Genomic DNA, 110538 nt, shown 5'->3' on the forward strand with positions numbered 1-110538 from the left:
GTCATCCATGACGCCCACGGCCAGGCCGATGTCGAAATCCACGCAAGGCCCGCAATGCGAAGCGAACTCGGAGTTCGCGTCCCGGATCGCCCAGAACGCGCGCGAATCCGCGACGGATTGTGCCACGACTCCATCGGCCAACAATCCAGCCTCCGCCTGACGCTCCAGCCAGGACCCGAAGCGCTCTGGATCGGCGACGGCGTCCGACCCCTGCGCCTCGATGAGAATGTAGGCGGCGTGAGATCCAGAGGAGTGGGATCCCGCAAAGGGATCGCGCAGGCCAGCCACGCGTTGCGTCGCCATGGCCCAGTAACCCGGCCACATCACCTCGAACGCGGATAGCAGGGGCTCGAGGCCGGAACGCGCGGCTGCCAAAAGCTTGATCGCCTGTCGATAATCATCCACGGCGCAAAGCGCCAGCATCGTGCAGGCGGGTTTGGGAAACAGCCGAAGGACGGCGCGGGTGACGACGCCGAGAGTGCCCTCGCTGCCGATGAGCATCTGCTTCAGGTCGTAGCCCGCATTGTTCTTGAGCATCTTGTTCAGGCTCGTCATGATCGAACCGTCGGGCAGAACGGCTTCGAGGCCCAGCACCATATCGCGGGTCATACCGTAACGGATCACTCGGACGCCGCCCGCGTTGGTGGCGATGTTGCCCCCGATGGTGCAGGACCCGCGTGAGCCGAGATCGACGGGATAGAAGAGTCCTGCGTCGTCGGCGGCCTTCTGGACCGTCTCCAAAGGCGTGCCGGCCCCCACGATCATCGTCGCGGCGGCCGGGTCGATCTCCTCGACGCCGGTCAGCCGTTCGGTCGAGAGCGCGATTGCGCCCACATCCGGGAGGGCGCCTCCGCAGAGGCCTGTCAGGCCGCCCTGCGGCACGACCGGGATCCCATGGGTCAGCGCCACCCGAATCACGTCCGCGACTTCGGCCGCGCCGCTGGGACGCACGAAGAGCCAAGGCCGCGCCGGCGGGAGGTTGCTCATGTCTTGAAGGCAGCGGGACGGGATATCGGATCCCATCATGACAGCGTGAGGGCCCAGGTTCTTCAAGAGAACGGACGCGGCCTGTTCGAGCTGATGAGAAGGGGTTTCCATGATCGTTGCCGGATCACCGGCCTCAAGTGGCTGACAGGGCCAGGAAGCACGGGTGAGACGCAAAGAAAAGGCCCGGTGTTTCCACCGGGCCTCTCGTCGATCGCTTTCGCGAAAGATCTTAGTAGGTGCCGAACTTGAAGTTCAGGCCGGCGCGAACCACACCGAACTCGGCGTTGTTGCTGTCGGCATAAAGGCCGGTCCAGTTGTTCTTCGTGTCGAGGTTCACGTACAGACCTTCGATCTTGGCGGTCAGGTTGTTCGTGAACGCGTACTCGACACCACCGCCGAGCACCCAGCCCGTGTTGCTGTCGTCGCTGCCGCCGTAATAGTAGGCGACGCCCGGAGCGTAGAGCGAGGAGCTGCCCTGAGCGATATCGCCGTAAGCGAAACCGCCGGTCACGTAGATGAGGGCGCGATCGAAGGCGACACCGGCGCGGGCACGGACCGTACCGAAGTAACCGTCCGAATCCTTGTTGCCGTAGTAGTAGCCGGCGAAGTAGTTGTTGGCCTTGCCGCCGATGTCGGCGTACTGCAGGTCAGCCTCGACACCGATCACGAACGAACCGACCTGGTAGTTGTAGCCGATCTGACCACCGCCGACGAAGCCGCCGTCGTTGTCGCTGTTGTTGCCGTAGATGCCGAACGACGGGTCGAAGTAGTTGTTGTTGTCGTTGTTGTTCCAGCCGTAGCCTGCGTTCACGCCGACGTAAAAGCCGGTCCAGGTGAAGACCGGAACCACGGCGATCACCGGAGCCGGAGCGGCGCGGGACGGAAGGTCAGCAGCCTGAGCGGACGAAGCTGCGATCGCGACGGCTGCGGCGCCGGCCAGCAAGCTCTGAAGAAGAATGCGCATGAACGTTTCCCTTGTGTTCAATGGAAGCTCTACTTTATCTCAGCTTTCGTCAAAGTTGTATTGCAATTTGGCCACATAGCTGCCCAATTCTTAACGCGCAATACTGTTCATGTATTATAGTTATGTTACGTATTTACCATTCTGAAATGTCTGCTGCCCACGGGGATTTGACGAACGGCATTCATTGTGCGTTAATCTGTGTGCACATTTCAGGCGGTCGCTTCGAATGAGCACCTAGAGAGAGACCTCGCCCTGTCGACTCGTTCGACAGGGCATTTTCTTTTTGGTCCCCTCGTCGTCCTTATCCCCAAGCTGTGCCCCGGAGCCAATGGCCCACGGGGACAGGTCGACCATCTGTGATCGGAACAGTCCCGGCACGAAGGCATTGCCCTTACAAGAAACCTTCGTGAGCCCGGGCCGATCGATGCTGAGCGTCGCGGCCCATGCGTTGGTTAAGGGCAAGGCGCCGGAACTCCAGGTCACGGCGACGCAGAGGAGATCGGACATGGCTCTGACAGGTCGATTCAACCTCCGGAAAACATTTACCGGGTCCATCGTGCTGCAGGTCGAAGAGGAGGTGAGGGGCTTCTGGGGCCTTTTCTCCAGCAAGCCGACCCTGCGCCGTCGTTGGCGGGATGCCGGCGTCATGGACTTGGCCGCCCCAGAACTGCGTGCGCTCGTGGATCTGCGCTTCCGTCCCCGTTTCATGCCGCAAGCTTACGAGCAGTCTGCGCAGGACTGGCCCAAGGCCTCCCGGCAGCTCGAGGCGGTACCGGCTCGGACGCTCCATTACGAGACCTACGCGGACGATCCTCGTCAGGTCACGACGCATTGATAGGCCCGACAGGGTGGTGGAGCAGGCCGGTCCGACGTTGACCGGCCCATGCCTTCAGACCACCCAAAAATCCTTATGGGTCAACTTGAGGTTCTTGGACAGGATCGCGACCTGTTTGGCCTGCGCGCTGCCGCTCCCGTCGGGATCGTAGAACAGCCCGCCGGACTTCTTGTCGTAGATGACGCGATCCGCTTTGTCGCGCGCTTCCGGACCCATATGAAAGGCCGCCTTCTTCAACGCTCCGGCCGCGCCGAGCTTCGTGAAGATCCGCTTGTCGAGATGGATCGTATCGTCCAGGACGCTGAAGTCCTTGATCGTGTCGATATTCGAGGCGGAGGGCTTGGTGTTGAACACGAACGTATCCTGGCCGCCGCCGCCGAAGAGAATGTCCTTCCCACCATTGCCCACGATGTAGTCGTTGCCGGCATTCCCGCGGAGCGTGTCGTTTCCGCCCAGACCCTGAATGATCTCGCTGAAGGCGCTGCCGACCAGAACGTCCTTGCGAGGGCTCCCCTTCAGAATCCGGGCACCGAGAGCTGCCTCGGCGAGCGGGACCGACTGGCTGCCGAAGACGAAGGTTTGATCGGAGAACTGGGCCACGTTGATGTCGATGAGGCGATCGGAGCCGTCGCGAGCCAGGTTGTGGTCGGTCACCTGAAAGGTCACCTCGTCGATCTGTGCGATCGTGTAGTCGCTCCGTGCCCCGGTGAAGAAGGCCGTATCCGTGCCGGAGCCGCCATTGAGCTGGTCGTCGCCCGCACCCCCGGTGAGGCTGTCGTCACCGGCTGCTCCGAACAGGGTGTCGTTCCCGCCGCCGCCGAAGAGCGCGTTGTTCGCGGCATTCCCCGTCAGCGTATCGTTGCCGATGCTGCCCTTCGCATTCTCGATCAGTGAGCGCGGGTCACCTTCGTGCTGGAGCGCGTTGAAGACGTTCCCGCGGGCGTACTGGCTCGGCCCGAGCTTGGCGAGCTGAACGGACGATAGGGTCGACCAGCCGCCCGGTGACAGGTCGATGGTGAGGTTCGTGCCGTAGTTGGAAAAGTCGTAGGTATCGATCCCACCCCCGTCCCAAATCGTCTGGAAAATCCGATTTGTGCCGGGAGCGCCTTGCCCCACGCCGTTCACGAAAGCTTGGCCGGTGGCTGGATCCCAGTGATAGAGCGTCGAGTCGCTCCGGGTGTCGAAATTCGCGCCGTACATCTCCTGGAGCGCCGCGATGTCCCAGATCATGAAGGTCTGGGCATAGCCATAGGCTTCGTTGGTGTAGTTGTTCGTGGACTGGCCCGCATAGGACCGGTAGGTCATGACGGACATTTCCATGGAATCGTCGGCGGCCGTCAGAGCCACGTCGGCGACGCCGCCTCCCACATGACCGTGCTTCAGGCCGAGGGCGTGGCCCAGCTCATGCACCATGGTCATGTAGGCATAGGAGCCGACGACGGACTTGCCGTAATCCTGCTGCGTTCCGAACCAAACGTCGCCTGCGGTGTAATGCGAGCCCGGGTAATAGGCGTAGGCGGTCGGGTTGGCGGCACCCGACTTGGCGATGCGGATGTCGGCTCCGCCCATGCCCGCATCGACGATGGAGGCGCCCGTCACGCCCTCGAAGGATGTCAGTGCCATCATTGGCCCGCCGGCGTAGGGGCTGACGCCTTCGAGGATATAGCGTGCGGCCTGCATCTGCGCGAAGGTGACGGATCCGAAGCCGGTCGCGTTCGCTTCCATGTACTTGCTCTCGTAGTCCGAGCGAGCGTCAGGAAAGCTGTAGCTGATGGTGCCTGACCAGCGATAACCGCTCAACAGGGCGTCGATGTTGCGGATTCCCGTGGCACCCACGGTCGAGCCGCTCGCCGCCATGGGCGCCGTCTGCGTCGTGGCCGCGGTGCCGGAGGCATGATCGAACGAGGCCCAGGACGCGACGGTTCCCTGGGCTGCGCAAGCGTAGCACATCTGTCTGGTTCTTCGGGTTGCTCAAAGCGCACCTATGGCCGCAACCATAAGGCGTTTTGATGGCATGAAATCTCGCCAATCAGGATTTGCGACTTATCGAAAGTTAATAAATCCTAAATGAAGCGCTTAAGCTACTGTTATGAAGTTTCAACACGCAAATTTAGTAAATGTGAACTCTCTTAATATACAGGTTTTTGCATTCTCTCTACGGAAAGCTCGCAGCAGTTGATCAATGAATACTTCTGATTTCATCGGTCGTTATACATTATAGCTTATAGGACGATATTCAGACACTCGATTTAACGTAATTTGTTTTAATGTAACGACTGTCTCCGTTGTGGAGGACGCAAGGTTAGTAAAGTGTATCGAATCACTTGCCGGCTCCAGCTGGCCATCTTGGCGACGCTGAGCTGCCGTTCCACGGGGTTATACTGCCGAAATTCGGAACGAACGAAGCATTGCCGTGTTGTTGAGGCAGTCTATCACCACCGAGGACCTGCCATGCAGCCCGTCGACAAATCCGCCAGCCAAGCTCAACCATCCTTCACGAAATCGCTCGTCGCTTTCGTCTTGTCGACCACGGGCGTGAGCGCGCTTCTGATGTTGATGCAGGCTCCCTACTGACGGTGATGGCGGCCCGTCCTCACGCGCGGGCCAGGACCATCAGGTCAAGGACGGCCCCATAGTGGCAGGAGGCCGCCAGGAGCACGAAGGCGTGCCAGATGGCGTTATGGAACCTCAGCCGCTCCCAGACGTGGAAGATCACGCCCACTGTATAGAGAACGCCGCCGGCTCCCAGCCAGGCCAGCGTGGAAATCGGCAACTCGGCGAAGATCGCTTCGTAGAACACGATGCCGCTCCAGCTGATGCCGAGATAGAACAGGATCGACAGGCGGTCGAACCGGCCGGGAAGCAGAAGTTTCAGCGCGATCCCGATCACCGATGTGGTCCAAACGCCAACCAAAAGACCGGTCGAGAGAGACGAGGTCTTCATCTGGGTCATGAAAGGCGTGTAGGTGCCGGCAATCAAAAGGTAGATTGCCGAGTGGTCGAACCGGCGCAGCAGCCATTTCACGGGGGAGACCGGCCACATGTTGTAGATGGCCGAAACTCCCAGAACCGTCACGAGGCCCGCGAGATAGACCGACACCGACACGTATTCACCCGGCGTCAGATCGATGGCGAGCACGAGGAGGAGTGCGGCGCCCGTGATGGCCAGCAGCACGCCCAGCACATGGACGATGCCATCCATCCAAAGTTCGGTGCTGTCGTAGTTCCAGTGGAACCTGGTGTGCCGCGTGTTGTCCATGCTCGTCTATCTAAACGCCCACTGCGCCTTCGCCAGCGCCATTCTGCTGTCGCTCATTGACGCGCCTGTGACGGCAAACCGGCTGCCCGCGCCGCTCACAAGCCCGCCCAGGACGCGCCGGTCCCTCGCGCTCAGCTCGGCAGGGCCACGCAGGCGCCGCCCACCAACCGAATTTTCTGGCAGAGCTGGTTGGCGGCGTTGCGGGACTCGGCGGGCACGCGCACCCGGTAAAATGTGCGTGTGCCCCGGCTTCTCAGCCGCGTCCCGATGACCATAGGTCGAACCTCGCCGAGCACGGACGCGTATCGGGCGCTCGCTCGGCCAAAGGCCGTGAGAGCCCGCGCCTTCGAGAAATTGCCCGCGAGCTGGACCCCCCATGGGGCGAAGGGCGCTTCCCCGGGACCTTCATCCGCACCCGGCCGGCGCAGGAGCGCCACGATTTGCAGGCAGGTCGTTTCGGTCGCGGCGAGCGGCGGGGGCGCGGGGGCACCCGCATCCTTGGCGTCCGCAGCCCAGTCCTCGGCGGAGCGGCCCGTGACGGCGCCGACATAGTTCCGGGTCTCGCCCGGCAGCCCGCCCCGGCCGGCCAGCCAGGATGCGACGCGGGCGGGACCCCCATTATAGGCAGCCGCAGCCAAGCCGAGGTTTCCAAACCGGACTCGCAGCTCCGCGATGAACTCGGCGGCTTTCGGGATGGCCTGCTCGGGATCGAAAGGATCGGCGAGCTGTCGTTCCTGCGCCGTGCCAGGCATGAACTGGGCGATACCTTGCGCGCCTGCCGGGCTGACGACGCCCGTTCGGAACGAACTCTCGCGCCAGATGAGCCTCGTCATGAAATCGGCCGGGATCGCGTGCCGGCGGGCCGAGCCTTCGATGAGCCTGCACAAGGCTTGCTCGACGGTTTCTGTCGCAGGCTCCGACCGCGCCTCCCCGAGGGCGGCAGCGACGCCAAGAGCAAATCCGCAGACAGCCGGACCGATGCGCATGTAACCTCCGAGTTCACAGGGTTTTCGTGCCCGATCGATCCGCCAAGCCGAACCCGCAGGCTTCCTTAGCGGAAATGCCGGCCGGCGTTGAGGGGTATCGGCAGCTCGGCATCCCTTGCAGGGGAAGGAGGCAGGCTCTACAAATCCGCCCCATGACCCTTCTCGAAAAGCTTCGCATCGAAACCCGGCCTGCGCACGACAGCATCGAGCAGGCCATGGATCTCGAGAACCGGATGACGTCCCTCAAAGCCTACCGGGCCGTCCTCGAGCGTTTCTACGGGTTCCACGCCTCCTGGGAGGACCGTGCCGCCGCGACCTTTTCGGAGCCCGATTTCTTCGAGCCCAGGCGCAAGGCCGACCTGCTCTCGAGAGACCTCCTGGCGCTGGGACTGACGGAGGGCGACATCGCGGATCTCCCCCTGTGCACTCCCCCTGTGCCCACGGGGTCCCGGTCCGAGGTTTTGGGAACCATGTACGTGATGGAAGGATCGACCCTCGGCGGGACCATCATCTCGCGCCGGATGGAAGAATTGTTCGGCCTCACGTCCGAGAACGGCTGCGCCTATTTTCGCAGCTATGGGGCTGGCGTCGGCCAGATGTGGCGCGCGTTTCGGGCTAAGCTCGAGCAGGAGGCCCATCCGGACCGGGACGACGCCGTCGTCGCGTCGGCGTCTCTCACCTTCCGGCGCATGCAGGACTGGATCTGCGGCGACGCGCCCGCAAGCGCTGCCGCCTGACGCACCGGTTCACCTGTCCGCGAAAGCGTCCGTGGCCTCGATCAGGTGATGAAGAATGCCCGGCTCCGTAAAGGCGTGGCCGGCATCGTCCACCATGACGAACCGGGCCTCCGGCCAGGCCCGATGCAGGTCCCAGGCGGTTGTGGGCGGCGTCGCCACGTCATAGCGGCCCTGGACGATCACGGCCGGGATGTCCCGGAGCTTGTGCGCGTCCCGGATGAGTTGTCCCTCCTCCATGAAACCGTTGTTCACGAAGTAGTGGTTCTCGATCCGCGCGAAGGCGATGGCGTAATGGGGATCCCCGAATTGTTCGGAGAAGGCGGCGTTGGGCAGGAGCGTGATGGTCTCGCCCTCCCACAGGCTCCAGGCCCGGGCGGCCTCGGCCTGCACGTCCGGGTCCGGGTCGATCAGGCGCTTGCGGTAGGCCGCCATCAGGTCCCCGCGTTCGGCCTCCGGGATCGGAGCCAGGAAACCCTCCCACTTCTCGGGGAAAAGCCAGGAGGCGCCCTCCTGATAGTACCAGAGGAGCTCCTTGCGCCGCAGGGTGAAGATGCCCCGCAGTACAAGTTCGCTCACCCGCTCGGGATGGGTCTGCGCGTAGGCCAGCGCCAGCGTGCTGCCCCAGGAGCCGCCGAAGACCATCCAGGCCCTGGCGCCGGACATGTCCCGCAGCCGCTCGATATCGGCCACGAGGTGCCAGGTGGTGTTGTTCTCCAGGCTGGCATGAGGCCGGGAGCGTCCGCAGCCCCGCTGATCGAACAGAAGGATCTTGTACCGGGCCGGATCGAACTGGCGCCGGTGGGCGGCCGAGCATCCGCCGCCGGGGCCGCCATGCAGGAAGACCACGGGGTTGCCGCAGAGCTCCCAATACACCTCGTGGCCGTCCCCGGTGTCGAGCCAACCGTGGTCGTAGGGTTCGATCTCGGGATAAAGCGTGCGGGGGGCCATGCAGCCGGTCTCCATGGGCGGGTTCACCGGCCCCAGGTGCGTTCCAGGACGTCGATCCAATTGTCGCAGCAGATCTTGCGGATGGCGGCCTCATCATAGCCGTGGCGGCGCATGGCTTCCACCAGGCGCGGCAGGCCCCGTACGTCGCCGATCTCCGCCGGGATCGTGGCGCCGTCGAAATCCGAGCCCAGGGCGACACCCTCGACGCCCAGGTGCTCGACGAGGTGATCCATGTGGCGGATCATGTCCTCGAGCGGCGTATGCTCCCTGCGCTGGCCGTCCGGCCGGATGAAGGAGGTGGCGAAGTTCACGCCCACCACGCCTCGGCTCTCGCGGATCGCCGCAAGCTGCCGGTCGGTCAGGTTGCGGGAGTGGTTGCACAGCGCGTAGGCGTTGGAATGGGTAGCCACCAGAGGCGCGTCGGAGAGCTTCGCCACGTCCCAGAACCCCTTCTCGTTGAGGTGGGACAGGTCGATCATCACCTTGAGCCGGTTGCAGGCCTTGACGAGCGCCCGCCCGCGCTCCGTCAGGCCGGGTCCCGTGTCGGGCGTCGAGGGATAGCGGAACGGAACCCCGTGGCCGAAAATGTTGGGGCGGCTCCAGACGGGTCCGATCGATCGCAGGCCGCTCTCGTAGAGAACGTCGAGGAAATAGAGGTCCGGATCGATGGCTTCGGCGCCCTCGATGTGCAGGATCGTGGCGAGCTTGCCGCTGTCGATGCACTGCCGGATGTCGGCCGCGCTGCGGCACACCACGACCTCGCCCCCCGAGGCCCGCTCGATGCGGAAGAGGAGCGAGGCCATGCGCAGGGTGATCTGCTGGCTCGGCGCCAGTTCCAGGGGCTTCGGCAGCGGCACGTCGTATTCCGGCTTCGTCATCAGGTCGTCCACGTCGACCCCGAGGTCCGGCGACGGGCAATAGACCGCGAAGAACCCACCCACGAAGCCGCCCTGCTTCATCCGGGGGAGATCGAGATGCCCGATATTGTCGCCCTCCAGGAAGGCGCGCTCGGGCTCGGCCTTGCCGTGGATCAGGCGGAACAGGACGTCGTTATGGCCGTCGAAGACGGGAATCAGGGGCGAGGAGGGCATGGAACCGATCGAGTCGTGAAGGAGGGGTGTCAGGATGCCAGGGGCGCCCCGGCTTGAGGAGTGCGTCTGGTGAAACCCTGGCTCGCTTCGACGAGGGAGCGGGTGTAGTCGCTCTCGACCCGGTTGGCCCGCAAGGTCTCCGAGGAGGTTTCCTCGACGGCTTCTCCGTGGCGCATCACCAGCAGCCGGTCGCAGAGATGGGCCACCACGGCGAGGTCGTGGCTCACGAGGATGTAGGTCAGCCCCAGATTGCGGCGCAGGTCGTCCAGCAGGTTCAGGATTTCGGCCTGAACGGACGCGTCGAGGGCAGACGTCGGCTCGTCCAGCAGCAGCACCTTCGGGCGCAGGATCAGCGCGCGCGCGATGGCGATGCGCTGGCGCTGGCCGCCGGAGAGCTGGTGCGGGTAGCGGAACCGGAAGGAGGGGCCGAGACCGACCTCCCGCAGGGCCTGGAGGATCCGCGCCTCCGCGTCCCGCTCCCCGTGGATCGCCAGGGGCTCGGACAGGGTTCGGTCCACCGTATGGCGCGGATGCAGGGAGGCATAGGGGTCCTGGAAGACCATCTGGACCGTGCGGTAGAAGGCCTTGCTACGTGGGGACGGAACCTCTCGCCCATCCACCATGATGCGTCCGGCCGAGACCGGCGCGAGGCCGCAGATGGCCCGCAGCACCGTGGACTTGCCGGAACCCGACTCGCCCACGAGGCCGTAGACCGAGCCGGGCTCGACCTGGAAACTCACATCCTTCACCGCATCGACCTGCATGCGTCCGGTCCCGTAGGTGACGCGTAAGGAGCGGATATCGAGCATGGGATCGCGTGCCATCACAGGGCCCAAGCCGGATCGCGGTTGAGGGTGGGGAGGGGACGGACGTCGTCCTTGAGGGTGGGCAGGCAGCGCATGAGGCCTTGCGTGTAGGGATGCCGCGCGTCGCGCAGGTTCCGGGCCTCGATCTCCTCGACCACGCGGCCCGCATACATCACGAGCACCCGGTCGCAGAAGGACGAGACGAGCTTCAGGTCGTGGGAGATGAAGATCAGACCCATGCCGCGCTCCGAGACGAGCTCGTCGAGGATTCGCAGGATCTCCATGGACACCGTCACGTCGAGGGCCGAGGTCGGCTCGTCCGCGATGAGCAGGTCGGGCTCGGTCACCAACATCATGGCGATCATGGCGCGCTGGCCCATGCCGCCGGAGACCTCGTGCGGGTAGAGGGCGAAGACGCGGCCCGGATCGCGCATCTTCACGGCCTCCAGCATGGCGAGCGCCCGGTCGCGGGCCTCGCCTTTGCCGGCTTTCTTGTGTGCCTGATACGCCTCGATAATCTGCTCTCCGATGGGCATGACCGGGTTCAGGGAATACTTCGGGTCCTGCATGACCATGCTGATGCGCCCGCCCCGGAGGGCCCGCAGGGTGCGGCGGGATGCGGTGAGCAGGTCGATCCCGTCGAAGGCGAGACGCCTGGCCTCGACCTCGCCGGGCGGTGGGGTGAGCCCCAGGATCGCACGGCCGGTCTGGGATTTGCCCGAGCCCGATTCGCCCACGATGCCGAGGCGCTCCCGGCCCAGCTTGAAGGTGACGCCCCGGACCGCCTCGACGGTGCCGGTGCGCAGGTGGAAGCGGACCCGCAGGTCCTCGACGTCGAGAAGGGGAGCCGTCATTTCGCAGCCTTGGGATCGAGCACATCGCGCAGGCCGTCGCCCAGGAGGTTGAAGCCCAGGCTGACCACGAAGATGGCGAGGCCCGGCATCGCCGCCACCCACCATTGATCGATGAGGTAGTTGCGGCCCGTGGCCACCATGGCGCCCCATTCCGGCATGGGCGGCTGAGCGCCCAACCCCAGGAAGCCCAGGCCGGCGGCCGTCAGGATGATGCCCGCCATGTCCAGCGTCACCCGCACGATGAGGGACGACATGCACAGCGGCACCACATGCCCTAAGATGATCCGGGGCGTGGACGCGCCCTGGAGCTTCACGGCGGCGATGAAGTCGCTGTTGCGGATCGTCAGCGTCTCGGCCCGGGCGATGCGCGCGTAAGGCGGCCAGGACGTGATCGCGATGGCGATGATGGCGTTCTCGATGCCGGGTCCGAGCGCCGCCACGAAGGCCAGCGCCAGCACGAGGCGCGGGAAGGCCAGGAAGATGTCGGTGATGCGCATGAGCACCGTATCGACCCAGCCGCCCATGTAGCCCGCGACCGTGCCGAAGAGCAGCCCGATGGGCGTGGCGATGACCGCCACCAGCATCACCACCATGAGGGTGATGCGCGAGCCGTAGATCACGCGGGAGAAGATGTCCCGCGCCTGATCGTCGGTGCCGAACCAGTGAAGCGCGCTCGGGGGCAGAAGGCGCTCGGTGCGCAGGTCTCCGCCCGCGATGGGCGAATACGGCGCGATCACGTCGGCGAAGAGCGCCACGAAGACCAGGAGCAGGATCACCGCGAGGCCGATCACCGCCAGGGGATTGCGGCTGAAGGTGCGCCAGCCGAGATAGCCGCGACCGAGGCGGGCCTGCCAGCGGGACGACGGCTCCGAGGACAGGAGCCAGGCCCGCATGCCGACAGGCGCGGCGGTCGGGATCGGCGGAAGGGGAGGGGAACCGGCCATCAGCGCGTCCTCGGATCGAGCAGGCGGTAGAGCAGATCGGACACGAGGTTGAGCAGCACGAAGACCGCGCCGATCACCAGCGTGCCGCCGAGAACGGCGTTCATGTCGGCATTCTGGAGCGAGTTGGTGATGTACTGGCCCAGGCCCGGCCAGGCGAAGACGGTTTCCGTCAGCACCGAGCCCTCCAGCAGGTTGGCGTAGGACAGGGCGATAACGGTGATGAGCGGCACGGCGGCGTTGCGCAGCGCATGACGCCAGATCACGCGGGTCTCCGACAAGCCCTTCACCCGCGCGGCGATCACGTATTCCTGCGCCAACTCATTCAGCATGAACGAGCGCGTCATGCGGCTGATATACGCGAGCGAGAAATAGCCCAGCAGGCAGGCGGGCAGCAGCACGTGCGAGACCGCGTCCCAGAACGCATCCCACTGGCCCTGCATGGCCGTGTCGAGGAGCACGATGCCGGTCACGGGCGTGTAGAGGTAGGAATAGGTGACGTCGATGCGCCCCGGTCCCGCCACCCATCCGAGCTTGGCGTAGAAAAGCAGCAGGCCCATGAGGCCGAGCCAGAAGATCGGCACGGAATAGCCCACGAGGCCGAGCAGGCGCACGATCTGGTCGACGATGCTGCCTCGCTTCACGGCGGCGAGCACCCCGAGCGGAATGCCGATGATCGTGCCGATGAGCGTGCCGAGGGTCGCCAGTTCCAGGGTGGCCGGGAACACGTTGATGATATCGGTCATCACCGGGTTGGTGGTCAGAACCGAATTGCCGAAATCGCCCGTGGCGGCCTTCTTCACGTAGATGGCGAATTGCTCGATGAGCGGCCGGTCGAGGCCCATCTCCTGCCGCACGCGCTCGTAGACATGAGCCGGCGCCCGGTCGCCCACGATGGCCAGGACGGGGTCGATGGGAACGACGCGGCCGATGAAGAACGTGACGGCGACGAGGCCGAGCAGGGTCGTTGCCAGGACGATGACGAATTGCGCGAGGCGCTTAAGGAAGAAGCGGAGGGCAAGACCATGCCCTCCGCCTCCCTGCAAGGTTGCCGATGCCATCGAGGCTTAGTTCTTCTTCGCCTGCGTCACGTCGTTGTCGCTGAACGACGGTCCAAGAATGAAGTTCTCGACATTCTTGCGCACGGCCGCGACTTCGGTCTGCTGGAGGAAGATCACGAACGGGCCGTCGTCGAGTACCGACTTCTGCAGTTCTTTGTACATCTGGGCCCGCTTCTCGGCGTCACGCTCCATCACGGCGGCGCGAGTCTTGGCGGTCAGGGCACCCGGATCCCAGGCGTTGCGCCAGGCAAGCGGCTTGGCCTTCGCGTTGTCCGTGTTGTCGTCGTTCGCCGCGAAGGTGTCGGCGTTGGAGTTCGGGTCCTGATAATCCGAGCCCCAGTTGCCGATATAGATGTCGTGCTGGCGGGCGCGGTACTTGGTCAGGGCCTGCTTGCTGTCCATCGGCAGGATCTCGAGCTTGATGCCCGCTTGCGCGAAGGTCGCCTGCATAGCCTGGGCGATGCCCGTGATCTCGGCAGTGGAGCGGGTGTCCATCGTGACCGAGAAGCCGTCCTTCAGGCCCGCCTTGGCCAGCAGTTCCTTCGCCTTGGCGACGTCGAGCTTGTAGGGGTTGTTGGTCTCGGCGCCCAGGAAGCCCTTGGGCAGGAAGTTCTGGTGCACGTCGCCCTTGCTCTTCATGATCGTGTCGGCGATCGCGGCGTAGTCGACCAAGTATTTCAGGGCGAGGCGAACCTCGGGCTTGGCCAGGTTCGGGTTCTTCTGGTTCAAGCCGAGATAGTAGACGGTGCCCTTCGGGCCGCTCTCGATCTTGATGTTCGGGTCCTTGGAGACCGCCGCGATTTCCTCAGGATTCAGGTTGCGGGCCACGTCCACGTCGCCCTTCTCGAGGAGCAGGCGCTGGCTGGCCGTCTCCTTGATGTGGCGGAAGATCACGCGGGCGAGCGGGGTCTTGTTCTCATAGTTCGGGTTGCGCTCCAGAACCAGGACCTCGTTGGCCTTCCAGTCGCGCATGATGTAGGGGCCCGAGCCCGCATACTTGGTCTTAAGCCAGTTATAGCCCCAGTCGCCGTCCTTTTCGTTCTGGGTGAGCAGCTTCTTGTCGACGATGGACGCCACCGAGTTGCCCAGGCAGTAGAGCACCAGGGTCGGAGCGTAAGGCTTGTCGACCTCGAAGGTCACCTCGAGCGGGCCGGTCTGCTTGACCTTGTCCTTCACGTTGTCCTTCGTCAGGCCGAACTGGCCCAGGATGAAGGCGGGCGACTTGTCCAGCGCCACGGCGCGGGTCAGCGAATAGACCACGTCCTCGGCCGTGATGGGATTGCCGGAGGCGAACTTGCGGTTGGGCTTGATCTTGAAGGTGAAGGTCTTGCCGTCCGGCGAGACCGTCCAGGATTCCGCGACCTGTCCGGAGATCTTCGACACATCCTTGATGTCGTAGGTGACGAGGCGCTCGTAGGTGTTGCCCATGATCTCCGAGGACGAGAACTCGAATACCTCTGCCGGGTCCAGCGAGATGATGTCGTCGCTCTGCCAGGCCTGGACCAAGGTGTCCGGAGGCGTGGCAGCCATGACGGCGGAAAACGAGGTGGCCATGGTGGCGACCATGGCGGCCGACAGAAGGAAGCGCGGTAGTGGTTTCATGGTTCAGTTCCCCTGGGGACAGTTCCCTGAGGCGCCTCATGCGCCTTTTGTGCTCATTAAGAATGCAAATCGGACGGGTTCTGTCGAGCCCTCCCACTGGATTTGAAGTGGTAAACGTTGCTCAGTGTGCCCAATGCGACGGCAGGGCGCACGGTGGCCCCGTCCGAATGTCCCCTGCGCCGGGCTTGGCCTCGGGACCGAAGATGTGGCAAAGGCTGCTGCGCCCGCCACGTCAAGCCCGGATGATCCCGTGTCCCAAGACCCGAACAAGCCCAAGGCCAACACCATGTGGGGCGGCCGGTTCTCGTCCTCGCCCAGCGCCCTGATGGAAGCCATCAACGCCTCCATCGATTTCGACAAGCGCCTGGCTTCCCAGGACATCCAAGGATCGCTCGCCCATTCCAACATGCTGGCCCAGCAGGGGATCATCGCCTCCTCGGACAGGGACGCGATCCACGAGGGCCTCCAGCGTGTCATGGCCGAGATCGAGGGCGGCGGCTTCGCCTTCTCCAAGGCCCTGGAAGATATTCACATGAACGTGGAGAGCCGCCTGCGCGAGATCGTGGGCGATCCGGCGGCCCGCCTTCACACCGCCCGCAGCCGCAACGATCAGGTCGCCGTCGACGTGCGCCTCTGGGTGCGGGACGCCCATGACCGGACGGACGAGCAGCTCACCCGCCTGATCAAAGCCCTGCTCGACAAGGCCGAGCCGCACGCCGCCACCGTGATGCCGGGCTTCACCCATCTCCAGAGCGCGCAGCCGGTGACCTTCGGTCACCATCTCCTGGCCTATGTGGAGATGTTCGGCCGCGACCGGGGCCGCATCCGGGATTCCCGCAGACGCCTCAACGAGTCGCCCCTCGGCGCCGGGGCGCTCGCGGGCACATCCTTCCCGGTCGACCGGCATATGACCGCCAAGGCCCTGGGCTTCGACGGGCCGACACGCAACTCGCTCGATTCGGTATCCGATCGGGACAGCCTGATCGAGTTCGTGTCCGCCGCATCGATCTGCGCCGTTCACCTGTCGCGGCTGGCGGAGGAGATCATCATCTGGATGTCGGCCCCGTTCGGATTCGTGCGCCTGCCGGACCGCTGGACCACGGGCTCCAGCATGATGCCCCAGAAGCGCAACCCGGACGCCGCCGAGCTGGTGCGCGGCAAGACGGGCCGCATCTTCGGCTCGCTCATGGCTCTGCTCACCATGATGAAGGGCCTGCCGCTGACCTATTCCAAGGACATGCAGGAGGACAAGGAACAGCTCTTCGACGCCGCCGATACCATCGAGATCGTGCTGGCCGCCATGACGGGCATGATCCAGGACCTGGAGCCCGTGCCGGCGCGCATGGCGGCGGTGGCGGGCGCAGGCTTCTCCACCGCGACCGACCTGGCCGACTGGCTGGTGCGAAGCCTCGACATCCCGTTCCGGGACGCCCACCACATCACGGGCCGCATCGTGTCCGAGGCCGAGACCCGCGGTTGCGGTCTGGAGGATCTGCCCCTGGACGCCATGCAGGCCGTGGAGCCCCGCATCCATGCGGGGATCCTCGAGGTGCTGGGGGTCGAGAACTCGGTCCGGTCCCGCGTCAGCTTCGGCGGTACGGCGCCGAGCCAGGTGGTGCAGCAGATCGCCTGGTGGCGGGAGCGGGTTTGATACCTTCCACTCTCTCGACATCATCCTGAGGTGGGCTGCAACCTCCCACTGACCTCATCCTGAGGGGCCGCTTTAGCGGCCCCTCAGGATGAGGCTTCGAGACGGCCTGACGGCCTCCTCGGGATGAGGCTTCGAGACCAACCTGAGGCTCACTCAGGGTGACGCTTCGGGGCGGCCGCTGTGGCCCCAGGGTCAGGCCAATCGAGCGAAACGCTTTTGTTTCAGCGGTTTGTGCCTCGTCTTCACAGCCTCTCGACCGTGGCCTTGATAGGGCCCGCACCAACCTCCATATTGTTCTCAACGGCCCTCAAAGGCCGCCTGAGTGCCGCAAGAGCGGGCTCAAACCCAACCGAAGTGCCTCTAACCTTGGGCTTCGAACATGTCGCGTCAGTCGCCCTTCGGGCACCCGTTTCTTCTGGGCTTCGACGAGATCGAGCAGGCACTCGACCGCGTCGCCAAAGCCACGAGCGACGGTTATCCGCCCTACAACATCGAGCGGCTGGCTCGTGCGAACAACGTCCCAGAGCGTCTTCGCATCACCCTGGCGGTTGCCGGATTCACCCGGGAGCAGCTGGAGGTGACGCTGGAGGAGAACCAATTGGTGATCCGTGGACGCCAAGTCGATGACAAGACCCGGCACTTCCTGCATCGCGGCATCGCCGCCCGTCAGTTTCAGCGCGCATTCCTCCTTGCCGACGGCATGGAGGTACTGGGCGCCGATCTGTCCAATGGCCTTCTGTCCATCGACCTCGCCCGCCCGGAGGCGGAGCGGATCGTGCGGAAGATCTCTATTGCGACAACCGACGACGCGTAACGATCCGCCTGAGGAGGTTCTTATGAACGATACCCTGCACACCTTCGACAAGGCCGATCTCGCGGCGCTCGGCGAGGGCCGGATGGCCTACGTCAAGGCGATGAGCTCGGACGATATCGCCCGCCTGTACCCGCAGGCGCCAGACATCCAGCCCGGCCTTCAGCTCTTCGCGCTCCTGTCGGCCAGCGGCTCGCCGATCCTGCTCACGGATACCCGTGACGCCGCCGTGGCCAATGCCTGGGCCCACGACCTCCAGACGGTCAGCCTTCACTAGCCTGTCAGGCGATCCCCTCGACGGCGGCGATCAGCTTCTCCAGGTCTTCGGGCCTGGATAGGCGGTGGTCGCCGTCATTGATCAGCGTGAGGGAGACGCTGTCCCCCGGCAGGTGCTCCACGAGCTTGAGGGCGTGCTGCCAGGGCACGTCCGGGTCTTCCATCCCCTGCAGGATATGAACCGGGCAGCCCGTGCGGATCGGCGATCCGAACAAGAGGTGCCGGCGCCCGTCCTCGATCAGCCCTCGGGTGATGATGTACGGATCGTCCGAATAGGCCGAGGGCCGGCGATAGGCGCCGGTCTCCAGCACCATTTGCCGGATGTCGTCCGGAAACCGGTCCCACATCAGGCGCTCGGTGAAATCCGTCGCGGGCGCGATGAGCACGAGACCGACGGGCGCGCGATCGGGACTGGACTTCAGCAGCTCCCGGATCGCCAGGAGCGCGATCCAGCCCCCCATGGACGACCCGACCAGGACCGGCGGCTCCGGTACATGGTTCACGAGCACCGCGAGCGCATCCTCCAGCCACCGGGAGATCGTGCCATCCTCGAAAGGTCCCTCCGATTCGCCATGGCCGCTATAGTCGAAGCGGATGAAGGCCCGGCCCGTGCGTTCGGCCCAATCGTCGAGGATCGCGGCCTTGGTGGAGCGCATGTCGGATTTGAAGCCGCCGAGCCATACCACGGGCGGACCCTTGCCGGCCCGGGCCAGAACGGCGATACGGCGCATGTCGGGACCATGGCCGACGGAGATGATCTGCGGCATGGTTAACTCATCCTCAACTGCTTTGAATGCAAGGTTTTACCGTGTGATTCTGTTCAAAGGGCTCTTACACCGGTGAGTTTCGCATCGCGACCCGGCGGGGCGGCATTCCCGACCTCGCATTACCACCCGCTGGCGGGCCGGACCATCCTCCAGATCATCCCGGAGCTGGAAGCCGGGGGCGCGGAGCGGACCGCCGTGGACGTGGCCGAAGGTTTGACGGAGGCAGGGGCGCGGGCGCTCGTGGCCACCGAGGGCGGGCGTCTCGTGGGTGAGCTCCAAGCCAAGGGTGGCGTGTGGGTGCCATTCCCGGCCGCCACCAAGAATCCGTTCTCGATGGCTCTCAACGTCCGCCGCCTCGCACGGATCTGCCACAAGGAGAAGGTGGAGCTGGTGCATGCCCGCTCGCGGGCTCCGGCCTGGGTGGGGCTCGGCGCGGCGCGGGCCCTCAACCTGCCTTTTGTCACCACCTATCACGGCAGCTATTCGGGCCGGTCCTCCGTGAAGGTGCTCTACAATTCCGTGATGGCCCGGGGCGACGCCATCATCGCCAATTCCCATTACACGGCGGACCTGATCCGGTCCCTCTATCCCCAGTCCGCCGACCGGATCCGGGTGATCCACCGGGGCACGGACTTCATGCAGTTCTCGCCCGGCGCCGTCACGGCCGAGCGGGTCGAGGCCCTGCGCAAGGCCTGGGGCGTCTCGCCCTATGAGCGGGTGGTTCTGCTAGCGGCCCGGCTGACGGGCTGGAAGGGCCAGAAGGTGCTGATCGAGGCGGCGGCCAAGCTGCGCGATGGCGGCTTGAGCGATGTGGCCTTCGTGCTGGCCGGAGACGCCCAGGGTCGCGACTCCTACGTCAAGGAGCTCGACGCCCTGATCGGCGCCCGCAAGCTCCAGGGGATGGTCCACCGGGTCGGCCACTGCACCGACATGCCGGCGGCGTTCCTGGCCGCATCCGTCGTCACGGTCCCGTCCACGGAGCCGGAGGCCTTCGGGCGCTCGGCGGTCGAGGCGCAGGCCATGGGCACGCCCGTGGTGGTGTCGGATCTGGGGGCCGTGCCGGAGACGGTGCTGTCGCCGCCCACCGTCCCGCCTCAGGAGCGCACGGGCTGGCGCATCCCGCCCGGTGATGCCGATGCCCTGGCCGAGTCCATCGGCGAGGCCCTGTCCCTGGGCGCCACGGCCAAAGCGGGTTTGAGCGCCCGCGCCAGGGCCCATGTGGAGCGCCACTTTTCCCTTGAGCGCATGGTGGGAAGCACGCTGGATGTCTATTCCGCCCTTCTGGAGGGCCGTTTTGCGCGCGGAACGAGTTGACTTCCGGTGCATTTGAGCGAAATGTGAGATTATTCGCGGCATCGGTACATCGATTCAGCCGAGGGCTTAAGACGCCCTTCGGAGACGCCCGGTCCGCACAACAGGAGAACTGAACCATTCGCAGGCCAATGAGAGCTATGCCGGTCCCGCAGAAAGACGGGCCCCGCGCCAACCGAGATATTCGCGGTGTCCGCGAAGTGCAGTTGATCGACGATACGGGCCAGAACCGCGGGGTTGTGGCCTTTCCGGACGCACTTCGAATCGCCGAAGAGGCTGGGCTTGATCTCGTGGAGATCGCCCCCAATTCGACGCCGCCGGTCTGTAAGATCCTCGATTACGGAAAATATCGCTTCCTTGAGCAGAAAAAGGCCGCCGAGGCCCGCAAGAAGCAGAAAACCGTCGAGGTCAAGGAAATCAAGCTTCGGCCCGGCATCGACGATCATGACTATGACGTCAAGATGAAGGCTATGAAGAGCTTCTTCGAGGAAGGTAACAAGGTGAAGATCACCTTGCGCTTCCGCGGCCGCGAGATGGCACACCAGGGCCTGGGTCTCAAGGTGCTCGACCGGGTGAAGGCCGATGTGGGCGATATCGCCAAGGTCGAGATGGAGCCGAACTTCGAGGGCCGTCAGGTCGTCATGGTCCTGGCGCCGCGCTGAGCCGTTCCCGAGATCGACGTTTTCAATGGCCGTCCGGATCTTCCGGCGGCCATTGCCTTTTCGGGCGCCTTCTGCCATAAGCCGCCCTTCATCGAACCGCCCGGCTGATCAAGGGCTGCCGTGGCGGTTCGTTTTTGCTCACAGCAGCAATGAATGAAGCCACGGGGCGGTCCGCCGCCACGAGGCTTGTCCAATAGGAGAGCCAAATGCCCAAGCTGAAGACGAAATCGGGCGCGAAGAAGCGCTTCAAGATCACTGGCACCGGCAAGGTCGTTTACGCCCAAGCCGGCAAGCGCCACGGGATGATCAAGCGGACCAACAAGCAGATCCGCAACCTGCGCGGCACCACGACCATGTTCGAGGGCGACGCGTACAACGTGAAGAAGTACTTCCTGCCCAACGGCTAAGGCAGTCTTTTTCCCAAATCCCGGATTTTGAAGGAGTTTTTCCATGGCCCGCGTCAAACGGGGCGTTACGTCCCACGCCAAGCACAAGAAGGTTCTGAAGGCCGCCAAGGGTTTCTACGGCCGCCGCAAGAACACCATCCGCATCGCCAAGCAGGCGGTCGAGAAGAGCATGCAATATGCTTATCGCGACCGTAAGAACAAGAAGCGCACCTTCCGCGCTCTCTGGATCCAGCGCCTCAACGCCGCTGTCCGCGAGCACGGCTTGACCTATTCCCGATTTATCGATGGTCTCGGCAAGGCTGGGATCGAGGTCGATCGCAAGGTTCTGTCCGAGATGGCCATCCACGAGCCGGCGGCCTTCGCCGCTTACGTGGAGCGCGCCAAGGCTTCGCTGCCGCAGCAGCAGGCCGCTTAAGGACACCTTAGGATCCGGCGCGGCTGGGCAACCGCCGCGCCGCCATTTCCCCTTCTCCGAGACCCCTCCGCGCCGGCAGCCTTGGGCTGCCCCCGATTTCGCGGCTCGGACGACTTGACGGTTCCGGCGCCGCGCTTCACTCAAGCGCCTGCATTCTGGTACGGAACCGATGACCGATCTCTCTGAACTCGAAAACACCCTGCTCGGGCAGGTGAATGCGGCCGGCGACGAAGCCGCCCTGGAAACCGTACGCGTGTCCGCGCTCGGCAAGAAGGGCTCCGTCTCCGAGCTGCTGAAGACGCTGGGCGCCATGACGCCCGAGGAGCGCAAGGAACGCGGCCCCCTCATCAACGGCCTGCGCGACAAGGTCCAGACGGCGATCGCGGCCCGGAAGGATACCCTGGGCGAGGCCGCCCTCGACGCGCGGCTCGCCGCCGAGCGCATCGACGTCACCCTGCCGGTGCAGGAAGGTCCCGAGACCCGCGGGCGCATCCATCCCATCACCCAGGTCATCGACGAGCTGACGGCGATCTTCGCCGATATGGGGTTCTCGGTGGCCGAGGGGCCGGATATCGAGACCGACTATCTCAACTTCACGGCGCTGAACTTCCCCGTCGGCCACCCGGCCCGCGAGATGCACGACACCTTCTTCCTGGCCCCCGACGAGAAGGGCGAGCGCAAGGTGCTGCGCACCCATACGTCGCCGGTGCAGATCCGCACGATGACATCGCAAAAGCCGCCGATCCGGGTCATTATCCCGGGCCGCACGTACCGGCACGACTCCGACCAGACCCACACGCCGATGTTCCATCAGGTGGAGGGGCTCGTCATCGACAAGCAGGCCAACATCGCCCACATGAAGTGGGTGCTGGAGGAATTCTGCAAAGCCTTCTTCGAGGTCGAGCAGGTGAAAATGCGGTTCCGCCCGTCCTTTTTCCCCTTCACGGAGCCGTCCGCCGAGGTGGACATCCAGTGCTCCCGGAAGGGCGGCGAGATCCGCTTCGGCGAGGGCGACGACTGGCTCGAGATCCTGGGCTGCGGCATGGTCCACCCGAACGTCCTGCGCAATTGCGGCCTCGATCCGGACGAATACCAGGGCTTTGCCTGGGGCATGGGCATCGACCGCATCGCCATGCTGAAATACGGCATGCCGGACCTGCGCCAGTTCTTCGAGGCGGATGTGCGCTGGCTGAACCATTACGGCTTCCGGCCGCTGGATATTCCATCGCTCGTGGGCGGGCTGACGTCTTAAGCGTCATCCCGGCCGAGGCATCGCCAAAAGCCGGGGCATAAACCTGAAGCTTTCATTTTGAACACGATCCCGGATCTGGCCCTGCCAGTCCGGGATGACACTCAAGGAACAGTGTCGTGAAATTCTCCCTTTCCTGGTTGAAAGACCACCTCGACACCACGGCCTCCCTCGACGAGATCGTGGAAACGCTCACCCGCATCGGTCTCGAGGTCGAGGGCGTTGAGGACAAGGCGAAGGTGTTGGCGCCTTATTCCATCGCGTATGTGATCTCGGCCGAGCAGCACCCGAACGCCGACCGCCTGCGGGTCTGCATGGTGGATACGGGCGAAGGCGCGCCGGTTCAGGTCGTGTGCGGAGCACCCAACGCCCGCACCGGCATGAAGAGCGTATTCTCGCCGCCGGGCACCTACATTCCGGGCAAGAACATCACGCTCGGGGTCGGAACGATCCGGGGCGTCGAGAGCCGGGGCATGCTGTGCTCGGCGGCGGAGCTTGGGATCTCCGACGATCACGACGGCATCATCGACCTGCCCGAGGATGCGCCGGTGGGCCAGCCCTACGCGGCCTATGCGGGCCTCGACGATCCGGTGATCGAGATCAACCTGACGCCGAACCGGCCGGACTGCACCTCGATCCACGGCATCGCCCGCGACCTCGCGGCGGCGGGCCTCGGTACCCTGACGAAGGACGCGGTCGAGCCCGTGGCGGGGCAGGGCGCCTGCCCGGTCTCCGTGACCCTCGACATTGACGACGCCAAGCTCTGCCCGGCCTTCGCGCTGCGCCTCGTGCGCGGCGTCAGGAACGGACCTTCGCCGGAATGGCTCCAGCGCCGTCTCACGTCCATCGGGTTGCGTCCCATCAACGCCCTGGTGGACATCACCAACTACATCACCTTCGACCGGGGGCGGCCGCTCCATGTCTTCGACGCCAAGAAGGTGAAGGGCAATCTGACCGTGCGCCGGGCCAAGGAGGGCGAGGAAGTCCTGGCCCTCGATACCCGCACCTACAAGCTCGATCCGTCCGTCGTGGTGATCGCGGACGAGACCGGCGTCGAGTCGATCGGCGGCATCATGGGCGGCGAACATTCGGGCGTGGACGAGAACACGACCGAGGTGCTCATCGAAGCGGCCCTCTGGGACCCGCTCAACATCGCCCAGACCGGCCGCAAGCTCGGGATCATCACCGATGCGCGTTACCGCTTCGAGCGCGGCGTCGACCCGGCCTTCACGGGTCCAGGCCTCGACCTCGCGACCCGCATGGTCATCGACCTGTGCGGCGGCGAGGCGAGCGAGGCCCTTGTGGCCGGCGAAGTTCCTGCCGTGACCCGCAGCATCGACTTCCCGTTCGCGGAGGTGCCGCGCCTGTCTGGACTGGACGTCCAGCCCGACGAATCCCGGACGATCCTGGAAAAGCTCGGATTCGGGGTGTCCGGTTCGGGTGGCCGCGTGAGCGTCACGCCGCCGTCCTGGCGCCCGGATATCGAGGGCAAGGCGGATCTGGTCGAAGAGGTGATCCGCATCGCGGGCGTCGACCGGATCCTGCCGCAGCCCCTGCCGCGCATCGAGGCCACGGTGGCCAAGCCGATCCTGACCCCGATCCAGCGTCGCACGCGCCTGGCCAAGCGCACGCTCGCGACGCGCGGCCTCGTGGAGGCCGTCACCTGGTCCTTCGTGGCCAAGGGGGAGGCGGAGCTGTTCGGCGGGGGCGATGCCCGGCTGGCGCTCGCCAACCCCATCGCGGCGGACCTGTCCGACATGCGCCCGAGCCTGCTGCCGGGCCTGCTCAAGGCAGCGCAGCGCAATGCGGATCGCGGCTTCGGGGACGTGGCCCTGTTCGAAGTCGGCCAGACCTTCGCGTCCGACCAACCCGAGGGCCAGTCCATCAAGGCGGCAGCGGTCCGGCGGGGCACAGCGCGGGCCGAAGGCGTGGGCCGTCACTGGGACGGCGGCGCCGTCGCGGTCGATGTGTTCGACGCCAAGGCCGACGCGTTAGCGCTGCTGTCGGCGCTGGGTGTGCCCGTGGGGGGGCTCCAGGTCGTCGCCGGCGGGCCCTCCTGGCTCCATCCCGGCCGCTCCGGCACGCTCCAGTTCGGTCCAAAGAACGTGATCGGCTCTTTCGGTGAGATCCATCCGAAGATTCTCAAGGCCCTGGACCTCAAGGGGCCGCTCGTGGCCTTCGAATTGACATTGGATGCGCTCCCGCCCGCGAAGGCGAAGCCCACCAAGATGAAGCCCAAACTCACCCTGTCGGACTTCCAGCCGATCTCCCGCGACTTCGCCTTCGTGGTGGGCCGGGCCGTGGCGGCGGGCGACATCGTCAAAGCGGCGCAAGCCGCCGAGCGCGCGCTCATCGCCGGCATCGAGGTCTTCGACGTCTACGAGGGGACGGGCATCGACCCGGATAAGAAGTCCGTGGCCATCGCCGTGACCCTCCAGCCGACGGAGAAGACCCTCACGGATACGGAGATCGAGGCGGTTTCCGCGAAGATCGTCGGTGAGGTCTTGAAGAAGACCGGCGCGGTGCTGCGGGGGTAAACGCGCGAAACCCGAAGCGTCATCCCGGGCGAGCTTAGCGAGACCCGGGACCGTCATCCGGATAGGGCGCCCTTTTCTGACAACGATCCCGTATCGCGGCTTTGCCGCGTTCGGGATGACAGGCTAGAGCCGTTTCCATTGGCATGGAGTCGGCACTTCTCTTTGCCGTGCGGCATTTTTGGTGGTGAACCGGATCCACTTCACCGAAAAATGCTCTAGGCTACGGTACGAACTCCTCTGCCAGATCCCGCCAGTGCGGATTGTCGCGCTCGATCAACGCAACTTTCCAAGCACGGTGCCACTTCTTGAGCTGCTTCTCACGTGCGATGGCACTGTCCGGCGTCTCGAAAGTCTCGAAATAGACAAGCCGGTCTACATTGTACTTCGCCGTAAACCCTTTCACCGCATGGGTTTTATGCTCGAAGACCCGCCTGTGAAGATCATTGGTGATGCCGATATAGATCGGGCCGTCTTTCCGGGTCGCGAGCATGTAGACATAGTAGGCCTCGATCATGCGAACCTCCCTAGCGATCCCGGATCTCCGCTGCGCTCCGTCCGGGATGACACCTGATCCCGCCCACTCAACGGATTCCCGCGGTCCCATCCGTACCGCACCGTATCGAACCGCATCCCCCTCGCATCGACCATCAGCAGCCGTCCCACCAGCCCCTCGCCGAAGCCCACGACCTCGCGGATGACCTCCATGGCCATGAGGCTGCCCATGACACCCGCAAGCGCACCCAGCACCCCGGCCTCCGCGCAGGTCGGGACCGCACCCGGCGGCGGCGGGTCGGGGAAGAGGCAGCGATAGGTGGGGTTCGGTGTGCCGTCGGGGCCCATCTCATGGGCCCGGATCGTGGTGAGGGAGCCGTCGAACTGGCCGAGCGCCGCCGTGACGAGGGGCTTTCCGGTGTGGAAACAGGCGTCCGAGACGGCGTACCGGGTCTCGAAATTGTCCGACCCGTCGGCCACGATGTCGTAGCCCTCGACCAGCGCCCCTGCGTTGTCCGGCGTGATCCGCAAGGTATGAGCCTCGACCGAGACCGCCGGATTGATCCGCCCCACGGCGGCCCTGGCGCTTTCGGCCTTGAGCCGCCCCACGTCCGGTGTCCCGTGAATGACCTGGCGCTGGAGGTTGGACAGCGAGACCGTATCGTTGTCCACGACCCCCACGGCACCAATCCCGGCTGCCGCGAGATATTGGATCAGGGGCGACCCGAGGCCTCCGGCCCCGATCACGAGGACGCGAGCGGCCTTCAGCTTCATCTGGCCGGGGCCGCCGACATCGCGCAACACGAGGTGACGCGCGTAACGATCGACCTCTTCGGACGACAGGGGCGGGGGCGGGGACGGCGGCATGGTGCGACTTTTCTCGGCGGGACGGGCCCTATCAACCATCTTCCTGAGGAAATAGGGTATCACCTTGACAGGATGCTTGGCGACATGGCCCTTCCCATGCCATCGTCAACCAGCAATCGGATAACAAATCCGAGTTGGATACCCAAAGAACCTCGATAACAGGGAACATTGCCGATGAAAGCTCGTAAATTCGGCCTCGCGCTCGCAGGTCTCGCTCTCTCCGCCACCACGGCCCTGGCTCAGGACGCGTTCAAGCCGGCCATCGTCTATGACCTCGGTGGAAAGTTCGACAAGTCCTTCAACGAGGGCGTCCATGCGGGCGCCGAGAAGTACAAGAAGGACACCGGCACCGATTACCGCGACTTCGAGCCCCAGAACGACGCTCAGCGCGAACAGGCCTTGCGCCGCTTCGCCCGCGACGGCTACTCGCCCATCGTGGCCGTGGGCTTCAGCCAGGAAACGGCCCTCAAGAAGGTGGCCGACGAATTCCCCAAGACCAAGTTCGCGATCATCGACGCGGTGGTCGAGAAGCCGAACGTCCAATCCACCGTGTTCAAGGAGCATGAGGGGTCCTTCCTGGTCGGCCTCCTGGCGGCCCAGGCCTCGAAGTCCGGCAAGGTCGGTTTCGTGGGCGGCATGGACATCCCGCTGATCCGCAAGTTCGCCTGCGGCTACGTCCAGGGCGTCAAATACGCCAAGAAGGACGCCGAGGTGTTCCAGAACATGACCGGGACCACCGGCGCGGCCTGGAACGACCCGGTGAAGGGCGGCGAACTCGCCAAGAGCCAGATCGACCGCGGCGCGGATGTGGTCTACCACGCGGCGGGCGGCACGGGTGTTGGCGTCCTTCGGGCCACGGCGGATGCGGGCAAGCTCGGCATCGGCGTCGACTCCAACCAGAATGCCCTTCATCCGGGCAAGATGCTGACCTCCATGGTCAAGCGTGTGGACGTGGCGACCTATAACGCCTTCGACCAGGCCAAGAAGGGCACCTTCAAGGCCGGCGTCAGCGCGCTTGGCCTCAACGAGGACGGCGTGGCGTGGGCGCTCGACGACAACAACAAGGCGCTCATCACGGCCGACATGAAGGCAGCTGCCGACAAGGCCGCCGACGGCATCAAGTCGGGGTCCATCAAGGTGCACGACTACATGTCGGACTCCAAGTGCCCGATGTAAGTTAAGGCTCTACCCTGCCGGACGCCGCTCACGTGAGCGGCGTCCGGTTTCGTTTTACGACTTTGCCTGTTCAAGAGGACCTGATCCCCGTTCGGAGACGCTAGAGACACATGTCACCTGCCATCGAACTGATCGACATCAACAAGAGCTTCGGCGACGTTCACGCCAACAGGAACGTGAACCTCTCGGTGGCACGTGGGACGATCCACGGCATCGTGGGCGAGAACGGCGCCGGAAAATCGACCCTGATGTCGATCCTGTACGGGTTCTACACCGCCGATTCCGGCGAGATCCGTGTCAACGGCCGGCCGGTAGCGATTCATTCCTCCAACGACGCCATCACGGCCGGGATCGGCATGGTTCACCAGCATTTCATGCTGGTGGAGCCCCTGACCGTCGTCGAGAACGTGATGCTCGGCGCCGAAGGCGGAACGTTTCTGCGCGCCGGAGAAGCGAAGGTGCGGGCCGAACTGGGGCGTCTGTCGCGGGATTATGGCCTCGACATCGATGTGGATGCGACGGTGGGCGAATTGTCCGTCGGGCTGCAGCAGCGCGTCGAGATCCTGAAGGCGCTCTACCGTGGCGCGGATATCCTGATCCTGGACGAGCCGACGGCTGTCCTGACGCCGCCCGAGGCCGATGCCTTGTTCACCCTCCTGAAGGCCCTGAAGGAACAGGGTAAGACGGTGATCCTGATCACCCACAAGCTGCGCGAGATCATGGCCATCACGGACCGGGTCTCGGTCATGCGGCGGGGCGAGATGGTGGCGACCGTGGAAACCGCCGAGACCTCACCGCCGCAGCTCGCCGAGCTGATGGTGGGCCGGCGTGTACTCCTGCGTGTCGAGAAGGCGGAGCGCGCCCCCGGCGCGCCACTGCTGCAGGTGGAGAATTTTTCCGTTATCGATTCCCGCGGCGTCCTGCGTGTCTCGAACGTGGCTCTCACGGTTCACGCGGGCGAGATCGTCGGCATTGCGGGCGTTGCGGGCAACGGCCAGAGCGAACTCCTGGAGGCGCTCGCCGGCATGCGCCGTCCGGTGCTCGGAACCATGCGTTTCGAAGGGCGCGAGATCGGCTTCGATGAGCACAACCCCCATCGCATGCGCCAGCTGGGATTGCTGCATGTGCCGGAGGACCGGCTGCGGATGGGTCTCGTGCCGGCCTTTCAGGCTTTCGAGAGCGCGGTGCTGGGCTTCAGCGACGATCCCAAGCTTGGACACGGTCCACTCCTCGATCACGATGCCATGATCGAAGACCTGAAGGCCAAGATGGCGCATTACGACGTCCGCCCGCCGAACCCGCGCCTGAAATCCTCGAAATTCTCCGGCGGCAACCAGCAGAAGATCGTGCTGGCCCGGGAGATCGAGCGCAATCCGAGGGTCTTGCTTGTCGGCCAGCCGACCCGGGGCGTCGACATCGGCGCCATCGAGTTCATCCATCGCCGCCTGATCGCCCTGCGAGACGCAGGCGTAGGCATCCTCCTGGTGTCCGTGGAGCTCGACGAGATCATGAACCTGTCGGACCGCATCCTCACCATGTGCGGCGGTCAGATCACGGGCGAGCGCAAGGCGGACGAGACCGACGAGCAGGATCTCGGCCTGCTCATGGCCGGCGTCACGGACAGGGCCGCCTGATGCAGCCCCGGATCACCCTGCTCACCCTGGGCGTCGCCGACGTCGCCAAGGCCCGCGCCTTCTACGAAGCCTGGGGCTGGAAGGCGTCCTCGGCGAGCCAAGAAGGCGTCACTTTCTTCCAGGCCAACGGCCTCGCTCTTGCGCTCTTCGGCCGCGCCGATCTGGCGGCGGACGCGGGCGTGGAGGACACGCCGACAGGTTTCTCGGCCGTTTCCATCGCCTATAACGCCCGCTCGAAAGAAGAGGCCGACGAGGTCTACGCTCTTGCCATCCGGGCAGGCGCCCGCGCCGTCAAACCGCTGCACGACGTGTTCTGGGGCGGTTATTCGGGCTATTTCGCCGATCCCGACGGCCATCTCTGGGAGGTGGCCTGGAACCCTTCCTTCCCCCTCGATGAGCAGGGTCACATGTTCCTGCCGGATTCCGCCCTGTGAGCGCTCCCCTCGATCTCCCCAAATGGGCCGATACGGTTCTCGTGCCCGCCGTGTCCGTCGTCTGCGCCTTTCTGGTGGCGGGCCTCGTGGTGCTTGCCATCGGCGAGGACCCGGTTTCGGCCACGCGGTATCTCATCCAAGGAAGCCTGGGCAGCGGCGAGGGTCTGGGCTTCACGCTGTTCTACACGACGGATTTCATCTTCACGGGCCTCGCCGTTGCGGTGGCGTATCATGCGGGCCTGTTCAACATCGGCGGCGAGGGGCAGGCGACCCTCGGCGGGCTTGGCGCAGCCCTCACGGTGCTGAACTTGAGTTTCCTGCCGGGCTTTCTGCTGATCCCCCTCGGCATCCTGGGGGCCGCTGCCTTCGGGGCCGCCTGGGCCGCGATCCCGGGCTATCTCCAGGCCAAGCGCGGCAGCCATATCGTCATCACGACGATCATGTTCAACTGGCTTGCCAGCGTGCTCATCGTCTATCTGCTGGTGAATGTGCTGCGCGAGGCGCAGTCCATGAACCCGGAGACAAGGGAGTTCCCGGCCCAGTCCCATATCCCGTTCATGCATGAGGTCTTCGCGGCCTTCGGGATCGAGATCCCGTCCTCGCAGCTCAACCTCTCGCTGATCCTGGCGCTGGCGGCGGCCTTCGGCGTCTGGCTGCTGATCTATCGCTCGCGCCTCGGCTATGCGATCCGCGTGGTCGGCTCGAACCCGACTGCCGCCGTTTATGCGGGCATCTCGCCCGCTCGCATCACGATCATCGCCATGCTGCTGTCCGGTGCTCTCGCGGGCGGTCTCGCGGTCAATGAATTGATGGGCTACCAGCACCGGCTGCTGCTCGAGTTTACGGCGGGCTACGGGTTCGTCGGCATCGCGGTGGCGCTCATGGGCCGGGCGCACCCGGTGGGCATCATCCTGGCGTCGCTGCTCTTCGGGATCCTCTATCAGGGCGGTGCCGAACTGGCCTTCGAGCAGCCCGCCATCACCCGCGACATGGTGGTGGTGATCAGCGGCATCATCATCCTGTTCGCGGGGGCGCTGGACGGGCTGTTCCGCCGCCTCGTGGTGCGTGTGCTCCATTCCACGAAAGCAGCGAGGGCCTGACCGATGGAGTTCAGCACCATCTACGCCGTCCTCGACTCGGCCCTCCGGCTCTCGATCCCGCTGCTCGCCGCCTGTCTGGCGGGCTTGTGGTCCGAGCGCTCCGGGGTGGTCGATATCGGCCTTGAGGGCAAGATGCTGGTGGCGGCCTTCGCGGCAGCGGCTGCCGCGCACGCGTTCGGGTCGGCCTGGATCGGGCTTATGGCCGGCATCGGCGCCGCCGTGGCGTTCTCGCTCATCCACGGCTTCGCGTCCATCAGCCAGCGCGGTAACCAGATCGTATCGGGCGTCGCCATCAACCTGCTGGCGGCGGGCCTGACCGCCATCGTGGGCAATGCCTGGTACGGGCAGGGCGGGCGCACGCCGCCGCTGGAAGGCGCCGAGCGCTTTCAGGATGCGCTGTTCGGCCATTCGGCCCCCGTCTATTTCGCGTTGCTGGCCGTGCCGGTAACGTGGTTCGTCCTCGCGCGCACCCGTTTCGGCCTGCGCCTGCGCGCCGTGGGCGAGAACCCGGCGGCGGTGGACACGGCGGGCATTTCCGTCACGGGCCTGCGCTATTCGGCTGTCGTCATCTGCGGCGTGTTGTGCGGCTTGGCCGGAACGTATTTGTCGGTCGGCCAATCGGCGGGCTTCCTCAACAACATGACGGCCGGCAAAGGCTTCATCGCACTGGCGGCTCTCATCTTCGCCAAATGGCGGGCCTGGCCCGCGCTCGGCGCCTGTTTCCTGTTCGGCCTGCTCGACGCGGTGGCGATCCGCCTTCAGGGCATCGCGCTGCCCGGCATCGGCGAGGTGCCGGTGCAGGCGATACAGGCGCTGCCCTATCTCATGACCATCATCCTGCTCGCGGGTGTGATCGGCACCGCCATCCCGCCCCGCGCGTCCGGTGTACCTTATGTCAAGGAGCGCTGAGATGCCCTCGCTCGATTCCCTGTTCGAGGCCGCCAAGGCGATCCAGGCCAAGGCCTATGCGCCATATTCCCGCTTCAAGGTCGGAGCCGCGATCCTGACGCCGAACGGTGGGGTTTTTACTGGCTGCAATGTGGAGAACGCAGCTTATCCGGTCGGCACCTGTGCCGAGGCGGGAGCGATCTCCGCCATGCTGGCCGGGGGCGAGAATCGCATCGAGGTCATCGTGGTGATGGGGGAGGGCGAACACCTCGTCACGCCCTGCGGCGGATGCCGCCAGCGCATTCGCGAATTCGCGGCCCCGGAGACGCCAATCCATGTGGCGGGGCCGGAGGGCATCCGCAAAAGCTTCACGCTGGAGGACCTGTTGCCCTTCTCCTTCGGGCCGGACAATTTGAGCGCATAACCTAAGAGTTGAGGGATGGAACAAAATATTCAGGAAGCGGCCGAGTTCGTTCGCGCCCGTGGCTTCGATGCCCCGTTCGCGGCGGCTTTCGTGCTCGGCACGGGATTGGGCACGCTGGCGGACGAGCTGACGGACGTCGTCAGCATTCCCTATACGGACATTCCGAATTTTCCGAAGAGCGGCGTGTCGGGTCATGCGGCCCGCCTGGTGGCCGGAACGCTGGAGGGTAAGCCTATCCTCCTGTTCCAAGGCCGCTCGCATTACTACGAAACGGGGGATGCCGGGGCCATGCGGGTGCCCGTCGGCCTCGTGAAGGCGTTGGGTCTCCGGCGGCTTGTTCTCACCAACGCGGCAGGCTCCGTGCGGGCCGAAATCCGTCCGGGCAGCCTCGTGGCGCTGAGCGATCATCTTAACCTGTCGGGCGGCAATCCACTGCTACGTGATCACACGGAAGGCCGTTTCGTATCCCTGACGGGCGCCTACGATTCCGGCCTGCGCGCCACCCTGCAAGCGGCCGCCGCCAAAACAGGGATCCAAGTGCCGGAAGGCGTCTATGCCTGGCTGTCCGGCCCGAGCTTCGAAACGCCGGCCGAAATCCGCATGGTCCAGATCCTCGGCGGCGATCTCGTGGGCATGTCCACGGTGCCGGAAGTCATTCTCGCCCGTTACTACGGGCTCGACGTCGCGTCGATCTCCGTCGTCACCAATCTGGCTGCCGGGATCGAGGGCGCGTCGCCCTCGCACCAGGAAACCAAGGATACGGCCGCTGAGGCGTCCGACAAGTTTAAGCGCCTCATCCGGGCCTTTGTGGCGGAGCTTCCCCATGACTGATGTGAATGCCGACAAAGCCGTGGCCCAACGGGCGCTGCGCTGCCTCGACCTGACGGATCTCACGGATAATTGCACCAACGCCGCCATCGACGCGCTCTGCGCCAAGGCCGTGGATCCGCGCGGACCCGTGGCGGCCGTGTGCGTGTGGCCGCAATTTGTCAGTCATGCGCGGGAAGCTTTGAAAGGCTCGTCCGTGCGGATCGCCACGGTGGTCAACTTTCCGGCCGGTGGCGAGGATATCGCTCGTGTGACCGACGACACCCGCGAGGCCCTGAGCGACGGCGCCGACGAGATCGATCTCGTCTTGCCCTACGAGGCAATCCGGCGCGGCGATCTCGACACGGCCCGGGAGATGGTGGAGGCGGTTCGCGATGTCGTGGACGGGGGCCGGCTGCTGAAAGTCATTCTCGAGACGGGCATGATTGCCGATCCGGCTCTGATCGATACCGCAAGCCGCATCGCCGTTGAGGCCGGTGCGGATTTCATCAAAACGTCCACGGGCAAGACGCCCGTATCCGCCACGCCCGAGGCGGCCGAAATCATGCTCAACGTCATCAAGGCATCCGACCGCCCGATTGGTTTGAAGCCTTCCGGGGGCATTCGCACCACGGCGGATGCGGCGTTCTATATGGGCCTCGCCGACCGCATCATGGGGCCCGGTTGGGCGACGCCTCGAACCTTCCGCATCGGGGCGAGCAGCGTTTTCGACGCATTGCTGGCGACCTTGGACGGCAAGACTACCGCACAGACGACCGGAACCTACTGACATGGCGTTTCTTCCGCAGGAAACCATTCGCATCAAGCGCGATGGCGGCGTGCTCTCGCCCGAGCACATCCAGGACTTCATCGAAGGCCTGACGGCCGGGCGCGTCTCGGAAGGGCAGGCCGCTTCCTTCGCCATGGCGGTGTTCTTTCAGGGGCTTTCGGTTCCGGAGCGCGTGGCCCTGACCCGCGCCATGACGCATTCGGGCGAGGTTCTGAAATGGGACCTGCCAGGCCCCGTTCTCGATAAGCATTCCACCGGCGGCGTGGGAGATACGATCAGTCTCGCGCTGGCTCCAGCCGTCGCGGCCTGCGGTGGCTTTGTGCCCATGATCTCGGGACGCGGCCTCGGCCATACGGGCGGCACCCTCGATAAGCTCGATTCCATTCCGGGTTATGTCTCTCAGCCGGATATCGACACGTTCCGGCGTGTGACCAAAGAGATAGGCTGCGCCATCATCGGCCAGACGGCCGATCTCGCGCCTGCCGACAAGCGCCTCTATTCCATTCGTGACGTGACGGCGACGGTGGAGTCCATCGATCTCATCACGGCCTCGATCCTGTCGAAGAAGCTCGCGGCCGGACTTCAAGGCCTCGTGATGGACGTGAAGTTCGGCACGGGCGCGTTCATGGACAACGCCGACGACGCGAAGGCCCTAGCGGAAAGCCTAGTGCTCGTGGCGAATGGAGCCGGGTTGCCGACGAGCGCATTGCTCACCGACATGAACGAACCGCTCGCGTCCGCTGCCGGCAATGCCGTCGAGGTCGCCTACATCGCCGATTATCTGACCGGCCGCCGCCGGGAGGGCCGGTTCCACGAGGTCACGGTGGAGTTGAGCGCCGAGATGCTGGTGCTGGGCCGGTTGGCGGCCAATATCGAGGAGGCGCGCGCGAAGATCGAGGATGCCATCGCGTCCGGTAAGGCAGCGGAGATTTTTGCCCGGATGGTGGTTGAACTCGGCGGGCCGTCCGATCTTCTGGAGCGTCCGGCTCAGCATCTGAAGGCTGCGCCCATCGTGCGTCCGGTCTATGCGGAGCAGAGCGGCATCGTGCAGCGCATCGCGACCCGCGATGTGGGCGTGACCGTCGTAGCTCTCGGTGGAGGCCGGACACGGCCCCAGGATCCGGTCGATCACGCGGTGGGCCTTACGGACCTCGCCGGGATCGGCGTGCGCGTCGATGCGGAGCGGCCGATCGGGATCGTGCACGCCCAAACGGAGGCTCAGGCGGAAGCGGCCGCGAAGGCGCTGCTCGAAGCATACGCGATCGATGACGGGCCTGCGGAAGGCGGGCTCATCGTGCTTGAGAGAATTGGAGCCGCAACATGACTCTGCTGGTCGCACTGACGTGGGAGCCGAAACTCTGGGTCGAGCGGTTTCAAAAACTGTTGCCCGACCGCAAGATAGCAGTGCTGGGCGAGCCCTTCGACCGGCGTACCGTCCGCTATGCCGCCACCTGGGGTCCGAAACCCGGGAGCCTGTCGGGCCTGCCGATGCTCGACGCGATCTTTTCGTTGGGTGCGGGTGTCGACCACCTCCTGTCCTATCCCGACCTTCCGGACGTTCCGATCGTGCGCGTCGCCCAGGACGACTTGACCCATCGCATGAGCGAATACGTGGTGATGCATTGCCTCATGCACCTTCGCGAGCAGCCCCGCTATGACGCGCAGCAGCGCCGGAAAGTGTGGGAGGATGACGCCTCGCCGCCAACGGCCCGGGACGTGCGCGTCGGTATCATGGGCTTTGGCGTCCTGGGCGAGGATGCCGCCCGCAAGCTCAAGGTCATGGGATTCGATGTGGCGGGATGGAGCCGCACGCCCAAGGAGATCGAGGGCTTCGCAATGTTCTCCGGCACGGAAGGACTCGACGCGTTCTTAGCCCGCACGGATATTCTTGTGACCTTGATGCCGCTCACACCTGAGACGAGAGGGATCTTGAACCGGGAGCTTTTCGGTAAGCTCGCTCGCGACGGCAGGCTCGGCGGCCCGGTTCTGATCAACCCCGGTCGCGGCAAGCTTCAGGTCGAGTCGGATATCCTGGAATGCCTCGACGACGGTACCCTGAAGGCCGCGAGCCTGGACGTGTTCGAGACGGAGCCGCTGCCGTCGGAATCCCCGCTCTGGTCTCATCCCTGCGTGATGGTCAGCCCGCACAACGCCGCCACGAGCGACCCGGACGCGACGGCCCGCTACATTGTGGACCAGATCCGGCGCTACGAGGCAGGGCAAGGCTTCCAGAACGTGGTCGACAAGGCGAGAGGCTACTAGGATCCCGAAGGGGCCAGCCGCCGGACCGACGTGATCGGTTTTGAATCCGTCCGGCGAATGCGCTCGTCGGCGACGCTCAGGGGCTCGATCATCACCGTCATGGTGTAGCCTGTCGCGTGCAGGAGATGGGTTTCGTCCATCATCAGGCCCACATGGCCCTTCCAGAACACGAGATCGCCGCGCCGGAGGCCGCCGAGATCCGACCGAAGGTCGAGGGGCTCGCCGAGTTGCTGCTCCTGCATGTCGCTGTCACGAGGGGCCCCAATGCCCGCGGCCGCCAACGCGGTCTGCGCAAGGCCGGAGCAGTCGATGCCGAGGCTCGTCTTCCCGCCCCAGAGATAGGGCACATGCAGGAAGCGTTCCGCGACGCTCACATAGTCCGTCTCCACCGCTTCGCGCTCTGCGAGATGTGCCGCGAAGATAAAGCCACCATCGGCCAGTTCCGCGAAATGGCCATCAACCCGCGCCACGGCCACAAGCGAGTTCATCGTCAGGTGATCGACGTGGGGAAGCTTGATGTTCGGGCCCGGATAGATGAAGGAGCGGGTTGTGCGAACCCGGTGGGTCGGAGCGGGCCCCGGATCGCCCAAGGCCATCGACGGCACGTAGCCCATGTAACCGTCCGTCTGGAGCTGAACCCAGGCCCAGCCCTCATGCTCGTCGTAGACCACCACGGGTTCACCCCGGATCGCTTGCGTGTCGAGCGGGGCCTCGCGGGAGGGATGGCGATGGACCGGAGCAAAGGAGCTTAAGACGCGCTTGGCCGTTCCGGTGGTGAAGCGCTCGGCCTCCACTTGGCCCCGAAGGCGCTCATCGGCGAGGTCGGGGCGGGATGGCGTGATCCGCCGGTCGAAAGTCATAGGGCAAGCTCCTTGGCGCGCGCCGTGATGATATCCCCTAACCGCTCCACGGCCAATGCGCCAGCGGGCGTCCGCTGGATGACCACGTTGCGGCGGTCCGTCTCATCGCGGTGACGGGCGACGAGGTCGAGCTTGCCCATGCTGTCGAGCGCTCGCGTGATGACCGGCTTCGTGACCTGCAGCTTCCTGGCGAGGCCCCGCACCGTATGAGGCGGAGTCTCGAGATAGATCGTGAGCAGGATCGCAATCTGACGCACCGACAGATCGGCACCGTCGTGAACCAGATCGAGGTTCACGTGGTGCCATAATGTGAGGGATTGGAAGGCGCGTAACTCGACGGGCATATCGGCTCCACTTCCAGGGCGGTATTATTCGCGCCCGCCCTGGCCGTGCAATCGATGCCTGCCGCTATGCTTTAGGAACCGTAACGATCTCGGATCAGCGCATACATGAGCCGCGCCGCCTGGATGTCGCCGCCCTCGGGGCGACCGGGCCTGGCGGCGGCGTTCCAGTTATAGATGTCGAAATGGACATGCGCCCCGGCCTCCGACACGAAGCGACGCAGGAAAAGAGCCGCCGTGATCGAGCCCGCCATGGGGCCGCCCACATGGTTGACGTCGGCGATCTTCGAATCGAGCTGCGCCTGATAGGGTGCCCAGAGCGGCAGGCGCCACACGGGATCGTTCACCACCATGCCTGTGCGGGCGATGTCGGCGGCAAGATCGTCGTCGTCGGTATAGAAGGGCGGCAATTCGGGACCAAGAGCCACGCGGGCGGCGCCCGTCAGGGTCGCGAAATCGACGATGAGGTCCGGCTTTTCCTCGTCTGCCAGGGCCAGCGCATCCGCCAGGATCAGGCGGCCTTCCGCATCCGTGTTGCCGATTTCGACCGTGATGCCCTTGCGGCTCGGCAGGATATCGCCGGGCCGGAAGGCATTCCCCGCGATGGCGTTCTCCACCGCCGGGACCAGCACCCGCAGCCGTACGGGGAGACCGGCGCCCATGATCATGCTGGCAAGCGCGAGAGTGGTGGCTGCGCCGCCCATATCCTTTTTCATGAGCAGCATGGAAGCCGGCGGCTTGATGTCGAGCCCGCCCGTATCGAACGCCACGCCCTTGCCCACGAGCGTGATCTTCGGCGCGTTCTCATCGCCCCACGTGAAGTCGATGAGACGCGGCGGGGTCGTGGAGGCGCGGCCGACCGCGTGGATCATGGGAAAGTTCTGCGCCAGCAGGTCGTCGCCGACAATGCTGGTGAACCGCGCCCCATGACGCTCGGCCAGGATACGGGCGGCGTCCTCAATGCCGTCCGGCCCGAGATCGTTGGTGGGCGTGTTGATGAGATCGCGGCTGCGCGCCAAAGATTCGGCGATGCGTGTCACGTCCTCAGCATCGACACCGTTCGGCACGACGAGGCGCGCTTTCTTGTCCGGGCGCTTGCGGTAGCGGTTGAACGAATAGGCGCTGAACAGCCATGCCAGCGTGGCAAGCTTCGCATCGGGAGCCGGCGTCTCGAACCGATAGGTGCCCTCCGGCAACAGGGTCGCGAGCTTGCCGACCAGAAACGGATCGGGCCGCTTGGCGTCCGGCGCGTCGAGGCCGAACAGGACGCCGTGCAGCGCGCCGTCGGAGCCAGGCAGAAGGCAGTGCGAGCCCGCTTTCGCCTCGAACCCCTGTGCCTTGGCAAAGCCTGCCGCAAGCGGCGGGAGCATGGCCTGAACCTCCGGCCATGTCGACGCCGTGACGAGCCAGATCGGAAGCGCGGAATCGGTTGAGGCGGCGAGAAGCGGATGGGGCATGGCGTAACTCGATGATGGAGAATGGCTGCCTATGCGGCGGAGCGGCTGCGACCGATTTTGAAGAGGCCCGCGATGAGGGCACCTTGCGGCACCTTGATCGTCGTGGCGATTCCATGCCTTTCGAGGGCTGTTACGTAAAGGTCGGCTCGTGGAGAATTCGCCACGATGGTCACCCGCGCCGGGCGGTTGAACTGGGACAGGGCGCCATTGATTTCGTCACCGGTCAAAAGGCCTGAGAGATAGGGTGCGAGCAGATTGCTCGCCATTTGGCCCGACACGACGGCAGCCCTCGCCCCAAACAGCAGGTGCAGCAGCCCAACATGATGGGCGTCGTCGCTGCCGTTGTTGCGCTCGGCCGCCTCGAGACCCATCGCGAAGCCTCTCGAGTCCTCGGGCTCGGTGGCCGGGCGGCCGATCATCGAGTGCTCCCGCAGGAGCGCGTACATCTCGCCCGTCATGTACGTGGCGAAGCGCTCGATTCGGCCACCGCGCATCTCGATCCATTTGGGATGCGTTCCCGGCAGGCAGACGAGGCCGTCCTCGACGCCGGAGCCGAGAACGAGCGTTTCCTCCCCCCGCATCACGTCGGCGGCGCCCGGCGCCGGCGCGCAGGTGAGCCCCGGCACAATATAGGCCCGACGCCCGTTCCCGATCTCCACCGGCATCAGGGCCTCGGCGATCTCGGCGGATCCTGCCGGGCAGGTGGCATAAGGCGCCATGGCCCAGCCCTCGCGGCTTCCCACCATCCCGACGAGCAGGATCGGTGCATCCGGGTTCGCCGCGAGCCAGGTGCCGCAGCGCTTCAGGAACACATCGCGATGCTGTCCGGCCTGAAGGTTCGACACGCCCTCTTCGGACGAGACCTCGTCGAGGATGGTCTCATTATCGAGCAGGTATCCGCGAAAGCGCGACGTGCCCCAATCGGCGACGATGAAGCGCATCAGCGGGTGCCGTACATCCGGTCGCCTGCGTCTCCCAAGCCCGGCTCGATATAGCCGTGGTCGTTCAGGCGCTCGTCGATGGAGGCGGTCCAGATGTCGACGTCGGGATGCGAGCCGCGCAGCTTCTCGATTCCCTCGGGCGCCGCGAGAAGGCACACGAACCGCAGATCCTTGGCGCCGCGCTCCTTCAGGCGGTCGATGGCCGCAACCGCCGAGTTCGCGGTGGCCAGCATCGGATCGAGCACCAGAACCATGCGGTCGGCGAGATCGGACGGTGCCTTGAAGTAATACTCCACCGCCTGCAGTGAATCCGGATCCCGGTAGAGGCCGATATGCGCTACGCGAGCTGCGGGCACGAGCGTCAGCATGCCATCGAGGAAGCCGACGCCGGCCCGCAAGATGGGCGCGAAGACGAGCTTCTTGCCGGCGATTTGAGCGCCTTCCATTTTGGTGAGAGGCGTCTCGATCTCGATCCGCTCGATGGGGAGGTCGCGGGTGACCTCGTAGCAGAGCAGCATGCCGATCTCGTTGAGGAGCTGGCGGAAGCCCTTCGTCGAACGCTCCTTGTCCCGCATCAGCGTCAGCTTGTGCTGAACGAGGGGGTGATCGACCACGGTGACGCCCTGCATGCCTTTTGCCCTTGTGATTGCCGTATGCTGTTTCATTTAAAACACTGTTCCGTCGCTGACGACCGTGAGGGGCGGGGAGCCGTCGCCTCGCTTTTCCTTGGCCAGCCTGCGCCCTGTCGCCCAGGTGCCTCCTTCGAGCGCCTTCGCTAGGGGAAAATCCTCTGACCGGAACCCTAGCTTGGATCGGATCGGGTCCGCAATCCGGTCGAGAAGCGCCACCGTTAGTGCGCGCCATTCGACGACGAGGCGGGAATCGACCGTGTGGGGAAACTTCGCGTCCGATGGATTTTTCAGGGCGATCACCTCCGAATCGAGGAAAAGGCCGCCATTGCGGTATTCAGGCAGGCCCGTCAGCCCGTCGACCTCCTCCACCGTGTAGCCCGCCCACTCCAATGGCTCGATGAGCGAGTAGGACAGCCACTGGGACAGTTTGTGGAAGGGGATGAGGCCTCTGGTTTCGTCAGGCGCCTCCACCAGCGGGTGGCGCCATGTGTCGCCGAGATCGATGCCGCCGAGCTTGATCCGCCCGGGCCAGATCGGGCCCAGATAGGTGAGCAACGCCTCCAGGATGGCTGTGGCCTTAATCGTTTCGTTCTGGGCCGTTGCCGCGATCACGTCGAACAGGCCGCCGGGACGCGGATCGTCGTGCTGGCCGAAAATGTCCGGGTTCGTGGCCACGACCCGGCCGAGCCTGTTGAGCAGCGAGACGCGGCCCTCGAGGCCCACCAACGGGTTGTCCGGCCCGACTTGAAAGCCTGTCGCCAAGTCCTCGACGGTCAGCCCCATCAGCACATCCGCATCGACCCGGAACGGATCCTCAGGACGGCTCGAGAAGGCGCCTCCGATGAACATGTCGAAACTCGCGACCGCGAGGCCTTCGGAGCGCGCGAAGGTCTCGCCTGTGCGGCCTTCCTCGTAGCGCCATTGCGGACCGGCGCCCGCGTCGAGTAGCACCGACACGATGGCGAGATCGAAGGCCGCGCGGGCCAGCGCCGCGTGGCTCTCCCACGGGCCGCCTTCCATAAGGGCCTCCCAGCGGGGGTGCCCGCCTGCCGTGAAATGGCGCCAACGGGCATGGAAGGGAATGTCGAGGGACGGATAGGCTTCGCGGATCGTCTTGACCACCTCGTCGGCGCAAGAATCGAGTTTGCCGAGATCGACCGTGAAATGATCCAGAAGCCCGGCGAGCCCGGCCTCCAGCAATTGGTGCGAGCGCTCGCGCACGGCGGCGGCGGTCAGGAGGCGTTTGGCGGCCTCGGTCTCCGAGGATGGAATAGTCTGATCCGTCACATAAGGCTCCAGCGCTCTCGGACGAGAGACCTAGGATATAAAACAATGGCTCATCCTGAGGAGAGGCGTGAGCCAATTCCCTCGGCCCTCAGCCCGAGGAGCCGCTTTAGCGGCATCTCGAAGGAGGATCCAGAGAGCAATGGAGACGCCTCGCCCTTCGAGACGCTTCGCTCCTCAGGGTGAGGCTTCGAGGTAGGCCTGCAACTTTCCTCGGAATGAGGGTTGAGAGCGGAAACTTGCCCTACCGCTAGCCCAACTCCCGTGAAAGGGAAACAGCCTAAAACCGCTCGAGATCGCGGCCCTTGACCTTGCCGAGATCCGACGCATCCGGCGCACCCTCGGGGGTGTAGTAGCCTGCGGCCTTCTTGGCCTCGAGCTCCACCTGGGCGTCGGGTGGCACGAGTTCGGCCGGGATCGGCACCCGCTCCACCACCTCGATGCCTGAGCCCGTGATGGCGTCGTATTTCATGTTCGACATCGACATGAGTCGGTCGATGCGGCGGATGCCGAGCCAGTGCAGCACGTCCGGCATGAGCTGCTGGAAGCGCGCGTCCTGCACGCCCGCCACGCATTCGGTGCGTTCGAAATAGGTCGAGGCGGAATCGCCGCCCTCCTGGCGCTTGCGGGCGTTGTAGACCAGGAACTTGGTGACCTCACCCAGAGCGCGGCCTTCCTTGCGGTTATAGGCGATGACGCCCACGCCGCCTCCTTGGGCTTCGCGCACCGCCTCCTCGATGCCATGCACCAGGTAGGGGCGGCAGGTGCAGATATCGGAGCCGAACACGTCCGAGCCGTTGCACTCGTCATGCACCCGGCAGGAGATCCGGGTCTTGGGGTTGCCGAGGGCCGCGACGTCGCCAACGACGTAGACCGTGATGTTGCCGATGGGCGGCAGGAACACGCTCATGTCGGGCCGGGTCACGAGTTCGGGGAACATGCCGCCCGTCTGCTCGAACAGGGTCCGGCGCAGCTCGCCTTCCGAGGTGCCGAACCGCGCCGCGACGCCCGGCAGGTACCAGACCGGATCAACCGCGATCTTCGTCACCGAGATGTCGCCCGTTTCATGAAGGATGTGCCCGTCCGCCGCGATGCGCTTGGCTCCCATGGCGGACAGGATCTCCGGCATGTTGAGGCGCGCCTTGGTGATGGCGATGGTAGGCCGGATGTCGACGCCGCCCGCGATCTCTTCCCGAAAAACCTGCCCGACCAAGTGACCCCACGGATCGAGGGAGACGATCTTGCCGGGTTCCGACCATTGCGGGTGAGGGCCGATTTCGGCCGTCGGATGGGTGTTGTGCAGATCGGGCCGCGCCAGGGGGTTCAGGGCGCGGGCGGAGATCGCGAGAGCCCGGTAGAGCGAATAGGAGCCGCCATGGGCGCCGATCACGTTGCGATCCGCCGGGTTGGTCACCGACCCGATGATGGGCCCACGCTCCCGGGGATCCTCCGCGCCCCAGCGGATGGGCATGCGGGCCACGGCGGCGTTGGGCTCGGGATGGGAGGTCAGGCGGATATGGGTCGAACGGTTGGGCGAGTTCATGAACGATACTTCCACGCCGGAACGGGAAGACTCTCCAGGACCTCGAAACGGATCGTGCAGAGAGCCTCCTGACGATCCTTGGGAATCTGATCCAAAGTTTCGGAGACGTCAACGGCACTTGGGGTCACCCCTCCTATCCGCGGATGTCGAGTTTGCCCAATACTCACTCCCTCTCCCGGCCGGAAGAGGGGATGGCGCCATTCGTTACCCCAACTCTCCCGTTCGGGGTGGGGCAACCTGAGTTGTCACACCCACGCTGCTCCCTTGCCCAAGGGCGGAACGCCTAAGTGCTTCAGCACCGTGGCGCCGATATCGGCGAAGCTCTCGCGTCGTCCAATGGTGCCCGGCGTGACGCCGGGCCCGAAGGTGAGGATCGGGCTGTGCTCGCGGGTGTGGTCCGTACCGCGCCAGGAGGGGTCGTTGCCGTGGTCGGCCGTGATGATCACGAGGTCGCCCTCCTGCAGGGCCTCTTCGATCTCGGGCACCCGCCGGTCGAAGGCTTCGAGCGCTGCCGCGTAGCCCGGGATGTCCCTGCGGTGGCCGAATTCCGTATCGAAGTCCACCAGATTGGCGAAAACGAAGCCGCCATCGGCGAAGGTGCGCAGGGCCTCGATGGCAGCCGTCAGGCAGGCGTCGTTGCCGTGGGGCTTGATCTCCTGGCCCGTGCTGCGATGGGCGAAGATGTCGCCGATCTTGCCCACCGTCACGATCTGGCGGCCCGCTTTGGCAAGAACGTCCAGGATCGTGTCCGAGGGCGGCTGGACGGCGAAATCCTTGCGGTTGCCCGTGCGCCGGAAGCCCTGCGCCTCGTCGCCGACGAAGGGGCGGGCGATGACCCGGCCGATCTTGTAGGGGTCGCACAGAACCCGCACGAGCCGGCACAGGTCGTAGAGCCGCTCCAGCCCAAAGGTCTCTTCATGGGCGGCGATCTGGAACACGCTGTCCACGGACGTGTAGCAGATCGGTTTGCCGGTGCGCATGTGCTCGGACCCGTACTCGTCGATGATGGCGGTGCCGGAGGCGTGCTTGTCGCCGAGGATTCCGGGCAGCCCGGCCTGGGTCACGATGGCGTCGGTCAGCTCCGCCGGGAAGGTCGGGACTGTATCCGGGAAGTAGCCCCAGTTGAACCTCACGGGCAGGCCCGCGATCTCCCAATGGCCCGAGGGAGTGTCCTTGCCGTTCGACGTTTCGACCCCATAGCCCCAGGCGCCTTTCAAGGCGGCGGGCGGCTCGAGGTTTGGCGGCATCCGGCCCGTGGAAGCCTGGCAGGCCAGGCCGAGGCCCAGGGCCGCCATGTGGGGAAGGCTGAGAGGCCCCTCGCGCAGGCCTGGCTGGTCGCCCTGGCCCCTCGCGCAGGCCTCGGCGATGTGGCCCACGGTGTCGGCGCCCGCATCCCCATAGGCGGCCGCGTCCTCCGCGCCGCCGACGCCGACGGAATCGAGCACAATCACGAGGACGCGGGGCATGGGACCATCCTTCAAGCCATGGGAATCACACTTGATACTTCATTGCGGCGTCCGATGCGACGCATCAGTTTCAGGCGGGTGGTCTTCATGGGTGTGGGGGTGGGCGTGGTCATGGGAGTGGCCGTGGCCTTGCGCGCCCTCCCGGCCGGTCCCGTCCAGGACACAGGCGTCGCCATGGTCCGCCTGCGGGCCGATCTCGATCTGCAGGGTCGCATGGCCGATTCCGTACCGCGCCTTGAGGAGACGCTGCGCCTCAGCCAGGAACCGGTTGCCGGGGTGGCCTTCCGGCATCACGAGATGGCAGGTGAGGGCCGTCTCCGTGGTGCTGACGGCCCAGACGTGGAGATGGTGCACCCGCGCCACGCCGGGTAGGCCCTCCAGGGCCGCCCGTACGTCGGGCATTGAGATGCTGGCCGGCACGCCCTGGAGCGACATGGTGATCGACTGGCGCAAGAGATCCCAGGTGCCCCACACGATCACGGCCGCGATGATGAGGCTGAGCAGAGGGTCGATCCAGGTCTGGCCGGTCCACAGGATGACCAGAGCCGCCAGCACGACGCCCAGGGACACCGCCGCATCCGCGGCCATGTGCAGGAAAGCGCCCCGGATGTTGATGTCCGTACGGCTGCCGCTCATGAAGAGCCAGGCCGTGAAGCCGTTGATGAGGATTCCGATCCCCGCCACCACCATCACGGTGACGGCCGCCACGGGTTCCGGCTCCAGGATGCGCCGCACGGATTCCCAGGCGATGCCGCCGACCGCGACCAGGAGCAGGAGCGCGTTGAACAGGGCCGCCAGGATCGAGCTCGACCGCAGGCCGTAGGTGAAGCGCTCAGAACGTTGGCGCTTGGCCAGGATGGCGGCGCCCCAGGCCAGTCCCAAACCGAGCACGTCGCTGAGATTGTGGCCCGCATCCGACAGGAGCGCCATGGAGCCTGCGAGGTATCCGTAGAGGGCCTCGATGACCACGAAGCCGAGATTGAGCGTGATTCCGATCGCGAAGGCCCGCCCGTATTCTACCGGGTGGGCGTGGTCGTGGGAGGCGCCTTCTGGATGTGAATGCGAATGCATGATGAGCTTCTCGCTAATCGCGGACCGAATGGGCTCCCGCCGTCTCGAGGTTGAAGGCCGCCGCGAAGAGCGCGCGAGTATAATCGGTTCGCGGCTCGGCAAAAATGCTTTCCGCCGAACCCTCCTCCACGATCGTGCCGTTCTGCATCACGATCACATGGTTCGCGAGCGCGCGCACCACCCGCAGGTCGTGGCTGATGAACATGTAGGAGAGGTCTCGCTTCTTCTGCAGGTCGCGCAGCAGTTCCACGATCTGCGCCTGCACCGACATGTCGAGGGCTGATGTGGGCTCGTCCAGCATGATGAACTTCGGCTCCAGCGCCATGGCGCGGGCGATGGCGATGCGCTGGCGCTGGCCGCCGGAGAACTCGTGCGGGTAGCGGTCCATGGTGGCGGGATCGAGCCCGACATCGTAAAGCGCCCGGGCGACCACGTCGCGCCGCTCGGCATAGGAGAGGCCCTTGTCCTGCACGAGAAGGCCTTCCTCGACGATCTCGGCCACGGACATGCGGGGCGAGAGCGAGCCGTAGGGGTCCTGGAACACGACCTGGAGGTTCTTGCGCAGCGGCCGCAATTCGTTGGTGCTCAAGCCGTTGATGGGCTGTCCCAGGAAGACCACCGGCCCCTCCGACGAGACGAGGCGCAGGATGGCGAGGCCGAGCGTCGTCTTGCCGGAGCCCGACTCGCCCACCACGCCCACGGTCTCGCCCTGGCGCACCCGAACCGACACGCCGTCGACCGCCTTGACGTGGCCCACCGTGCGGCGGAAGAAGCCGCGCTTGATGGGAAACCAGACCTTGATCGGACCCGCTTCCACGACCACGGGAGCGTCGGCGGCTACTGGGTTGGCGCGGCCTTTCGGTTCCGCCGCCAGGAGGCGCTGGGTGTAGGGATGCTGCGGGTTGCCGAACACCTCCGCCACGGTGCCGTGCTCGACGATCTTTCCTTTGAGCATCACGCAGACCCTGTCGGCCACTTTTCGGACGATGCCGAGATCGTGGGTGATGAACAGCATGGCCATGTTCAGGCGGCTTTTCAGGTCCGCCATCAGCTTGAGAATCTGCGCCTGCACGGTCACGTCGAGCGCCGTCGTGGGCTCGTCGGCGATGAGCAGGTCCGGCTCATTGGCAAGGCACATGGCGATCATGACGCGCTGGCGCTGACCGCCTGAGAGCTGGTGCGGAAACGCATCGAGGCGGCTCTCCGCGTCGCGGATGCCCACAAGGGCGAGAAGTTCCAGCGTGCGGGCGCGGGCCTGCTTCTCCGACATCCCTCGATGCAGGCGCAGGATCTCGCCCACCTGCCGCTCGATGGTGTGCAGCGGGTTGAGCGAGGTCATCGGCTCCTGGAACACCATGGTGATGTCGTCGCCGCGCACTTTTCGCATCTCGTTTTCGTCGGCGGCGACGAGGTCCTTCCCCTTGAAGAGGATCTTTCCGGACGGATGATGCGCGGATGGGTAGGGCAGGAGCTTGAGCACCGAGAGCGCCGACACGGACTTGCCCGAGCCGGATTCGCCCACGAGCGCCACGGTCTCGCCCGGCATGATGTCGAAGGAGATTCGGTCGACCGCAAGCGTATCGCCGCCTCCCTGGCGGAAGGCGACGGAGAGGTCCTGGACCGAGAGGAGGGGTGCTGTCATCGGAACGTCTTTCTCGGATCGAAGGCGTCGCGCACGGCTTCTCCCGCGAAGATCAGCAGGCTCAGCATGAGGGCGATGACGAAGAAGCCCGTGAGGCCGAGCCACGGCGCCTGAAGGTTCGCCTTGCCCTGGGCCAGCAACTCGCCCAGCGAAGGCGATCCGGGCGGCAGTCCGAAGCCCAGGAAATCGAGGGACGTCAGGGTCGTGATCGAGCCGTTGAGGATGAACGGCAGGAAGGTGAGCGTCGCCACCATCGCGTTGGGCAGCAGGTGCTTGAACATGATGGTGCGGTTGGACAGGCCCAGGGCGCGGGCGGCGCGCACGTACTCGAAGTTGCGCGCCCTCAGAAATTCAGCGCGCACCACGCCCACCAGCGACACCCAGGAGAACAGCAGCAGGATGCCCAGGAGCACGAAGAAGCTCGGTGTGATGATGGCCGAGATGATGATGAGGAGGTAGAGCGCCGGGATCGCGGTCCAGACCTCGATGAAGCGTTGGAACACGAGATCGACCCAGCCGCCGAAATACCCCTGCACCGCGCCTGCCAGCACGCCGACCACGGACGAGATTCCGGCCAGGATCAGGCCGAACAGCACCGAGATGCGAAAGCCGTAGATGAGGCGGGCCACCACATCGCGGCCTTGGTCGTCGGTGCCGAGCCAGTTCCATTCCAGCGCCGCACAGGTCGAGCCGCCGTTGCGCTCGGCCATGGGGCGGCACTGCTCGTCGGTGAGCATCCAGGTGGGCGGCGCGGGGGCGGGGACCGGCAGGTCGAGATTGTGGGTGTTGTAGGAGAAGCGGATCGGCGGCCAGAGGATCCAGCCGTTGTCCTGGATCTCTTTCGAAATGACGGGATCGCGGTAATCGGTCTGTGCCAGGAACCCGCCGAACTTTTCCTCCGGATAGTCCACGAAGACCGGCGCGAGCCATTCGCCCTTATAGGAGATGAGGATCGGCTTGTCGTTGGCGATGAACTCCGCGAACAGGCTGACCACGAACAGGACGATGAAGATCCAGAACGACCAGTAGCCGCGCCGGTTGGCCTTGAAGTTCTGGATGCGCCTGCGGTTGAGCGGCGAGATTCGAATGAGGCCCTCGCGGGGCAAGGGCGGGGCAACCGGCGATGCGGCGGGCGGGGCGACCGGGATGCTCTCGTTCATCTCAGGCCTCCCGGGTCTCGAAATCGATCCGCGGGTCGATCCACGTATAGGTGAGGTCGGAGACGAGGTTCACCACGAGGCCCACGAGGGAGAAGATGTAGAGGTTGGCGAACACCACCGGATAGTCGCGGTTCACGATGGACTCGAAGGACAGGAGCCCCAGGCCGTCGAGGGAGAAGATGGTTTCGATGAGGAGCGCCCCCGCGAAGAAGGCCCCGATGAAGGCGCCCGGGAAGCCCGCGATGACGATCAGCATGGCGTTTCGGAACACGTGGCCGTAGAGCACCTGGCTCTCGGACAGGCCCTTCATGCGGGCGGTGAGCACGTATTGCTTGCGGATCTCGTCCAGGAACGAGTTCTTGGTGAGCAGGGTCGAGGTCGCGAAGGCACCGAGCGCCATGGCGGTGATCGGCAGGGCGATATGCCAGAAATAGTCCACGATCTTGCCGAAGAGCGAGAGCTGGGCCCAGTTCTCGGAGGTGAGGCCGCGTAAGGGAAAGATCTGCCAGAACGACCCGCCCGCGAACAGCACGATGAGCAGGATCGCGAAGAGGAAGCCTGGGATCGCGTAGCCGACGATGACCACCGCCGACGTCCAGATGTCGAAGGACGATCCGTCCCGCACGGCCTTCTTGATGCCGAGAGGGATGGAGATCGCGTAGGAGAGCAGGGTCATCCACAGGCCTAGGCTGATCGAGACGGGCAGCTTCTCCTTGATCAGTTCCAACACCGAGACGTCACGGAAATAACTCTTGCCGAAATCGAAGCGGGCATAATCCCACAGCATTTTCACGAAACGCTCCGGCGCCGGCTTGTCGAAGCCGAACTGGACCTCGAGCTGCTTGATGAAGGCGGGATCGAGGCCTTGCGCCCCCCGGTAGGGCGATGAGGATTCGGCCCCCATCCCGGCCTGAGGTCCACCGGACACGTCGCCGCCACCGCCGGAGATGCGCGAGGTCGCGCCCGAATCCTGGCCCTGGAGCTGGGCGATGACCCGCTCCACGGGTCCGCCGGGGGCGAATTGCACGATCACGAAGGAGATGAGCATGATGCCGAACAGGGTCGGGATCATGAGGAGGATGCGGCGCGCGATATAGGCGAACATCAGAGCATCGCGCCGGTGCGGTTTCGTCGTGAAAGAGCCGTCAAACCTTATCCTCGTCCGATCCGCTTCGCCTTCTCGGCATCATACCACCAGGTCGCCGGCGCGCCCGACCCGAAGCGCGGCTTCGTGTCGGGCCGGGAGAACTGATCCCAGGCGGCGATCCAGTTGCTGGGCTTGTACCACATGGGAACCCAATAATGCCCCGCGCGCAAGACGCGGTCGAGGGCACGGCAGGCGGTGGTGAGCTCCTGGCGGGTTTTCGCCGAGCCGATGACTTCCACGAGGGCGTCCACCGCAGGGCTGGCGATGCCCGCGACATTGTAGGAACCCGGAGCCTGGCCGGCAGCCGAGCCGTAGACGACCCGGAGGCTGTCCCCCGGCGTGGGCGAGCCCGAGAGCGCCCGGCTCGTCATGTCGAAATCGTAGGAATCCATGCGGGCCTGGTATTGGGCCGCGTCGACGATCCGGGAGGTCGCGTTGATGCCGAGCCGCTTCAGATTGGCCTGGAAGGGCTGCGTATGAGGCTGCAGGGAGGGTTGGAAGTCGAGGAACTCGATGGTGAACGGCGCGCCGCCCGGTAGCCTCAGCACGCCACCCTCGCGCTTGCAGCCGGCCTGGCGCAGGAGTTCGTCCGCGCGCCGCAGGAGGTTGCGGTCCTGGCCAGAGCCGTCGCTCACGGGGGGCGTGTAGGGCTCGCCGAACACCGAGGCCGGGACCTTGTCGCGGAACGGCTCCAGCAGGGCGAGCTCCTCCGGCGAGGGCTGGCCCGTCGCCTTGAGGTCCGAGTTCTCGAAATACGAGGTCAGCCGCTCGTAAGCTCCGAACATGATGGTCTTGTTGGTCCACTCGAAATCGAAGGCCAAGCCGATGGCCTCGCGGATGCGCGGATCCTTGAAGGCATCCCGCCGGGTGTTGAAGTACCAGCCCTGGATGGGGGAGGGCGCGTCGTTCTCGATGGTCTCCTTGACGACTTTCCCGTCGCGCACGGCCGGGAAGTCGTAACCCGTCGCCCAGATGCGGGACGTGTATTCCTCGTTGAACGTCAGCGTGCCGTTCTTGAACGCCTCGAAGGCTACGGTCCGGTCGCGGAAATACTCATAGCGGATCCGATCGAAATTGTTGACGCCCACGTTCACGGGCAGGTCCTTCGCCCAGTAATCGGCCACGCGCTCCAATTCGATGAATCGTCCCGGCTCGAAGCGCCCGACCTTGTAGGGACCCGACCCGAGTGGAGCCTGAAGCGTTGAGGCTTCGAAATCGCGGCCCTGCCAATAGGTGGCCGAGAAGATCGGCATGCCGGCGACCACGAGGTGCAGGTCGCGGCTGCGGCGCTCCGAGAACTGCACGCGGAGGATGTTGTCCGACTCGGCCTCCGCCGACGCCATCTCGGTGAGGAGCAGGCGCAAGGTCGGGTGGCCCTTCTCCTTCAGGACGTTCAGGGAATAGGCCGCGTCCTTGGCGGTCAGCTTGGAGCCGTCGTGGAAGCGCGCCGCCGGGTGGATGAGGAAGCGGTAGGTCAGCCGGTCGGGCGAGATCCGCACGCTCCTCGCCGCGAGGCCATAGAGCGCGTCGGGCTCGTCCCCGGAGCCCGCCATCAGGCTGTCGAAGGTGGACGGCATTCCGGCCGCGCCGTCGCCCTTCATCACATAGACGTGGAGCGTGTTGAAGGTGTCGAAGTTCTGGTTGCCGAGCGTGGACTTGATCTGGATCGCCAGTGTGCCGCCTTTCGGGGCGTTGGGGTTCACGTAGCCGAAATGCTTGAAATCGGCCGGGTATTTGAGGTCGCCGAAGCTCGACAGGCCGTAGGTTTCGGTCTCGCCCGGCGCCTGCGCGAGCGCGAAGCGCGGCAGGCCAGCGAGGCCTAGGGCGGCTCCGCCCGCAAGAAGGCTGCGTCGCGTGGTCGTCATCGGGGCGCTCCGGTCTTGGCGGCCTTGGCGGCATCATACCACCAGATGGTCGGGAAGGCGGCGGCGCCGTAGCGCGGCATCGCCTGCGGATGGCTGAAGCGGTCCCAGCGGGCTGTGCGCTGCTTCAGGGTCGTCCATTGCGGCACCACGTAGTCGTGCGACAGCAGGACCCGGTCGAGGGCCTTGCTGGCCGCCACGAGTTCGTCCCGGCTCTTGGCGTAGATCACCCGGTCGATCAGCGCATCCACCCCCGGATCGGCGATGCCGGCCAAGTTGCGGGAGCCCTCGCGCTTGGCCGATTCCGATCCCCAGAAGGCGCGCTGCTCGTTGCCCGGCGACAGGGTCTGCGGCCAGACGCCCGAGATCACGTCATAGTCGAAGGCGCGGGTGCGGTTCGTCATCTGCACGTCGTCGATAATGCGCACGGAGGTGACGATCCCGAGCCGGTCCAGGGAGGACTTGTAGGGCAGGAAGACCCGCTCCTCATTGGGCGAGTCGCCCAGCAATTCGAGCGTGAAGACCTCGCCCTTCGAGTTTACCCGCCGTCCGTCCTTGAGGGTCCAGCCGGCCTCGCGCAGCAGCTTGTCGGCCTCACGCAGGTTGTTGCGCACCGCTTCCGGCGAATCGCCCACGGGGTTCGTGTAAGGCGTGGTGAAGACCACGGGCGGAACCTTGTCCCGCACGCTCTCGATGATCTCTTTCTCGAGCCCTTCCGGCAAGCCGGTGGAGGCGAGATCGAGGCCGTAGAAATAGCTCGACGGCCGCTCGTACTGGCCCGAGAAGATGGTGCGGTTGATCTCCTCGAACGGGAACGCCAGATTGAGGGCGCGGCGCACCCGCTGGTCCTGGAATTTCTCCCGGCGCAGGTTGAGCACGAAAGCCTGCATGCGGCCCACGGAGCGCTGGTCGAACTCCTCCAGCACCACCTTGCCCTCCTGCCGGGCCGGGAAGTTGTAGCCCGTCGCCCAGTTGCGGGCGCTGTTCTCGGAGCGAAAATCGAGACGGTCGCCCTTGAAGGCTTCGAGCAGGACCGTGGCATCCCGGTAATACTCGAAGCGGATCTCGTCGAAATTGTTCTGGCCCACGTTCACGTTGAGGGTCTGGCCCCAGTAATCCTTCACGCGCTCGTAGGAAGCGGACCGGCCCGCATCGAAGGTCTTGATGCGGTAGGGGCCCGATCCGAGGGGCGGCTCGAGGGTGGTCTGCGTGATGTCGCGCTTGCGCCCGTCCGGCGCCGTGCCCTCCCACCAGTGCTTCGGCAGCACCATGAGCTGGCCCATGATCTGCGGCAGCTCCCGGTTGCCGGTCTGGTTGAAGGTGAACTTGACCTCACGGTCGCCCGTCTCCTCCGCCTTGGTCACGTTCGCATAATAGAACGCGTACATCGGGCTGTTGGCCTTCAGGGTGTCGAACGAGAAGACCACGTCGTCCACCGTCACGGGTCGGCCGTCATGCCATTTGGCCTCCGGGCGCAGCCGGAAGGACACGGAGGAATAGTCCGCCGGATAGGCGAAGGTTTCCGCCAGAAGGCCGTAGGAGGCGCTGGGCTCGTCGAGGGAGCCGGTGGTCAGGGTCTCGAAGACGAGACCGATGCCCTGCTCGGGGGTGCCCTTCACGCCCGCCACCACGATGTTGAAGCTGTCGAAGGTGCCCTGGGCGCCGAGCCGCACGAGACCGCCCTTGGGGGCGTCGGGGTTGACGTAGTCGTAATGCTTGAAGCCGGCCGGGTATTTGGGCTCGTCGAGCAGGGCCGACCCATGGCGCCAGGGCCCGGCGGTCGCCTCCTGGGCCGATACGGGGAATGCGGCGAGGGAGGCGGCGGTGATGCAGGCGGCCGCGAGGCCCAGCAGGGAGGATCGGATCAAAGGCGTCTCCTGACGGTGAGGCGTCTTGAAGGGCATGCACGGGACGAGGCAGGGCGTTTGGACCCCAAGCGTGCCGAACACAACGAAGTCCATTCGGTTCCTACATTTTTGTCCGGAACGGGGCGAGAGCAAGGGACCCTCGCCAAAACAAAAAGCCGGGCGCAAGGGCCCGGCTTCAAGAATGCGAGAGCGAGCGCGGTTACTGCGCGGCCGGGAAGGCCACCGGGCTCTCGGAGAGGCTGCGCAGATAGGCTAGGATGTCGGCCCGCTCCTGCGGCTGGTTGACGCCCGCGAAGGCCATGATGGTGCCGGGAACGGCGCCCTTTGGGCTGTGGATGAACTTGTCGAGGTCCTCGTAGGACCAGTTGCCGCCCTTGCCCTTGAGAGCCGCCGAGTAGTTGAAGCCCTCGTGCGAGGCCACGGGACGGCCGACGATGCCGTAGAGGTCGGGACCGACCTTGTTGGGACCGCCCTTCTCGAAGCTGTGGCAGGCCTGGCATTTCTTGGCGGAAGACTGGCCCTTGGCGGCGTCGGCCTTGGCCAGGCGCACCGGCAGGGGCTCCTCGGGGGCGGCCGCGGCGGCACCAGCGGAGGCGGTCGCCTCCGGGGCAGGGAGATCGTATCCGAGAACCGCGGGCTTGTGAGGGGCGAAAAGACCGCCGGCAATGACGTTCACGCCGACCACGAAGAGAAGCGAACCGAAAACGGCGCCTGCAATCTTATTGGTCTCGATATTCATGAAATAGGCTCTCCTCGCCTTCGGACGGCGGAACCAGCGCAGCGGAAGGGATGGGCACGGCCAGGGACAGGAGACCCCCGCCCGCGCAACCGTGGCTGCTTAGCCATAGAGGAGGGGGTTTGACAATGGGGTTTCGCCTGTCTCTTGGTCGCAGCGTGGAATTTGAATGACTAAAATGTGGGGACGGTTCCATAAGGCCAGGTTCGAAGGACGACCGTCATCCGATGACAAACCGTCCATGACAAATGGTCCCGACCTTGCTAAGGACCCGGCTTTCGTCACGCCATAACCCTCATGTCCGATCCCATTGTCCTGATTCCGGCCCGCCTCGCGGCGCTTCGCCTCCCCAACAAGCCCCTCGCGGACATCGCCGGGACGCCCATGATCGTGCATGTCTGGCGCCGGGCGGTGGAGGCCGGGATCGGAACCGTGGCGGTGGCCACCGACGCGCCCGAGATCGCCGAGGCGGTCGAGCGGGCGGGAGGCCGGGCCGTGATGACCCGGGCCGACCACGCTTCCGGGTCCGACCGCATCCACGAGGCTGTGGAAAAGCTCGACCCGGACGGGCGCCACGATATCGTCGTGAACGTCCAGGGAGACTTTCCGACCATCGACCCGCGGGCGATCAGGGCAGCCATCTCGCCCTTGGAGGATACCGCCGTCGACATCGCGACCCTCGTCTATCCCATCGAGCGAGAGGACGAGAAGGTGAACCCCAATGTCGTGAAGATGGTGGGCACCGAGCTGTCACCCGGCCGTTTCCGCGCCCTCTACTTCACCCGGGCCACGGCTCCGACCGGAGAGGGGCCGCTCTATCATCACATCGGGGTCTACGCCTATCGCCGCGCCGCCCTGCGCCGGTTCGTCGAGCTTCCGGCCTCGCCGTTGGAGCGGCGCGAGCGCCTGGAGCAGCTCAGGGCCGTGGAGGCCGGCATGCGCATCGACGCCGTCGTGGTCGACGACGTGCCCTTCGGCGTCGACACGCCCCAGCAGCTCGAGGAGGCGCGCGCCCTCATCGCCGCCCGGAGACAGCCATGACCAAGCTCATTTCGTTCCAGGGCGAGCCCGGGGCCAACTCCCACACGGCTTGCGACGAGGCCCGGCCGGGCTGGACGCCCCTGCCGTGCCCCACCTTCGAGGACGCCTTCGCGGCGATCCAGGAGGGGCAGGCCGAGCTGGGCATGATCCCCATCGAGAACTCCATCGCGGGCCGGGTGGCGGACATCCACCACCTGCTGCCGACCTCCGGGCTCCACATCATCGGCGAGCACTTCCTGCCGATCCATTTCCAGCTCATGGCGATCCCCGAGGCGGATCTCGGCACCATCCGGAGCGTGCACAGTCACGTCCATGCGCTGGGCCAATGCCGCAAGATCATCCGCAAGCTCGGCCTCAAGGCCCATGTGGCGGGCGACACGGCGGGCTCGGCCCGCGAGGTCTCCGAGTGGAAGGATCCGAGCCGCGCGTCGCTCGCGCCCCGCATGGCCGCGCCCATCTACGGCCTCAAGATCCTGGCCGAGGACGTGGAGGACGAGGCCCACAACACGACCCGCTTCGTGATCCTGTCCAAGACGGTCCAGTGGGCTCCCCTCGGGTCCGGCCCCATGGTCACGAGCTTCGTGTTCCGGGTGCGCAACATCCCGGCGGCGCTCTACAAGGCGCTGGGGGGCTTCGCCACGAACGGCGTCAACATGACCAAGCTCGAAAGCTACATGCTGGAGGGCGACTTCACGGCCACGCAGTTCTACGCGGAGGTTGACGGACATCCCGAGGAGCCGGGTCTGCGCCGGGCGCTCGAGGAGCTGGAGTTCTTCTCCCGTGAGCTACGGATTCTCGGCGTCTATCCGGCCCACCCGTTCCGGGAACAGGTGCGGGAAGCCGCCGAGTGATCCTGGTTCGCGACGCCGTAGAGGCGGACGTGGAGGGCGTTGCCCGCGCCCATGTCCGGGGCTGGCGGGAGACCTATGCGGAATTTCTGTCGCCCCCGGCGCTTCAGGGGCTGTCCGTGGAGGAGCGTGCCGCCCAATGGCGCGGGGCGTTTGCGCGGCCGGACCCGGAGGCGAAGGTCGTGGTGGCTGAGGCGGCGGATGGCGAAATCGTGGGCTTTGCCCGCGGCGGACCCTTGCGGGGCAAGGAGCCCATGCTCCTGGGCACCGAAACAGAACTCTATGCGATCTACCTCATCGACAAGGTCAAGCGGCAGGGTCTGGGCCGCCGTATGATGCGGGACGTGTTCAACCACCTGGCCACGCATGGCTTCGCTTCGGTGGGCCTGTGGGTCCTCAAGGAGAACGCGCCCGCCCGCCGCTTCTACGAGAGGCTCGGCGGGGTGGCCGGGCCGGAGCAATCCTTCGACATACGTGGCGATTGGGTGACGGAGATCGCCTACCGGTTCGAGCCGATCCCCGCCCTCTAGCCCTCCACCCACAGCCGCAGGAGGTGGTTGGCGATGGCGATGGGATTGGGGGCCAGGAATTGCTCGTGCTCGCCCGCCAGCATCCGGCGCACGTCCTCCTTCGAGAACCAGCGCACGTCCTCCATCTCGGCCGCGTCCATGGTGATCGCTTCCGACTCGGCCTCGCCGAGGCAGCCGATCATGATGGACGACGGGAACGGCCAGGGCTGGGAGGCGAGGTAGCGCACGGGCCCGACCCGGATGCCGGCCTCCTCGAAGGTTTCCCGCCGCACCGCATCCTCCACGGTCTCGCCGGGCTCCAGGAATCCCGCCAGGCACGAATAGGTCCGCTCCGCGAAATGGGCGCCGCGCCCCAGGAGGCATTGGTCTCCCCGGGCGATCAGCATGATGACCACCGGGTCGGTGCGAGGGAAGTGCTGCGTGCCGCAGGCCGGGCAATCGCGCCGGTAGCCCGCCTGGCTGGCCTGGGTCGGGTTCCCGCAATTGGCGCAGAAGCGGTGCCGCGCATGCCAGCCCAGCAGGGACTTGGCGGTGGCGAGCAGCCCCAGCTCTTCTTCCGGCACGAGGCCCTTCGTAGCCACGGACCGCAGGTCGGCGGTGATGAAGTCCGGATCGTTCTCGAACAACGCGGCCGCCTCGGGGGCCGCGAGCGCGGCGATCACGGGCCGGTCATCGATGGTGCCGAGCAGCACCTGCTCCCGGGGGCCGCCCGCCCGGTCCAGGGCCGTGACCGGCAGGAGGCCGGTGCCGGGCTGCCCCGCCCGGAGAACCGGAACGTCGCCCGCCAACAGCACCAGGGCGGTGCGGGGGTCGCCCGCGTGGCGCGCCAGGGCTTCGGGGTCGCGCTCGGCGCTGTGCCGCACCGTCGGGTTGGTGATGTAGGCGATCGGCATGGTTTTGTCGGGTCTCGGTTCAATCGGCCAAGAAGAGGGCGGCGGCCCGCTCGATAAGGGCGGTCGCGGCGTGATCGGGGTAGGGATTGCGCGTGCCGTGGCCCCAGACGGGCCCCGGCCAGGCCGGATCCGAGCGGAAGCGGCCGATCACGTGGATATGGAGCTGGGTGACGATGTTGCCCAGGGCTCCCACATTGACCTTGTCGGGCTTCGACAGGGTGAGCATCACGCGGGTGGCGACCCGGATCTCCCGCATGGCCTGCGCGGCCTGCTCGTCGGACAGGTCCGTCAGCTCTCCGAGGCCGGGCAAGCGCGGAACGAGCACGAACCAGGGAAAGCGGGCGTCGTTCAGGAGCAACACGCTGCACAGGTCCAAGTCTCCCACCGGCAGGGTGTCGGCGGCGAGGCGGGGGTCGAGGGTGAATTCGGAAGGGGCGTGAGAAACCATAGGCTCTCATTAACCGAGCTTGCGGCATCTTGCCTATCCCTCGGGGCCCCGGTTCGCGGGGGCGCGGCTTCCAACTTGCGTTCCGGCGATGAAAACTCCATATAGGCACCGGGAGGTTGGCGAGGGACGTCTCACTCGCCAACCGGGTCAGATCCGGAAGGAAGCAGCCCTAACGAGACCGAACGGGTCTTCGTCCAGCCTCCCACCTCGCGCCTCTCCGCGAGCGCACCTTTCAAAGCCTTGCTCATGAATGATTTGACAGCCGGCACGCCTTTCGACGACGAGCCGGGCCTGCCGGGCTTTCCGGCCGCGCCATCGGCGACGGCAACCGCCTACCGGGTTCTCGCCCGCAAATACCGCCCGCGCACGTTCGACGACCTCATCGGCCAGGAGGCCATGGTCCGCACCCTCTCGAACGCCTTCGAGACGGGCCGGATTCCGCAGGCCTGGATGCTCACGGGCGTCCGAGGCGTGGGCAAGACCACGACGGCCCGCATCCTGGCCCGGGGCCTGAATTACCAGAAACCCGACGGCTCCGGCGCGCCCACGATCCACATGCCCGAGCTCGGCGTCCATTGCGAGGCCATCATGGAATCGCGGCACGTGGACGTCTTGGAGATGGACGCCGCATCCCATACGGGCATCGACGACGTGCGCCAGATCATCGACGGCATTCGCTACTCGCCGGTCTCGGCCCGCTACAAGGTCTACATCATCGACGAGGTCCACATGCTCTCGGACAAGGCGTTCAACGCCTTTCTGAAGACGCTGGAGGAGCCGCCGCCCCACGCCAAGTTCATCTTCGCCACCACGGAAATCCGCAAGGTTCCGGTGACGATCCTATCCCGCTGCCAGCGCTTCGACCTGCGCCGCATCGATTCCGACAAGCTCGTGACGCATCTCGGCCACATCTGCGCGGCCGAGGGCGTGACGGCCGAGCCGGAGGCACTCGCCGCCATCGCCCGCGCGGCGGAAGGCTCTGCGCGCGATTCGCTCTCGCTCATGGACCAGGCCATCGCCCACGGGGCCGGGGACGTGAAGGCCGAGACCGTGCGCGACATGCTGGGGCTCGCCGACCGCACCCGCGTGATCGACCTGTTCGAGGCCGTCATGCGTGGCGACGTGCCCGGCGCGTTCGAGAGCCTGCGGTCCCAGTACGATGCCGGAGCCGATCCGGGCGTGATCCTGTCGGACCTCGCCACCTTCGCCCACGTGGTGACGCGCCTGAAACTCATCCCGGAGGCCGCCAAGGACCCGGCGCTGTCGGAGGCCGAGCGCGTGCGGGGGCTGGAATGCGCCGCGCGCCTGTCCGTGCGCACCCTGTCCCGCGCCTGGCAGATCTTGCTAAAAGGCGTGCCGGAGGTGCAATCCTCCAACCGCCCGGTGGCGGCCGCCGAGATGGTGATCGTGCGCCTCGCCTACGCGGCCGATCTGCCGACCCCGGACGAAGCCCTGCGGGCCCTGAAGGACGGTTCACCCGTTCCGGGTGGGTCCCCTGGGCCCCGACCCTCCGGCGGACCCGCCACCAACGGTAACATCGCGCTCGCCACCTCGCAGCCGCGTCCCATGCCCCGTCCCCAACCCGCCCAGCCCGAGCCCACCATGCGGCTGCGCCGGTTCGAGGACGTGGTCGCCATGGCCGGCGAGCAGCGCGAGATCGTGCTTAAGACCGCCCTGGAGCGGGACGTGCGTCTCGTGCGGTTCGAGGAAGGCTCCATCGAGTTCAGCCTGGCGGAAGGCGGCAGCCGGACCCTGGCCAACGATCTCGCCCGCGCTCTCCAGCAATGGACCGGCCAGCGCTGGATGGTGGCCTTGTCATCGGACGAAGGCGCCCCAACCTTGCGGGAGCAGGCCGACAACGCGGAGCGGGAACGCAAGGCGGGCGCGGCCAACCATCCGCTGGTGCAGGCGGTCCTGTCCAAGTTTCCCGGCGCCAAGATCGTCAACGTGGTCGAGCGCGCCAAGGACGACGGGCCCGGACCCGATGCCGAAACGGAAATCTTAGGCGAAGCCGATGCCCTCGCGGCCCACGAGGCCGAAGAAGACAACGACCTGGAGTAAGACATGCGCGATATCATGGGATTGATGAAGCAGGCCCAAGCCATGCAGCAGAAGCTGCAGGACGCTCAGGCCGAGCTTGAGACCGTGGAGGTCGAGGGCACGTCGGGCGGCGGCGTCGTGACCGTGAAGGTCACCGGCAAAGGCCAGCTCAAGGCCATCAGCATCGATGCCTCGCTCATGAACCCGGACGAGAAGGAAATTCTCGAGGACCTGATCGTGGCGGCCATGAACGACGCCAAGGGCAAGGCCGACCGGGCCGCCGAGGAGCGCATGGCGGCACTGACGAAGGGCCTGCCGATCCCGCCCGGCATGAAGCTGTTCTGAGGCTTTCATGGCTCAATCCGTTGCCGGTCCCGAGATCGAGCGCCTGATCCAGCTCCTCGCCCGTCTGCCGGGCCTGGGGCCGCGTTCGGCGCGGCGGGCCGCCCTGCACTTGATCAAGAAACGTGAGACGCTGCTCAATCCGTTGAGCGACGCCATGCGGGTCGCCAACGAGCGCATCGTGGTGTGCTCGTCCTGCGGCAATGTGGACACGTCCGACCCCTGCACCATCTGCCGCGATTCCCGCCGCGACGTGTCGATCCTCGTGGTGGTCGAGGACGTGTCGGACCTGTGGGCGCTGGAGCGCTCCGGGGCCGTGAGCGCGCGCTACCACGTGCTGGGCGGCGTGCTGTCGCCCCTCGACGGCGTGCGGCCCGAGCACCTGAACCTCGACCGGCTCGTGGCGCGGGCCTCGGAGGCCGGCGTCAGCGAGGTGCTGCTGGCCCTGAACGCCACCGTCGACGGCCAGACCACTGCCCATTACATCACCGAACTGCTCGCGCACTTGCCCGTGAAGGTCACACGGCTCGCCCACGGCGTTCCTGTCGGCGGAGAGCTCGATTATCTCGACGAAGGCACGCTCTCGGCCGCCATCCGCCAGCGCACTTCCTTGTAGGCGGATCAGTCATACCACTCCCTATGGCTTAGCTGAGCGCTTCAATGTAACATTGAAGCGGCCGCAAGGCTTGTATTATTCGTCTTAGGGAATATTATTCATCCAATGGAATGGTCCGTCGAGTATACGGACGAGTTCGGTGAATGGTGGAACGGTCTCCTGGAAAGGGATCAAATCAGCATCGATGCGCATGTTCGTCAGCTTGAGCGGAGGGGGCCCAATCTGCCTTTTCCTTTCTCAAGTGGCATTAGTGGTTCTCGCCACCCTCATATGAGAGAGTTGAGGGTGCAAAGCCATGGGAAGCCGTTGCGAATTTTCTATGCATTCGACCCACACCGCTCCGCCATCCTTCTGATCGGCGGCGATAAAACGGGAGACGGGCGGTTTTACGACCGGATGATTCCTGTCGCAGATGACCTGTACGACGTTCATCTGGCAGAGCTGGAGAGGGAGAAAGCCCATGGCCGGTAGGCATTCCTTTGCGAATCTGCGCGCCCGCATGTTGCGTGAAGCGGAGGCTGTGGCGGAAAGGGAGGCTCGGCGTCTTGGCGAGGAGATGGATCTCGCCGAGGTTCGCCGCGCCTTGCGCCTGTCTCAGGAAGAGATCGGGCAGACCTTGCAGATCGGTCAGGGCTCTGTCGCCAAGATCGAGAAGCGCGCCGACATGTATGTCAGCACCCTGCGCCGGTTCATCGAGGCCATGGGTGGCGAATTGGAGATCGTCGCCCGGTTCCCGGATCGTGACGTCAGGATCAAAAACTTCTCCGACCTGTCCGAGAAGTCACGCCCCTGACGTATCATGGCGGCCGACGGGCATGAGCCTATATCCCCAGAGAAGGGTGTCGATCCGCTGGGTCTCTCAGGCGGATCTCCGCCTGGTGACTGGGGCTGGCGTCGAACCGGCGCCGTCCCGTTTCGCGAGCCATAGCAGCAGGGGCAGCAGCACGGCCTGGACAATGGTCAGGGCCAGCAGCAGGCCGAAATTGTTCGCCGCATAGTCGGCATGCATCACCGCCTGCCGGACGTGCCCGATGGCGACGCCGATGTCGAACAGAACGATGTAGGTGACGACCGCGCTCTTGAATCCGATCCCGCGCCAGAACGATACGATGCCGGCGATTCCGATGGCGATGTCGGCGACGCCGATCTCGAATTGGAACGGGCTGACCTGCCATCCGATCGACGCCGCCGCGACCTCGGGCGCGAAGACGTGAAAGAGGCCTGCCCACAGGAAGGACAGGCCGACGGGCAGGAGGAGCATCCAATCCAGCAGACGGGAAGCCAGCGGCCGACCGTCGCGACGGACCAGGGCCAGGGCGATGGCCAGCGCGAAGCTGAGGGCGGGGATATTCGACAGGATGAAGCGGATCGTCTCGGCCATGTCGGGTCTCTCGCGCTGGCACAGCGGCAGGGCCAAGCGGCTCGCCGGCGGCGGGGTGCTCGCGTGGGCAGCCTAGCCGATGGGAGTGGGCTGCTCAGGAAAAATGCTGCCTCGACGTCCCGCATCAACAGGAATCCGAGCTCTCACAACGGCATCGTCAGCCGAAACACCGTCCCGTTCTCCGAGGTGAGGCTCACATGCCCGCCGAGCTGGGCCGCGAAGGCGCGGATGAGCTTGGTGCCGAGGGACGACGGATCATCCTTGTTTCCGATCAGTCCACGGCCGTTATCGCGCACCGTGACCTCCAGGCCGCTGTCGCTGCGATGGACGGAAACGGCGATCTGCCCTTCCTGGTCGGGAGCGAAAGCGTGCTTGAAGGCGTTCGAGATCGCTTCCGTCACCGTGAGGGCGAGGGGGATGGCCTTCTCCAGGTCGATGGCGATCGGGTCTGCGTCCAGATCGAGCTCGATCCCCCGCGCGGCGGCCCCGTAGGCGGCGGATAGCTCGCCGATCAGGCGGCCGAAATAGTCCTGAAGGTTGATCGTGCCGCCCGTATCCGTCCGATAGAGCGTGTCGTGGATCAGGCCGATGGAGCGCAGGCGATCTTGGGTTTCCTGGAAAGCCGTCTTCACGTCCGGGTCCTTGAAGCGCCGGGCCTGGAGCTGCAGCAGGCTCGATGTGACCTGGAGGTTGTTCTTCACCCGGTGGTGGATCTCCTTCAGCAGCACCACCTTGTCGGAGAGGGCCTTGGCAAGGCTGTCATTCGCCTGACCGAGCTCCCGATTCAGATCGTGGAGGCTGCGCTGGGTCTCCTCGGTCCGGTAGCTGAGACGGATGCCGAACCAGGTCAGCCAGGCGAGCGCCACGAGCACGATGATCGTGACGGCGATGCTCCAATAGAGCCCCTGCCACCAGACCGAGAGCGCCGCCGCCACCGGGATGCTCGCCGTCACCGTCACGGGCCACCGTTCGAGGCGGCGGAAGGACACGATCCGCTCGGCACTGTCCGAGGTCCGGTCGGACCGGTAGGTGCCGGCCTTCTGACTCGTGAAATCCGTGAACAGGCGCGAGCGCGCCAATGTGGCATTGGTCCGGTCCGGTGTCAGATCCGTGCGGGCGATAACGCTGCCGTCCCGGTCCCAGATGCCGAGAACGAGGTCACCCGCATTCTCGTTCATGTTCGAGACCTCCTGCAGGAAGGTGGGCCGCAAGGCCACCATGGCAACACCGTCGAAATCGCCCTTCACATCCGGAATGCGGCGGGTGTAGGTGTAGAGGATCTCCTTGTTGTACTGGCCCAGGATGGCCCCGCCCACGATCGTGTCGGCTCCGGCCCGGTGGGCCTTGAACCAGCGCCGGTCGGCAAAGCTCATGTCGGCGACCGGAAAGGCGCCGGTCATCGAGACCGCGTTGCCGTTCCGGTCCATGATCAGGAAGAGGTCGCCGGCCGAGGACCGCTGGGTCATGTCCACGAGAAGGTCGTGCGCCTCGCGCGAGCCCTTCAGGGCGTCGGCCCCGCCCTTGAGGGCCACGTACTCGATGATGTCCTTCAGGAGCAGGTCCCCGGTCTCGAGGGTCCGCTTGGTGTATTCCTCCATCAGGAGGGCAAGGTCCTGCGTGGCGGCCTCGGCCCGGTTCATCGCATAGCGGTATTCGAGCCACACGAAGGTGCCGCGCATGCCGATGATCGCAACGGCGAACAACAGGGCCGTCGCGTAGAGAACGGTACGGACGTCACGGACGGGGATCATCACGCTACTCTGGAACGGAGGCCCGGGGCGTCCGGACCCCATGGTTCTAGCGCGGAACCCGGGTCCGCTCCACCCGCAAGCGGACGCATTTCAAGGAAAGCCTGGGGTGACAGGCCGGGGAGCGATTGCTAATCAGGCGCCGGATCCCCCTTTCGAGCCCGAGAAACCCTTTCATGTCACACGCCGATCTCGCCGCCACCATCGATTCCGCCTGGGAGGACCGGGCCAACGTCGCACCCGCGACGACCGGGACCATCCGTGAGGCGGTCGAGGAGGCCCTGAGCCTGCTCGATTCCGGCAAGGCGCGCGTGGCCGAGAAGGCGGGCGGCGAATGGCAGGTGCATCAATGGCTCAAGAAGGCCGTGCTCCTGTCCTTCCGCCTCAACGACATGGGGATCATCAAGGGCGGGCCGGGCGAGTCCGTTTGGTGGGACAAGGTCCCGTCCAAGTTCGACGGCTGGACCCCGGCCGAGTTCAAGGACGCGGGTTTCCGGGCTGTGCCCAACTGCACCGTGCGGCGGGGCGCCTTCATCGGCCCGAACGTGGTGCTGATGCCGTCCTTCGTCAATCTCGGCGCCTACGTGGACGAGGGCACCATGGTGGACACATGGGCAACGGTCGGTTCCTGCGCCCAGATCGGCAAGAACGTGCACCTGTCCGGAGGCGTCGGCATCGGCGGCGTGCTGGAGCCGCTTCAGGCCAACCCCACCATCATCGAGGATAACTGCTTCATCGGGGCCCGCTCCGAGGTGGTGGAGGGCGTCGTGGTGGGCGAGGGCTCGGTCCTGTCCATGGGCGTATTCATCTCGGCTTCGACCAAGATCGTGGACCGCAACACCGGCGAGGTCTTCGTCGGCAAGGTGCCGCCGTATTCCGTGGTCGTCCCGGGCTCTCTCCCGGGCAAGCCGCTCCCCGACGGAACCCCCGGCCCGTCGCTCTACTGCGCCGTGATCGTCAAGCGCGTGGACGCCCAAACGCGGGCAAAGACGGGGATCAATGAGCTGCTGCGGGATTGAGCTTGAAGCAATAATGTTTTCAGGAAGCCGGCAGCGGCCTCGCCCGGAGTTGTGTCATGACATGTTACATCGGGCTGGCCTACAAGGATCCCGACACCTCTTACGGTGTCGTGTTTCCCGATTTTCCAGGCTGCGCGACGGCTGCCGAGAAGCTATCTGAAATTCCCGGCATGGCCGAAGAGGCGCTAGCGCTTCACATCGCCGGGATGGTGGAGGACGGCGAATCCATCCCGGAGCCGTCTTCCTTCGAAGCCGTGATGGCCAACCCCAAGAACCGGGATGGCGTCCCCATCCTGGTGGCCGTCAAGACCGTATCGCCGTCATACGCACCGTAAGCGATGCGGCCTGAAGGCTGCGAAATTTTACCGGACAGCGATTGATTTTCCGAGAGATCATGCTTCATGAGCGCATGACGCACGAACACTCCCCCGTCTCCCTCGCCCAATCCCTTCTCCGCTGCCCCTCGGTGACGCCCGAGGAGGGCGGGGCGCTCGCTTTCGTGGCGCAGGTGCTGGGAGATGCGGGTTTCGAGGTGCACCGGCCGGTCTTCACCGCCCCGGACACGCCGGACGTGGAGAACCTCTATGCCCGCTGGGGCACGGGCCACCCGTATCTGCTCTTTGCCGGTCATACGGACGTGGTGCCGCCGGGTGATCTGAACCGCTGGACCCATGACCCCTTCGGCGGCGTCGTCGTCGATGGCGAGCTCCACGGGCGCGGTGCGGTGGACATGAAGGGCGGCATCGCCTGCATGATGGCGGCGGCGCTGGAATACCTCGCCGAGAACCCGGATTTCGGCGGCTCCATCGGCTTTCTCATCACCGGTGACGAGGAAGGGCCCGCGATCAACGGCACCGTGAAGCTGCTCGAATGGGCGCGCGAGCGCGGCGAACGCTTCGACCATTGTGTCCTGGGTGAGCCGACGAACCCGGACCGGCTCGGCGACATGATCAAGATCGGCCGACGCGGCTCCCTGACGGGCAGGCTCACGGTCGAGGGCAAGCAGGGCCATGTGGGCTATCCGCACCTGGCCGAGAACCCGATCCCCCGCCTGATGCGCCTCCTCGACGGGCTGCTGCGCGAGCCCCTGGACCGGGGAACCGAGCATTTCGACGCCTCCAACCTGGAGGTGACGACGGTGGATGTGGGAAATCCCGCCGCCAACGTGATCCCGGCCGAGGCGCGCGCCACCTTCAACATCCGCTTCAACGATCTCTGGTCGCCGGACAGCCTCGGCGAGGAGCTGGAGCGCCGCCTGCGGGAGGCTGCGGGCAATGACGTGCGCTACAGGCTGCACCTGGAACCCACCAACGCCATAGCGTTCCTGACGCCCCCCAACGATTTCGTGGGCTTCATCGCCGAGGCGATCGAAGCCGAGACCGGGCGGCGTCCCAAGCTCTCCACCACCGGCGGCACATCGGATGCCCGCTTCATCGTCAAGCACTGTCCCGTCGTGGAGTTCGGGCTGGTGGGCCAGACCATGCACCAGATCGACGAGCGCGTGGCGGTGGCCGATCTCGACCGGCTGGCCGCGATCTATCGCAAGATCTTGAACGCCTACTTCGCCGTGGGCCGCTGAAAGCGGCTGACGGAACCTCCAGCTTGGCCGTATAAGACTAAAGTTCAATGCGGCTCGGAACCCAGGCGCGGGAGCGCCGGTTCTGTCAGGGAGCCTCGGGGCATGTCTCGGGTTCTCGCTGGAACGTTTGGAGGCGACAGATGCTCGTGACGGCCGACGAGGTAAACCGCTCCTTCAAGGGCACCGTGGATCTGCTTCATGCCCGTGCGGAAGGTCTCAAGTCCTTCGACTTCAGTGAGACGGGTTTCTGGCATTCGTTCTCGGCCATCGGCCTGACGCTTCCGGCCTATATCGTGACGCTCGCGCTCGAACGTCACCGCCTCGGCATTCTCCAGCCCGACAATCCGCTTCTCGGCAGCCTGTGGCTCGACGGTCTCGTGGCCCTGGGGTTCGCGGCGGGCTTCCTGGCCCTGCCGCTCGCCATGATCGGCATCACGCGAGGTTTGCGCCTGACCCACCGTTACGTGCCGTTCGTCATCGTCACCAATTGGATTGCGGTCGTCGGTTTGCTGACCCTGGCGTTCCCGGGCCTGCTGATGCTGATCGGCTGGGCGCCGCCTTCGTTGGCGGGGTTCTTCACCCTGGCTTTCGCCGCGCTTCTGCTGCGCATGCAATGGTTTGCCACCAAGGCGACGCTGGGGGTATCGGGTGGTTTAGCCTTTGCGATCGTCCTGCTCGGCCTTGGCCTCAACGCCGCCATCGCGGGGGCGATGCGCGCCTTGATCGGCTAATTCGTCCATCGGCGGATAGTCGACCCCGATCAGGTACAGGCCCGCCGAAGGCGCCATCGGGCCACAACGGCTTCGGTCCCTGGCATCGAGCGCCGCCTTCACGTCCGCCACGCTCCACCGGCCCGCGCCGGCGCGCTCCAAGGTGCCCACTATGGAGCGCACCTGATGATGTAGGAAGGAGCGGGCTGAGGCATAAACCCGGATCTCGTCGCCGATCCGCTCCACGTCGAGCCGGTCGAGGGTGCGGATGGGGCTGTTGGCCTGGCATTCGGCGGCCCGGAAGGTCGTGAAGTCGTGGCGTCCGACCAGATGCTGCGCTGCTTCCTGCATGCTCGCAGCATCGAGCCGCCAGGCCACGTGCCAAACCCGGTTCTGCTCCAGCGCCGCCGGGGCGCGGCGGTTGAGGATGCGGTAGACGTAATGGCGCTTCACCGCCGAGATCCGGGCATTGAAAGCCTCAGGCACGATCTCGGCCGCCAGGATGGATACCGGTTCCGGCTTCAAGTGGGCGTTGGTGGCATCCCGTACGGTGTCGCTGCGCCAGTCTTTCTCCAGGTCCACGTGCACGACCTGATGGGTGGCGTGGACGCCCGAATCGGTGCGGCCCGCGCAGTGAATTCGCACCGCATGGCCGGCGAACCGCCCGATGGCGCGCTCAACCGCCTCCTGCACCGAGCGGCCGTTGGTCTGGTGCTGCCAGCCCGTATAGGGCGTGCCGTCATACTCGACGATGAGCTTGTAGCGCGCCATGTCAGGCCAGCCCCGCGAAGGCGCCAGGGTAGCGGGCTGGCCCGATGACAGCACGTCCGCTGAGGCTCAGACCCTGCAGATAGGGTCCGTCATAGGGTGTGCGCAGATCGCGCACGGCCTCCGCCGCGAAGCCGAAGCGGCCATAAAAGGCGGGCTCGCCCAGAACGACCACCATGTCCTCGCCCATGGCCGCGAGACGAGAGAGTCCGTCCCGTATGAGGGCCGAACCGATGCCCTGGTGCTGGGCCTCCGGCAGCACGCTTACCGGCGCGAGCGCCGAGACCCGGATCATCGGGCTGTCGAGAACCATGCGCGAGAAGGCGATGTGGCCGAGAATGCGATCCCTTCCGGCAACCAGGGACAGGACAAGATCCTGATCCAGGCGCAAACGGTCCACAAGGTCGGCTTCCGCTTCCTGCCCGAACGCCGCGCGATGAAGCGCCTGGATGGCCGCCTGATCGGCGGGATCCTCGGGCCGAACGGCGAGGGCGATCGTCATGCGAGCGAGGTGCCCGGGGCCAGCCGGACGCCGCGCAGGAATTCGTCCGCGCCCATCGGGCCCTTTCCGGCCCGCTGGACCTGGATCAGGCGAACCGCCCCGGATCCGCAGGCGACGGAGCCGTTCGGGTCGATGAGGGTGCCGGGAGCGCCGGACCCGATAGCGAGCACCGCCCGCAAGACCTTGATGCGCTCCGGCCCCTTGCCGAAATCAGCCATGAAGAAGGCGCCTGGGAACGGCGACAGACCGCGGATGTGGTTGTGAATATCCCCCGCCGTCTTTGCCCAGTCGATCCGGCCGTCGGCGTTGGTGAGCTTGTGGGCGTAGGTCACGCCGTCCTCGGGCTGTGGCGTGAAGTTCAGGCCGCCCCGCGACAGGGCCGCGAGCGCCCGCACCATCAGGTCGGCGCCGAGTCCCATAAGCCGGTCGTGAAGCTCGCCAGCGGTCATATCGGGCGCGATGGCGACCCGCTCGGCCATGCCGACCGGACCCGTGTCGAGGCCCTGTTCCATCCGCATCACGGCGACCCCCGTCTCCGCATCGCCCGCCATCACGGCGCGCTGGATCGGCGCCGCGCCGCGCCAACGTGGCAGCAGGGAGGCGTGGAGATTGAGGCAACCGAGTTGAGGGGCTTCAAGGATCGGGAGCGGCAGGATCATGCCGTAGGCGACCACAACGGCCACATCGGCCTCGTGGGACCGGAAGGTCTCGGCCGCCTCCTCGGTGCGCAGGGTCTTGGGCGTCAGCACCGGCAGGCCGAAGCGTTCCGCCATCCCGTGGACCGGAGAGGGCTTCAGCGCCATGCCCCGGCCGGCGGCGGCGGGCTCGCGGGTATAGACTGCCACGACCTCGTGGCCCTGGCCCACGATCTCGGCGAGGGTGGGCACGGCGAAATCCGGCGTGCCCATGAAGACGACCCGAAGGCTCATGGCAAGGTTCTCGTTGGGAAGGCTCTCATGCGGTCTTCTCGCGCTTGGCGGCCTTCTTGAACTTGGTCATCACCCGGTCGCGCTTGAGCTTGGACAGGTAGTCGATGAACAGAACCCCGTTGAGATGGTCGATCTCGTGCTGGACGCAGGTCGCCAGAAGGCCGTCCGCCTCCTGCTCCACGGTTTCGCCCTTCAGGTTCATGTATCGGAACCGCACCCGGTCCGGCCGCTCGACCTCCTCGTAATATTCCGGGATCGACAGGCAGCCTTCCTCGTAGACCCGCTTCTCCTCCGACGTCCAGGTGACTTCCGGGTTGAGCAGCACCATCGGGGCGCGTTCGTCCTCGGCCTTCGAGACGTCCATGGTCACCATGCGTAACGGGATGCCCACCTGGATGGCCGCGAGGCCGACCCCGGGGGCGTCGTACATGGTCTCCAGCATGTCGTCCGCGAGCCGGCGGATCTCGTCCGTCACGGCCTCGACGGGCTTGGACACCAGGCGGAGCTGGGAATCGGGAAGGATGACGAGGGGTTTGATGGTCATGGGGCCGAGATAAGGGCTCGCCCGGGGATGGTCAAATCGTTCGTCATCTGTTCGGATAGGGAAAATTTACGGATCGTCCCGCGAAATCCCTTTCATGAATGCCATTGCGTTTACCCTCGGATCCTACCCCGTGCCCTGGAGCGACTTCGCCCTTGGGGTCGCGGGCTCAAGCCTCTTCCTGCTGGTGGTCGTGACGCTGCTGCTCCTACGTTCCCGCCGGGACAGGCTCCTGGAGGAGGCGGCCTCCGAGGAGCGGGCCCGCGAGATGGACGACAAGGTGGCCGAGATCGCCCGCATCCAGGCCGAGATGACGGGCCGGCTCCGAACGGTCGCGGAGGTATTCGGCAGCCGCCAGAGCGATTTCGTCCGGGTGATCTCGGAGCGGATCGACGGGCTCCAGCACCGGGTCGGGCAGGGGCTGGCGAGCTCCACCCAATACCAGGCCGAGAACCTCTCCCGGCTGAACGAGCGTTTGGCGGTCATCGACGCGGCGCAGAAGAATCTGGCCGACCTGACGGGCGAGATCGTCGGGCTGCGGGACGTTCTGGCCAACAAGCAGAGCCGTGGAGCCTACGGGCAGGGGCGCATGGAGGCGATCATCCGGGACGGGCTGCCGAGCGGCGCCTTCGAGTTCCAGGCGACGCTCTCCAACCGCATGCGCCCGGACTGCATCGTGCGCCTGCCCGGCGACGGGCGCTGCCTCGTGGTCGACGCCAAGTTTCCGCTGGAGAGTTTCACCCTGTTCCGGGACGCGAAAGGCGACGAGGCGCGCCTCAAGGCCGCCGCCAGGGTTCGCGGCGACGTCCTGGTCCACGTGAAGGACATCGCCGAGAAGTACTTCATCCCCGGCGAGACCCAGGACATCGCCCTCATGTTCGTGCCCGCCGAGTCGATCTACGCGGACCTGGCCGAACATTTCGACGACGTGATCCAGAAGGCCCACCGGGCCCGCATCGTCATCGTGTCGCCGGCCCTCCTGTCGCTCGCCATCCAGGTCATGCAGGCGCTGGTGCGGGACGCCCGCATCCGCGAGGAGGCGCGAGTGATCCAGGTGGAGGTGCAGCGACTACTGGTGGATGTCGACAGGCTCAACGACCGCGTGGCCAAGCTCGACACCCATTTCCGCCAGGCCCAGGACGACGTGTCCCAGATCCGCATCTCCACGGACAAGATCGCCAAGCGCGGGCAGAAGATCGAGTCGCTGGAATTCGATGACGACGCGGCGCAACAAAGCGACCTGCTGAGGTTCCGCGATACGGGCCTCAGGGCTGTGGAATAGGGCTCTCCGATCCGGCGATGCCGGAACAGATGCCGGACCGCGACGTTCCCCCACCGTTGAAAACGACCGCCGCCGACGCCTCGCGTCGGCCCTTTTTCACGGATATCAAAGGAACGACATCATGGGTCTCTTCACCAAGGACATCAAAACCCTGGACGATCTGTTCGTTCACACGCTCCAGGACATCTATTATGCCGAGCACCAGATCACGAAGGCCCTGCCGGACATGATCGCCAAGGCGACCGATCCGGGCCTCAAGCAGGCTTTCCAGAACCATCTTGGCGAGACGCAGCAGCAGATCAAGCTCCTGGAGCAGGTGTTCCGCCAGCACGGCCACGAGCCCAAGGAAGTCACCTGCCCGGCCATCAACGGCATTATCGACGAGGCCCAGGAGGTCTCGGGTGAGGTGGCCGACAAGGAAGTGCTCGACGCCGCCCTGATCGCCGCAGCCCAGGCCGTGGAGCATTACGAGATCACCCGCTACGGCACGCTCGTTGCCTGGGCGAAGCAGCTCGGCCGCCCGGATTGCGCCAGCATCCTCCAGCAGATCCTCGACCAGGAGAAATCTACGGACGAGAAGCTGAACGTGATCGCCGAGAGCAAGGTCAACAGCCGCGCGGCCTAAACGCCCTCGGTCTTGGACATAGAAGAAAGGGCGGCTTGCGGGCCGCCCTTTCCATTGGAAGGTCCTGCCGGAGCGACGCGATCCGGCAGGGTTTTCCTCAAGCCATCAGGTGACGAAGAAGTCGGAGATCGACAGCTTGGCCTTGTTGGCGATCGTCGCGAAATGGACCATGTCCTTTCCGGCCGTGCCGTCCTGATCGAAGTAGAGCTTTCCGGTCTTGTGCTCGTAGATGATCTGATCGGCCTTGCCCTTGGCCTCCAGCTCGGCGTTCTTCTTGATGAAGGTAAACGAGGATTTCGAGAGGTTGCCGGCCTTGAGGCCCTTGAAGATCTCGTTCTCCACCCAGATCGTATCAGCGCTTTCGAAGCCGATGATCCGATCGACGTTGGCGGCTTTCAGCGGCTCGGCGAAGACGAAGATGTCGCTGCCGGCGCCGCCAGTGAGCACATCCTTGCCCAGGCCGCCCTTCAGGATGTCGTTGCCGCCCATGCCGTTCAGGACGTTGGCGCCCGCGTCGCCCGTGAGGGTGTTGGCGGTTTCCGAACCCGTCAGGCTCAAGCCGGTGGCGGCGGCCACATTGGCGACCGTCAGGAACTCGACCTCGGAGGTCGCCGCCAGCGTGTAGCTCACGCTGGTCTGCACCGTGTCGCTTCCGCCGATGGCGGCTTCGGTCACGACGTCGAGGGCGTTGTCGACGATGTACACGTCGTCTCCGAGTCCGCCGACCATGGTGTCGTTGCCGACCCCGCCGTCGATCCGGTTCGCGCCTGCGTTACCGGTCAGGGTGTTGTTGCTGGCGTTGCCCGTGAGCGAGAGCGCCACCGTGCCTTGAGCCGCGATCAGGTTCTCGACGTTGGCCGCCAGCGTGTAGTTGGCCGAGGCGGTCACAGTGTCGGTGCCGCCGTTGGCCCCTTCGATGACCACGTCGCCGGTGTTGTCGACCCGGTAGGCATCGTTGCCGATACCACCGTCGAGCCGGTCGATACCCAGGCCGCCGTCGAGAATGTCATCGCCCTCGGCGCCGATCAGCACGTTGGCGGCGGCGTTACCGGTGATCGTGTTGGCAAGGGCGTTGCCGGTGCCGTTGATCGCGGCCGCCCCCGTTAAGGTCAGGTTCTCGACATTGGCGCTGAGGGTGAACGTGGCGGAGGCCAAGACCGTATCGATGCCGGATCCGGCCACGGAGTCCTCGGTCACCACATCCGTCGAGCTGTCGACGATATAGGTGTCATTCCCCAGACCGCCGATGAGCTCGTCATTGCCGGCGCCGCCATCGAGGATGTCGTTGCCCGCGCGGCCCTCGAGGGTGTTGGCGGCGCTGTTGCCTCTGATAGTATTGCTGAGGGCGTTGCCGACGGCGTCCAGCTCGCCCGCGCCGGTCAGGGTGAGGTTCTCGACATTCGCAAATAGAGGCGCGTCATCGGTGAAGGAGATCAAGGCGAAGACCGTGTCGATGCCCGCACCCGCAAGCGTGTCTTCCGTAACGACATCGCCGGTCGAATTAACGAAATAGGTGTCGTTGCCGAGCCCGCCGATCATCGTGTCGCTGCCGGCGCCTCCATCGAGGGTGTTGTTGCCCGCATTGCCGGTCAACTCGTTACCGAGGTCATTGCCCAAAAGCGTCAGATCACCGGTGTTCACGCCCTCGAAACCTGAGCTCGTCAGGTCGAGAGCTGTATCGTCATCGTCCAGAGCCCAGAGCTTCAGGCTGTCGAAATATCTGGCCACGCTATCCTCCGAAGTTACGCAAGCGTTGGATCTCCCCCCAGGCGATCGCCCATCAGGCTTAGCCGGAGTAAATCTAGAACGTAACGTAGTATCGTTGGTTCCAAGATTCTTTTCGGATTTTCGCGAATGAAGGCAAATTCAGGCGTGACGACAGTGTCTTACAAGCGATTTAATTTTTTCCGGGGCTGTGTTTTCGATGAATGTCCACCCGCCGGGCGAAGCTTGCCGAACGAATGGAATCGTTCGACGCCGCCACGGACGTTGAGCTTGAAGTCTCCGGTCGCCTTGGCATAAGGCGATGGCAAGAGGGGAGCTTGCCGTCCGGATCGTAGGGAGACAGGCCCTTGAGCCGTGAGCGGAACTCTCCGCATGCGCTTGAGATCCCTCTTCCGCGCTGACGCGCTCAGTCCTGCTTGGGCGCCAGCGGGGTGTGGGTGCGCAGAAAGTCCGCGAGGTCGTTCGTGATGTAGTCGATCTCCGGGGTCTTCACGGCTTCCTGCTCGAAGCTCTCCCGGAAGGGATCGAGGGTCTTCGGCACGATCAGGGTCGTGGTCATGCCGAGCTCGTGCGGCACGACGAGGTTCTTGGCGATGTCCTCGAACATGGCTGCTCGCGTAGGCTCGACCGCGTGCCTGTCGAGAAAGATTTCGTAAGCGCGCTTGTCGGGCTTGGGGACGAAGTTCGAGGCCGCGATGTCGAACACGTCCTCGAAGTGGTCCAGGATGCCGATCTTGCGGGCCACGTTCTCGGCGTGCTTGCGGGAGCCGTTGGTCAGGATCAGCTTACGGCCCGGAAGGCGTTCGATCGCACTGCCGAGAGCCGGGTTGAGTTCCACGGCCGTGTGATCGATATCATGGGCGAAATCGAGAAAATCCGCCGGATCGATCTGGTACTCGTCGATGAGCGCCCGCAGGGTCGTGCCGTATTTGTGGTAGAAAAACTTCTGGAGCGCCCGCGCCGACATGCCGTCGAGGCCGAAGAGATCGGCGATGTACAGGGTGATCCGGTCGTCCACTTGGGGCCACACCCGGCTGGTGTGAGGGTAGAGGGTGTTGTCGAGGTCGAACACCCACGTGTCCACGTGCCCGAAATCGCGGGATCCGGGGGAGGACAGGTGAGAGTCGACGGATGGGTTCGCGTTCATGGGTCCAAAGACGGCGATGGGGCCTTGTGGCCCCATCGGTGCATATAAGCATGGGGAGAGGCCACCGAAAGGGCCTCAGCCCCGGCGGATGAGGGTGCCGGCGCCGTGGTCGGTGAACAGTTCCAGCAGCACGGCGTGGGACACCTTGCCGTCGAGGATCACCACGGCCTCGACCCCGCGCTCCAGGGCGTAGATGCAGGTTTCGATCTTGGGGATCATCCCGTCCGTGATCGTGCCGTCCGCGATGAGGCGGCGGCAATCCTCCACCGTCATCTCTGGGATCAGGTTCTTGTTCTTGTCGAGTACGCCGGGCACATCGGTGAGCAGCAGCAGGCGCTTGGCCTGCATGGCGCCCGCGATGGCGCCCGCGAAGGTGTCGGCGTTCACGTTGTAGGTGTTTCCGTCCTGGCCGATGGCCACGGGCGCCAGGACCGGGATCAACTCGGCGCCGAGCACCTGGTCCAGAACCTCCCGGTTCACCCGCTCGGGCTCGCCCACGAAGCCGAGATCGACGATTTTCTCGATGTTCGAATCAGGATCGACGGTGGTGCGGGTCACCTTGCGGGCCGTGACCATGTTGCCGTCCTTGCCGCACAGGCCCACGGCCTTGCCGCCCTCGGCGCCGATCCAGCCCACGATCTGCTTGTTGATGGAGCCGGCCAGCACCATCTCGACCACCTCGACGGTGGCCTGATCGGTCACCCGCAGGCCGCCCTTGAACTCGGACTTGATGCCGAGCTTGTCGAGCATCCGGCCGATCTGCGGCCCGCCGCCATGGACCACGATGGGCTTGATGCCCGATTGCTCGAGAAGCACCACGTCCTCGGCGAAATCCTCGGCAGCGGCCCGGTCGCCCATGGCGTGGCCGCCGTATTTCACCACGACGATCTGCTGGTCGTAGCGCTGCATATGCGGCAGGGCCTGAGATAGGATCTCCGCGCGCACGTGCACGTTGGGAAGCTGGTCGGCGATGGAGGCGTTGTCGGACATGAGCGGCCCTGGCGTCTTGAATCGGTCGCCAGGGTTCTAGCCGAACGCGCCGGCTCTGGAAACCGCCCCGTCAGGCTCTTTCAGCCTCTCGGCCGCATCAGCGCGGAAACACCCGCCAGAACCCATCCGATCATCAGCATCACGCCGCCGGTGGGGGCCGCCATGGGCGCGAGCGCCTCGCCGGCCAGGGCGCGGCGGGTGAGGTCGCCGCAGAACAGGACGAGGCCGACGACCAGGACGTAGCCGGCCAGCCGGGCGAGCTTGGGCGACACCGCGCCAGATCGGCCGAGCGCCACCAGGGCCAAGAGGGCAGGGGCATGAAACAGCAGGAACTGCGCCGCCGTTTGCAGGCTGCCGCCGCCGGTCACATGGGCGGCGGCGGCCGAAAGGGCCACGCCAAGGAGGCCGGCCAGGGCTGCCAGAACGATCAGGAGGCGCTCGGCCATCGGGTTCAGCCCTCGCCGCGCTCGGCCAGGAGCCGGGCGATCCCGGCCCTCAATTCGGGGATTCCATCGCCGGAGCGGCTCGATGTCGGCATGATTTCAGGGTAGGCGGCGGCCCGGCGGGCGATCTTCTGGGCCGTGTCGGCGATGCACTTCTCGATCTCGCCCTTCTTCAGCTCATCCGCCTTGGTGAGCACGATCTGGTAGGACACCGCGGCCTTGTCGAGGGTTTCCAGCACGGCCTCGTCCACGGGCTTGATGCCATGGCGGGAATCGATGAGCACGTAGACCCGGGCAAGGCTTGCCCGGCCGCGCAGGTAATCGTGGATCAGCTTGGTCCAGGCCTGCACCTTTTCCTTCTCCACCGCCGCATAGCCGTAGCCCGGCATGTCCACGAGGTGGAAGCGGTCGTTGACGTTGAAGAAGTTGAGCTGCTGCGTTCGTCCCGGCGTATGGGATGTCCGGGCCAGCGTGTTTCGACCGGTCAGGGCGTTGACGAGGCTCGACTTGCCCACGTTGGAACGCCCCGCGAAGGCGATCTCCACTCTGGTCTGCGGTGGCAGGGCTTTAAGCGAATCCGCCGCCCAGATGAAATCGGACTGGCCGGCGAAGATCTTGCGGCCTGTTTCAAGGAAATCGGGGACGGAATCGGGCTCGGTCATGGAGGCTTTATCGGCGCTCGCCCGCGTGGGTTCAAGGGCGTCGGCCGCCTTTCCGGCCCAACTATTCAATAATGAATACGCACCATTCATCATTGTAGGGCTGCGCGCCCCGTTTTAGTCTGCATCCTGGCGGCCTCCCAGAGGCCAAGGTACGCAAGATGATCGACGAACCCATCATAATCCGCTCCGTCGAGGTGTTGTCCGACGACTGGGCGACCCTGAAGAAGGTCACGTTCGATTACCGGCGTCGGGACGGCCGGATCGAGACCCAGGTGCGCCAGACCTACGATCGCGGCCACGGAGCCGTGATCCTGCCCTACGACCCGGCGCGCGGCACGATCCTGCTCGTGCGCCAGTTCCGGCTCCCGGCCTACGTGACCGGCCATCCCGAGCCCCTCGTCGAAGCCTGCGCCGGTCTTCTCGACGACCGCGATCCGGAGACCTGCATCCTGCGCGAGACCGAGGAAGAGCTGGGCTACCGCCTCAACCGGATCGAGCGCGTCTTCCACGCCTATATGAGCCCCGGCAGCGTCACGGAGCGCTTGATGTTCTTCATCGCTCGTTACACACCCGGCGACCGGATCGGCGGGGGTGGCGGCGATGCGGGCGAGGGCGAGGATATCGAGGTGCTGGAGCCGACCTTGGGCGAAGCCCTCGCCATGATCGACCGGGGCGAGATCATCGACGGCAAGACCATCATGCTGGTCCAGCATCTGGCGCTCAAGGGCCTGATGGACGGCTGATCATGGGCGATCCGAGCTGGGACGACATCCGCATCTTCCTCGCCATCGCCGAGGCCGGCTCGCTCAGCGCCGCCGCCGTAGCACTGGCCTTGAGCCAGCCGACCGTCGGCCGTCGCCTGAAGGTGCTGGAGGACGAACTCGGCCTGCGGCTCGTGGAGCGGATCTCCAACCGGATCGAACTGACCGAAGAGGGTCAGCTGATCCGCGACCGGGCGCTGGCCATGTCCGGGGTGGCCGATGGGGTTCTGCGGGAGGCCTATGCGTTATCGGGCCGGAGGCCGGACGCCGTGAGGATCACGGCCACCACGTCGATCGCCCTGTTCCTGGCCGATCGCCTCGACGATCTGTCGCGCCGCGCGGACGGACTCGAAATTGTCATCGATGCGAGCCGGGAGCGGAGCAACCTGGCCCGCCGGGAAGCCGATATCGCCATCCGGATGCGACGCCTGCCGGAAGAGGGCGATCTCGTGGCCCGCAAGGTGGCGCGGCTGGGGTTCGGCATCTACGGTCCGGCCGGCGCGGATCCCGCTGCGCTCCCGGTGATCGGCCTGCCGCGAAGCGACCGCGAGCCGTCCCAGTCGGCATACCTCGACGCATGGGCGGCGGGACGGCCGGTCCGGGCGCGGCTGTCGGAGCTGTCCCTGCGCCGCCGCGCCGCGCAAGCGCTTGGGGCCGCAACCCTGCTGCCGTGCTGGCTGGGGGATCCGGATCCGTCCTTGACCCGGCTGATCGCACCGCCCCGCGAGCTGCGCGAGGACGTCTATCTCATCGCGCGACGCGACAGCCGGGGTGACGCTCCGGTGGGAGCGGTGGCCCAGGCCCTCGCGGACCTCTTCAGGGCGCACGCGACGGCTCTCGCGGGCGAGATTTAAACGGCGCGGCGCAAGGCCTCGAGATCGTTGCCCCGGATCGCGTTGAGGTTGCGGGTGACCTTGTCGATGTTCCAGTCCCACCAGCGGATCTCAAGCAGCGCCGCCACGACGGCATCGGGAAACCGCATGCGGATCACCCGTGCGGGATTCCCGCCGGCGACGGCGTAGGCCGGAACGTTACCGACGACCACCGACTCGGCCGCGATGATCGCCCCGTCCCCGATCGTGACCCCCGGCATGATGGTGGCCCTGTGGCCGATCCACACATCGTTTCCGATCCGCGTGTCGCCCCGAAACCCAGCCCGGATGGTCTCGAAATCGAAGTCCCTCTCCCAGCCATGCCCGAAGATGTTGAACGGGAAGGTCGAAAAGCCCGTCATAGCATGGTTTGCGCCGTTCATGATGAAGGTCACGCCGGTCGCGAGAGCGCAGAACCTGCCGATGATCAGCCGGTCACCCAGGAAGTCGTAATGATGGAGGACGCATCGCTCGACGAAGCGGTCGGGACCGTCCGGATCATCGTAATAGGTGAAGTCGCCAATCTCGATATTGGGCCGATCGACAAAGGCTTTGAGGAAGCCCACGCGGGGATGGTCCGGCAAAGGATGAGGCGTCCTGGGATCGGGACCCGTCGGCATGATGTCCACCCTCCGGTAGCCTGGCCGAAACGAAAATCCCCGGGACCGGCCCGGGGATTTCTGTGCTTCGCGGTCTGGTGTCAGCCCTTGGCCGACGCGCTTTTCTTGAACGTGTTGCGCAGGTTGTCCCACAACTCGATCTTCACGCCGTTGCGCTTCATGATGAAGGCCTGCTGCGACACGGACAGGAAGTTGTTCCAAGCCCAGTAGATCACGAGGCCCGCCGGGAACGAGCCCAGCATGAAGGTGAAGATCACCGGCATCCAGGCAAAGACCTGCTTCTGCACCGGATCCGGCGGCTCCGGGTTCATCTTCATCTGCAGCCACATGGTGATGCCCATGATCAGCGGCCAGGCGCCGAGCATCAGGAAGTGGCCGATCACCGGCACCGCGCCCGGATTGTAGGGGATGAGCCCGAACAGGTTGAAGATGGACGTCGGGTCCGGCGCCGCGAGGTCGCGGATCCAGCCGAAGAACGGCGCATGGCGCATCTCGATGGAAACGAACAGCACCTTGTAGAGCGCGAAGAAGACCGGGATCTGGATCAGCACGGGCCAGCAGCCCGCCACCGGATTGATCTTCTCCTTCTTGTAGAGCTCCATCAACGCTTGCTGCTGCTTCATCTTGTCGTCGGCGTAGCGCTCGCGGATCGCCGTCATTTCGGGCTGCACCGCCTTCATCTTCGCCATCGACTTGTACGACTTGCTGGCGAGCGGGAAGAAGATGAGCTTCAGGATGACGGTGACGAGCAGGATCGCGACGCCGAAATTGCCGAAGAGCCTGTAGAAGAAGTCCAGGACCTTAAACAGCGGCTTGGTGATGAAATAGAACCAGCCCCAGTCGATCAGCAGGTCAAAGTTCTTGATATTCAGGTTGTTCTTGTAGCCGTCGACCACGGCCACTTCCTTGGCGCCGGCGAAGACCCGCTGCGTCATCTCGGCGCTGGCGCCGGGCTGCACGGTCTGGGCGTTGCCCAGCATGTTCGCCTGGTAGACCCGCAGGTTCGCGTCCTGGCGCGCCGTGAACGAGCCCTGGTACGGCATGGCCTGGTCGGGCACGATGGTGGCGGCCCAGTACTTGTCCGTGATGCCGACGAATCCGCCCGTCACATTGTCCCAAGTCCGGCCGACGGTGGTCTGGCCCGAGACGGGGTTTTCCTTGTCGACCGCATCGTAGGTGAATTCCTGCAGGCCCTGGTCGCCCAGCACACCCACGAGGCCCTCGTGCAGCACGTAATAGCCCAGCGTGGCCGGCTTTCCGTGGCGCGACACGAGGCCATAGCTGTTGACCGAAACGGGGGCCGCGCCGCGGTTCTCCACGGCATCCTTGACCGTGAACATGAATTCGTCGTCGACGGAGATCGAACGCCGGAAGACGAGGCCCTGGCCGTTGTCCCAGGTCAGGGTCACGGGGCTGGAGGGGGTCAGCGCGGTCTTGTCGGCGGTCCAGACCGTGTCGGGGCCCGGCAGGGCGCCGCCGGCCGGTCCGACCCAGCCGAACTCCGCATAATAGGGGTTCTGGCTGCCGGAGGGGGACAGAAGCACGATATTCGGGCTCTTCGGGTCCACCGTCTCGCGGTAATGCTTCAAGGAAAGGTCGTCGAGGCGGCCGCCGCGCAGGTTGACCGATCCGAACACCGCCGGGGTGTCGATGGAGACGCGCGGCGAGCGGGCGAGAGCCGCCTGGCGCGATTCGGCCACGGTGGCGGCCGGGAGCGCGTTGGGCGTGGTGCCGGGAATCGTCGCGGCGGCGCCGCCGGCCTGGCTCGGCGAGGGCGGCGGGTTGGGGGCGGTCGGGTTGACCTGCGTGGATTGCTGGGCAGCGTTCTGGGCCGCCAGGCGCTGACGCTCGGCCTGCGGGGTGGCGTAGAGGTATTGCCATCCGATCAGGATCACCACCGACAGCGCGATGGCGAGGATGAGGTTCTTGTTGTTATCACGCATGAGTTGATCCGCGACGCTCGCCGTCTGGAGAGGGGGAGGGGGTGCCGGCCGGGGGGCGCCCCGACGTGCCTGCCGGCTTTGGCTTCGTCACGACGCGAAGGGCGCGTCGCAGGTCGTCCAAGAGGGTCTCGTAGGGAGCCGTCAGGATGTCGCGGCGTCCGATGATCACCACATCGACCGGGACGGCGGCATGATCCGGCCCGACGAGCCTGCAGACCGTCCGGAGCCGGCGCTTGATCCGGTTGCGCTCCGTGGCGTCCCCGACCCGCTTGGTGACCGTGAGGCCGAATCGAAGGCCCGGTTCGGCCGGAACAGGGTCGGTTTGGGCGCGCAAGCGGCCCTGGACCGTCATCCGCTCCGTATGAAAGCGGCGGCCAGTGGCCGCCGCGACGAAGTCATGTCGTTTCGTCAGACGGCCAACCGATCCTGCGCGCTCCTCGCGCACCGGGCAGCCCTTCCGCCGCTTTACGCCGAAAGGCGCTTGCGGCCATGGGCGCGGCGAGCGGCAATGACCTTGCGGCCACCCTTGGTCTCCATGCGCGCACGGAATCCATGGCGGCGCTTGCGCACGAGCTTGCTCGGTTGATACGTCCTCTTCACGGCTCTTCTCCGGTCACATGACAGGCGGCGCGGCGGATGAGCGGCGCTTCGCCCGTCTGAATGTTGGGGGCAAAACCCCGAAACTGTCTCGAAAAAACGATCAGCGCCCACGAAGAGCGCTGTCTGTCCGCGGGCTTATGACGGAACGAGGGCGCAAAGTCAACGCCGATCAGGCTTGTCCGCGGCCGCCGGGGCTTCATCTCACGGGGGTGTGACGGCCTCGGGGCGCGGTGCTACCAAGCGCCAAGAAACCCCTTACATGAAACCCTGTACCTGAAACCTGGAACCGAGGAGGCATTGTGGGAGGGCATACCAATCCGCCAGACGGGGAACCCCGGACGTCCGGCCGCTGGCGCTACCTGCCGCTCGGGCTGGCCCTGCTGGCCCTCGCGGGTCTCCTGGCCTCCGGCGCGCACCGCTACCTCAGTGTGGACATGCTGGCCGCCCAGCGCGACGGGGTCCGGGCCTTCGCCGATGCGCATCCCATTCAGGCCCTAGGGCTCTATGTAGCGGCCTATGTCCTGGCCGTCGTGCTCTCGATCCCGGCCTCCGCCGTCTTGACGGTCGTCGGAGGGTTCCTGTTCGGGTGGGCGCTGGGGCTGCTCGCGGCCCTCGTAGGAGCCACCCTCGGCGCCGCAGGGCTGTTCCTGATGGTCCGGACGTCCCTGGGTGACATCCTGCTGAGGCGGGCCGGGCCGCGCATCCAGGGACTGGCGGCGGGCTTCCGGCGCAACGCGGCCGCGTATCTGCTCTTCCTGCGCCTCACGCCCATGGTGCCGTTTTGGATGACGAACATCGCGGCCGCGCTGTTTCATGTCCGCCTGAGCACCTTCCTGCTCACCACGCCCCTGGGCATACTCCCGGTCAGCATCGCCTTCGCGGTCACGGGGGCGGGCCTGGACGATCTCCTGATGGATCAGCAGCGGGAACGAGCGGCCTGCTTGGCCGCCGGGGGAGGCGAATGTGCCATGAGCCTCAGCTTGAAAAGCCTGTTGTCGCCGGAACTGCTGGCGGCATTTGCGGGCTTCGGCCTCTTGGCTCTGCTGCCGATTGCCGTAAAACGTTACTATGGGACAAGGGTCGAGGGGATACGGGTCGAGAGTGATGGCCGGGCGGGCGGACCGTGAGATGGACAGCGTGCTCACGCCGGACCTTTGCGTGATCGGCGCGAGCCCGGCCGGGCTCGCGGCTGCATCCATGGCGGGCTCCTTCGGTGTATCGGTCGTGCTGATCGAGAGAGGCGCGATGGGAGAGGGAGACACCTCCGCGGGCGACTTGGCCGCCTTGGCCCTGATGGACGCAGCCCGAAAGGGATTTCTTCCGCGCGAGGGCGAGAGGCCTTCGGGCGACGCACTCCCGCGGGCCCGGGCCCTGGGCGTCCAGGTGGTGGCGGGCGATGCGCATTTCGTGGATCGTGCGACCGTGCGCGCAGGAGACCGTCTCATCAGGGCGCGTCATGTCATCGTGGCAACGGGATCGCACCCGGTCGTTCCGCCCATCCCGGGTTTGGCGACGGTGCCCGCCTGGACGGCCGATACGATCGGGGTCCGGGACGGCCAGGGACATCTGATCGTGCTGGGCGACGACCCGTCTGGTCTCGCGACCGCTCAGGGCTGGCGGCGACGGGGCGCCCGCGCAACCGTTCTGGCAACCGGTTCTCGCCTGTTGCAGGCCGAGGATCCGGAGATGGCGGCCGCCGTCGAAAGGGCGCTCCGGCGCGACGGGATCGCCATTCATGTCGATGTGAGGATCGAACGGGCCGAACCCGAGGCGCCGGACGGCCTTCGGCTGCGCGGCTTCGAGGGAGAGACGCCGCTGGCGTTGAGCGCCAGTCGCCTGCTGCTGGCGGCGGGACGCCAGCCCGACACCGGAGGGCTTCGCCTCGACGCCGGCGGGATCGAGATCGATGGGACGGGCGCGATCCGGGTCGACCGGGGCCTGAAATCCACGAACGCCAGGGTCTATGCCGTGGGCGGCTGCACCGGGGAGGTCTCCCGGCATGGCGCGATCCAACAGGCCGGTCTCGCGGTGCGGAACGCGCTGTTCCGGTTGCCGGTGAGGATGGACCAGGCCGCGATTCCCCGGTTCGTCCCGACGGAGCCCGAACTGGCCGGCGTGGGCCTCCTGGAGGACCAGGCGAGACTCCGTCACCGGGATATCCGCATCCTGCGCTGGCCCTTCGCCGAGAACGACCGGGCTCGCATCGAGGGCGTCACGGACTGCCACGTCAAGGCCGTCACGACTCCGCGCGGGCGGATCCTGGGCTGCACCATCGTGGGCGCCCGCGCCGGCGAGCTGATTCTCCCCTGGATGCTTGCCATCGCGAAGGACCTGCGGGTGAGCGACCTCGCCGCCCTCCCGGTGCCCTATCCGACCCTGTCCGAGGCGAGCCGGCAGGCCGGGATCGAGTTCCTGAAGCCCGCGACCCAGAATCCCTGGCTGCGCCGCATGATCCACCTGACCCGCTTTTTCGGGGCGCCGCGATGAAGGCGAACGCGCCCACCTTCCTGCGCCGGGTCGCGGGCACCACGGGCCTGTCGGGCCGCCTGCTGGTGCTCACCGTGCTGTTCGTGATGGTGGCCGAGGTTTTGATCTATCTGCCGTCGGTGGCGAGCTTCCGCTACAATTGGCTTAACGACCGCCTCGCGGCCGCCCGGGTGGCCGCCCTGGTTCTGGACGCGGCGCCGGACGAGACCCTGTCCGGGGAGGTCGAGATGAGCCTGCTGGAGGGCGTCGGCGCAAAGGCCATCGCGGTGCGGGGCGGGGAGCGGCGGCGGCTTCTCGCCAGCGAGGACGTGCCGGCCGAAATCCACAAGGTGGTGGACCTGCGCCATCCCACCTGGCCCGAACTCCTGAGCGACGCGCTCGAGACGCTGCTGTCGCCCCCCGGCAACGTGATTCGCGTGGTGGGCGCGGCCGGGATGGACGTGGACCTCGTGGAGATGATCTTCGACGAGGGGCCCCTGCGGCAGGCCATGCTCGAGTTCTCCCGCAACCTGCTGCTCCTGACCCTCATCATCTCGGGCATCACGGCAGGGCTGCTCTATTTCGCCCTGCAATGGGTGATCGTGCGGCCCGTGCGGCGCCTGTCGGGCAACATCGCGGCCTTCGCGAGCCATCCGGAGGACGCCGCGCGCGTGATCGAGCCCACCGGGCGATCCGACGAGATCGGCCTCGCCGAGGAGGCGCTGGCCCAGATGGAGACCACGTTGGCGGGGGAGCTGCGCCAGAAGCGACGCCTCGCCGAGCTGGGGCTCGCGGTGAGCAAGATCAACCACGAACTGCGCAACATGCTGACCACGGCGCAGCTCCTGACGGAGCGCCTGGACCGGGTGAACGACGAGACCGCCCAGCGGGTGGCGCCCCGGCTGGTGGCGACCCTGGACCGGGCGATCAGCTTCTGCGAGGCGACGCTCGCCTATGGGCGCGCCACGGAGCCGCTGCCGCAGCGGCGGATGATGCCCTTGCGGCCGCTCATGGAGGAGCTCGCCCACCTGACCGAGCTGTCGCCGGCGGGCGGCATCGCCTTCGAGGCCCGGGTGCCGGACGGGCTCATGATCGACGCCGACCGGGAGCAGCTGACCCGCATTCTCGTCAACCTCGTGCGCAACGCCGTCCAGGCGCTGAGCCAGGCGGGCGCGACCGATGGGGAGCCGCGCATCATCATCACGGCCAAGCGCGAACGTCGGGAGGTGACGATCCGCGTGGAGGATAACGGGCCCGGCGTGCCCGAGCGGGTGCGGGAGGGATTGTTCGGGGTGTTCCAGAGCGCCTCGCCCACCGGCGGCACGGGTTTGGGCCTCGCCATCACGGCCGAGCTCGTCCACCTCCACGGGGGCACGATCAGCCTCGCCGACACCGTGACCGGTTCCTGCTTCTGCTTCACGATTCCCGACCGCTCCGGCCGCCGAAAAGAAGTGTGACGCTTTCGTGCAAAAAGGGGTTGCCAAGCCCCGCCCGACCGGCTACTTCACCGGCCTCCGCAGCGTTGTTCGAACCAGAACAACCACCGCGACAGGCGCCCGTAGCTCAGCTGGATAGAGCACCAGACTACGAATCTGGGGGTCAGAGGTTCGAATCCTTTCGGGCGCGCCATTTCATCAAGCTTCCTGTTCTTCGGCGTAAGGCCGATCATGCTCGACAGATGCGGCCTGTGGTCGAAAAGCTCTGGTGTTGCAGCACTGACATATTCAAACTCTAGGTCGGTATGCTATGCCCTGCCGTGTCGTGTCCAAGGGCTGTTTTTCAGAGAATGTTTTCCAGAATAAGCTATTATTCCATCGGTGTTGGTGCTCTGGCGTTAGCTTTGGCGGCGCTTTACCTGGCTACCTTCTGGCCCGGCATGGTGTCACCGGATTCGCTTCACCAGTTCATGCAGGCGAAGACTGGCCATTACGACGACTGGCATCCGCCGCTGATGGCTTTCTTGTGGTCGTTCCTGGTGTTCACTCAGCCTCCCGGCGCCGGATACCTCGTCTTTCAGGTTGTTCTCCTGTGCGGCGGACTGGCTTTGATCGCCGCAGGCCCTGTATTCGCGGGTCGAAGGCCATTTTGGCTCGTTCTGTTGGCCGGCTTGTGTCCGCCGAACTGGATGTATGCCGGCATCCTTTGGAAGGACGTTCTCCTCGCGGCCCTTTGGCTTTGTAGTGTCGGCTGCCTCGTCTGCGCGAAGTATGCGCAGTTTCAAGGACGGATCGGAAGGGTCTACTGGAGCTTGGTTATCGCCGCCGCGATGTTCGGGATCTTGGGATGCATGACACGCCTCAACGCCATTCCGGCCTTCGCCCCTTTGGCTTTCATCATGCCGATCTCTCGGTCCTTGCGGGCTCGGGTCGGCGCGGTGCTCCTGGTCGGAGCCCTGAGCTTTCTGGGATCAATCACGCTTGACCGCGCCTTGGACGTGAAAAAGTCCCATACGAGCAGCGCCCTTTATATTTTCGACCTGGGAGGCATCACATCCTTTTCGAAGACGGTTACCCTCCCTGGAGAATGGACACCCGAGGAGCAGGAGAAGCTGATTAAGAGTTGCTACTTTCCCCAAGGTGTTAATCATTACATTTGGGGTGTTTGCAAATTCGTCAACGATCGTATTCTCGAACGACAACTTTGGGGCTCTAAGGAGCTGCAGCAGCAGTGGTTCTCCACAATTCTCGACAAGCCGCTGGATTACGTGAAACATAGGCTGCGGCACTTTCATGTATTCTTGCAGGCTCCATGGGGATACCGCGTTGAAGAGACAGTCAAGAACGATCTTGGCTTCACGTTTGAGCCCAGCGGGGTCTTCCGGAGCCTCATTCAGACCCTGGAATTCGGCGATCGAGTCAAGCTGTTCCATCCTCAGTCATGGACGATCGCCGGCTTGGCCATCCTGATTTTGCTGTTCTTCATACCGAAGCGTCCGGCCACGGGTGTCATTCAGGCCGGAACCGCCTGCGCCTTGCTGTATGTATTATCATTCTTGTTTGGAGGAGTCGCCAGCGACTTCCGGTACATGTACTGGCCGATCTTCATGATATCCATCGCAGCACTGTACACGATTCAGGTGGTTGCGGAATTCTGCTTAGGCGAACTGAAAAGAACCTTCAGGAGCCGTGCCGCCACCTAACTTGTCGTTTCGTGTCCTGGCCGCGCAACCTGCGCCGCCACCGTATCGACCGTTTTGTCACTGGGTTTGACTTGTAACCCGCAGATAGGCGAAGCGCCTTGCCTCCCTGCGACCCAGTGCGACCGAGTCCAATACGATCCCACAACTGAGAGACAAGAATGACAAGAGCGCGAGGCCGGTTGCCAGGATCGCAGTCGGAAATCTCGGCACCAAGCCAGTCTCAAGCCAAGTGAAGAAAACAGGCGCAGCGAATGCGACGGCGAGGACCAGAAGCAAAGTGCTCACCAGACTGAAGAAAGCCAACGGTCTCTCGTCTTTGATCAGCCGCACGATCATCCTGAGAATGCGGATCCCGTCGCGGTAGGTCGACAGCTTACTGAAGGATCCAGGCGGGCGAGCTCCGTAGGGCGTATCGATCTCGGCAATGGGCATGCGCAGCTCAAGCGCATGGACCGTTAGTTCCGTTTCCGTCTCGAAACCATGGGCCATCGCCGGGAAGGACTTCACGAACCTGCGGGACAGGACCCGATATCCTGAAAGCATATCCGTGATTTGGCGGCCGAAGACGGATGCAACGAGACCCGTCAGCACGCGATTTCCGAAACGATGCCCACGACGATATGCTTCCCGTTCGTCAGAGATGCGATTGCCGGTCACCATATCCAACCCGTCGTCGACAAGCCTTTGCACCATGGCAGGCGCGCTCGCGGCATGGTACGTCGCGTCCCCATCGACCAATATATAGACGTCGGCATCAACGTCGGCGAACATTCGTCTGACGACAGATCCCTTGCCCTGTATGAGTTCTCGCCTAACGTGAGCCCCATGGTCCCGAGCAACCACGATAGTATTGTCGGACGAGTTGTTGTCGTAGACATAAATATCGGCGTTTGGTAGCGCAACTTTGAAGTCTCGGATAACAGCGCCAACGGACTTTTCTTCATTATAACAAGGAACAAGAACTGCAATTCTTGGCGCATTCAAGTTTTCGAGCGTATCCTCAGATACTTTAATTTGAGTAGTCACAACGAAAGCTTCCCGGGAAAATTCAATCGAGCTGTCTGGCGACCAAACTGAGGAGAGACAGGGTGACAGTTCGTCTATCATTCTTCCTATGAGACCGCCACCCCGGCGCCGACGATCGCTACGGGGCTGCGAACTGAGGTTTGGCAACGGCCAGGCCGTCAAGGTCCAACGTCGAAGTGTGTGTTGCAGTCACATCTCGTCTACTCGGCGAAGGTCCACACTTTGTGAAGTACGAAACCCCAGACCATGACGATTCCCGTCGTGACAACTTGAGCCAGCAAGTATGGAAGAAGCAAATATTCTAAGAAAATATTCATAAAGACCCATGTCAGGATGAATCCAACGAGACAAACCGTCATAAATCTCCAGGTTGCCTCCTTATGCGGTCGAGAGCTCTTATAGGTATGACGTCGATTGAGATAATAGGAAAGAATACTGGCACAGGTGTAGCCAGCGAGTGCCGCGATCAAGGGATCTTGGCCGGCAAACTGCACCAGCGATATCAGCACCGCGAAATGGAGGAGGGCTGACAGGAGGCCCACATTGAAGAAGCTGAGAAACTGGCGTGCTAGGGCTTGTCGCAATTGCCTGCCTCGGAACCGTTCATAACGAGCTTCGGACTATCCTGCCGCGCGTCAAGCACCGCCCACGTGTTCCATTCGATGAGCTCGCCCGTGAAACTCAGCCCACGAAGAGCGAGGTTTCGAAGGGGCTACTCCAGGACGAGATAGAGATTGGAGCTGACCGGGCCGAGAGGAATGCCTGTGAACCCGATTTTGGCTTTCCGCCCTTCCGGGACGAGTCGCTTCAATCGTTGAGACGACATCAGGATCAATTCTTCTTCCTGCGCCCACTTTGCCTTGCCAAGAGCTCTGCAAGCGAAATCAAACGTCCGATCAAACCAGTGAAGGAAGGGCATCCCGGTGTGGTGTTCAATCGGGAAGTAACGGTGTGGGACCGAGATGAACACTTTTTCGGCCACTCGCGAGAGCTCAGATACGAAGTGTCTCTGGTTTTGTTCCGAGCCGACATGTTCCAGGACAGCATTCGACGTGGCAATATCGAAGGCGCGGTCATTGAAGGGCAGTCGGCGATTGGGCTCGATCCGGACATAGGAAACCTCGGGAAACTCGGCCTGAAAGTCCTCCGCCTCACCGAGCCCACAGGCCGTGATCCGGCTTCGATGCGGGTAAAGCCTCTCCAGAACGTTCGCGCCATCGGTCAGGACGTCCGAAATCCCCACATCGAGAATGGATGTCGACTCGATGGGGTTGAGCTCTCGAATGAAGTCTTCATAGACCCGATCCCGAGCGGTAATCAAAATCCGCTCGGCAAGGCTTTTTGGCTTCGCCACTTCATAGTAGCGCTCGTCAAGAACGGATTTGGGCATCTGTAGAGTTCTTTTTCAAACGATATAAGAGTGTAACCAACGTGTTCGGGTTACACCAACTGCACCATCTCAAGCCGTGTTTGCAAGGGTCTCGATCTGAAAGCGCGGCAGTTCGAATGTCCAGACACTTCTCGCTCCTGATTGGCGCCCTGGTCTTTGAAGCGACTATCGCCTTCTGTTCTTGAGTTACTCGCAGGTAGGCTTGGTCAGCAGGCTGCCATGCTTGTACTGCACGAACGTTCGTTTCAACGAACCGTCAGTCCTTCATGAGTAGTGCAAGCCCATCTTTCAACGACATGTCGGCTGTAATCCCGAGAAGAGAGACAAGATTGCTCGGGTCTCCGACAGAGGTTTTGATATCACCGACCCGAGGTTCGGAATATGCCAATGACGACTTGCTGCTGGCCAATTCCACGATCATCTCGCCCAAGTGCCGAATGGTCGTGCCGCGCCCTGTGCAAACGTTGCTGACCTGGGCGGAAGCCTTGTCTTGCCGGCCGAGAGCGCGCATCGCGCCACGACACGCGTCCACCACATCTGCAACATAAACGAAGTCCCGAACTTGGCTCCCATCGCCATAGACCGTGATGGGTTTGCCTTCTCGGGCGTTCTTGACGAAAATTGCGATCACGCCGGAATACGGCGAACTCGGATCTTGTCGCGGGCCATAGACGTTGAAGAACCTCAGGCCGAAGGAGCGCAAGCCGCGCGCGTTCGCCCCGGCCCTCGCATGAAGTTCCATGGCGTACTTATCTGCGCCGTAGGCAGAGATCGGCTCCTTCGGGGCATCCTCCCGGATCGGGCTCTGGGCCACATCTCCATAAACCGCCGAGGATGAGGCGTACACGACAGGGATGCCGGCCTCCGCCGCCTGCTCGAAGATGCCAATGGATGCTGAGAGGTTGACCGTATGCGACTCCTGCCATTGATGGGTGCATTTCGGAACGGACGCGATGGCGGCCAAGTGGAAGATGCCATTGCAGCCTTCCGTTGCGCGCTTCAAGAGGTCGCGGTCTCGGATGTCGCCCACGATCAGTTCTGCCGCAGGATCGAGGTTGTCGCGCTGACCCGTCGACAGGTCATCCAGGACCACGACCTCGTTTCCCGATTGGATGAGCGCGTCCGCCAGATGGGATCCGATAAAGCCGCAGCCGCCTGTGACCAGGTAACGATCTGGCATAGTGCCTCTCTTGTAACCTTATAATCGATCTATAATTGGTTTATTGCCAGATACTCGCGTGCTTGTCACCGTCGGTTTACAGTCGAGCTTCTCAAGAACGCTTCAAAAACATCGGGCCGACAAGGATCTCTGCCAGAGGTGAAAACTTCACTTTGGGTTTTTCCGTGCCCATAGATCAAGTATTAATATAGTTATAATTCAGTATCTTTCATAAATTAAAAAGTATATCTATGGATTAAGTGGTTCTGCGACTGGTCTCCAGCCCGCCGGAATGAGCTTTTCAGGGCGCAAGCCGGGCTTGAAACTAAGGTTGTAATTGGCTAGCAGAAACACTGCAATCCAGGCTTTGATGATCGGACATGACCAGCGATGGAACGGCTGCATTTTGGCAATAGCACGTCATACTCCTCCTTGGAGGCCAGCATCCATGCGGCGCGGTACGCACTCGCAAGGTCGGTATGCCGGGGCAAGACCGTACTGGATGCCGCCTGCGGCGAAGGTTACGGCTCCCTGTTGATGGCTCGATGGGGGGCCAAATCCGTCGATGGTGTCGACGTATCGAAAGACTCGATCGAGGCGGCGAAGCGCTCCTTTGCGCATCACGATGTTTCTTACCAAGTCGCAGACGTTGTCAGCATCGCCGAACTTTTCCCCGCGAAGAACTTCGACCTCGTCATCAGCCTCGAGACCATCGAACATCTCAAGCAGCCGGAAGCCTTCCTGGCGGCCATCAAGGCTGTTGCGGCTCCTAGGGCGACCATCATTATCAGTTGCCCGAACGACAACTGGTACTACCCGGATGACAAGACTTCCAATCCTTTTCACATTCGCAAATATCGATACGATGAATTCAAGCATCTAACCGAAGGGGTGCTTGGAGAAGCAACCTCGTGGCGTCTGGGATCGCTGACGGCCGGCTTCGCATCGATCGGATTGGGGGCCGACGTCGCGGCTCCTGATGGAGCTGGCCAGAGCGCGATGCTGGACATCGTAGACATCGAGAATGCCATGATCGTCCCCGGCGAGGCGGCATCAAGTCCAACAATCGAGAATTGCAGCTTCTTCGTTGGGATCTGGGGACCCGATATCGGACAAGTAGCGAGCGTCACATTTCCCTTATCCATGGATTATTCTGACCGCACCGTGTTCGGAGGAGGGCCGCTTTCCGAGATAAGGGACTATGTTGCTTCCCTCGAGACGCGCAAGGGTCACCTCGAGACTCGCATTGCTGAGCTGGAGGCGTTCACGTCAGAACAGACGGTTCACACAGCTGAACTGAAATCCTCCCTTCGTTCGGCAAACTTGCGCTTACGGGCCGCGAACGCAGAGAATGAAGCTCTTAGGGACCGCGCGAAAGAGATCCGCCAGCAGTTGCTCGAAGGGCAGGTGGCTCTCGAAGCGTCCGGATCTGCCCTTGCTGCGAGCGAAAGCCAAAAACGCGAACTCCAAGACCAGCTGGCGTCCATCCCTTGGCGGGTCGTATCGATCTACTGGCGAGTGCGGCGCATTCTCCCGCGCTGGGTGCTCACGCTGGGAGCGTCCGTGCTTCGCTCCGGCGCCCGTATCGCCCGTCGCTTCCGTTAAGGTGCCAGATGTCCCAAGATCCTTTCCGATGGAAACAGGCACGCTACAGCCATCACCCTCTCCACCAGATCCTGGAAGCGACCGATGACAACGTCGGTGAAGGGAACATCGGCGCGAGCGGTCAAAACCTGACGATCGCAACGGAATTTGAGACACCCGAAAGCCTTGAGCGACTAGTGGATTCGCTCGCCAAGCACACAGGTAACTTCGCCGGCGAACTTTTGCTCGTCCTGGATGATCGGCATCTTGAGAGCAAAGCTCTCGCTGAAAGCTGTTTGGCGGTACACCCCTTCCGTTGGCGAATTGTCGTTAGCCAGGGCTCTTCACAAGCTCGCCTTCGAAACGCGGCGGCAGAGGCTGCAAGGTCGGGCTGGCTTCTGTGGCTGAAGCCCACAGTCGAGGTCCTCTGGAACTTCCTGCCCGTGTTGCAGCGAGACCTGAGTGAGCTGGGATGCCGTTTCATGTCCGTCCGCGCTCATGCGAAGCAGGCGCACTTCCATAACGCGCATCATCTCGTCCCGTCCTTATCGGAAGGCCACCTGGGCGTCGGGCTCGGCTCTGCCGGCACAGGGGAGCCTGAGGTCGGCTTCCTTGCGACCGCATTGAGCGGGATCGGATACCTGTTCGATGTAAACAGCTTTCACGACATCGGCGGGTACGACGAGACGGTTGGTCCATTCGAGGACCTCGATCTTTCCCTTCGCCTCTACCGGAAAGGCTACAAAGTTGGAGTGGCCTCCATCACCGGGATCAATGTCGCGTCGGATCTGAGCGAGGGGGCGGCCCCGGTGGAAGGCGAGGCCGAGGTGGCGGATCGGGTATCCGCCGAGGAGCTCGCCCGATGCAGATTCGAGGCGAAAAACCGGATCGCGGTATTGCCCAGGACCAGTTCCAGCGACCTCGTGCCTGTCGCTGTTATAAGCCCGAACGATCATACAACCCGGCCGCACATCGCGCTCATCGTCGACCTGGAGGATTGGGCGTTCGCCAACATCGCCCGGCAGGTGGTCGCCGCACTGGGGCAGGAGTTTGAGTTCGAGATCATCCCACTCGCGGTAGTGGAGGACATCTCTCGCGTCTTCATGATGTGCGAGAATGCGGATCTGATGCATTTCTTCTGGCGCGAGGTGCCGCGGCTCGTCCGCAGCCCTCATCACCGGCATCATCTGGATCAGAAGGGCTTGGGGTATGACTACTTCGCCGAGCGCTTCCTGAAGAATAAGGTCATCACGGCTGCAGTTTATGATCACTTGTTTCTGACCCAGCCGGAGATTATGGATCGGGTCGATCTGTTCAACGAGTATGTCGACGAGTATTACGTCTGCTCCCAGCGATTGTACGACATCTACGCGCAGATCGAGGCCTATAAGGCCCCGGCAGCCATTCTCCCCGATGGCGTGGACCTCGCTCGCTTTTCACCCAACAACCTCCAGCGCCTTGAGGATATCTCGAACCGGCCCATCGTCCTGGGTTGGGTTGGAAACAGCAAATGGGCCAAGCATTTGGGTGATCCCAAGGGGCTGCATACGATCCTGAAGCCCGCAATCCGTGAACTGCAGGAAGAGGGGTACGAGATTGTCGAGCACTTCGCAGACCGGCAAGTCAGGATGATCTCTCACGCCGATATGCCGAACTACTACGGTCAGATCGATGTTCTGGTCTGCACGTCCGAGATCGAAGGCACGCCCAACCCGGTCCTGGAAGCCATGGCCTGCGGAGTTCCAGTGATCACGACAGATGTCGGCATCGTGCCGCAAGCATTTGGAGAGCTTCAGCGCGAGTTCATTCTAGAAGCGAGAACCGTCGCTGCCCTGAAGGATGCAATCCTTAGAATGATCAGGGAGCCTTCGCTCCTTCCCAGACTTTCTGCCGAGAACCTCACGTCCATTGCTGCCTGGGACTGGCCTGTGATGGCGGCTCGGTTCGGGCCCTTCTTCCATGAGGCGCTGAAGCGTCGTGCACGTGGATAAAATGCATGAGGCCTCTGTACAAAGTATTGGACTCGTGAGCTTCGAAGATTGGAAATTTCAGTGGCGAAGTTGAAGGGAATCATTCTCGCAGGAGGCAGCGGCACACGGTTGCATCCAATGACTCTCGTCGGATCGAAGCAGCTCTTGCCTGTTTACGATAAGCCGATGATTTACTATCCCCTTTCTACATTGATGCTGGCTGGCATCAAAGACATCTTAATTATTTCGACGCCCCAGGACCTGCCGCGTTTCCAAGCTTTACTGGGATCGGGAGAGAACTGGGGGATTACCCTATCCTATGCGATGCAGCCCGAGCCCGGTGGTCTCGCGCAAGCTTACTTGATCGGTGAAAGTTTCGTAGCAGGGGATAGCTCAGTTCTGATACTGGGCGACAACCTCTTCTACGGGCATGGATTGGGCGAGAGACTTCAAAATGTGGCCAGCCGTCGTGTGGGCGCTTCCATCTTCGCTTATCATGTTTCCGACCCCGAGAGGTATGGTGTCGTAGGCTTCGACAGGTGCGGCCGGGCGATCTCCATTGAGGAGAAGCCAGCGAAGCCAGCCTCCAACTGGGCTGTGACTGGCCTTTACTTCTATGACGGGCGTGCTTCCGAGATCGCCCGACGGTTGAAGCCGTCTGCACGTGGTGAACTCGAAATTACGGACCTCAACAAGGCCTATCTCGAGGAAGGGACCTTGTCCGTGGAGAGGATGGGGAGGGGATTTGCCTGGCTGGACACGGGGACCCCGGATTCCTTGCTTGAGGCTGCCGAGTTCGTACGCACGCTCGAACATCGTCAGGGCTTCAAGATTTCCTGTCCCGAAGAGATCGCTTTCAACATGGGATATATTGATCGCGAGCAGTTGATGAAGATCGGACATGACCTTGGAAAAAGTAAATATGGATTATATATTCAAGGGATTGCTCAGGTACCAGAGTAATCATAGGCGATATATTTCGTAGAGGTCTAGTGTCTCGATAAGATCAGTCGCACTTTTGTGGCAATTGCCATTGCGGCCCGGAAATCAGCCTCCCTTTACCGGGAAGATGTGGGGTCTGGGGGCAGTTCAGGTCGTGGAATAGAGTTGGGTCGGGCCTGCGAGCCGCGACGGCCTGAGCGCTTGGTCATTCCGGAGAAATGGGATAAGAGCCCGCGCTGATCCTAGGTTTCACAATGCTAAAAATCGCCTCGTCCGATATCATCAATGGCTTGAGAAGGGCCGACCTCTGGCTGTTCCTCGGCTGGCACGACGTCCGCCAGCGTTATCGCCGCTCGATCCTCGGACCCTTTTGGATCACGATCGCCAGTGCTTTCTTCATCGGCTTCATGACGCTCGTCTATTCGAGCCTCTTTCGTCAGGATATCGCGACCTTCATGCCGCTGGCCGCGACGGGCCTGATCATCTGGGGCTTCATTTCGGGCAGTCTCGTCGAGGGCGCGAGCGTCTTCATTGCTTCGAGCGCAACGATTAAGCAGATCCCGGCGCCGTTGCCCCTGCATGTCTTCCGACTGATCTGGCAGCAGGTCATCTTTCTCCTGCACAATGCGACCGTGATCGTTCTGGTGATGATCATCGCGAAGGTGCACGTGACCTGGGCGACTTTGCTCGTCATTCCCGGCTTGCTTCTCGTCACGCTAAACTTGACATGGATGGTGCTCTTTATCGGCTCTCTCGGGGCGCGTTTCCGCGACGTGCCCGTCATCGTCGGAACGTTCATGCCAGCGCTTTTCCTGGGCACGCCCGTATTCTGGCAGGTCAGCTTCCTTCCCCCGGATCGGCGTTGGGTGGCCTTCGTCAATCCCTTTACGTACTTGCTCGAAATCGTGAGAATTCCGGTGCTGGGTACGGCACCCTCGATCGGTCTCTGGTCGGTCTGCATCGCCATGACAGTTGTGGGCTGGATCATCGCCCTGTTCTACTATTCCCGTGCGAGAGGCCAGCTCGCTTACTGGATCTAGCCGCTAGGTCACGTGGAGATTTATGATGTCGATTGTAGAAGCACGAGACGTGAGCGTCAGCTATCCGGTCTTCACTTCATCTGCCCGGTCCTTGAAGAACAAGCTCCTGTCACGCACGACGGGCGGCCGCGTTGCGGGAAAGTCGTCGCGCTACGCCGAGATCCAAGCACTCGAGAATGTCAGCTTCAGGTTCGAGCCGGGCGATCGGGTCGCCCTCATCGGCCACAACGGCAGCGGTAAAAGCACCCTATTGCGCGTCATGGCTGGAATTTACCATCCGGCCTCCGGGTCCATGCATGTCGAGGGCCGCGTTGCCGCCCTGTTCGACACTGCTTTCGGCATGGATCAGGAATCCACCGGCTATGAAAACATTCTGCTGCGAGGTCTTTACCTGGGTTTGACCCGAGCGGAGATCGAAAGCCAGGCGGACGATATCGCTGAGTTCACCGAACTCGGCGAGTTTCTCGACATGCCGATCAGGACCTATTCGGCCGGCATGGTGGCTCGTCTGGCATTTGCCATTTCGACGGCGGTCAATGCCGATGTCCTCCTTGTGGACGAAGGGATCGGTGCAGGCGATGCCGCCTTCGTGGCTAAGGCCAACAAGAGGCTCATCGGCTTCATCGAGCGGGCGCCGATCGTGGTGTTGTCATCTCATGATCCCAGCATGATCAAGAAATTCTGTACCCGCGGGTTGGTCCTGCAGAGAGGAAAGCTCCTCTTCGATGGGCCGATCGAGGATGCCTACGAGCATTACGACGAAGTCGTCGGGGCGTCCATCTCGTCATGACGGGCCAGGCTTAAGCCGCAGTTCGAACGAAACTTCCTGGATCGGGTTCGGCTCGGCGGAGGACAGGAACCGTGATGCAAAGGATCGATGTTTCCGTTGTCCTGAGCTTGCATCGCGAGGGAAAGTTTCTTGCCAGGACGTTGAGTTCTCTCGCCGTTGCGGCTGACTATGCCCGCCGGCGCGGCAAGGCTGTTGAATTGGTTGCCGTCTTTGACCGCACCGATGCCGTGACCCGCGAAATCTTCGAGGCGGCCGATCTCACAGCGTTCTCCGCGGTGCGGCAAACGAATATCATGGCTGGCTCGCTCAGCCTCTCGCGTAATGCGGGTATCGCGGAGGCTACGGGAGAGTACATCGAGACCGCCGACGGGGACGATCTCGTCTCCTATTCCTTTATCGATCGAATGTGCGAGGAGGCCGCAAAGCTCGGGGATGGCGCCATCCTGGTGCCGAAATACATCTTCGGTTTCGGCTACCGCTACAGGCTTGGTGAATACTTCAACCAGGATCAGATTCATCCCGAGGCGATGCTCAAGCATCACCTCTATTCATCGAAGATCGTCGCGCACAGGTCTCTCTTTGAGAAGCTTCGCTTTACCCATGTGCCGGCGTCGTCCGGCTATGCGTACGAGGATTGGCACTTCAACTGCGAGGCAATGGCGCTTGGATATCGTTTCCACGCCGTCGAAGGCACGGTCTTGTTCTACCGCCAAAGGGTCGAGAGTCTGAGCTATGTCTCAGATCGGACGTCGGTGCGCCAGCCGATGCCCAGCACACTCTTCGAGCCTTCCACCTTCCAGCGTGTTTTCGCAGACAACCTCGGCGAGCTGCGGGAAGGCATGAACCTGGCGACCCAGACGCAGATCGTAGGACCGAAAGTCTTTCGGGATCCAGCTTACGAGGATCTCGTCGCCGCTGCGAACCAGATCGATCCCTCCATTCACATCGAAGCCTTTCGGCAAGAGCTGTCCGACCATTACTGGAATATCGTCGATCCCAGGATCGGACGAGCATACCATTCCCTTTGCGAGCAGGTCGGAAACCGGCCCTTCGATCACGTGATCCTGCTCCCGTCCTGGTCTTTCCGGACGACGAGCGATCCGATGGTATCGTTGAGTTCGGACTTGGCTGCCGACACGACGAAACATGTTCTCGTAGTGCTCGACGGCGCTGACGGCGGACCGGCGCCGGACGGCATTGCGGGTGCGACGATCCTCGATCTTGATGCGCTCGCGTCGGATCTGCCTCCGGGCGATCGCGATCTCCTGTGCTTCAAGCTGATTCAGGGCGCAGCTCCCGGCGCGCACTTGCATATGACGTCCAGTCCACTCGCGGAACGTCTTCTCAATCGTTTCGGTCCGCTATGGCAATCCTACGAGGTCACGTATTACCGCTATCCGGATGTCGTTTCATGCGAGGATGCCGGCGGGATGACCGAGCCGCAGGGCTTTAACGCCTTGTCGGACCACATCGACATATTCCGCTCCGTCGTCGCCTTCGATCGCAACACAGCCGAGTCGGATCAGGCAAGGCTGGGCTACCAGCTTGGCAAATGGCGGATCGAGCCGTTCGAGCCGATCCATCCGCCACCGGCGCGTTATCAGCCGCAAGCCCTTCCGGCGACGGAGCCGGGGGCGACTGTACCGGAGCAGGCCTCCGCCGAGGGTCGCGAGCGGATGATCCTCGATCTGCAAAGCGAGGTCGAGACGTTGAGATTACAGGCCGAGCAATGGGAGACCATGAAGGCCTCCCGCGCCTACAGGGCGGCCGAACTCTACCGTGCTCTGTACAGAATGCCTGGAATTGGAAGGGGCCTGGAAGCGGTGAGGCGACTCGTGGGCGCGTCCGTCCGCTGGATCCGCGCTCGCTGACCTCGTGCAGTGGCCCCGGAGGCCCTCGGGCGGAAGCGTTGATCTTCGGGGTCGGATCCCCTAATCCCATACTTCGTTACAGAACGGGGACAAACGCTTGCGGATTGCGATGGTGAGCACCGAGGCGGGCTCGGGTGGCGCGGCGCGGGCCATGCAGCGGCTGGCGCAGGGGCTGCGCGGGCGAGGCCATGAGGTCGATGTTTTCATCGCCGTCGAGGCGGGAGCCTCGGCGAACGAGGTTCTCGTCCGGCCCCGGGCAGACGAGACGGGCCTCGACCGGTTCGCCCGTGTGGCCTCCACGGCCTTCGACGCCTCCTACGTGGCCGCCCGGCGCAGTTCCGTATCGAACACGAGCTTCTCGACCCAGGTGACCGGGCTCGACCTCGCCGCCATCCCGGGACTTCGCGGCTTTGACGCCGTGAACGTTCATTGGACCGGGGGCATGATGTCGCCTCTCACCTTGGGGAATGTCGCCGATCTCGGCATTCCCACGGTCTTCACCCTCCACGACATGGCCCATTTCACGGGCGGATGCCACTACGCCGCAGGCTGCCGGGGCTTCGAGGCCGCGTGCGAACCTTGCCATCAGGTCCACCCGGACGAGCTCGGTCTCATCCGGCACAGCCTCGAGACGAAGCGCGAGCGCTACGGAAGGCCCAATGCCCGCGCCGTGTCTCCCTCGGCTTGGCTCGCCGGGCTTGCCGATGCGAGCCGGGTTTTCTCGGGGCCCGTCCAGGTCATCCCCAACGGCCTGGAGACGGAGACCTTCCGTCCACGCGACCGCGCGGCCGTCCGCCAGTCGCTGGGGTTGGCGTCCGGCGATTGCGCCATCTTGTTCGGGGTCTACGACAACAGGGAGCACCGCAAGGGCTTCGAGGATCTCCTAGGGGCCCTCCGCCTGAGCCTGCGGGACGCCGCTTTCGCGGAGCGGGCCGGGCAGGGACGGATCCATCTCCTTTCTTTCGGAAAGACGCAGGCGGACCTCGCCGGGCTCGGCCTTCCGGTGATCGACCTCGGCTGGGTCGACAGCGACGAGCGCCTGAGCGAGATCTACAACGCCGCGGATCTCTGCGTCCTGCCATCCCACGAGGACAACCAGCCCAACGTGATGGTGGAGGCCATGGCCTGTGGGACGCCGGTCATCGCGTTCCGGGTCGGCGGCATTCCCGAGACCGTCACCGACGGACGGAACGGCCGTCTCGTCGAACCCTTGTCCTTGGACGATCTCGCCAGGGCAATCGTGGATCTGGCCTTGGACGAAGAAGCCGCCAAGGCACTCGGACGTTCTGCGGCCGAAGACGTGCAGAGGCTCACCCTCGACCGGCAGGCGGAGGCCTACGAGGCGCTGTTCGAAAGCCTTGCCGTGACGGTCGGTTGGAGACCTTCGGATGGCAAGCAGGCTGGGATCGGCGCGGGTGACGGTGGCCTGCGCCAAGCCTACGTGCCGCTGCGCCTCGACCCGTACGTCGAGACCCGTCCTTTCGGGCCGATCTTGGCCGAGCAGGTCGAAGCTCTGGCTCAGGAACTCACGGCCGTGAAGACGAATCGGGACGAGTTGCACGACCAACTCCTGTCCGTGACCGGTGAGCTGGTCTCTGTCACGGCCAACAGGGATGGGCTCTACGAGCAGCTTGTGGCCGTGAACGAGCACTCCGCCGCCAGGGACGCGGAGTTGGCCCTCCTGAAGGGCAAGCTGGTCAACCGGATCCTCCTGAAACTGCGCGATCGGTTGAAGCGGCGCTAGGGCAGGGCCGTAGCCATGCATTCAGAGCATCGGTGCCCTGCCGGAAAGGAGGGGGCGAGCCGCCGTCGCAAGTAGAGTCGATTGGGACCGTTCTAAACTACAGGCTTCTTTGAACTCACTACAATCTATACCTGTTCTAAGCTTACTTTTTACAGTTGACCTACAAGCCTGAGCGGCGTGAAAAGCCCTCGAATACATGGCGACGATTTCCGTAAGCGGCCCGATTGGCCGGCGGGAAGAGCCGGAACGAGAGGGGCCAGACATGACGATATCGAGTGCACCGCGCCTAGCCGCCGGAAGCGTGCCGTTCTTTGCCACGGGAAAGAGAAGCCGCGATCTCGCGCAGGAGATGGGGATCTCGGAGGCCGAGCTTCTCGACCGGCATGACGGCCCGGAGGTCGTGCGTCTGACCGCCTCCATGCGCGAGCTCATCGAGGCGCTTCCGTCCCTCGGCGAGGTCATGGCGCTCACCCGCAACGAGGGGGCCGTGCACGAGAAGGTCGGTCCGTTCGGCAACATCAAGATCTCCGGCGGCGTCGGCCTCGTGCTCAACGACGCCATCGACCTGCGCATGTTCCTGAAGCACTGGGTCAGCGCTTTCGCGGTGGAGATCCCGGACGATAAGGGTCCCCGCCGCAGCCTCCAGGTTTTCGACGCGGGCGGCGAAGCCGTCATCAAGATCCACCTCAAGCCGCAATCGGACGTGACGGCCTTCGAGGCCATCCGCACGCGGTTTGCAGATCCGGCGCCCGAGCCGCTTCAGGTGGCGCCCGCGCGGCCGGAACCGCTCCCGGCGCAAGCGTTCGATGCGGAGGGTTTCCGCAAGGCCTTTGCCGAGATGCAGGACGTGCACGAATTTCATCCTCTGCTGACGAAGTTCGGCGCAGACCGGCACACGGCCCTTCGGGCGCTCGATGCCGAGCATGTGCGCCTTCTCCCCAACAGCGCCGCCCGCGCGATGCTGGAGCAGGCGTCCTCGCGTGGGCTGCCGATCATGTGCTTCGTGGGCAACAAGGGCTGCATCCAGATCCATCACGGGGCGGTCAAGACCATTAAGGTCATAGGCCCTTGGGTCAACGTGCTCGATCCGGGCTTCAACCTTCACCTGCGCGAGGATCTCGTCACCGAGACCTGGGAGGTGCGCAAGCCGACCAAGCACGGGCTTGTGACCTCGATCGAACTCTACGCGGAAGACCGTAGCCTGATCGCACAGTTCTTCGGCGTCCGCGACGAACATGCGCCGGAGGATGGGAACTGGCGCGCGCTTGTGGCGTCCCTTTAAGTGTCGTTTCGAGGCCCGCGCATGTCCCTTCCGTTTCCCTCCCGCCTTCGCGTCTCCCGGCGCGCCCTGATCCTGGGCTCGCTCGCTGCCATGGCCGCACGGCCAGCCCCGGCGCAGGCACCCCGCCGCATCGTCAGCGTCGGCGGCGCCATCACGGAAATCCTGTACCGCCTCGGACACCAGGACGAGATCGTGGGTGTGGACACCACGAGCCTCTATCCGGCCGAGGCCATGCGCACGAAGAAAAGCGTCGGCTATGTGCGGGCGCTGGGAGCCGAGGGAGTCCTCTCCCTCCAGCCGACCCTGGTTCTGGCCCTCGACGGGGCCGGGCCGCCGGACGTGCTGCGGATCCTGGAGCAGGCCGGCGTTCCCCTGACCCGGGTTCCGGACGATCCGAGCCGCGAGGGCGTGATCCGTAAGATCGAGATCATCGCCCGTGCCGTGGGCGCGCAGGACGAAGGCGCCGCGCTGATCCGAGAGGTGGAGGGCGGATTCTCGAAGCTGACCGAGGAGCGCAACGCGGTGACGCGGCCGGTGCGCGCCCTGTTCGTGCTGTCGCTTCAGAACGGCCGCCCCATGGTGGGCGGGCGCGGCACCACGGCTGATGCCATCCTGTCGCTGGCGGGCGCCACCAATGCGGCCTCTGCCCTCGACGGCTGGAAGCCGCTCTCGGACGAGGGCGTCATCGCGGCAGCCCCGGAGGCCGTGGTCATGATGGCCCATGGTCCAAGCGGAGCCGGGACCGACCCCTTCACGCTCCCGGCCTTCGCGTCCACGCCGGCCGCCAAGGATCACAGGCTCGTGGTGATGGACGGCCTCTATCTTCTGGGCTTCGGACCACGGACCCCGGCCGCCGCCGGGGACCTCATGACGGCGCTCCGGCAGGCGCCGCGCCGATGAAAGCTGCATCCCCGGCGCATGCCGGCCTGCAGGGCCTTCGGACGCGGCCCCTCGATCAGCGCGTCCCCATCGTCCTGGGAGGGCTGGCGCTGCTGCTCGTCGCGGTGTCCCTGGTGTCGCTGGGCCTTGGGGCGGTCGGCATTCCCGTGGGGCGCGTGATCGACGCGCTGGCATCGGCCTTCCCGGGCGCGCCCGCGGCCCCGCCGGGGGATGCGTTGGTCGTGCTCCAAGTCCGGCTGCCGCGCCTCCTGCTCGGCCTGCTCGTGGGCGCGGGACTGGCGGTCTCCGGGACGCTGATGCAGGGCCTGTTCCGAAATCCCCTGGCCGATCCGGCGATCGTGGGCGTCTCGACCGGCGCGGCCCTCGCGGCCGCGGTCGTGATCGTCATGGGACCGCGCTGGTTCGGGGCGGTCCCGTTCCTCGCCCTGCCGGTCGGCGCCTTCTGCGGCTGCCTGATCGCGACGCTCTTTCTCTATCTCATCGCCACCCGCGACGGCCGCACGTCCATCGCCACGATGCTGCTCGGCGGCGTGGCTTTCGGGGCGCTGGCCTGGGCTTTCATGGGCTTTCTGTCGTATCTCAGCAACGACCAGCAGCTGCGAGACCTGAATTTCTGGTCCATGGGCTCCTTGAGCGGATCGACCTGGGCCAAGACGGCGGCGGTCGCGCCGTTCATCCTGCCTGCCATGGCGCTGATGCCGTTCCTGGCCCGTGGGCTGAACGCCCTGTCGCTGGGCGAAGCCGAGGCTTTCCATCTCGGCCTCCCGGTCCAGCGGGTCAAGGCCGCCGCGATCCTGCTCGTTGCCGTCATGGTGGGCGCCTCCGTGGCGGCTGCCGGCATCATCGGCTTCGTGGGCATCATCGTGCCTCATACCCTGCGGGTTCTCACCGGGGCCGACCATCGTCTCTTGCTCCCGGCGTCGGCGCTCCTGGGCGGCGCGTTGCTCGTGGGCGCCGATTCCTTCGCCCGCACGGTCGTCGCCCCCGCCGAGATGCCCATCGGCATTCTCACGGCTATCATCGGCGCGCCGTTCTTCCTGTGGCTCCTCCTCGGACGCCAGAGGGGGATCGGCGCATGATGCCCGCCCTGGAGGCCCGCGATCTCACCTACGAGCTGGGGGGAAGGGCGCTCGTGGACGGGATCGATCTTGCGATCGGGAAGGGGCGCTTCACCGTAATCGTTGGGCCGAACGGGGCCGGGAAGTCGACCTTGCTGCGTCTCCTGTGCGGGGAACTCGCGCCGACGCGAGGCGAAGTCGCCGTCGGAGGGCAGTCCCTGCGCCGGATCGGCGCCTGGCGGCTCGCCCACATGCGGGCCGTGATGCCCCAGGCGGCGGAGCTCAACTTTCCGTTCCTGGTCTCGGAGGTCGTCTCTCTGGGTGTCGACGGCATCGGACGCGGCCTGACGCGCGCCGACCGTGCCGGCTTGGTGCGGCAGGCCCTCGATCGGGCCGATGTCGCCCATCTGGCCGCCCGCTACTACCAGACATTGTCAGGCGGAGAGCGTCAGCGGGTGCACTTCGCCCGGGTTGTCGCCCAACTCGCCGCCGGCCGCTCGGTGGAGTCGCAACAAATCCTGTTCCTCGACGAGCCCATCGCCAGCCTCGACCTCAGGCACCAGCTCGCCGTGATCGAGGAAGCGAAGGCACTGGCAGGCGCCGGTGTGACCGTGGTGGCCGTGCTGCACGATCTCCTGCTGGCGGCCAGTGCCAGCGACGACCTCGTGCTATTGCGGGCAGGGCGCCTCGTAGCGCGGGGTCCGGCCGAGGATGTGTTGACCCACGCCCGTCTCGCGGAGGTCTTCGGCGTGGCGCTCACCAGCCCCGTCCTGCCCACGCAACCCTGGGCAGCCATACCGGCTGCGGGAGGCTCAGCACAGCGCTTGTGACGAAATCTCGCATGGGCCTGCAACCTTGGCAGCTTGTCCGCGTTGCCTGTGAGGTTCACGAGCGCAGGGTTTTGTCATGGGTATCATCTGGACAATCATCATCGGTTTCGTCGTCGGCATCGTCGCCAAGTTCATCATGCCGGGTAAGAATGAGCCGTCGGGCTTCATCCTGACCACGATCCTCGGCATCATCGGCGCCGTCGTCGCCACCTATCTGGGCCAAGCCATCGGCTGGTACGGCCCGAACCAGGGCGCGGGCTTCATCGCGTCGGTTGTGGGCGCGATCATCGTGCTCGCCATCTGGGGCATAATCGCCGGACGCCGCTCGTCGGTTTGAGCGTCCGACCGGTCCATAAAGAAAGCCGCTGCCTTCGGGCAGCGGCTTTTTTTGCGTTGAACACGGCGCCTAATGGTCGGCGATGCGGTCCGGCTCGTCATGCCCGACGAAGACGGCCTTCACCGGGCAGCTGCCCTTCGCGCCGCGCCAGGCCAGGTAGGAGCCCGCCGCCAGGGCCAATACGTTCAAGAGCGGATTGGGTCTCGGCTTTGCAGCCGCCGCCGCAAGGCCGAGGCCGACCGCGATATAGGCTCCGCGCTCCAGCGTGCTGAGGTTCGGACGGTCGTCGAATACCCCGTCGAAAAATCCCGAATCCGATTGCGCCACGTCATGTCTCCTTGGTTTCACAAGCCGAACGCGACCCCTCTCGCGCTTGTTCCAGAATCCTGTGGAAGCCCAGGAACAAGCAACCTGAGCCGTCGTTGAGTCAGGCATTTTGACAATGGAGTTCGTGCAATGGCTTCCAAGGAAAAGACCCTCGACGACCTGTTTCTTCACACCCTGAAGGACATCTATTACGCCGAGAAGCAGATCCTGAAATCCTTGCCGAAAATGGCAAAGGCCGCAGAGTCCGACGAACTGCGCCAGGCCTTCGAGCTGCATCGCGAGGAGACCGAGGGCCAGATCGATCGCCTCGAGCAGATCTTCGAATTGCTGGGCAAGCCTGCTCGTGGCGTGGCCTGCGAGGCCATCAACGGGATCATCGAGGAGAGCAAGGAGATCATGGAAGACTTCGCCGATAGCGAAGCCCTCGATGCCGGTATCCTGTCCTCCGCCCAGGCTGTCGAACACTACGAGATTACACGGTACGGCACGTTGAAGACGTGGGCGTCCCAGCTCGGGTTGAACGACGCGGCCTCGCTCCTCGACCAGAACCTTCAGGAAGAGAAGAAGACCGACAAGTTGTTGAGCCAGCTGGCAGAGGCCCGCGTCAACGCCAAGGCAGCGTAGTCGCTCCTTCCGCTGTGTATCGCGTCAGCGCCGGGACGGGCTCCGTCCCGGCGTTTTCGTGTCCGACGGCGACTGCATAGCCAGCCCCGAACGCGCGCATGCCTTCCAGACGGGTCTCAAGTCCCTGAAAACAGGTTTGTTTCCCGCCCGTTCATAGATCTCAGGGACAATGTACCGGCTAGATTGGAATTGATCTAAATCATTGATATTGCGACGAATTTAACCTTGAACTATGGGTTGACCGCGTGTCCGAGGTTCCCATCTCCCACTCATGACTGGGTCGTCACACGCCGAGCCTTCGCGCTTCCACGCGGCCGGGCTCCCGGTTCTGACATTCTACGGTCCCGGCTCGGGACGCTCATAAGAAAGGTGCGTGCATGTCGCGCTTCGTCCGCTCCAAGCGCTTCATCACCCTTGGCCTAGGCTCGAACCGTCGTGCCCGCATGCCCCTTGCCTGGGTGGGGCATGCGGCCATGGCGGTCTTCCTGTCGATTGCGGCTCCCGGTGTGATGGCGCAGGAGGCTGCGGCCCCTGTCCCGCCGGCGCAGACCGCGCCGCAGCCCCAGCCCTCTCCGACGGCCCCCGAGGCCGTTTCAGCACCCGCCGCGACGGCTCCGACGCCGTCCGCCCCTCAGACAGCCGCCTCGTCCTTGTCCGCCAACCTGCCTCATGACCTGTCGCCTTGGGCGATGTTCATGAATGCGGATCTCGTGGTCAAAGCCGTCATGGTCGGCCTCGCCTTCGCGTCCCTCGTGACGTGGACCATCGGCCTCGCGAAGGCCCTCGAACTCCTGGCGGCCAAGCGGAGGGCCCTGTCGGGTCTGCGCCAAGTCCAGGAGGCGCACGACCTTGCAGATGCGACACGCCGCGTCGGCGAAACCAAGGGGTCCGGTCCTGTCGGCACTCTTGTGCGGGCCGCCGCGGGCGAGTGGAAGCGGTCCGCCGATCTGCCCCCGGACGGCATCAAGGAGCGGGTGGCGGTGGCGCTCTCCCGGATCGAGGCGCAGTCCGGCCGCCGCATGACGCGGGGCACGGGCCTTCTCGCCACCATCGGCTCGACGGCGCCCTTCGTGGGCCTGTTCGGTACCGTCTGGGGCATCATGAATTCGTTCATCGGCATTAGCCAGGCCCAGACCACGAACCTCGCGGTGGTGGCGCCCGGCATCGCCGAAGCGCTGCTCGCCACAGCCATCGGTCTGGTGGCCGCCATCCCGGCCGTGGTCATCTACAACATGTTCGCCCGGTCCATCGCGGGCTACAAGGCCAACCTGTCCGATGCCTCGGCAGTGATCCTGCAGCACCTCTCGCGTGACCTCGACAGGCCGCGCGCCGTCGCCCGTCCGGCCGCGCCCGCACGTCCCAACACCATTCGGGCAGCGGAGTAAGCCCGTGGCCGTCCGTCTCCAGGAAAGCCACGACGACGATGTCGGCGAGGTCGCCGACATCAACGTGACGCCATTCATCGACGTCGTCCTCGTGCTGCTCATCATCTTCATGGTGGCGGCCCCCCTGTCGACCGTCGACGTGGCTGTCGATCTCCCAACCTCCAACGCCCCGGCCCAGCCCCGCCCGGATAAGCCGCTCTTCCTGACGGTCAAGGACGATCTCAGCCTTTCCCTCGGCGAGGACACCATCGCTCGCGAGTCCCTTCAGGGCGCGCTTGACCGCCAGACGCAGAACGACCGCGAGCAGCGGGTCTTCGTGCGGGCCGACCAGGGTGTGGCCTATGGCGACCTGATGAAGGTCATGAACCTGCTACGCAACGCCGGCTACCTGAAGATCGGGCTCGTGGGCCTCGAGGAGACGGGCGGAGCAGGGCAGGGGGCCGCCCCCCCACGATGATCGAGCCTGCGGAACGCGGAGACATGGTCCGCTGGACCCTTGCCGCCGTCATGGTGGTCGGGGCCCATGCCGGCGTGGTATGGGCCGCCATGAACTGGCCCTCGGCCCAGGCGTCCGCTGGGAGCGCCCCGCCGGCCGTCATGATCGATCTGGAGCCCATCGCGGCCAACCCTGAGCCGCCCCCGGCGGACGCGGCACCGGAGCCGGAAGTCGTCGAGGCTCCTCCGCCACTGCCCGAGCCCGAGCCGGATTTGCCGGAACTTCCGCCGGTCGCGGAGCCCGTCTTCGACCCGCCGGAACCGGACCCTCTGCCGGAGCCCCCACCGCCACTCGACCTGAAGCTGCCGGAACTTCCCGCGGTACCGAACGCCGCCGCCGTTCTGGCCCCACCGCCACCCCCGCCCAAGCGGGAGGAGCCCAAGAAGGTCGAGCCCAAGAAGCCTGAGCCCAAGAAAGAGGTCGAGCGCAGAAAGCCGGAGCCTCCCCGGCGCCGGGCCGAGCGCCCGACGGCACCTCCGGCGGCTGAAGCGCCGCCCGCGAGCAGGCCGGCCGAATCCGCTCCAGGGGTTACCGCCACACCTAGTGCCGCTGCGGCGCGCTGGAGGAGCGCCGCCTCCAGCCGCATCAAACCGTTCATTACGCGCACGCCCCCGAACCTGCGTCCGGGTAGTGTTTCGGTTTCAATCACCATTGATCGGACCGGCCGGATCGTGGCGGTTCGTATCGCGCGCAGCTCTGGCCAGGAGGCCTTGGACCAACTGGCCTTGCGGGATGTTCAACGGGCCAGTCCCTTGCCGGCTCCGCCCCCCGAACAGGTGAACCTGACCCTGACCATGGGGATCAATTTCACCCGGTAGATCGATGGTTGGCAGGCGCCTCAAAGGCGTTGTCGGATTGGATCGGCACGACTGGCCTTCGAGATCGAGCAGGTGGACATCGATCCATGTGGTTCACACGAGATCAGGCCCTCGCTTCCCCGACCGAGTCGGCCATGGTGGCGCCGCGACTCCCCAGGGGCTGCTCCGGGCCGGTGGTCGTGTCAACGGCCGTCTGGTGCTCGATCTCCGCGTTCAGCTCGGCCCCGACGAGGACGACGAACAGGGACAGGTAGATCCACATCATGACGCCGATGACCGCCCCGAGCGAGCCATAGGTCGCGGAATAGTTCCCCCAATTGGACAGGTAATAGGAGAAGCCCACCGATCCGATCAGCCAAATGATCCCGGCCGCAAAGGAACCCGGTGTGATCCAGCGCCATTTTGGTGCCGCCCGGCTCGGACCGTACCGGTAGAGCACCGCCAGGCCCAGGATGGCCACGCTGAACATGATCAGGGCGGGGAGGGCGAGCATGAGCAGGTCCCCGACGGGGCCGAGGTAGAGATATTTCAACAGCAGGGGCAGCAGGATCACGACGTTGATCAGGGCGATGAAGAAGCACAGGGCCCCGATCGTGAACACGAAGGAGATCAGGAGCAGCTGGAAGAAACTTCGTTTCTCGGTCTCCCCATAGGCGACATTGAGCGCGTCGAAGATGGCCCGCACGCCGCTGTTCGCGCTCCAGAGGGCGAGCAGGAGGCCGCTGATGAAGCCGAAGCTCAAGGTGCCGGTGCGCTTGTCGATCAGCCGCTGGAGCTCGCCGCCGATCATGTCGATCAGGGCCGCCGGCACATAGCCGCGCATCCGGGACAAGTGATCGCTGATCGTCGCGGGATCGGCGATGAGACCATAGAGGGAGACGAGCGCGGCCAGGGCCGGAAAGAGCGACAGGAGGAGGAAGAACGTCGTGCCCGCCGCGACCGTGCTGACCCGGTCCTCGGAGACCTCGCTCCAAACCCGCAGGAGGATGTCCTTCCAGCCCAGGAGGGGGATGTGGTGGGGCTTCCGGGCGGAACGCCCACGCCCCGGTTCGCGGGCCCGGTGCTCGTTGACCCTCATGGAAACCGCGTCACTCATCCGAGCATCCCCAAGCACTGCCATCTTATGGCCGCAAGGGTGAACGCCGCCATCCTGAAAAGTGTTTCACGGCCAAGTTTCCCATATAGGGCTTCGGGCCTGAAATCCTCAGGCTTTCAAGGGCGTTGGTTTTTCGGAACCCGCCGCCCCTCCGGTGGTTACTACCTCACTGTTCAGGAGAGGTTCGAGTGATGAGCGCTGGTCAGCAGGGAAACCATGGCATGAAATCCCAAACGACTGAGAGTCCCGACTGGGACGACCTGAAGAGCGACGTGGGCGATATCGCGGACGCCGCCGTCGAACGGGGCCGTACATTCATCTATGCGGCGCGCGAGCAGGCCACGGACTATGCGGACAAGCGCAAGGGCGATGTCGCGCAATCCGTTTCCGACTTCGCCAGTTCCCTGCGAGAGTCGACTTCGTCCTTCGAGGATCGTCCCAACATCCGGGCCGTGGTGGACAGCGCCGCCGAGGGACTCGACAACCTCGCGGATTCGATCCGGGACCGCAGCTACGGGGAGCTGTTTTCCGATGTGGAAGATGTGATGCGCCAGCGGCCGGCCGCCGTGGTTGCCATCTCGGTTGCCGTGGGCTTCCTTGCGGCGCGCTTCATCAAGA

At 64.7% G+C, this 110538-nt stretch carries 111 protein-coding genes, 1 tRNA gene, 1 other RNA gene and 1 pseudogene (1 of these 114 only partly in view); 61 read left to right on the top strand and 53 right to left on the bottom strand.

The window, feature by feature from the left end; translation table 11 throughout:
• Together ILT42_RS19255 and ILT42_RS19260 are read right to left on the bottom strand one after the other, a co-directional pair.
• Nucleotides 1-1098, bottom strand: a 1098-nt coding sequence (locus ILT42_RS19255; RefSeq protein WP_204217515.1) for an FAD-binding oxidoreductase, incomplete at its 3' end; no start/stop codon positions are given.
• Between the two features lie 118 nt (nucleotides 1099-1216).
• Nucleotides 1217-1951, bottom strand: a complete 735-nt coding sequence (locus ILT42_RS19260; RefSeq protein ID WP_204217516.1) for an outer membrane protein — start codon at nucleotides 1949-1951, stop codon at nucleotides 1217-1219.
• 505 nt (nucleotides 1952-2456) lie between these two features.
• Between ILT42_RS19260 and ILT42_RS19265 the strand changes: the two genes are divergently transcribed.
• Nucleotides 2457-2786, top strand: a complete 330-nt coding sequence (locus ILT42_RS19265; protein WP_204217517.1) for a hypothetical protein — start codon at nucleotides 2457-2459, stop codon at nucleotides 2784-2786.
• Nucleotides 2787-2840: 54 nt separating this feature from the next.
• On the opposite strand, the gene ILT42_RS23120 is transcribed toward ILT42_RS19265, so the two are convergent.
• Nucleotides 2841-4736, bottom strand: coding sequence for a M10 family metallopeptidase (locus ILT42_RS23120; protein WP_204217518.1), 1896 nt, complete (start codon nucleotides 4734-4736; stop codon nucleotides 2841-2843).
• A 501-nt stretch (nucleotides 4737-5237) separates the two neighbouring features.
• On the opposite strand from ILT42_RS23120, the gene ILT42_RS23125 reads away from it, so the two are divergent.
• Entirely contained in the window at nucleotides 5238-5360 is a 123-nt protein-coding gene (locus ILT42_RS23125) for a hypothetical protein (protein WP_267874482.1), read from the top strand.
• A 19-nt stretch (nucleotides 5361-5379) separates the two neighbouring features.
• On the opposite strand, the gene trhA is transcribed toward ILT42_RS23125, so the two are convergent.
• Together trhA and ILT42_RS19280 are read right to left on the bottom strand one after the other, a co-directional pair.
• Nucleotides 5380-6045 carry a PAQR family membrane homeostasis protein TrhA gene (trhA, locus tag ILT42_RS19275; protein WP_204217519.1) on the bottom strand — a complete coding sequence of 222 codons (666 nt, stop codon included), beginning with the start codon at nucleotides 6043-6045 and terminating at the stop codon, nucleotides 5380-5382.
• Nucleotides 6046-6176: 131 nt separating this feature from the next.
• Nucleotides 6177-7031, bottom strand: coding sequence for a lytic transglycosylase domain-containing protein (locus tag ILT42_RS19280; protein ID WP_204217520.1), 855 nt, complete (start codon nucleotides 7029-7031; stop codon nucleotides 6177-6179).
• A gap of 152 nt (nucleotides 7032-7183) precedes the next feature.
• On the opposite strand from ILT42_RS19280, the gene ILT42_RS19285 reads away from it, so the two are divergent.
• Nucleotides 7184-7768: a biliverdin-producing heme oxygenase gene (locus ILT42_RS19285; protein ID WP_204217521.1), complete on the top strand. Its 585-nt coding sequence runs from the start codon at nucleotides 7184-7186 to the stop codon at nucleotides 7766-7768.
• 9 nt (nucleotides 7769-7777) lie between these two features.
• Here ILT42_RS19285 and pip read toward each other — a convergent pair whose 3' ends face one another.
• The 7 genes from pip to ILT42_RS19320 are packed head-to-tail and all read right to left on the bottom strand — an operon-like array spanning nucleotide 7778 to nucleotide 15071.
• Nucleotides 7778-8716 carry a prolyl aminopeptidase gene (pip, locus tag ILT42_RS19290; RefSeq protein WP_204217522.1) on the bottom strand — a complete coding sequence of 313 codons (939 nt, stop codon included), beginning with the start codon at nucleotides 8714-8716 and terminating at the stop codon, nucleotides 7778-7780.
• Between the two features lie 23 nt (nucleotides 8717-8739).
• On the bottom strand, nucleotides 8740-9807 hold the full coding sequence (locus ILT42_RS19295) for a dipeptidase (RefSeq protein ID WP_204217523.1): 1068 nt from the start codon (nucleotides 9805-9807) through the stop codon (nucleotides 8740-8742).
• A gap of 29 nt (nucleotides 9808-9836) precedes the next feature.
• Nucleotides 9837-10616, bottom strand: coding sequence for an ABC transporter ATP-binding protein (locus ILT42_RS19300; RefSeq protein ID WP_229428798.1), 780 nt, complete (start codon nucleotides 10614-10616; stop codon nucleotides 9837-9839).
• A gap of 14 nt (nucleotides 10617-10630) precedes the next feature.
• Nucleotides 10631-11467, bottom strand: coding sequence for an ABC transporter ATP-binding protein (locus tag ILT42_RS19305; RefSeq protein WP_204217525.1), 837 nt, complete (start codon nucleotides 11465-11467; stop codon nucleotides 10631-10633).
• Entirely contained in the window at nucleotides 11464-12411 is a 948-nt protein-coding gene (locus ILT42_RS19310) for an ABC transporter permease (protein ID WP_204217526.1), read from the bottom strand. The genes ILT42_RS19305 and ILT42_RS19310 overlap by 4 nt, the downstream gene beginning before the upstream one ends.
• Complete coding sequence (locus ILT42_RS19315; RefSeq protein ID WP_204217527.1) at nucleotides 12411-13469, bottom strand: ABC transporter permease; 1059 nt, start codon at nucleotides 13467-13469, stop codon at nucleotides 12411-12413. Before ILT42_RS19315 ends, ILT42_RS19310 begins: the two co-directional genes overlap by 1 nt.
• 6 nt (nucleotides 13470-13475) lie before the next feature.
• Nucleotides 13476-15071 carry an ABC transporter substrate-binding protein gene (locus ILT42_RS19320; protein WP_204217528.1) on the bottom strand — a complete coding sequence of 532 codons (1596 nt, stop codon included), beginning with the start codon at nucleotides 15069-15071 and terminating at the stop codon, nucleotides 13476-13478.
• A 286-nt stretch (nucleotides 15072-15357) separates the two neighbouring features.
• Between ILT42_RS19320 and argH the strand changes: the two genes are divergently transcribed.
• The 3 genes from argH (at nucleotide 15358) to ILT42_RS19335 (ending at nucleotide 17810) form a co-directional block, all read left to right on the top strand.
• Nucleotides 15358-16722, top strand: coding sequence for an argininosuccinate lyase (argH, locus tag ILT42_RS19325; RefSeq protein WP_204217704.1), 1365 nt, complete (start codon nucleotides 15358-15360; stop codon nucleotides 16720-16722).
• Nucleotides 16723-17101: 379 nt separating this feature from the next.
• A complete protein-coding gene (locus tag ILT42_RS19330) occupies nucleotides 17102-17536 on the top strand; it encodes an Hsp20 family protein (RefSeq protein ID WP_204217529.1) in 435 nt (144 codons plus the stop codon).
• A 22-nt stretch (nucleotides 17537-17558) separates the two neighbouring features.
• Complete coding sequence (locus ILT42_RS19335) at nucleotides 17559-17810, top strand: BQ00720 family protein (RefSeq protein WP_204217530.1); 252 nt, start codon at nucleotides 17559-17561, stop codon at nucleotides 17808-17810.
• A gap of 4 nt (nucleotides 17811-17814) precedes the next feature.
• On the opposite strand, the gene ILT42_RS19340 is transcribed toward ILT42_RS19335, so the two are convergent.
• Entirely contained in the window at nucleotides 17815-18576 is a 762-nt protein-coding gene (locus ILT42_RS19340; RefSeq protein WP_204217531.1) for an alpha/beta hydrolase, read from the bottom strand.
• Nucleotides 18577-18648: 72 nt separating this feature from the next.
• Here ILT42_RS19340 and ILT42_RS19345 point away from each other — a divergent pair, with 72 nt between their 5' ends.
• The 6 genes from ILT42_RS19345 to pheT all read left to right on the top strand — a co-directional run bounded on the left by ILT42_RS19345 (nucleotide 18649) and on the right by pheT (nucleotide 25157).
• On the top strand, nucleotides 18649-19890 hold the full coding sequence (locus ILT42_RS19345) for a glycosyltransferase family 4 protein (RefSeq protein ID WP_204217532.1): 1242 nt from the start codon (nucleotides 18649-18651) through the stop codon (nucleotides 19888-19890).
• Nucleotides 19891-20027: 137 nt separating this feature from the next.
• Entirely contained in the window at nucleotides 20028-20549 is a 522-nt protein-coding gene (gene infC / locus ILT42_RS19350) for a translation initiation factor IF-3 (RefSeq protein WP_229428787.1), read from the top strand.
• Nucleotides 20550-20755: 206 nt separating this feature from the next.
• Nucleotides 20756-20956, top strand: a complete 201-nt coding sequence (gene rpmI / locus ILT42_RS19355; protein ID WP_091138934.1) for a 50S ribosomal protein L35 — start codon at nucleotides 20756-20758, stop codon at nucleotides 20954-20956.
• A 43-nt stretch (nucleotides 20957-20999) separates the two neighbouring features.
• On the top strand, nucleotides 21000-21371 hold the full coding sequence (rplT, locus tag ILT42_RS19360; protein WP_204217534.1) for a 50S ribosomal protein L20: 372 nt from the start codon (nucleotides 21000-21002) through the stop codon (nucleotides 21369-21371).
• A gap of 169 nt (nucleotides 21372-21540) precedes the next feature.
• Nucleotides 21541-22623 carry a phenylalanine--tRNA ligase subunit alpha gene (pheS, locus tag ILT42_RS19365; RefSeq protein WP_204217535.1) on the top strand — a complete coding sequence of 361 codons (1083 nt, stop codon included), beginning with the start codon at nucleotides 21541-21543 and terminating at the stop codon, nucleotides 22621-22623.
• A 116-nt stretch (nucleotides 22624-22739) separates the two neighbouring features.
• Entirely contained in the window at nucleotides 22740-25157 is a 2418-nt protein-coding gene (gene pheT, locus ILT42_RS19370; RefSeq protein WP_204217536.1) for a phenylalanine--tRNA ligase subunit beta, read from the top strand.
• A 220-nt stretch (nucleotides 25158-25377) separates the two neighbouring features.
• On the opposite strand, the gene ILT42_RS19375 is transcribed toward pheT, so the two are convergent.
• On the bottom strand, nucleotides 25378-25671 hold the full coding sequence (locus ILT42_RS19375; protein WP_204217537.1) for a GIY-YIG nuclease family protein: 294 nt from the start codon (nucleotides 25669-25671) through the stop codon (nucleotides 25378-25380).
• The gene (locus ILT42_RS19380) at nucleotides 25668-26516 is read right to left on the bottom strand and encodes a HesA/MoeB/ThiF family protein (protein WP_204217538.1); all 849 of its coding nucleotides are present in this window, start codon (nucleotides 26514-26516) and stop codon (nucleotides 25668-25670) included. Before ILT42_RS19380 ends, ILT42_RS19375 begins: the two co-directional genes overlap by 4 nt.
• Before the next feature lie 174 nt (nucleotides 26517-26690).
• Here ILT42_RS19380 and ILT42_RS19385 point away from each other — a divergent pair, with 174 nt between their 5' ends.
• From ILT42_RS19385 to ILT42_RS19430, 10 genes are all read left to right on the top strand, one after another.
• Nucleotides 26691-27692 carry a BMP family lipoprotein gene (locus ILT42_RS19385; protein WP_204217539.1) on the top strand — a complete coding sequence of 334 codons (1002 nt, stop codon included), beginning with the start codon at nucleotides 26691-26693 and terminating at the stop codon, nucleotides 27690-27692.
• Between the two features lie 110 nt (nucleotides 27693-27802).
• Entirely contained in the window at nucleotides 27803-29326 is a 1524-nt protein-coding gene (locus tag ILT42_RS19390) for an ABC transporter ATP-binding protein (protein WP_204217540.1), read from the top strand.
• On the top strand, nucleotides 29326-29760 hold the full coding sequence (locus ILT42_RS19395) for a VOC family protein (protein WP_204217541.1): 435 nt from the start codon (nucleotides 29326-29328) through the stop codon (nucleotides 29758-29760). Before ILT42_RS19390 ends, ILT42_RS19395 begins: the two co-directional genes overlap by 1 nt.
• Nucleotides 29757-30860 (top strand): ABC transporter permease, encoded by a 1104-nt coding sequence (locus ILT42_RS19400; RefSeq protein WP_204217542.1) that lies wholly within the window; start codon nucleotides 29757-29759, stop codon nucleotides 30858-30860. Before ILT42_RS19395 ends, ILT42_RS19400 begins: the two co-directional genes overlap by 4 nt.
• A 3-nt stretch (nucleotides 30861-30863) precedes the next feature.
• Nucleotides 30864-31769, top strand: a complete 906-nt coding sequence (locus ILT42_RS19405; protein WP_204217543.1) for an ABC transporter permease — start codon at nucleotides 30864-30866, stop codon at nucleotides 31767-31769.
• A gap of 1 nt (nucleotide 31770) precedes the next feature.
• Nucleotides 31771-32172 carry a cytidine deaminase gene (gene cdd / locus ILT42_RS19410; protein WP_204217544.1) on the top strand — a complete coding sequence of 134 codons (402 nt, stop codon included), beginning with the start codon at nucleotides 31771-31773 and terminating at the stop codon, nucleotides 32170-32172.
• A 15-nt stretch (nucleotides 32173-32187) separates the two neighbouring features.
• Nucleotides 32188-33003: a purine-nucleoside phosphorylase gene (locus ILT42_RS19415; protein ID WP_204217545.1), complete on the top strand. Its 816-nt coding sequence runs from the start codon at nucleotides 32188-32190 to the stop codon at nucleotides 33001-33003.
• Entirely contained in the window at nucleotides 32996-33769 is a 774-nt protein-coding gene (gene deoC, locus ILT42_RS19420; RefSeq protein WP_204217546.1) for a deoxyribose-phosphate aldolase, read from the top strand. Before ILT42_RS19415 ends, deoC begins: the two co-directional genes overlap by 8 nt.
• A 1-nt stretch (nucleotide 33770) precedes the next feature.
• Nucleotides 33771-35093, top strand: a complete 1323-nt coding sequence (deoA, locus tag ILT42_RS19425; protein ID WP_204217547.1) for a thymidine phosphorylase — start codon at nucleotides 33771-33773, stop codon at nucleotides 35091-35093.
• Nucleotides 35090-36031, top strand: coding sequence for a 2-hydroxyacid dehydrogenase (locus ILT42_RS19430; RefSeq protein ID WP_204217548.1), 942 nt, complete (start codon nucleotides 35090-35092; stop codon nucleotides 36029-36031). The genes deoA and ILT42_RS19430 overlap by 4 nt, the downstream gene beginning before the upstream one ends.
• Here the strand turns inward: ILT42_RS19430 and ILT42_RS19435 are convergent.
• From ILT42_RS19435 to ILT42_RS19505, 15 genes are all read right to left on the bottom strand, one after another.
• Nucleotides 36028-36891, bottom strand: a complete 864-nt coding sequence (locus tag ILT42_RS19435; protein ID WP_204217549.1) for a C40 family peptidase — start codon at nucleotides 36889-36891, stop codon at nucleotides 36028-36030. The two genes, ILT42_RS19430 and ILT42_RS19435, sit on opposite strands and share 4 nt — an antisense overlap.
• Nucleotides 36888-37235, bottom strand: coding sequence for a MarR family transcriptional regulator (locus tag ILT42_RS19440; protein ID WP_204217550.1), 348 nt, complete (start codon nucleotides 37233-37235; stop codon nucleotides 36888-36890). Before ILT42_RS19440 ends, ILT42_RS19435 begins: the two co-directional genes overlap by 4 nt.
• A gap of 71 nt (nucleotides 37236-37306) precedes the next feature.
• On the bottom strand, nucleotides 37307-38689 hold the full coding sequence (locus tag ILT42_RS19445; protein WP_204217551.1) for a leucyl aminopeptidase family protein: 1383 nt from the start codon (nucleotides 38687-38689) through the stop codon (nucleotides 37307-37309).
• Nucleotides 38690-38718: 29 nt separating this feature from the next.
• Nucleotides 38719-39630 carry a 2-dehydro-3-deoxygalactonokinase gene (locus ILT42_RS19450; RefSeq protein ID WP_204217552.1) on the bottom strand — a complete coding sequence of 304 codons (912 nt, stop codon included), beginning with the start codon at nucleotides 39628-39630 and terminating at the stop codon, nucleotides 38719-38721.
• A complete protein-coding gene (gene upp, locus ILT42_RS19455; protein ID WP_204217553.1) occupies nucleotides 39630-40259 on the bottom strand; it encodes a uracil phosphoribosyltransferase in 630 nt (209 codons plus the stop codon). Before upp ends, ILT42_RS19450 begins: the two co-directional genes overlap by 1 nt.
• A gap of 36 nt (nucleotides 40260-40295) precedes the next feature.
• Nucleotides 40296-41549 carry a URC4/urg3 family protein gene (locus tag ILT42_RS19460; protein WP_204217554.1) on the bottom strand — a complete coding sequence of 418 codons (1254 nt, stop codon included), beginning with the start codon at nucleotides 41547-41549 and terminating at the stop codon, nucleotides 40296-40298.
• A 277-nt stretch (nucleotides 41550-41826) separates the two neighbouring features.
• Nucleotides 41827-43089 (bottom strand): GTP cyclohydrolase II, encoded by a 1263-nt coding sequence (locus tag ILT42_RS19465; protein ID WP_204217555.1) that lies wholly within the window; start codon nucleotides 43087-43089, stop codon nucleotides 41827-41829.
• 245 nt (nucleotides 43090-43334) lie between these two features.
• Nucleotides 43335-44555 carry a phosphopentomutase gene (locus ILT42_RS19470; protein ID WP_204217556.1) on the bottom strand — a complete coding sequence of 407 codons (1221 nt, stop codon included), beginning with the start codon at nucleotides 44553-44555 and terminating at the stop codon, nucleotides 43335-43337.
• 39 nt (nucleotides 44556-44594) lie between these two features.
• Complete coding sequence (locus tag ILT42_RS19475; RefSeq protein WP_204217557.1) at nucleotides 44595-45626, bottom strand: cation diffusion facilitator family transporter; 1032 nt, start codon at nucleotides 45624-45626, stop codon at nucleotides 44595-44597.
• 13 nt (nucleotides 45627-45639) lie between these two features.
• On the bottom strand, nucleotides 45640-47268 hold the full coding sequence (locus ILT42_RS19480; protein ID WP_204217558.1) for an ABC transporter ATP-binding protein: 1629 nt from the start codon (nucleotides 47266-47268) through the stop codon (nucleotides 45640-45642).
• The gene (locus tag ILT42_RS19485; protein WP_229428788.1) at nucleotides 47265-48428 is read right to left on the bottom strand and encodes an ABC transporter permease; all 1164 of its coding nucleotides are present in this window, start codon (nucleotides 48426-48428) and stop codon (nucleotides 47265-47267) included. The genes ILT42_RS19480 and ILT42_RS19485 overlap by 4 nt, the downstream gene beginning before the upstream one ends.
• A gap of 1 nt (nucleotide 48429) precedes the next feature.
• On the bottom strand, nucleotides 48430-49533 hold the full coding sequence (locus tag ILT42_RS19490; protein WP_204217559.1) for a microcin C ABC transporter permease YejB: 1104 nt from the start codon (nucleotides 49531-49533) through the stop codon (nucleotides 48430-48432).
• A 47-nt stretch (nucleotides 49534-49580) separates the two neighbouring features.
• Nucleotides 49581-51440 (bottom strand): extracellular solute-binding protein, encoded by a 1860-nt coding sequence (locus ILT42_RS19495; RefSeq protein WP_204217560.1) that lies wholly within the window; start codon nucleotides 51438-51440, stop codon nucleotides 49581-49583.
• The gene (locus ILT42_RS19500; RefSeq protein WP_229428802.1) at nucleotides 51437-53341 is read right to left on the bottom strand and encodes an extracellular solute-binding protein; all 1905 of its coding nucleotides are present in this window, start codon (nucleotides 53339-53341) and stop codon (nucleotides 51437-51439) included. The genes ILT42_RS19495 and ILT42_RS19500 overlap by 4 nt, the downstream gene beginning before the upstream one ends.
• A gap of 163 nt (nucleotides 53342-53504) precedes the next feature.
• Nucleotides 53505-54044: a c-type cytochrome gene (locus tag ILT42_RS19505; protein ID WP_204217562.1), complete on the bottom strand. Its 540-nt coding sequence runs from the start codon at nucleotides 54042-54044 to the stop codon at nucleotides 53505-53507.
• 294 nt (nucleotides 54045-54338) lie between these two features.
• Between ILT42_RS19505 and ILT42_RS19510 the strand changes: the two genes are divergently transcribed.
• Genes ILT42_RS19510 through ILT42_RS19520 form a run of 3 tightly spaced genes read left to right on the top strand, consistent with a single transcriptional unit; the run spans nucleotide 54339 to nucleotide 56460 of the window.
• The gene (locus ILT42_RS19510; RefSeq protein WP_204217563.1) at nucleotides 54339-55082 is read left to right on the top strand and encodes a 3-deoxy-manno-octulosonate cytidylyltransferase; all 744 of its coding nucleotides are present in this window, start codon (nucleotides 54339-54341) and stop codon (nucleotides 55080-55082) included.
• Nucleotides 55079-55933 (top strand): prephenate dehydratase, encoded by an 855-nt coding sequence (locus tag ILT42_RS19515; RefSeq protein WP_204217564.1) that lies wholly within the window; start codon nucleotides 55079-55081, stop codon nucleotides 55931-55933. Before ILT42_RS19510 ends, ILT42_RS19515 begins: the two co-directional genes overlap by 4 nt.
• Nucleotides 55930-56460 carry a GNAT family N-acetyltransferase gene (locus ILT42_RS19520; protein WP_204217565.1) on the top strand — a complete coding sequence of 177 codons (531 nt, stop codon included), beginning with the start codon at nucleotides 55930-55932 and terminating at the stop codon, nucleotides 56458-56460. The genes ILT42_RS19515 and ILT42_RS19520 overlap by 4 nt, the downstream gene beginning before the upstream one ends.
• Here the strand turns inward: ILT42_RS19520 and nudC are convergent.
• Nucleotides 56457-57353: an NAD(+) diphosphatase gene (nudC, locus tag ILT42_RS19525; RefSeq protein ID WP_204217566.1), complete on the bottom strand. Its 897-nt coding sequence runs from the start codon at nucleotides 57351-57353 to the stop codon at nucleotides 56457-56459. The genes ILT42_RS19520 and nudC overlap by 4 nt on opposite strands.
• A 19-nt stretch (nucleotides 57354-57372) precedes the next feature.
• Nucleotides 57373-57801, bottom strand: coding sequence for an HIT domain-containing protein (locus ILT42_RS19530; protein WP_204217567.1), 429 nt, complete (start codon nucleotides 57799-57801; stop codon nucleotides 57373-57375).
• Nucleotides 57802-57911: 110 nt separating this feature from the next.
• Here ILT42_RS19530 and ffs point away from each other — a divergent pair.
• The 6 genes from ffs to ILT42_RS19560 all read left to right on the top strand — a co-directional run bounded on the left by ffs (nucleotide 57912) and on the right by ILT42_RS19560 (nucleotide 61592).
• An RNA gene (gene ffs, locus ILT42_RS19535) (signal recognition particle sRNA small type) lies at nucleotides 57912-58008 on the top strand.
• A gap of 39 nt (nucleotides 58009-58047) precedes the next feature.
• Nucleotides 58048-59862 (top strand): DNA polymerase III subunit gamma/tau, encoded by a 1815-nt coding sequence (locus ILT42_RS19540; RefSeq protein ID WP_204217568.1) that lies wholly within the window; start codon nucleotides 58048-58050, stop codon nucleotides 59860-59862.
• A 3-nt stretch (nucleotides 59863-59865) separates the two neighbouring features.
• Entirely contained in the window at nucleotides 59866-60186 is a 321-nt protein-coding gene (locus tag ILT42_RS19545; RefSeq protein WP_204217569.1) for a YbaB/EbfC family nucleoid-associated protein, read from the top strand.
• Between the two features lie 7 nt (nucleotides 60187-60193).
• On the top strand, nucleotides 60194-60799 hold the full coding sequence (gene recR, locus ILT42_RS19550; RefSeq protein WP_204217570.1) for a recombination mediator RecR: 606 nt from the start codon (nucleotides 60194-60196) through the stop codon (nucleotides 60797-60799).
• A gap of 105 nt (nucleotides 60800-60904) precedes the next feature.
• Nucleotides 60905-61270, top strand: a complete 366-nt coding sequence (locus ILT42_RS19555; RefSeq protein ID WP_204217571.1) for a type II toxin-antitoxin system RelE/ParE family toxin — start codon at nucleotides 60905-60907, stop codon at nucleotides 61268-61270.
• Nucleotides 61260-61592 carry an XRE family transcriptional regulator gene (locus ILT42_RS19560; RefSeq protein WP_204217572.1) on the top strand — a complete coding sequence of 111 codons (333 nt, stop codon included), beginning with the start codon at nucleotides 61260-61262 and terminating at the stop codon, nucleotides 61590-61592. The genes ILT42_RS19555 and ILT42_RS19560 overlap by 11 nt, the downstream gene beginning before the upstream one ends.
• Nucleotides 61593-61658: 66 nt before the next feature.
• On the opposite strand, the gene ILT42_RS19565 is transcribed toward ILT42_RS19560, so the two are convergent.
• Nucleotides 61659-62180 carry a DUF6790 family protein gene (locus tag ILT42_RS19565; protein WP_204217573.1) on the bottom strand — a complete coding sequence of 174 codons (522 nt, stop codon included), beginning with the start codon at nucleotides 62178-62180 and terminating at the stop codon, nucleotides 61659-61661.
• A gap of 143 nt (nucleotides 62181-62323) precedes the next feature.
• Nucleotides 62324-63931, bottom strand: a complete 1608-nt coding sequence (locus ILT42_RS19570; RefSeq protein WP_204217574.1) for a sensor histidine kinase — start codon at nucleotides 63929-63931, stop codon at nucleotides 62324-62326.
• A gap of 173 nt (nucleotides 63932-64104) precedes the next feature.
• On the opposite strand from ILT42_RS19570, the gene dapD reads away from it, so the two are divergent.
• The 4 genes and pseudogenes from dapD to ILT42_RS19590 all read left to right on the top strand — a co-directional run bounded on the left by dapD (nucleotide 64105) and on the right by ILT42_RS19590 (nucleotide 67257).
• A complete protein-coding gene (gene dapD, locus ILT42_RS19575) occupies nucleotides 64105-64947 on the top strand; it encodes a 2,3,4,5-tetrahydropyridine-2,6-dicarboxylate N-succinyltransferase (protein ID WP_204217575.1) in 843 nt (280 codons plus the stop codon).
• Between the two features lie 56 nt (nucleotides 64948-65003).
• Nucleotides 65004-65258, top strand: a pseudogene (locus tag ILT42_RS19580) (type II toxin-antitoxin system HicB family antitoxin); the annotation flags it as partial.
• A gap of 98 nt (nucleotides 65259-65356) precedes the next feature.
• Nucleotides 65357-66526, top strand: coding sequence for a succinyl-diaminopimelate desuccinylase (gene dapE / locus ILT42_RS19585; protein ID WP_204217577.1), 1170 nt, complete (start codon nucleotides 65357-65359; stop codon nucleotides 66524-66526).
• Between the two features lie 140 nt (nucleotides 66527-66666).
• Nucleotides 66667-67257 carry a hypothetical protein gene (locus tag ILT42_RS19590; protein WP_204217578.1) on the top strand — a complete coding sequence of 197 codons (591 nt, stop codon included), beginning with the start codon at nucleotides 66667-66669 and terminating at the stop codon, nucleotides 67255-67257.
• On the opposite strand, the gene truA is transcribed toward ILT42_RS19590, so the two are convergent.
• From truA to def, 4 genes are read right to left on the bottom strand one after another with little or no spacing between them, the layout of a single operon-like run.
• On the bottom strand, nucleotides 67180-68007 hold the full coding sequence (gene truA, locus ILT42_RS19595; RefSeq protein WP_204217579.1) for a tRNA pseudouridine(38-40) synthase TruA: 828 nt from the start codon (nucleotides 68005-68007) through the stop codon (nucleotides 67180-67182). The two genes, ILT42_RS19590 and truA, sit on opposite strands and share 78 nt — an antisense overlap.
• Nucleotide 68008: 1 nt before the next feature.
• Nucleotides 68009-68506 (bottom strand): GNAT family N-acetyltransferase, encoded by a 498-nt coding sequence (locus tag ILT42_RS19600; protein WP_204217580.1) that lies wholly within the window; start codon nucleotides 68504-68506, stop codon nucleotides 68009-68011.
• The gene (gene fmt, locus ILT42_RS19605) at nucleotides 68503-69435 is read right to left on the bottom strand and encodes a methionyl-tRNA formyltransferase (protein WP_204217581.1); all 933 of its coding nucleotides are present in this window, start codon (nucleotides 69433-69435) and stop codon (nucleotides 68503-68505) included. Before fmt ends, ILT42_RS19600 begins: the two co-directional genes overlap by 4 nt.
• A gap of 25 nt (nucleotides 69436-69460) precedes the next feature.
• Nucleotides 69461-69979, bottom strand: a complete 519-nt coding sequence (def, locus tag ILT42_RS19610; protein ID WP_204217582.1) for a peptide deformylase — start codon at nucleotides 69977-69979, stop codon at nucleotides 69461-69463.
• Nucleotides 69980-70073: 94 nt separating this feature from the next.
• On the opposite strand from def, the gene ILT42_RS19615 reads away from it, so the two are divergent.
• Nucleotides 70074-71258: a DNA recombination protein RmuC gene (locus ILT42_RS19615; RefSeq protein WP_204217583.1), complete on the top strand. Its 1185-nt coding sequence runs from the start codon at nucleotides 70074-70076 to the stop codon at nucleotides 71256-71258.
• 121 nt (nucleotides 71259-71379) lie between these two features.
• Nucleotides 71380-71883 (top strand): YciE/YciF ferroxidase family protein, encoded by a 504-nt coding sequence (locus ILT42_RS19620; RefSeq protein ID WP_204217584.1) that lies wholly within the window; start codon nucleotides 71380-71382, stop codon nucleotides 71881-71883.
• A 105-nt stretch (nucleotides 71884-71988) separates the two neighbouring features.
• Here ILT42_RS19620 and ILT42_RS19625 read toward each other — a convergent pair whose 3' ends face one another.
• From ILT42_RS19625 to yihA, 5 genes are all read right to left on the bottom strand, one after another.
• Nucleotides 71989-73611 (bottom strand): calcium-binding protein, encoded by a 1623-nt coding sequence (locus tag ILT42_RS19625; protein WP_204217585.1) that lies wholly within the window; start codon nucleotides 73609-73611, stop codon nucleotides 71989-71991.
• A 403-nt stretch (nucleotides 73612-74014) separates the two neighbouring features.
• Nucleotides 74015-74755, bottom strand: coding sequence for a pyrimidine 5'-nucleotidase (locus ILT42_RS19630; protein WP_204217586.1), 741 nt, complete (start codon nucleotides 74753-74755; stop codon nucleotides 74015-74017).
• Between the two features lie 75 nt (nucleotides 74756-74830).
• A complete protein-coding gene (gene argB / locus ILT42_RS19635) occupies nucleotides 74831-75745 on the bottom strand; it encodes an acetylglutamate kinase (RefSeq protein ID WP_204217587.1) in 915 nt (304 codons plus the stop codon).
• Between the two features lie 80 nt (nucleotides 75746-75825).
• Complete coding sequence (locus ILT42_RS19640) at nucleotides 75826-76191, bottom strand: DUF423 domain-containing protein (RefSeq protein WP_204217588.1); 366 nt, start codon at nucleotides 76189-76191, stop codon at nucleotides 75826-75828.
• A 5-nt stretch (nucleotides 76192-76196) separates the two neighbouring features.
• Entirely contained in the window at nucleotides 76197-76850 is a 654-nt protein-coding gene (gene yihA / locus ILT42_RS19645) for a ribosome biogenesis GTP-binding protein YihA/YsxC (protein ID WP_204217589.1), read from the bottom strand.
• 158 nt (nucleotides 76851-77008) lie between these two features.
• Here yihA and ILT42_RS19650 point away from each other — a divergent pair, with 158 nt between their 5' ends.
• Together ILT42_RS19650 and ILT42_RS19655 are read left to right on the top strand one after the other, a co-directional pair.
• Nucleotides 77009-77593 carry an NUDIX domain-containing protein gene (locus tag ILT42_RS19650; RefSeq protein ID WP_204217590.1) on the top strand — a complete coding sequence of 195 codons (585 nt, stop codon included), beginning with the start codon at nucleotides 77009-77011 and terminating at the stop codon, nucleotides 77591-77593.
• A gap of 2 nt (nucleotides 77594-77595) precedes the next feature.
• Nucleotides 77596-78465: a LysR family transcriptional regulator gene (locus tag ILT42_RS19655; protein WP_204217591.1), complete on the top strand. Its 870-nt coding sequence runs from the start codon at nucleotides 77596-77598 to the stop codon at nucleotides 78463-78465.
• Here the strand turns inward: ILT42_RS19655 and ILT42_RS19660 are convergent.
• From ILT42_RS19660 to rpmH, 4 genes are all read right to left on the bottom strand, one after another.
• A complete protein-coding gene (locus ILT42_RS19660; protein ID WP_204217592.1) occupies nucleotides 78462-79103 on the bottom strand; it encodes a CatB-related O-acetyltransferase in 642 nt (213 codons plus the stop codon). The two genes, ILT42_RS19655 and ILT42_RS19660, sit on opposite strands and share 4 nt — an antisense overlap.
• A gap of 80 nt (nucleotides 79104-79183) precedes the next feature.
• Nucleotides 79184-81046, bottom strand: coding sequence for a membrane protein insertase YidC (gene yidC, locus ILT42_RS19665; protein WP_204217593.1), 1863 nt, complete (start codon nucleotides 81044-81046; stop codon nucleotides 79184-79186).
• Complete coding sequence (gene rnpA / locus ILT42_RS19670) at nucleotides 81039-81491, bottom strand: ribonuclease P protein component (RefSeq protein ID WP_204217594.1); 453 nt, start codon at nucleotides 81489-81491, stop codon at nucleotides 81039-81041. The genes yidC and rnpA overlap by 8 nt, the downstream gene beginning before the upstream one ends.
• A gap of 20 nt (nucleotides 81492-81511) precedes the next feature.
• Entirely contained in the window at nucleotides 81512-81646 is a 135-nt protein-coding gene (gene rpmH / locus ILT42_RS19675; RefSeq protein ID WP_204217595.1) for a 50S ribosomal protein L34, read from the bottom strand.
• A gap of 299 nt (nucleotides 81647-81945) precedes the next feature.
• Here rpmH and ILT42_RS19680 point away from each other — a divergent pair, with 299 nt between their 5' ends.
• From ILT42_RS19680 to ILT42_RS19700, 5 genes are all read left to right on the top strand, one after another.
• Nucleotides 81946-82773: a TVP38/TMEM64 family protein gene (locus tag ILT42_RS19680; protein ID WP_204217596.1), complete on the top strand. Its 828-nt coding sequence runs from the start codon at nucleotides 81946-81948 to the stop codon at nucleotides 82771-82773.
• A gap of 1 nt (nucleotide 82774) precedes the next feature.
• A complete protein-coding gene (locus tag ILT42_RS19685; protein WP_204217597.1) occupies nucleotides 82775-84133 on the top strand; it encodes an FAD-dependent oxidoreductase in 1359 nt (452 codons plus the stop codon).
• Nucleotides 84130-85569, top strand: a complete 1440-nt coding sequence (locus tag ILT42_RS19690) for a sensor histidine kinase (protein WP_204217598.1) — start codon at nucleotides 84130-84132, stop codon at nucleotides 85567-85569. Before ILT42_RS19685 ends, ILT42_RS19690 begins: the two co-directional genes overlap by 4 nt.
• 95 nt (nucleotides 85570-85664) lie before the next feature.
• A tRNA-Arg gene (locus ILT42_RS19695) sits at nucleotides 85665-85741 on the top strand.
• A 157-nt stretch (nucleotides 85742-85898) separates the two neighbouring features.
• Nucleotides 85899-87251, top strand: coding sequence for a hypothetical protein (locus ILT42_RS19700; protein WP_204217599.1), 1353 nt, complete (start codon nucleotides 85899-85901; stop codon nucleotides 87249-87251).
• A gap of 57 nt (nucleotides 87252-87308) precedes the next feature.
• Here ILT42_RS19700 and ILT42_RS19705 read toward each other — a convergent pair whose 3' ends face one another.
• The 4 genes from ILT42_RS19705 to ILT42_RS19720 all read right to left on the bottom strand — a co-directional run bounded on the left by ILT42_RS19705 (nucleotide 87309) and on the right by ILT42_RS19720 (nucleotide 90847).
• On the bottom strand, nucleotides 87309-88277 hold the full coding sequence (locus ILT42_RS19705) for a glycosyltransferase (RefSeq protein ID WP_204217600.1): 969 nt from the start codon (nucleotides 88275-88277) through the stop codon (nucleotides 87309-87311).
• Nucleotides 88278-88477: 200 nt separating this feature from the next.
• Nucleotides 88478-88819, bottom strand: a complete 342-nt coding sequence (locus ILT42_RS19710; RefSeq protein WP_324617754.1) for a GtrA family protein — start codon at nucleotides 88817-88819, stop codon at nucleotides 88478-88480.
• A gap of 170 nt (nucleotides 88820-88989) precedes the next feature.
• Nucleotides 88990-89667 carry a class I SAM-dependent methyltransferase gene (locus ILT42_RS19715; RefSeq protein ID WP_204217602.1) on the bottom strand — a complete coding sequence of 226 codons (678 nt, stop codon included), beginning with the start codon at nucleotides 89665-89667 and terminating at the stop codon, nucleotides 88990-88992.
• Nucleotides 89668-89923: 256 nt separating this feature from the next.
• Complete coding sequence (locus tag ILT42_RS19720; RefSeq protein ID WP_204217603.1) at nucleotides 89924-90847, bottom strand: NAD-dependent epimerase/dehydratase family protein; 924 nt, start codon at nucleotides 90845-90847, stop codon at nucleotides 89924-89926.
• A gap of 369 nt (nucleotides 90848-91216) precedes the next feature.
• On the opposite strand from ILT42_RS19720, the gene ILT42_RS19725 reads away from it, so the two are divergent.
• The 12 genes from ILT42_RS19725 (at nucleotide 91217) to ILT42_RS19780 (ending at nucleotide 105174) form a co-directional block, all read left to right on the top strand.
• On the top strand, nucleotides 91217-92431 hold the full coding sequence (locus tag ILT42_RS19725; protein ID WP_204217604.1) for a methyltransferase domain-containing protein: 1215 nt from the start codon (nucleotides 91217-91219) through the stop codon (nucleotides 92429-92431).
• A gap of 8 nt (nucleotides 92432-92439) precedes the next feature.
• Complete coding sequence (locus tag ILT42_RS19730) at nucleotides 92440-94401, top strand: glycosyltransferase (RefSeq protein WP_204217605.1); 1962 nt, start codon at nucleotides 92440-92442, stop codon at nucleotides 94399-94401.
• A gap of 69 nt (nucleotides 94402-94470) precedes the next feature.
• Entirely contained in the window at nucleotides 94471-95343 is an 873-nt protein-coding gene (rfbA, locus tag ILT42_RS19735; protein WP_204217706.1) for a glucose-1-phosphate thymidylyltransferase RfbA, read from the top strand.
• A 233-nt stretch (nucleotides 95344-95576) separates the two neighbouring features.
• Nucleotides 95577-96362 carry an ABC transporter permease gene (locus ILT42_RS19740; protein ID WP_204217606.1) on the top strand — a complete coding sequence of 262 codons (786 nt, stop codon included), beginning with the start codon at nucleotides 95577-95579 and terminating at the stop codon, nucleotides 96360-96362.
• Between the two features lie 49 nt (nucleotides 96363-96411).
• Nucleotides 96412-97152 (top strand): ABC transporter ATP-binding protein, encoded by a 741-nt coding sequence (locus tag ILT42_RS19745; protein WP_204217607.1) that lies wholly within the window; start codon nucleotides 96412-96414, stop codon nucleotides 97150-97152.
• A 74-nt stretch (nucleotides 97153-97226) separates the two neighbouring features.
• Nucleotides 97227-99023 carry a glycosyltransferase family 2 protein gene (locus ILT42_RS19750; protein ID WP_204217608.1) on the top strand — a complete coding sequence of 599 codons (1797 nt, stop codon included), beginning with the start codon at nucleotides 97227-97229 and terminating at the stop codon, nucleotides 99021-99023.
• A 97-nt stretch (nucleotides 99024-99120) separates the two neighbouring features.
• On the top strand, nucleotides 99121-100767 hold the full coding sequence (locus ILT42_RS19755) for a glycosyltransferase (RefSeq protein WP_204217609.1): 1647 nt from the start codon (nucleotides 99121-99123) through the stop codon (nucleotides 100765-100767).
• A 262-nt stretch (nucleotides 100768-101029) separates the two neighbouring features.
• Nucleotides 101030-102049, top strand: a complete 1020-nt coding sequence (locus ILT42_RS19760) for a hemin-degrading factor (RefSeq protein WP_204217610.1) — start codon at nucleotides 101030-101032, stop codon at nucleotides 102047-102049.
• A 21-nt stretch (nucleotides 102050-102070) separates the two neighbouring features.
• Nucleotides 102071-102949, top strand: coding sequence for a heme/hemin ABC transporter substrate-binding protein (locus tag ILT42_RS19765; protein ID WP_204217611.1), 879 nt, complete (start codon nucleotides 102071-102073; stop codon nucleotides 102947-102949).
• On the top strand, nucleotides 102946-104028 hold the full coding sequence (locus ILT42_RS19770; RefSeq protein ID WP_204217612.1) for a FecCD family ABC transporter permease: 1083 nt from the start codon (nucleotides 102946-102948) through the stop codon (nucleotides 104026-104028). Before ILT42_RS19765 ends, ILT42_RS19770 begins: the two co-directional genes overlap by 4 nt.
• On the top strand, nucleotides 104025-104837 hold the full coding sequence (locus tag ILT42_RS19775) for a heme ABC transporter ATP-binding protein (protein ID WP_204217613.1): 813 nt from the start codon (nucleotides 104025-104027) through the stop codon (nucleotides 104835-104837). The genes ILT42_RS19770 and ILT42_RS19775 overlap by 4 nt, the downstream gene beginning before the upstream one ends.
• Before the next feature lie 76 nt (nucleotides 104838-104913).
• A complete protein-coding gene (locus ILT42_RS19780) occupies nucleotides 104914-105174 on the top strand; it encodes a GlsB/YeaQ/YmgE family stress response membrane protein (RefSeq protein WP_204217614.1) in 261 nt (86 codons plus the stop codon).
• Nucleotides 105175-105243: 69 nt separating this feature from the next.
• Here ILT42_RS19780 and ILT42_RS19785 read toward each other — a convergent pair whose 3' ends face one another.
• Nucleotides 105244-105501, bottom strand: coding sequence for a YgaP-like transmembrane domain (locus tag ILT42_RS19785; protein ID WP_204217615.1), 258 nt, complete (start codon nucleotides 105499-105501; stop codon nucleotides 105244-105246).
• A gap of 129 nt (nucleotides 105502-105630) precedes the next feature.
• Between ILT42_RS19785 and ILT42_RS19790 the strand changes: the two genes are divergently transcribed.
• The 4 genes from ILT42_RS19790 (at nucleotide 105631) to ILT42_RS19805 (ending at nucleotide 108824) form a co-directional block, all read left to right on the top strand.
• Nucleotides 105631-106125 carry a YciE/YciF ferroxidase family protein gene (locus ILT42_RS19790; RefSeq protein WP_204217616.1) on the top strand — a complete coding sequence of 165 codons (495 nt, stop codon included), beginning with the start codon at nucleotides 105631-105633 and terminating at the stop codon, nucleotides 106123-106125.
• A 473-nt stretch (nucleotides 106126-106598) separates the two neighbouring features.
• Nucleotides 106599-107510: a tonB-system energizer ExbB gene (gene exbB, locus ILT42_RS19795; RefSeq protein WP_407664649.1), complete on the top strand. Its 912-nt coding sequence runs from the start codon at nucleotides 106599-106601 to the stop codon at nucleotides 107508-107510.
• A gap of 4 nt (nucleotides 107511-107514) precedes the next feature.
• On the top strand, nucleotides 107515-107967 hold the full coding sequence (gene exbD / locus ILT42_RS19800; RefSeq protein ID WP_204217617.1) for a TonB system transport protein ExbD: 453 nt from the start codon (nucleotides 107515-107517) through the stop codon (nucleotides 107965-107967).
• A gap of 23 nt (nucleotides 107968-107990) precedes the next feature.
• Entirely contained in the window at nucleotides 107991-108824 is an 834-nt protein-coding gene (locus ILT42_RS19805) for an energy transducer TonB (RefSeq protein ID WP_204217618.1), read from the top strand.
• A 103-nt stretch (nucleotides 108825-108927) separates the two neighbouring features.
• Here ILT42_RS19805 and ILT42_RS19810 read toward each other — a convergent pair whose 3' ends face one another.
• A complete protein-coding gene (locus tag ILT42_RS19810) occupies nucleotides 108928-109920 on the bottom strand; it encodes a YihY/virulence factor BrkB family protein (RefSeq protein ID WP_204217619.1) in 993 nt (330 codons plus the stop codon).
• Nucleotides 109921-110141: 221 nt separating this feature from the next.
• Between ILT42_RS19810 and ILT42_RS19815 the strand changes: the two genes are divergently transcribed.
• Nucleotides 110142-110538, top strand: the 5' portion of a protein-coding gene (locus ILT42_RS19815; RefSeq protein ID WP_204217620.1) for a hypothetical protein. It continues 98 nt past the right edge of the window; only the first 397 of its 495 coding nucleotides appear in the window; its start codon is at nucleotides 110142-110144; the stop codon falls past the right edge of the window.

The organism is Microvirga pudoricolor (genome assembly GCF_016892705.1).
Taxonomy (GTDB): domain Bacteria; phylum Pseudomonadota; class Alphaproteobacteria; order Rhizobiales; family Beijerinckiaceae; genus Microvirga; species Microvirga pudoricolor.

Bases quoted from the DNA above. Each gene is read 5' to 3' on its own strand.
- ILT42_RS19260 (WP_204217516.1), bottom strand. From the start codon at position 1,951: ATGCGCATTCTTCTTCAGAGCTTGCTGGCCGGCGCCGCAGCCGTCGCG.
- ILT42_RS19265 (WP_204217517.1), top strand. From the start codon at position 2,457: ATGGCTCTGACAGGTCGATTCAACCTCCGGAAAACATTTACCGGGTCC.
- ILT42_RS23120 (WP_204217518.1), bottom strand. From the start codon at position 4,736: ATGTGCTACGCTTGCGCAGCCCAGGGAACCGTCGCGTCCTGGGCCTCG.
- ILT42_RS23125 (WP_267874482.1), top strand. From the start codon at position 5,238: ATGCAGCCCGTCGACAAATCCGCCAGCCAAGCTCAACCATCCTTCACG.
- trhA (WP_204217519.1), bottom strand. From the start codon at position 6,045: ATGGACAACACGCGGCACACCAGGTTCCACTGGAACTACGACAGCACC.
- ILT42_RS19280 (WP_204217520.1), bottom strand. From the start codon at position 7,031: ATGCGCATCGGTCCGGCTGTCTGCGGATTTGCTCTTGGCGTCGCTGCC.
- ILT42_RS19285 (WP_204217521.1), top strand. From the start codon at position 7,184: ATGACCCTTCTCGAAAAGCTTCGCATCGAAACCCGGCCTGCGCACGAC.
- pip (WP_204217522.1), bottom strand. From the start codon at position 8,716: ATGGCCCCCCGCACGCTTTATCCCGAGATCGAACCCTACGACCACGGT.
- ILT42_RS19295 (WP_204217523.1), bottom strand. From the start codon at position 9,807: ATGCCCTCCTCGCCCCTGATTCCCGTCTTCGACGGCCATAACGACGTC.
- ILT42_RS19300 (WP_229428798.1), bottom strand. From the start codon at position 10,616: ATGCTCGATATCCGCTCCTTACGCGTCACCTACGGGACCGGACGCATG.
- ILT42_RS19305 (WP_204217525.1), bottom strand. From the start codon at position 11,467: ATGACGGCTCCCCTTCTCGACGTCGAGGACCTGCGGGTCCGCTTCCAC.
- ILT42_RS19310 (WP_204217526.1), bottom strand. From the start codon at position 12,411: ATGGCCGGTTCCCCTCCCCTTCCGCCGATCCCGACCGCCGCGCCTGTC.
- ILT42_RS19315 (WP_204217527.1), bottom strand. From the start codon at position 13,469: ATGGCATCGGCAACCTTGCAGGGAGGCGGAGGGCATGGTCTTGCCCTC.
- ILT42_RS19320 (WP_204217528.1), bottom strand. From the start codon at position 15,071: ATGAAACCACTACCGCGCTTCCTTCTGTCGGCCGCCATGGTCGCCACC.
- argH (WP_204217704.1), top strand. From the start codon at position 15,358: ATGTGGGGCGGCCGGTTCTCGTCCTCGCCCAGCGCCCTGATGGAAGCC.
- ILT42_RS19330 (WP_204217529.1), top strand. From the start codon at position 17,102: ATGTCGCGTCAGTCGCCCTTCGGGCACCCGTTTCTTCTGGGCTTCGAC.
- ILT42_RS19335 (WP_204217530.1), top strand. From the start codon at position 17,559: ATGAACGATACCCTGCACACCTTCGACAAGGCCGATCTCGCGGCGCTC.
- ILT42_RS19340 (WP_204217531.1), bottom strand. From the start codon at position 18,576: ATGCCGCAGATCATCTCCGTCGGCCATGGTCCCGACATGCGCCGTATC.
- infC (WP_229428787.1), top strand. From the start codon at position 20,028: ATGCCGGTCCCGCAGAAAGACGGGCCCCGCGCCAACCGAGATATTCGC.
- rpmI (WP_091138934.1), top strand. From the start codon at position 20,756: ATGCCCAAGCTGAAGACGAAATCGGGCGCGAAGAAGCGCTTCAAGATC.
- rplT (WP_204217534.1), top strand. From the start codon at position 21,000: ATGGCCCGCGTCAAACGGGGCGTTACGTCCCACGCCAAGCACAAGAAG.
- pheS (WP_204217535.1), top strand. From the start codon at position 21,541: ATGACCGATCTCTCTGAACTCGAAAACACCCTGCTCGGGCAGGTGAAT.
- ILT42_RS19375 (WP_204217537.1), bottom strand. From the start codon at position 25,671: ATGATCGAGGCCTACTATGTCTACATGCTCGCGACCCGGAAAGACGGC.
- ILT42_RS19380 (WP_204217538.1), bottom strand. From the start codon at position 26,516: ATGCCGCCGTCCCCGCCCCCGCCCCTGTCGTCCGAAGAGGTCGATCGT.
- ILT42_RS19385 (WP_204217539.1), top strand. From the start codon at position 26,691: ATGAAAGCTCGTAAATTCGGCCTCGCGCTCGCAGGTCTCGCTCTCTCC.
- ILT42_RS19390 (WP_204217540.1), top strand. From the start codon at position 27,803: ATGTCACCTGCCATCGAACTGATCGACATCAACAAGAGCTTCGGCGAC.
- ILT42_RS19395 (WP_204217541.1), top strand. From the start codon at position 29,326: ATGCAGCCCCGGATCACCCTGCTCACCCTGGGCGTCGCCGACGTCGCC.
- ILT42_RS19405 (WP_204217543.1), top strand. From the start codon at position 30,864: ATGGAGTTCAGCACCATCTACGCCGTCCTCGACTCGGCCCTCCGGCTC.
- cdd (WP_204217544.1), top strand. From the start codon at position 31,771: ATGCCCTCGCTCGATTCCCTGTTCGAGGCCGCCAAGGCGATCCAGGCC.
- ILT42_RS19415 (WP_204217545.1), top strand. From the start codon at position 32,188: ATGGAACAAAATATTCAGGAAGCGGCCGAGTTCGTTCGCGCCCGTGGC.
- deoC (WP_204217546.1), top strand. From the start codon at position 32,996: ATGACTGATGTGAATGCCGACAAAGCCGTGGCCCAACGGGCGCTGCGC.
- deoA (WP_204217547.1), top strand. From the start codon at position 33,771: ATGGCGTTTCTTCCGCAGGAAACCATTCGCATCAAGCGCGATGGCGGC.
- ILT42_RS19430 (WP_204217548.1), top strand. From the start codon at position 35,090: ATGACTCTGCTGGTCGCACTGACGTGGGAGCCGAAACTCTGGGTCGAG.
- ILT42_RS19435 (WP_204217549.1), bottom strand. From the start codon at position 36,891: ATGACTTTCGACCGGCGGATCACGCCATCCCGCCCCGACCTCGCCGAT.
- ILT42_RS19440 (WP_204217550.1), bottom strand. From the start codon at position 37,235: ATGCCCGTCGAGTTACGCGCCTTCCAATCCCTCACATTATGGCACCAC.
- ILT42_RS19445 (WP_204217551.1), bottom strand. From the start codon at position 38,689: ATGCCCCATCCGCTTCTCGCCGCCTCAACCGATTCCGCGCTTCCGATC.
- ILT42_RS19450 (WP_204217552.1), bottom strand. From the start codon at position 39,630: ATGCGCTTCATCGTCGCCGATTGGGGCACGTCGCGCTTTCGCGGATAC.
- upp (WP_204217553.1), bottom strand. From the start codon at position 40,259: ATGCAGGGCGTCACCGTGGTCGATCACCCCCTCGTTCAGCACAAGCTG.
- ILT42_RS19465 (WP_204217555.1), bottom strand. From the start codon at position 43,089: ATGAACTCGCCCAACCGTTCGACCCATATCCGCCTGACCTCCCATCCC.
- ILT42_RS19470 (WP_204217556.1), bottom strand. From the start codon at position 44,555: ATGCCCCGCGTCCTCGTGATTGTGCTCGATTCCGTCGGCGTCGGCGGC.
- ILT42_RS19475 (WP_204217557.1), bottom strand. From the start codon at position 45,626: ATGCATTCGCATTCACATCCAGAAGGCGCCTCCCACGACCACGCCCAC.
- ILT42_RS19480 (WP_204217558.1), bottom strand. From the start codon at position 47,268: ATGACAGCACCCCTCCTCTCGGTCCAGGACCTCTCCGTCGCCTTCCGC.
- ILT42_RS19485 (WP_229428788.1), bottom strand. From the start codon at position 48,428: ATGAACGAGAGCATCCCGGTCGCCCCGCCCGCCGCATCGCCGGTTGCC.
- ILT42_RS19490 (WP_204217559.1), bottom strand. From the start codon at position 49,533: ATGTTCGCCTATATCGCGCGCCGCATCCTCCTCATGATCCCGACCCTG.
- ILT42_RS19495 (WP_204217560.1), bottom strand. From the start codon at position 51,440: ATGACGACCACGCGACGCAGCCTTCTTGCGGGCGGAGCCGCCCTAGGC.
- ILT42_RS19500 (WP_229428802.1), bottom strand. From the start codon at position 53,341: ATGCCCTTCAAGACGCCTCACCGTCAGGAGACGCCTTTGATCCGATCC.
- ILT42_RS19505 (WP_204217562.1), bottom strand. From the start codon at position 54,044: ATGAATATCGAGACCAATAAGATTGCAGGCGCCGTTTTCGGTTCGCTT.
- ILT42_RS19510 (WP_204217563.1), top strand. From the start codon at position 54,339: ATGTCCGATCCCATTGTCCTGATTCCGGCCCGCCTCGCGGCGCTTCGC.
- ILT42_RS19515 (WP_204217564.1), top strand. From the start codon at position 55,079: ATGACCAAGCTCATTTCGTTCCAGGGCGAGCCCGGGGCCAACTCCCAC.
- nudC (WP_204217566.1), bottom strand. From the start codon at position 57,353: ATGCCGATCGCCTACATCACCAACCCGACGGTGCGGCACAGCGCCGAG.
- ILT42_RS19530 (WP_204217567.1), bottom strand. From the start codon at position 57,801: ATGGTTTCTCACGCCCCTTCCGAATTCACCCTCGACCCCCGCCTCGCC.
- ILT42_RS19540 (WP_204217568.1), top strand. From the start codon at position 58,048: ATGAATGATTTGACAGCCGGCACGCCTTTCGACGACGAGCCGGGCCTG.
- ILT42_RS19545 (WP_204217569.1), top strand. From the start codon at position 59,866: ATGCGCGATATCATGGGATTGATGAAGCAGGCCCAAGCCATGCAGCAG.
- recR (WP_204217570.1), top strand. From the start codon at position 60,194: ATGGCTCAATCCGTTGCCGGTCCCGAGATCGAGCGCCTGATCCAGCTC.
- ILT42_RS19555 (WP_204217571.1), top strand. From the start codon at position 60,905: ATGGAATGGTCCGTCGAGTATACGGACGAGTTCGGTGAATGGTGGAAC.
- ILT42_RS19560 (WP_204217572.1), top strand. From the start codon at position 61,260: ATGGCCGGTAGGCATTCCTTTGCGAATCTGCGCGCCCGCATGTTGCGT.
- ILT42_RS19565 (WP_204217573.1), bottom strand. From the start codon at position 62,180: ATGGCCGAGACGATCCGCTTCATCCTGTCGAATATCCCCGCCCTCAGC.
- ILT42_RS19570 (WP_204217574.1), bottom strand. From the start codon at position 63,931: ATGATCCCCGTCCGTGACGTCCGTACCGTTCTCTACGCGACGGCCCTG.
- dapD (WP_204217575.1), top strand. From the start codon at position 64,105: ATGTCACACGCCGATCTCGCCGCCACCATCGATTCCGCCTGGGAGGAC.
- dapE (WP_204217577.1), top strand. From the start codon at position 65,357: ATGACGCACGAACACTCCCCCGTCTCCCTCGCCCAATCCCTTCTCCGC.
- ILT42_RS19590 (WP_204217578.1), top strand. From the start codon at position 66,667: ATGCTCGTGACGGCCGACGAGGTAAACCGCTCCTTCAAGGGCACCGTG.
- truA (WP_204217579.1), bottom strand. From the start codon at position 68,007: ATGGCGCGCTACAAGCTCATCGTCGAGTATGACGGCACGCCCTATACG.
- ILT42_RS19600 (WP_204217580.1), bottom strand. From the start codon at position 68,506: ATGACGATCGCCCTCGCCGTTCGGCCCGAGGATCCCGCCGATCAGGCG.
- fmt (WP_204217581.1), bottom strand. From the start codon at position 69,435: ATGAGCCTTCGGGTCGTCTTCATGGGCACGCCGGATTTCGCCGTGCCC.
- def (WP_204217582.1), bottom strand. From the start codon at position 69,979: ATGACCATCAAACCCCTCGTCATCCTTCCCGATTCCCAGCTCCGCCTG.
- ILT42_RS19615 (WP_204217583.1), top strand. From the start codon at position 70,074: ATGAATGCCATTGCGTTTACCCTCGGATCCTACCCCGTGCCCTGGAGC.
- ILT42_RS19620 (WP_204217584.1), top strand. From the start codon at position 71,380: ATGGGTCTCTTCACCAAGGACATCAAAACCCTGGACGATCTGTTCGTT.
- ILT42_RS19630 (WP_204217586.1), bottom strand. From the start codon at position 74,755: ATGAACGCGAACCCATCCGTCGACTCTCACCTGTCCTCCCCCGGATCC.
- argB (WP_204217587.1), bottom strand. From the start codon at position 75,745: ATGTCCGACAACGCCTCCATCGCCGACCAGCTTCCCAACGTGCACGTG.
- ILT42_RS19640 (WP_204217588.1), bottom strand. From the start codon at position 76,191: ATGGCCGAGCGCCTCCTGATCGTTCTGGCAGCCCTGGCCGGCCTCCTT.
- yihA (WP_204217589.1), bottom strand. From the start codon at position 76,850: ATGACCGAGCCCGATTCCGTCCCCGATTTCCTTGAAACAGGCCGCAAG.
- ILT42_RS19650 (WP_204217590.1), top strand. From the start codon at position 77,009: ATGATCGACGAACCCATCATAATCCGCTCCGTCGAGGTGTTGTCCGAC.
- ILT42_RS19655 (WP_204217591.1), top strand. From the start codon at position 77,596: ATGGGCGATCCGAGCTGGGACGACATCCGCATCTTCCTCGCCATCGCC.
- ILT42_RS19660 (WP_204217592.1), bottom strand. From the start codon at position 79,103: ATGCCGACGGGTCCCGATCCCAGGACGCCTCATCCTTTGCCGGACCAT.
- yidC (WP_204217593.1), bottom strand. From the start codon at position 81,046: ATGCGTGATAACAACAAGAACCTCATCCTCGCCATCGCGCTGTCGGTG.
- ILT42_RS19685 (WP_204217597.1), top strand. From the start codon at position 82,775: ATGGACAGCGTGCTCACGCCGGACCTTTGCGTGATCGGCGCGAGCCCG.
- ILT42_RS19690 (WP_204217598.1), top strand. From the start codon at position 84,130: ATGAAGGCGAACGCGCCCACCTTCCTGCGCCGGGTCGCGGGCACCACG.
- ILT42_RS19700 (WP_204217599.1), top strand. From the start codon at position 85,899: ATGTTTTCCAGAATAAGCTATTATTCCATCGGTGTTGGTGCTCTGGCG.
- ILT42_RS19715 (WP_204217602.1), bottom strand. From the start codon at position 89,667: ATGCCCAAATCCGTTCTTGACGAGCGCTACTATGAAGTGGCGAAGCCA.
- ILT42_RS19720 (WP_204217603.1), bottom strand. From the start codon at position 90,847: ATGCCAGATCGTTACCTGGTCACAGGCGGCTGCGGCTTTATCGGATCC.
- ILT42_RS19725 (WP_204217604.1), top strand. From the start codon at position 91,217: ATGGAACGGCTGCATTTTGGCAATAGCACGTCATACTCCTCCTTGGAG.
- ILT42_RS19730 (WP_204217605.1), top strand. From the start codon at position 92,440: ATGTCCCAAGATCCTTTCCGATGGAAACAGGCACGCTACAGCCATCAC.
- ILT42_RS19740 (WP_204217606.1), top strand. From the start codon at position 95,577: ATGCTAAAAATCGCCTCGTCCGATATCATCAATGGCTTGAGAAGGGCC.
- ILT42_RS19750 (WP_204217608.1), top strand. From the start codon at position 97,227: ATGCAAAGGATCGATGTTTCCGTTGTCCTGAGCTTGCATCGCGAGGGA.
- ILT42_RS19760 (WP_204217610.1), top strand. From the start codon at position 101,030: ATGACGATATCGAGTGCACCGCGCCTAGCCGCCGGAAGCGTGCCGTTC.
- ILT42_RS19765 (WP_204217611.1), top strand. From the start codon at position 102,071: ATGTCCCTTCCGTTTCCCTCCCGCCTTCGCGTCTCCCGGCGCGCCCTG.
- ILT42_RS19770 (WP_204217612.1), top strand. From the start codon at position 102,946: ATGAAAGCTGCATCCCCGGCGCATGCCGGCCTGCAGGGCCTTCGGACG.
- ILT42_RS19775 (WP_204217613.1), top strand. From the start codon at position 104,025: ATGATGCCCGCCCTGGAGGCCCGCGATCTCACCTACGAGCTGGGGGGA.
- ILT42_RS19780 (WP_204217614.1), top strand. From the start codon at position 104,914: ATGGGTATCATCTGGACAATCATCATCGGTTTCGTCGTCGGCATCGTC.
- ILT42_RS19790 (WP_204217616.1), top strand. From the start codon at position 105,631: ATGGCTTCCAAGGAAAAGACCCTCGACGACCTGTTTCTTCACACCCTG.
- exbB (WP_407664649.1), top strand. From the start codon at position 106,599: ATGGCGGTCTTCCTGTCGATTGCGGCTCCCGGTGTGATGGCGCAGGAG.
- ILT42_RS19805 (WP_204217618.1), top strand. From the start codon at position 107,991: ATGGTCCGCTGGACCCTTGCCGCCGTCATGGTGGTCGGGGCCCATGCC.
- ILT42_RS19810 (WP_204217619.1), bottom strand. From the start codon at position 109,920: ATGAGTGACGCGGTTTCCATGAGGGTCAACGAGCACCGGGCCCGCGAA.